Origin of the sequence: Sphingomonas sp. HF-S4, assembly GCF_032911445.1 — a bacterium.
GTDB lineage: Bacteria > Pseudomonadota > Alphaproteobacteria > Sphingomonadales > Sphingomonadaceae > Sphingomonas > Sphingomonas agrestis.
In genome coordinates this window covers 2,223,931-2,336,790 of sequence record NZ_JAWJEJ010000001.1, presented here as the reverse complement: position 1 = coordinate 2,336,790, position 112,860 = coordinate 2,223,931, and the positions used below count along the sequence as shown (strand labels likewise).

The 112,860-nt window shown below is 67.3% G+C and carries 109 protein-coding genes and 1 tRNA gene (2 of these 110 cut by a window edge); 59 read left to right on the top strand and 51 right to left on the bottom strand.

All coding sequences use genetic code 11. From position 1 onward, the window contains the following. A protein-coding gene (locus RZN05_RS10430; RefSeq protein ID WP_317226552.1) for a flagellar motor switch protein FliG crosses the window boundary here: on the bottom strand, window positions 1–101 show its 5' end (the start). Its footprint begins 934 nt before the window's first position; the window shows 101 of its 1,035 coding nt (coding positions 1–101); it begins with the start codon at window positions 99–101; its stop codon lies off the left edge, out of view. Window positions 102–219: 118 nt separating this feature from the next. Here RZN05_RS10430 and RZN05_RS10425 point away from each other — a divergent pair, with 118 nt between their 5' ends. From RZN05_RS10425 to RZN05_RS10410, 4 genes are all read left to right on the top strand, one after another. Continuing rightward, entirely contained in the window at window positions 220–2,970 is a 2,751-nt protein-coding gene (locus tag RZN05_RS10425; protein ID WP_317226551.1) for an autotransporter outer membrane beta-barrel domain-containing protein, read from the top strand. A 4-nt stretch (window positions 2,971–2,974) separates the two neighbouring features. Further along, on the top strand, window positions 2,975–3,379 hold the full coding sequence (locus tag RZN05_RS10420; RefSeq protein ID WP_317226550.1) for a flagellar basal body protein: 405 nt from the start codon (window positions 2,975–2,977) through the stop codon (window positions 3,377–3,379). 107 nt (window positions 3,380–3,486) lie between these two features. Beyond that, window positions 3,487–4,056, top strand: coding sequence for a helix-turn-helix domain-containing protein (locus RZN05_RS10415; protein ID WP_317226549.1), 570 nt, complete (start codon window positions 3,487–3,489; stop codon window positions 4,054–4,056). Beyond that, on the top strand, window positions 4,053–4,487 hold the full coding sequence (locus tag RZN05_RS10410; protein WP_317226548.1) for a hypothetical protein: 435 nt from the start codon (window positions 4,053–4,055) through the stop codon (window positions 4,485–4,487). The genes RZN05_RS10415 and RZN05_RS10410 overlap by 4 nt, the downstream gene beginning before the upstream one ends. A 78-nt stretch (window positions 4,488–4,565) precedes the next feature. On the opposite strand, the gene RZN05_RS10405 is transcribed toward RZN05_RS10410, so the two are convergent. From RZN05_RS10405 to RZN05_RS10390, 4 genes are all read right to left on the bottom strand, one after another. Further along, entirely contained in the window at window positions 4,566–4,733 is a 168-nt protein-coding gene (locus RZN05_RS10405; protein WP_317226547.1) for a hypothetical protein, read from the bottom strand. 119 nt (window positions 4,734–4,852) lie between these two features. After that, window positions 4,853–5,275 carry a flagellar protein FlgN gene (locus tag RZN05_RS10400; RefSeq protein WP_317226546.1) on the bottom strand — a complete coding sequence of 141 codons (423 nt, stop codon included), beginning with the start codon at window positions 5,273–5,275 and terminating at the stop codon, window positions 4,853–4,855. After that, window positions 5,275–5,562 (bottom strand): rod-binding protein, encoded by a 288-nt coding sequence (locus RZN05_RS10395; protein ID WP_317226545.1) that lies wholly within the window; start codon window positions 5,560–5,562, stop codon window positions 5,275–5,277. Before RZN05_RS10395 ends, RZN05_RS10400 begins: the two co-directional genes overlap by 1 nt. Next, entirely contained in the window at window positions 5,562–6,665 is a 1,104-nt protein-coding gene (locus RZN05_RS10390) for a flagellar basal body P-ring protein FlgI (RefSeq protein WP_317226544.1), read from the bottom strand. The genes RZN05_RS10395 and RZN05_RS10390 overlap by 1 nt, the downstream gene beginning before the upstream one ends. Window positions 6,666–6,748: 83 nt before the next feature. Here RZN05_RS10390 and RZN05_RS10385 point away from each other — a divergent pair, with 83 nt between their 5' ends. Then, on the top strand, window positions 6,749–7,171 hold the full coding sequence (locus RZN05_RS10385) for a flagellar assembly protein FliX (protein WP_317226543.1): 423 nt from the start codon (window positions 6,749–6,751) through the stop codon (window positions 7,169–7,171). Between the two features lie 51 nt (window positions 7,172–7,222). Here the strand turns inward: RZN05_RS10385 and katG are convergent, their stop codons facing one another. The 6 genes from katG to flgC all read right to left on the bottom strand — a co-directional run bounded on the left by katG (window position 7,223) and on the right by flgC (window position 12,387). Next, window positions 7,223–9,430 carry a catalase/peroxidase HPI gene (gene katG / locus RZN05_RS10380; protein WP_317226542.1) on the bottom strand — a complete coding sequence of 736 codons (2,208 nt, stop codon included), beginning with the start codon at window positions 9,428–9,430 and terminating at the stop codon, window positions 7,223–7,225. Between the two features lie 127 nt (window positions 9,431–9,557). Further along, window positions 9,558–10,625 (bottom strand): flagellar biosynthesis protein FlhB, encoded by a 1,068-nt coding sequence (gene flhB / locus RZN05_RS10375; protein WP_317226541.1) that lies wholly within the window; start codon window positions 10,623–10,625, stop codon window positions 9,558–9,560. After that, window positions 10,625–11,386, bottom strand: a complete 762-nt coding sequence (fliR, locus tag RZN05_RS10370; protein ID WP_317226540.1) for a flagellar biosynthetic protein FliR — start codon at window positions 11,384–11,386, stop codon at window positions 10,625–10,627. The genes flhB and fliR overlap by 1 nt, the downstream gene beginning before the upstream one ends. Then, window positions 11,383–11,646 (bottom strand): flagellar biosynthetic protein FliQ, encoded by a 264-nt coding sequence (locus RZN05_RS10365; RefSeq protein WP_317226539.1) that lies wholly within the window; start codon window positions 11,644–11,646, stop codon window positions 11,383–11,385. The genes fliR and RZN05_RS10365 overlap by 4 nt, the downstream gene beginning before the upstream one ends. Window positions 11,647–11,649: 3 nt before the next feature. Further along, a complete protein-coding gene (locus RZN05_RS10360) occupies window positions 11,650–11,967 on the bottom strand; it encodes a flagellar hook-basal body complex protein FliE (RefSeq protein WP_317226538.1) in 318 nt (105 codons plus the stop codon). A 12-nt stretch (window positions 11,968–11,979) separates the two neighbouring features. Next, on the bottom strand, window positions 11,980–12,387 hold the full coding sequence (gene flgC / locus RZN05_RS10355) for a flagellar basal body rod protein FlgC (protein WP_317226537.1): 408 nt from the start codon (window positions 12,385–12,387) through the stop codon (window positions 11,980–11,982). Between the two features lie 171 nt (window positions 12,388–12,558). Here flgC and RZN05_RS10350 point away from each other — a divergent pair, with 171 nt between their 5' ends. Genes RZN05_RS10350 through fliP form a run of 3 tightly spaced genes read left to right on the top strand, consistent with a single transcriptional unit; the run spans window position 12,559 to window position 14,076 of the window. Next, window positions 12,559–12,795 (top strand): FliM/FliN family flagellar motor switch protein, encoded by a 237-nt coding sequence (locus RZN05_RS10350; protein WP_317226536.1) that lies wholly within the window; start codon window positions 12,559–12,561, stop codon window positions 12,793–12,795. Beyond that, window positions 12,795–13,337 carry a FliO/MopB family protein gene (locus RZN05_RS10345; RefSeq protein ID WP_317226535.1) on the top strand — a complete coding sequence of 181 codons (543 nt, stop codon included), beginning with the start codon at window positions 12,795–12,797 and terminating at the stop codon, window positions 13,335–13,337. Before RZN05_RS10350 ends, RZN05_RS10345 begins: the two co-directional genes overlap by 1 nt. Further along, a complete protein-coding gene (gene fliP, locus RZN05_RS10340) occupies window positions 13,330–14,076 on the top strand; it encodes a flagellar type III secretion system pore protein FliP (protein ID WP_317226534.1) in 747 nt (248 codons plus the stop codon). Before RZN05_RS10345 ends, fliP begins: the two co-directional genes overlap by 8 nt. Before the next feature lie 414 nt (window positions 14,077–14,490). Here the strand turns inward: fliP and RZN05_RS10335 are convergent, their stop codons facing one another. The 15 genes from RZN05_RS10335 to RZN05_RS10265 form a co-directional block, all read right to left on the bottom strand. Further along, window positions 14,491–15,114 carry a PilZ domain-containing protein gene (locus tag RZN05_RS10335; protein ID WP_317226533.1) on the bottom strand — a complete coding sequence of 208 codons (624 nt, stop codon included), beginning with the start codon at window positions 15,112–15,114 and terminating at the stop codon, window positions 14,491–14,493. A gap of 88 nt (window positions 15,115–15,202) precedes the next feature. Beyond that, window positions 15,203–15,643, bottom strand: a complete 441-nt coding sequence (locus tag RZN05_RS10330; RefSeq protein ID WP_317226532.1) for a hypothetical protein — start codon at window positions 15,641–15,643, stop codon at window positions 15,203–15,205. A gap of 10 nt (window positions 15,644–15,653) precedes the next feature. Further along, a complete protein-coding gene (locus RZN05_RS10325; RefSeq protein WP_317226531.1) occupies window positions 15,654–16,508 on the bottom strand; it encodes a flagellar motor protein MotB in 855 nt (284 codons plus the stop codon). After that, the gene (locus RZN05_RS10320) at window positions 16,489–16,863 is read right to left on the bottom strand and encodes a hypothetical protein (RefSeq protein ID WP_317226530.1); all 375 of its coding nucleotides are present in this window, start codon (window positions 16,861–16,863) and stop codon (window positions 16,489–16,491) included. The genes RZN05_RS10325 and RZN05_RS10320 overlap by 20 nt, the downstream gene beginning before the upstream one ends. Beyond that, complete coding sequence (locus RZN05_RS10315; protein WP_317226529.1) at window positions 16,863–17,387, bottom strand: chemotaxis protein CheD; 525 nt, start codon at window positions 17,385–17,387, stop codon at window positions 16,863–16,865. The genes RZN05_RS10320 and RZN05_RS10315 overlap by 1 nt, the downstream gene beginning before the upstream one ends. Beyond that, complete coding sequence (locus RZN05_RS10310; protein WP_317226528.1) at window positions 17,387–17,776, bottom strand: response regulator; 390 nt, start codon at window positions 17,774–17,776, stop codon at window positions 17,387–17,389. Before RZN05_RS10310 ends, RZN05_RS10315 begins: the two co-directional genes overlap by 1 nt. Then, a complete protein-coding gene (locus RZN05_RS10305; protein ID WP_317226527.1) occupies window positions 17,776–18,813 on the bottom strand; it encodes a protein-glutamate methylesterase/protein-glutamine glutaminase in 1,038 nt (345 codons plus the stop codon). Before RZN05_RS10305 ends, RZN05_RS10310 begins: the two co-directional genes overlap by 1 nt. Next, window positions 18,810–19,691: a CheR family methyltransferase gene (locus RZN05_RS10300; RefSeq protein ID WP_317226526.1), complete on the bottom strand. Its 882-nt coding sequence runs from the start codon at window positions 19,689–19,691 to the stop codon at window positions 18,810–18,812. The genes RZN05_RS10305 and RZN05_RS10300 overlap by 4 nt, the downstream gene beginning before the upstream one ends. Further along, window positions 19,688–20,182, bottom strand: coding sequence for a chemotaxis protein CheW (locus RZN05_RS10295; RefSeq protein WP_317226525.1), 495 nt, complete (start codon window positions 20,180–20,182; stop codon window positions 19,688–19,690). The genes RZN05_RS10300 and RZN05_RS10295 overlap by 4 nt, the downstream gene beginning before the upstream one ends. Next, complete coding sequence (locus RZN05_RS10290; protein WP_317226524.1) at window positions 20,179–22,395, bottom strand: chemotaxis protein CheA; 2,217 nt, start codon at window positions 22,393–22,395, stop codon at window positions 20,179–20,181. The genes RZN05_RS10295 and RZN05_RS10290 overlap by 4 nt, the downstream gene beginning before the upstream one ends. Next, window positions 22,392–22,757, bottom strand: a complete 366-nt coding sequence (locus tag RZN05_RS10285; protein ID WP_317226523.1) for a response regulator — start codon at window positions 22,755–22,757, stop codon at window positions 22,392–22,394. Before RZN05_RS10285 ends, RZN05_RS10290 begins: the two co-directional genes overlap by 4 nt. Beyond that, a complete protein-coding gene (locus tag RZN05_RS10280) occupies window positions 22,754–23,071 on the bottom strand; it encodes an STAS domain-containing protein (protein ID WP_317226522.1) in 318 nt (105 codons plus the stop codon). The genes RZN05_RS10285 and RZN05_RS10280 overlap by 4 nt, the downstream gene beginning before the upstream one ends. Further along, window positions 23,046–23,930, bottom strand: a complete 885-nt coding sequence (motA, locus tag RZN05_RS10275) for a flagellar motor stator protein MotA (protein ID WP_317226521.1) — start codon at window positions 23,928–23,930, stop codon at window positions 23,046–23,048. Before motA ends, RZN05_RS10280 begins: the two co-directional genes overlap by 26 nt. Window positions 23,931–24,013: 83 nt before the next feature. Beyond that, on the bottom strand, window positions 24,014–24,826 hold the full coding sequence (locus RZN05_RS10270) for a class I SAM-dependent methyltransferase (RefSeq protein ID WP_317226520.1): 813 nt from the start codon (window positions 24,824–24,826) through the stop codon (window positions 24,014–24,016). Continuing rightward, entirely contained in the window at window positions 24,823–27,234 is a 2,412-nt protein-coding gene (locus RZN05_RS10265) for an HAD family hydrolase (RefSeq protein WP_317226519.1), read from the bottom strand. The genes RZN05_RS10270 and RZN05_RS10265 overlap by 4 nt, the downstream gene beginning before the upstream one ends. Window positions 27,235–27,347: 113 nt before the next feature. Between RZN05_RS10265 and flaF the strand changes: the two genes are divergently transcribed. Together flaF and RZN05_RS10255 are read left to right on the top strand one after the other, a co-directional pair. After that, window positions 27,348–27,707, top strand: a complete 360-nt coding sequence (gene flaF / locus RZN05_RS10260; protein ID WP_317226518.1) for a flagellar biosynthesis regulator FlaF — start codon at window positions 27,348–27,350, stop codon at window positions 27,705–27,707. Between the two features lie 224 nt (window positions 27,708–27,931). Further along, window positions 27,932–28,288 carry a hypothetical protein gene (locus RZN05_RS10255; protein WP_317226517.1) on the top strand — a complete coding sequence of 119 codons (357 nt, stop codon included), beginning with the start codon at window positions 27,932–27,934 and terminating at the stop codon, window positions 28,286–28,288. Here the strand turns inward: RZN05_RS10255 and RZN05_RS10250 are convergent. After that, entirely contained in the window at window positions 28,285–28,899 is a 615-nt protein-coding gene (locus RZN05_RS10250) for a response regulator transcription factor (protein ID WP_317226516.1), read from the bottom strand. The two genes, RZN05_RS10255 and RZN05_RS10250, sit on opposite strands and share 4 nt — an antisense overlap. 1 nt (window position 28,900) lies before the next feature. Next, entirely contained in the window at window positions 28,901–31,309 is a 2,409-nt protein-coding gene (locus tag RZN05_RS10245) for a PAS domain-containing sensor histidine kinase (RefSeq protein ID WP_317226515.1), read from the bottom strand. Between the two features lie 518 nt (window positions 31,310–31,827). Here RZN05_RS10245 and RZN05_RS10240 point away from each other — a divergent pair. The 3 genes from RZN05_RS10240 (at window position 31,828) to RZN05_RS10230 (ending at window position 35,005) form a co-directional block, all read left to right on the top strand. Next, the gene (locus RZN05_RS10240) at window positions 31,828–33,246 is read left to right on the top strand and encodes an amidohydrolase (protein WP_317226514.1); all 1,419 of its coding nucleotides are present in this window, start codon (window positions 31,828–31,830) and stop codon (window positions 33,244–33,246) included. Continuing rightward, the gene (locus RZN05_RS10235) at window positions 33,246–34,550 is read left to right on the top strand and encodes an amidohydrolase family protein (RefSeq protein ID WP_317227601.1); all 1,305 of its coding nucleotides are present in this window, start codon (window positions 33,246–33,248) and stop codon (window positions 34,548–34,550) included. Before RZN05_RS10240 ends, RZN05_RS10235 begins: the two co-directional genes overlap by 1 nt. An 80-nt stretch (window positions 34,551–34,630) precedes the next feature. Next, on the top strand, window positions 34,631–35,005 hold the full coding sequence (locus RZN05_RS10230; RefSeq protein WP_317226513.1) for a hypothetical protein: 375 nt from the start codon (window positions 34,631–34,633) through the stop codon (window positions 35,003–35,005). 78 nt (window positions 35,006–35,083) lie between these two features. On the opposite strand, the gene RZN05_RS10225 is transcribed toward RZN05_RS10230, so the two are convergent. Further along, window positions 35,084–37,564, bottom strand: a complete 2,481-nt coding sequence (locus RZN05_RS10225) for a PhoX family protein (RefSeq protein ID WP_317226512.1) — start codon at window positions 37,562–37,564, stop codon at window positions 35,084–35,086. Window positions 37,565–37,724: 160 nt separating this feature from the next. Here RZN05_RS10225 and RZN05_RS10220 point away from each other — a divergent pair, with 160 nt between their 5' ends. Genes RZN05_RS10220 through RZN05_RS10210 form a run of 3 tightly spaced genes read left to right on the top strand, consistent with a single transcriptional unit; the run spans window position 37,725 to window position 39,138 of the window. After that, window positions 37,725–38,273, top strand: a complete 549-nt coding sequence (locus tag RZN05_RS10220; protein ID WP_317226511.1) for a hypothetical protein — start codon at window positions 37,725–37,727, stop codon at window positions 38,271–38,273. Continuing rightward, the gene (locus RZN05_RS10215) at window positions 38,270–38,728 is read left to right on the top strand and encodes a hypothetical protein (RefSeq protein ID WP_317226510.1); all 459 of its coding nucleotides are present in this window, start codon (window positions 38,270–38,272) and stop codon (window positions 38,726–38,728) included. The genes RZN05_RS10220 and RZN05_RS10215 overlap by 4 nt, the downstream gene beginning before the upstream one ends. Then, complete coding sequence (locus tag RZN05_RS10210; protein WP_317226509.1) at window positions 38,725–39,138, top strand: hypothetical protein; 414 nt, start codon at window positions 38,725–38,727, stop codon at window positions 39,136–39,138. Before RZN05_RS10215 ends, RZN05_RS10210 begins: the two co-directional genes overlap by 4 nt. Window positions 39,139–39,145: 7 nt before the next feature. Here the strand turns inward: RZN05_RS10210 and gspD are convergent, their stop codons facing one another. Genes gspD through gspG form a run of 5 tightly spaced genes read right to left on the bottom strand, consistent with a single transcriptional unit; the run spans window position 39,146 to window position 43,424 of the window. Further along, complete coding sequence (gspD, locus tag RZN05_RS10205; RefSeq protein ID WP_317226508.1) at window positions 39,146–41,215, bottom strand: type II secretion system secretin GspD; 2,070 nt, start codon at window positions 41,213–41,215, stop codon at window positions 39,146–39,148. 10 nt (window positions 41,216–41,225) lie between these two features. Continuing rightward, on the bottom strand, window positions 41,226–42,023 hold the full coding sequence (locus RZN05_RS10200; RefSeq protein WP_317226507.1) for a type II secretion system protein N: 798 nt from the start codon (window positions 42,021–42,023) through the stop codon (window positions 41,226–41,228). Next, window positions 42,020–42,424: a type II secretion system minor pseudopilin GspI gene (gene gspI, locus RZN05_RS10195; RefSeq protein WP_317226506.1), complete on the bottom strand. Its 405-nt coding sequence runs from the start codon at window positions 42,422–42,424 to the stop codon at window positions 42,020–42,022. The genes RZN05_RS10200 and gspI overlap by 4 nt, the downstream gene beginning before the upstream one ends. A gap of 56 nt (window positions 42,425–42,480) precedes the next feature. Then, window positions 42,481–42,954, bottom strand: a complete 474-nt coding sequence (locus tag RZN05_RS10190) for a prepilin-type N-terminal cleavage/methylation domain-containing protein (RefSeq protein WP_317226505.1) — start codon at window positions 42,952–42,954, stop codon at window positions 42,481–42,483. A 5-nt stretch (window positions 42,955–42,959) separates the two neighbouring features. Beyond that, window positions 42,960–43,424, bottom strand: a complete 465-nt coding sequence (gspG, locus tag RZN05_RS10185) for a type II secretion system major pseudopilin GspG (protein ID WP_317226504.1) — start codon at window positions 43,422–43,424, stop codon at window positions 42,960–42,962. A 66-nt stretch (window positions 43,425–43,490) separates the two neighbouring features. Here gspG and gspL point away from each other — a divergent pair, with 66 nt between their 5' ends. From gspL to RZN05_RS10165, 4 genes are read left to right on the top strand one after another with little or no spacing between them, the layout of a single operon-like run. Next, a complete protein-coding gene (gene gspL / locus RZN05_RS10180) occupies window positions 43,491–44,579 on the top strand; it encodes a type II secretion system protein GspL (protein ID WP_317226503.1) in 1,089 nt (362 codons plus the stop codon). Beyond that, complete coding sequence (locus tag RZN05_RS10175; RefSeq protein WP_317226502.1) at window positions 44,576–45,067, top strand: type II secretion system protein M; 492 nt, start codon at window positions 44,576–44,578, stop codon at window positions 45,065–45,067. Before gspL ends, RZN05_RS10175 begins: the two co-directional genes overlap by 4 nt. 2 nt (window positions 45,068–45,069) lie before the next feature. Then, window positions 45,070–46,557 carry a type II secretion system ATPase GspE gene (gene gspE / locus RZN05_RS10170; protein WP_317226501.1) on the top strand — a complete coding sequence of 496 codons (1,488 nt, stop codon included), beginning with the start codon at window positions 45,070–45,072 and terminating at the stop codon, window positions 46,555–46,557. A gap of 58 nt (window positions 46,558–46,615) precedes the next feature. Next, a complete protein-coding gene (locus RZN05_RS10165) occupies window positions 46,616–47,842 on the top strand; it encodes a type II secretion system F family protein (protein WP_317226500.1) in 1,227 nt (408 codons plus the stop codon). 31 nt (window positions 47,843–47,873) lie between these two features. On the opposite strand, the gene RZN05_RS10160 is transcribed toward RZN05_RS10165, so the two are convergent. Together RZN05_RS10160 and RZN05_RS10155 are read right to left on the bottom strand one after the other, a co-directional pair. Continuing rightward, window positions 47,874–48,206 (bottom strand): hypothetical protein, encoded by a 333-nt coding sequence (locus RZN05_RS10160; RefSeq protein WP_317226499.1) that lies wholly within the window; start codon window positions 48,204–48,206, stop codon window positions 47,874–47,876. A gap of 37 nt (window positions 48,207–48,243) precedes the next feature. Beyond that, entirely contained in the window at window positions 48,244–48,960 is a 717-nt protein-coding gene (locus RZN05_RS10155; RefSeq protein ID WP_317226498.1) for a hypothetical protein, read from the bottom strand. Here RZN05_RS10155 and RZN05_RS10150 point away from each other — a divergent pair. The 3 genes from RZN05_RS10150 to RZN05_RS10140 are packed head-to-tail and all read left to right on the top strand — an operon-like array spanning window position 48,960 to window position 51,417. After that, window positions 48,960–50,003 (top strand): ABC transporter substrate-binding protein, encoded by a 1,044-nt coding sequence (locus tag RZN05_RS10150; protein WP_317226497.1) that lies wholly within the window; start codon window positions 48,960–48,962, stop codon window positions 50,001–50,003. The two genes, RZN05_RS10155 and RZN05_RS10150, sit on opposite strands and share 1 nt — an antisense overlap. Then, a complete protein-coding gene (locus RZN05_RS10145; protein WP_317226496.1) occupies window positions 50,000–50,548 on the top strand; it encodes a type II secretion system protein GspJ in 549 nt (182 codons plus the stop codon). The genes RZN05_RS10150 and RZN05_RS10145 overlap by 4 nt, the downstream gene beginning before the upstream one ends. Next, the gene (locus RZN05_RS10140; RefSeq protein ID WP_317226495.1) at window positions 50,545–51,417 is read left to right on the top strand and encodes a type II secretion system minor pseudopilin; all 873 of its coding nucleotides are present in this window, start codon (window positions 50,545–50,547) and stop codon (window positions 51,415–51,417) included. Before RZN05_RS10145 ends, RZN05_RS10140 begins: the two co-directional genes overlap by 4 nt. Before the next feature lie 150 nt (window positions 51,418–51,567). Here the strand turns inward: RZN05_RS10140 and RZN05_RS10135 are convergent, their stop codons facing one another. Together RZN05_RS10135 and RZN05_RS10130 are read right to left on the bottom strand one after the other, a co-directional pair. After that, entirely contained in the window at window positions 51,568–52,887 is a 1,320-nt protein-coding gene (locus RZN05_RS10135) for a sensor histidine kinase (protein WP_317226494.1), read from the bottom strand. Continuing rightward, on the bottom strand, window positions 52,877–54,271 hold the full coding sequence (locus RZN05_RS10130; protein ID WP_317226493.1) for a sigma-54-dependent transcriptional regulator: 1,395 nt from the start codon (window positions 54,269–54,271) through the stop codon (window positions 52,877–52,879). The genes RZN05_RS10135 and RZN05_RS10130 overlap by 11 nt, the downstream gene beginning before the upstream one ends. A gap of 296 nt (window positions 54,272–54,567) precedes the next feature. Here RZN05_RS10130 and RZN05_RS10125 point away from each other — a divergent pair, with 296 nt between their 5' ends. From RZN05_RS10125 to RZN05_RS10100, 6 genes are all read left to right on the top strand, one after another. Next, a complete protein-coding gene (locus RZN05_RS10125; RefSeq protein ID WP_317226492.1) occupies window positions 54,568–54,771 on the top strand; it encodes a hypothetical protein in 204 nt (67 codons plus the stop codon). A gap of 73 nt (window positions 54,772–54,844) precedes the next feature. After that, entirely contained in the window at window positions 54,845–56,131 is a 1,287-nt protein-coding gene (locus tag RZN05_RS10120; protein WP_317226491.1) for an efflux RND transporter periplasmic adaptor subunit, read from the top strand. 16 nt (window positions 56,132–56,147) lie between these two features. After that, the gene (locus RZN05_RS10115; protein ID WP_317226490.1) at window positions 56,148–56,828 is read left to right on the top strand and encodes an ABC transporter ATP-binding protein; all 681 of its coding nucleotides are present in this window, start codon (window positions 56,148–56,150) and stop codon (window positions 56,826–56,828) included. Between the two features lie 128 nt (window positions 56,829–56,956). Beyond that, a complete protein-coding gene (locus RZN05_RS10110) occupies window positions 56,957–59,437 on the top strand; it encodes an FtsX-like permease family protein (RefSeq protein WP_317226489.1) in 2,481 nt (826 codons plus the stop codon). A gap of 10 nt (window positions 59,438–59,447) precedes the next feature. Further along, window positions 59,448–61,955: an FtsX-like permease family protein gene (locus RZN05_RS10105; RefSeq protein WP_317226488.1), complete on the top strand. Its 2,508-nt coding sequence runs from the start codon at window positions 59,448–59,450 to the stop codon at window positions 61,953–61,955. A gap of 167 nt (window positions 61,956–62,122) precedes the next feature. Beyond that, window positions 62,123–62,199, top strand: a tRNA-Pro gene (locus RZN05_RS10100). A 60-nt stretch (window positions 62,200–62,259) separates the two neighbouring features. On the opposite strand, the gene RZN05_RS10095 is transcribed toward RZN05_RS10100, so the two are convergent. Further along, window positions 62,260–63,561 (bottom strand): FAD-dependent oxidoreductase, encoded by a 1,302-nt coding sequence (locus RZN05_RS10095; protein ID WP_317227600.1) that lies wholly within the window; start codon window positions 63,559–63,561, stop codon window positions 62,260–62,262. A 92-nt stretch (window positions 63,562–63,653) separates the two neighbouring features. Here RZN05_RS10095 and pnuC point away from each other — a divergent pair, with 92 nt between their 5' ends. Together pnuC and RZN05_RS10085 are read left to right on the top strand one after the other, a co-directional pair. Beyond that, window positions 63,654–64,208 (top strand): nicotinamide riboside transporter PnuC, encoded by a 555-nt coding sequence (gene pnuC, locus RZN05_RS10090; RefSeq protein ID WP_317226487.1) that lies wholly within the window; start codon window positions 63,654–63,656, stop codon window positions 64,206–64,208. Further along, complete coding sequence (locus RZN05_RS10085) at window positions 64,205–64,726, top strand: ATP-binding protein (protein ID WP_317226486.1); 522 nt, start codon at window positions 64,205–64,207, stop codon at window positions 64,724–64,726. The genes pnuC and RZN05_RS10085 overlap by 4 nt, the downstream gene beginning before the upstream one ends. A gap of 10 nt (window positions 64,727–64,736) precedes the next feature. Here RZN05_RS10085 and RZN05_RS10080 read toward each other — a convergent pair whose 3' ends face one another. Next, the gene (locus RZN05_RS10080) at window positions 64,737–66,269 is read right to left on the bottom strand and encodes a methyl-accepting chemotaxis protein (RefSeq protein WP_317226485.1); all 1,533 of its coding nucleotides are present in this window, start codon (window positions 66,267–66,269) and stop codon (window positions 64,737–64,739) included. After that, on the bottom strand, window positions 66,266–66,559 hold the full coding sequence (locus tag RZN05_RS10075) for a hypothetical protein (protein ID WP_317226484.1): 294 nt from the start codon (window positions 66,557–66,559) through the stop codon (window positions 66,266–66,268). The genes RZN05_RS10080 and RZN05_RS10075 overlap by 4 nt, the downstream gene beginning before the upstream one ends. A gap of 105 nt (window positions 66,560–66,664) precedes the next feature. On the opposite strand from RZN05_RS10075, the gene lepA reads away from it, so the two are divergent. Further along, window positions 66,665–68,458: a translation elongation factor 4 gene (lepA, locus tag RZN05_RS10070; RefSeq protein WP_317226483.1), complete on the top strand. Its 1,794-nt coding sequence runs from the start codon at window positions 66,665–66,667 to the stop codon at window positions 68,456–68,458. A 326-nt stretch (window positions 68,459–68,784) separates the two neighbouring features. Here lepA and RZN05_RS10065 read toward each other — a convergent pair whose 3' ends face one another. Together RZN05_RS10065 and RZN05_RS10060 are read right to left on the bottom strand one after the other, a co-directional pair. Continuing rightward, a complete protein-coding gene (locus RZN05_RS10065; RefSeq protein ID WP_317226482.1) occupies window positions 68,785–69,318 on the bottom strand; it encodes a pseudouridine synthase in 534 nt (177 codons plus the stop codon). Beyond that, window positions 69,318–69,854 carry a hypothetical protein gene (locus RZN05_RS10060; RefSeq protein WP_317226481.1) on the bottom strand — a complete coding sequence of 179 codons (537 nt, stop codon included), beginning with the start codon at window positions 69,852–69,854 and terminating at the stop codon, window positions 69,318–69,320. The genes RZN05_RS10065 and RZN05_RS10060 overlap by 1 nt, the downstream gene beginning before the upstream one ends. 118 nt (window positions 69,855–69,972) lie before the next feature. Between RZN05_RS10060 and RZN05_RS10055 the strand changes: the two genes are divergently transcribed. The 5 genes from RZN05_RS10055 to RZN05_RS10035 are packed head-to-tail and all read left to right on the top strand — an operon-like array spanning window position 69,973 to window position 75,696. Then, on the top strand, window positions 69,973–72,483 hold the full coding sequence (locus tag RZN05_RS10055; RefSeq protein WP_317226480.1) for a DegT/DnrJ/EryC1/StrS family aminotransferase: 2,511 nt from the start codon (window positions 69,973–69,975) through the stop codon (window positions 72,481–72,483). 2 nt (window positions 72,484–72,485) lie between these two features. Further along, the gene (locus RZN05_RS10050) at window positions 72,486–73,523 is read left to right on the top strand and encodes a glycosyltransferase family 2 protein (protein ID WP_317226479.1); all 1,038 of its coding nucleotides are present in this window, start codon (window positions 72,486–72,488) and stop codon (window positions 73,521–73,523) included. 38 nt (window positions 73,524–73,561) lie between these two features. Beyond that, window positions 73,562–74,317: a molybdate ABC transporter substrate-binding protein gene (gene modA, locus RZN05_RS10045; protein ID WP_317226478.1), complete on the top strand. Its 756-nt coding sequence runs from the start codon at window positions 73,562–73,564 to the stop codon at window positions 74,315–74,317. Between the two features lies 1 nt (window position 74,318). After that, the gene (modB, locus tag RZN05_RS10040) at window positions 74,319–75,008 is read left to right on the top strand and encodes a molybdate ABC transporter permease subunit (protein ID WP_317226477.1); all 690 of its coding nucleotides are present in this window, start codon (window positions 74,319–74,321) and stop codon (window positions 75,006–75,008) included. Beyond that, window positions 74,998–75,696, top strand: coding sequence for an ATP-binding cassette domain-containing protein (locus tag RZN05_RS10035; RefSeq protein WP_317226476.1), 699 nt, complete (start codon window positions 74,998–75,000; stop codon window positions 75,694–75,696). The genes modB and RZN05_RS10035 overlap by 11 nt, the downstream gene beginning before the upstream one ends. Here RZN05_RS10035 and RZN05_RS10030 read toward each other — a convergent pair. Next, entirely contained in the window at window positions 75,653–76,540 is an 888-nt protein-coding gene (locus RZN05_RS10030) for a 2-dehydropantoate 2-reductase (RefSeq protein WP_317226475.1), read from the bottom strand. The genes RZN05_RS10035 and RZN05_RS10030 overlap by 44 nt on opposite strands. 82 nt (window positions 76,541–76,622) lie before the next feature. On the opposite strand from RZN05_RS10030, the gene RZN05_RS10025 reads away from it, so the two are divergent. Beyond that, window positions 76,623–77,804, top strand: coding sequence for a carbohydrate porin (locus RZN05_RS10025; protein ID WP_317226474.1), 1,182 nt, complete (start codon window positions 76,623–76,625; stop codon window positions 77,802–77,804). Between the two features lie 8 nt (window positions 77,805–77,812). Here RZN05_RS10025 and RZN05_RS10020 read toward each other — a convergent pair whose 3' ends face one another. The 6 genes from RZN05_RS10020 to RZN05_RS09995 all read right to left on the bottom strand — a co-directional run bounded on the left by RZN05_RS10020 (window position 77,813) and on the right by RZN05_RS09995 (window position 89,034). Continuing rightward, window positions 77,813–78,559, bottom strand: coding sequence for a hypothetical protein (locus RZN05_RS10020; protein ID WP_317226473.1), 747 nt, complete (start codon window positions 78,557–78,559; stop codon window positions 77,813–77,815). Beyond that, window positions 78,556–78,903 carry a hypothetical protein gene (locus RZN05_RS10015; protein ID WP_317226472.1) on the bottom strand — a complete coding sequence of 116 codons (348 nt, stop codon included), beginning with the start codon at window positions 78,901–78,903 and terminating at the stop codon, window positions 78,556–78,558. The genes RZN05_RS10020 and RZN05_RS10015 overlap by 4 nt, the downstream gene beginning before the upstream one ends. 135 nt (window positions 78,904–79,038) lie before the next feature. Beyond that, window positions 79,039–83,334, bottom strand: coding sequence for a DNA-directed RNA polymerase subunit beta' (rpoC, locus tag RZN05_RS10010; RefSeq protein WP_317226471.1), 4,296 nt, complete (start codon window positions 83,332–83,334; stop codon window positions 79,039–79,041). A gap of 75 nt (window positions 83,335–83,409) precedes the next feature. Further along, entirely contained in the window at window positions 83,410–87,564 is a 4,155-nt protein-coding gene (gene rpoB, locus RZN05_RS10005) for a DNA-directed RNA polymerase subunit beta (protein ID WP_317226470.1), read from the bottom strand. Window positions 87,565–87,853: 289 nt separating this feature from the next. Further along, a complete protein-coding gene (locus RZN05_RS10000) occupies window positions 87,854–88,291 on the bottom strand; it encodes a DMT family transporter (RefSeq protein WP_317226469.1) in 438 nt (145 codons plus the stop codon). 47 nt (window positions 88,292–88,338) lie between these two features. Then, a complete protein-coding gene (locus RZN05_RS09995) occupies window positions 88,339–89,034 on the bottom strand; it encodes an MOSC domain-containing protein (RefSeq protein ID WP_317226468.1) in 696 nt (231 codons plus the stop codon). Between the two features lie 119 nt (window positions 89,035–89,153). Between RZN05_RS09995 and RZN05_RS09990 the strand changes: the two genes are divergently transcribed. The 21 genes from RZN05_RS09990 (at window position 89,154) to RZN05_RS09890 (ending at window position 112,628) form a co-directional block, all read left to right on the top strand. After that, window positions 89,154–90,146 carry a cysteine synthase A gene (locus tag RZN05_RS09990; protein WP_317226467.1) on the top strand — a complete coding sequence of 331 codons (993 nt, stop codon included), beginning with the start codon at window positions 89,154–89,156 and terminating at the stop codon, window positions 90,144–90,146. Between the two features lie 83 nt (window positions 90,147–90,229). Next, window positions 90,230–90,496 carry a hypothetical protein gene (locus RZN05_RS09985; RefSeq protein WP_317226466.1) on the top strand — a complete coding sequence of 89 codons (267 nt, stop codon included), beginning with the start codon at window positions 90,230–90,232 and terminating at the stop codon, window positions 90,494–90,496. Window positions 90,497–90,879: 383 nt separating this feature from the next. Next, on the top strand, window positions 90,880–91,365 hold the full coding sequence (locus tag RZN05_RS09980; RefSeq protein ID WP_317226465.1) for a division/cell wall cluster transcriptional repressor MraZ: 486 nt from the start codon (window positions 90,880–90,882) through the stop codon (window positions 91,363–91,365). Next, the gene (gene rsmH / locus RZN05_RS09975; protein WP_317226464.1) at window positions 91,362–92,306 is read left to right on the top strand and encodes a 16S rRNA (cytosine(1402)-N(4))-methyltransferase RsmH; all 945 of its coding nucleotides are present in this window, start codon (window positions 91,362–91,364) and stop codon (window positions 92,304–92,306) included. Before RZN05_RS09980 ends, rsmH begins: the two co-directional genes overlap by 4 nt. Continuing rightward, window positions 92,306–92,872: a hypothetical protein gene (locus tag RZN05_RS09970; protein WP_317226463.1), complete on the top strand. Its 567-nt coding sequence runs from the start codon at window positions 92,306–92,308 to the stop codon at window positions 92,870–92,872. Before rsmH ends, RZN05_RS09970 begins: the two co-directional genes overlap by 1 nt. Then, entirely contained in the window at window positions 92,869–94,578 is a 1,710-nt protein-coding gene (locus RZN05_RS09965) for a peptidoglycan D,D-transpeptidase FtsI family protein (protein WP_317226462.1), read from the top strand. The genes RZN05_RS09970 and RZN05_RS09965 overlap by 4 nt, the downstream gene beginning before the upstream one ends. Further along, a complete protein-coding gene (locus tag RZN05_RS09960) occupies window positions 94,575–95,990 on the top strand; it encodes a UDP-N-acetylmuramoyl-L-alanyl-D-glutamate--2,6-diaminopimelate ligase (protein ID WP_317226461.1) in 1,416 nt (471 codons plus the stop codon). The genes RZN05_RS09965 and RZN05_RS09960 overlap by 4 nt, the downstream gene beginning before the upstream one ends. After that, window positions 95,978–97,360 (top strand): UDP-N-acetylmuramoyl-tripeptide--D-alanyl-D-alanine ligase, encoded by a 1,383-nt coding sequence (locus RZN05_RS09955; protein ID WP_317226460.1) that lies wholly within the window; start codon window positions 95,978–95,980, stop codon window positions 97,358–97,360. The genes RZN05_RS09960 and RZN05_RS09955 overlap by 13 nt, the downstream gene beginning before the upstream one ends. Continuing rightward, the gene (mraY, locus tag RZN05_RS09950) at window positions 97,360–98,430 is read left to right on the top strand and encodes a phospho-N-acetylmuramoyl-pentapeptide-transferase (RefSeq protein ID WP_317226459.1); all 1,071 of its coding nucleotides are present in this window, start codon (window positions 97,360–97,362) and stop codon (window positions 98,428–98,430) included. Before RZN05_RS09955 ends, mraY begins: the two co-directional genes overlap by 1 nt. After that, window positions 98,427–99,764 carry a UDP-N-acetylmuramoyl-L-alanine--D-glutamate ligase gene (gene murD / locus RZN05_RS09945; RefSeq protein ID WP_317226458.1) on the top strand — a complete coding sequence of 446 codons (1,338 nt, stop codon included), beginning with the start codon at window positions 98,427–98,429 and terminating at the stop codon, window positions 99,762–99,764. Before mraY ends, murD begins: the two co-directional genes overlap by 4 nt. Before the next feature lie 92 nt (window positions 99,765–99,856). After that, window positions 99,857–100,993, top strand: coding sequence for an FtsW/RodA/SpoVE family cell cycle protein (locus tag RZN05_RS09940; protein WP_317227599.1), 1,137 nt, complete (start codon window positions 99,857–99,859; stop codon window positions 100,991–100,993). Further along, window positions 100,990–102,141 (top strand): undecaprenyldiphospho-muramoylpentapeptide beta-N-acetylglucosaminyltransferase, encoded by a 1,152-nt coding sequence (gene murG, locus RZN05_RS09935; RefSeq protein WP_317226457.1) that lies wholly within the window; start codon window positions 100,990–100,992, stop codon window positions 102,139–102,141. Before RZN05_RS09940 ends, murG begins: the two co-directional genes overlap by 4 nt. Beyond that, a complete protein-coding gene (gene murC, locus RZN05_RS09930) occupies window positions 102,138–103,556 on the top strand; it encodes a UDP-N-acetylmuramate--L-alanine ligase (RefSeq protein WP_317226456.1) in 1,419 nt (472 codons plus the stop codon). The genes murG and murC overlap by 4 nt, the downstream gene beginning before the upstream one ends. Beyond that, window positions 103,553–103,747 carry a hypothetical protein gene (locus RZN05_RS09925; RefSeq protein ID WP_317226455.1) on the top strand — a complete coding sequence of 65 codons (195 nt, stop codon included), beginning with the start codon at window positions 103,553–103,555 and terminating at the stop codon, window positions 103,745–103,747. The genes murC and RZN05_RS09925 overlap by 4 nt, the downstream gene beginning before the upstream one ends. A gap of 127 nt (window positions 103,748–103,874) precedes the next feature. After that, window positions 103,875–104,810 (top strand): UDP-N-acetylmuramate dehydrogenase, encoded by a 936-nt coding sequence (gene murB / locus RZN05_RS09920; RefSeq protein ID WP_317226454.1) that lies wholly within the window; start codon window positions 103,875–103,877, stop codon window positions 104,808–104,810. A gap of 5 nt (window positions 104,811–104,815) precedes the next feature. After that, window positions 104,816–105,727 (top strand): D-alanine--D-alanine ligase, encoded by a 912-nt coding sequence (locus RZN05_RS09915; protein WP_317227598.1) that lies wholly within the window; start codon window positions 104,816–104,818, stop codon window positions 105,725–105,727. Beyond that, window positions 105,724–106,620, top strand: coding sequence for a cell division protein FtsQ/DivIB (locus tag RZN05_RS09910; protein WP_317226453.1), 897 nt, complete (start codon window positions 105,724–105,726; stop codon window positions 106,618–106,620). Before RZN05_RS09915 ends, RZN05_RS09910 begins: the two co-directional genes overlap by 4 nt. Window position 106,621: 1 nt before the next feature. After that, window positions 106,622–107,884 (top strand): cell division protein FtsA, encoded by a 1,263-nt coding sequence (gene ftsA / locus RZN05_RS09905; RefSeq protein WP_317226452.1) that lies wholly within the window; start codon window positions 106,622–106,624, stop codon window positions 107,882–107,884. 110 nt (window positions 107,885–107,994) lie between these two features. Beyond that, on the top strand, window positions 107,995–109,461 hold the full coding sequence (gene ftsZ / locus RZN05_RS09900) for a cell division protein FtsZ (RefSeq protein ID WP_317226451.1): 1,467 nt from the start codon (window positions 107,995–107,997) through the stop codon (window positions 109,459–109,461). A gap of 89 nt (window positions 109,462–109,550) precedes the next feature. Continuing rightward, window positions 109,551–111,407, top strand: a complete 1,857-nt coding sequence (locus RZN05_RS09895) for an SPOR domain-containing protein (protein WP_317226450.1) — start codon at window positions 109,551–109,553, stop codon at window positions 111,405–111,407. Between the two features lie 54 nt (window positions 111,408–111,461). Further along, window positions 111,462–112,628, top strand: coding sequence for a deoxyguanosinetriphosphate triphosphohydrolase (locus tag RZN05_RS09890; protein WP_317226449.1), 1,167 nt, complete (start codon window positions 111,462–111,464; stop codon window positions 112,626–112,628). 35 nt (window positions 112,629–112,663) lie between these two features. Here the strand turns inward: RZN05_RS09890 and RZN05_RS09885 are convergent, their stop codons facing one another. Continuing rightward, on the bottom strand, window positions 112,664–112,860 hold the 3' portion of the coding sequence (locus tag RZN05_RS09885) for a hypothetical protein (RefSeq protein WP_317226448.1). 76 nt of this gene lie beyond the right edge of the window; only the last 197 of its 273 coding nucleotides appear in the window; its start codon lies off the right edge, out of view; the stop codon is at window positions 112,664–112,666.

Below are 112,860 nucleotides of genomic sequence, written 5' to 3'. Positions count from 1 at the left end.
CCATGATCGCGGCCGAGCGCGAGCATCAGCGCAGCCGCACGCTGCGGCCCGCTGTAGCGCTTCAGTTCGGGCGGCTCGGCAATCGGCGCCATCAAGCTCATTCTGGACCCCTCACAGAAAAATGCGTGCGAGCAGGCGGAAGTGCGCGCTCTCGCCTCTATTATAGGAGCATGGGGAAGAGGTGCGGTTGCGATGTCGGTTAATTTTTCCGGAAGTCTGATGGGGTTGAGCCTGCTGACGGGGGACTCGTCGGTCTTCTCGTTCGCGACCAACACCGTCGCGTTCGACAGCAAGGCGGTCCGCGTCGCAAAGGCGCAGTTTACCCTCGCCGAGACCACCCCGCCCTGGAAGGAAGCGTCGAAGAACACGTCGGTGTCGGCGCAGCTCGCATCGATCCTCGCCTCCAAGACCTTCATCGACAAGATGAACAGCAACACCGCGCTGCTCCCCGACGACATCAAGACCAGCTTCACCGCGTACAAGGCGCTCGAGCAACTGCGCGTGCTGGCCGAGGCGGCGACGGTGAAGACCGCGACCTCGGCGCAGCTCGCCCAGTATAACAAGGTGTTCGCCAAGGGGATGGCGGACCTCCAGACCTATCTGACCAGCGCGCCCTCGGACCTGGTCAATTTGTCTTTCGGCAAGCCGACCTCTACGGCGCAGTCGAGCAAGCTCGGTGCCTCCGCGGCCTATGAGGTCAAGGGCAAGCCGCTTGCCGGCAGCCGCACCGATGCGCTGCCCAATTTGACCGGCCAGGAACAGTTCAGCGTCAAGATCGCGCGCGGCACGCTCACCGAGACCTTCACGGTCGACCTGTCGCAGGGGCCGCAGCCGCCGACGCTCGATTCGTTGACCTCGCAGCTCAACAGCGCAATCACCGCCTCGGTGATCTACAAGTCCGATGGCACGCCGCAGCTCGATCCCAAGGGCGAGGAAGTGACGCGCTGGGCCGCGCGCTTCGAGCCGGTATACAGCGGCGGCAAATGGGCGATGAAGCTCAACACCCCCGATGGGCTCGAACAGGTCTCGCTCGACCAGATCGGAGCGAAGGATTCGCTCGTGGTCGCGACCGGGCAGACCGCGCTCGACGCGCCGACCGCCACCCAGGTGTTCCGCCTCAACGATCCCAGCGGCGACAGCACGCGCGTGTCGATGGCGACGATCGCCGCGCTCGACCGCCAGGCGACCGCGCAGAACACACTTGCCGGCAAGACCACGACGGTGACCACGACGACCACCGACATGGACGGCAAGATCAAGACCAACACCAGCAAGACCAGCAACGTCTACGCCGCCACCGATGCCGCTGCGATCGCCACCGACGCTGCGGGCAATTCCTATGTCGTCGGCACCACCGCGGGCGATCTTGGCGCCAACAAGTCGGACGGCGACAACAACCTGTTCCTCACCAAGATGGACGGTTCGGGCAAGGTCGTCTGGCAGCGCAGCCTGGGCGCCAGCGGTTCCTCGACCGGCGCGGCGGTGTCGATCGGCAGCGATGGCAGCATCGTCGTCGCGGGCACCGTCACCGGCAGCTTCAACGGCGTCACCTCGGCCGACGGCGACATGGTCGTCGCCAAATATGCCGCCAATGGCGACGAGAAATTCTCGACCGTGGTCCGCTCGGTCGGCACCGACGCCGCCAAGGCAGTGACGGTCGGCGCCGACGGATCGGTGTTCGTCGGCGGACGCACCGCGGGCAATAATGGCGATGCGTTCGTCGCGCGCGTCGATGCCAGCGGCAAGCTCGCCGAGCGCCGCACGATCACCGGCGCGGGCGCGGATGCGATCAACGCGCTGGCCATGGACAAGGACGGCAATCTGCTCGCCGTGGTCAACCAGGACGGCAATGCCTCGGTCCGGAAGATGAGCGCGTCGTCGCTGTCGACCGATCTGGCCAGCATCGACCTGGGCACCGCCGATGTCCGCGCGATCGCGGTGGCGGCTGACGGCACCATCGCGGTGGGCGGTGCGACCAGCGCGGCGCTGACCGGCAGCCAGGTCAACGCCAAGAGCGGCGGCCGCGACGGCTTTGTCGCGCGGATCGATGCCGGCCTGTCGGGCGCGAGCGTGACCTATATCGGCTCATCCGAAGACGACCAGGTCGATAGCATCGCCTTCATGGGCGACGAGCTCTATGCCGGCGGGCGCACGACCGGCGATCTTGCCGCCACGCGCCGCGGGCCGACCGACGGCTTCGTCACCCGGATCGACTCCGCGACCGGCGCGATCGAGAACACCACCCAGTTCGGCCAGGCGCTGCTGCGCACCGAGCCGGTCCGCATCGCCGGCGATGTCGGCGGCGCCAACGCGATCTCGGCGCTCGGCTTCGGCCGCGGCACGATCAACGCGGCGGTCTCCGACAAGATCACCACCCAGACGACGATGCGCGCGGGCGACTTCTTCTCGATCAAGGCCGATGGCGGCGCGGTCCGGAAGATCACGATCGAGGCGGGCGACACGCTCAAGACGATCGCGACGCGGATGCAGGGCATGCTCGGCGCGTCGAAGGGCACCGTGACTGCGACGGCGATCGACGGCATCCAGCAGCTGCGCATCACGATGAAGCCGGGCCACGAGCTCGAGCTGATCCCGGGCGGCACCGATACCGACGCGCTTGCCAAGCTGGGCATCGAGCCGCAGCGCATCGCCACCCAGGCGACGCTGTCGAGCAGCGCGCCCAAGGTGCGCCCGGGCGGCAATTTCGGCATGGACCTGAGCGACGCGCTCAGCCTGTCGACGATCGACAACGCCAAGGTCGCGATGAAAAAGATCGAAGATGCGATCTCGATGACCCAGACCGCCTATCGCTCGCTATATTGGGATGAGGGCAAGGCGAAGATCGTCGATGGCGTCAAGAACACCGCCACCGGCACGCAATCGACCGCGCGCGAGAGCGCGCAGCTCGCAAATTATCAGGCGGCGCTCAACCGATTGAATTCGGGTGCGTCCTCGACCTTGGGATTCTGACCTCATGAACACGCCTCCGATCCTTTCGGGTATTCGCGAGCGGATGCAGAACCTGTCCGAGCGCCAGCGCGTCGTCGCCCAGAACCTCGCGAACAGCGAGACGCCGGGCTACAAGGCGCGCGAGGTCGCCGCGCCCGATTTCGCGTCGCTGGTCGGCGGCAGCGGCAGGATCGCCACGCCGAAGGTCGAGCTGACGGACCGGATGAAGGGCCTGGGCGCGATCCAGCCGCTCGGCGCCGGGGTGATCCTCGACAAGGACATCACCGAGACCAAGCCCGACGGCAACAACGTGACGCTCGAAGAGCAACTGCTCAAGATGGGCGAGATCCAGGCCGACTTCACCGCGATGACCAGCCTATACCGCAAGCAGATGATGATGCTGAAGACCGCGGTCGGCGGGCGGGGCTGATAAGGCGGGCAAATCCGTCGATTACGCCATGATCTTCAGCTCGCCTTGAGATAGAGTGGTATTCGCGCCGTTGTGTGCCATATTATTGGCATGTCGAGAGCGCAGCCATGAGCGAGACGACAAATCTCAGGGACACGTACCGCGTGCTTTCTATGAGACAGCGGGCCATGCTTCGCATGACCGGCGCAAGCTTCACGAGCAAGGAGATTGGGACGCAGCTCGGGCTGGCGCCGGCGAACGTGGATGCCCATCTTCGAACGGCAGTCCGTATCCTAGGCGCTGCGAACCGGCAGGAGGCGGCGCGTCAGCTCTTGCTCTACGAGGCGTCCAAGGTGCGCCTCGATGCTCAGTTGGATGATCCGGTCTTGAGCGGCGAAGCGTTTGACGAGCATGGTTTCGTGCCCGAAGGGCTTCCCCTGATCTCTTCGACGAAGCCTGTTTCAGGCAAGGTGCCCGTGGAGCGGTTCGTCGGTGGCGCTTCGCCGACGCATGGCTCGATCCCGCTGCCGATGGCGACGGCGGGACTGGGGCTGGTGATCGCGCTGCTGAGCGCGGGACACCTGTCGTCCTGGCATGGTCTGTTGGGCGGATTGCTACTTGGTTTTGTCCTGATCCTGGGCAAGGCCATGATCACTGCCACCAATCCAGGGATGGCTTCTGGCCAGACGCAAGAATGAGCGACGACCCCGACGGTGGACCGAAGGGGTTCTCAGCGTTCTGGAACACGTTGCAGAAGGAACTGCAGAGCCCTTGGGATTGGGCGGCGGCATGCGCGGGTGGGGCGGTAGGCTTCGTTGCGAGTGCGGCGGTCTTCCACGCGGATCTGGGTGCATCTGCTGGCGCCGGCGCACTAACGGCCGTTTCGGCGCGCAAGGCCGGCGCTGCCTCGTTGCGAAGCCGCACGCTCCGAAAACGCACAGAGTCTTTCCTGTCGATCCTGGACCGGGAGGTGCAGTCCGGGTTGGGGCCCGAGGGGGCACCTGTCGTTCAGCTGCTCCAAAACGTGCAGCGTGACCTCGAGCTCTTCCAGGATAAGGTCATTACCGCAGACGAGTATGACGCGCTCTTTCAGCAGCACATTGCGGGATATCGAACGATGCGAAGCTGAGCATCGACTGCTCGCCCGCGCGCCCAGTGGGTCACGGCGCCCACTTGCAAGCCCGTCTTGTCGTAAGCGCAACTGCCCCTATTGGGCGGGCATCGCAGCGTCGAGATGCCAGCCGTGACTATCCTTGACCATCGGCTTGCCGCAGCCGGTGCAATGGCTGCGCACTACCGGCCCGTCATACCAGGCGCGGCGCCGGTCTCTTTGATGGGATCCGAGCAGGCAACGCGGCAATTGCAACAGGTTCATGGGCCGACCCTCCAATCCCGCGAGGGGATCTACGAAGGGTATAAGCCGGATTCAGCGATGCATCCAGCCATGTGTCTGGATCGTTTCGGCGCGGCCGGCGGGGCAGCGCCCGAGCGCGATCAGAGCTTCGCGTTGATCGAGATCGGGGCAGGGGCGTCCATGCCGCCCAGGCCGCCGCACGCGCCATAGGTGGTGCTGCGCGTGCCGGTGAGGCGCTGGGCCTCGGCGGCGATCGCACCCATCATGTCGACCGAAAGCTCGATCTGGCGCGAAAGGATCTGCTGGTTGACGGCCGAGGCGTCGCGCAAGTCGCGGCTGGCGTCGGAGAGCAGCACGCGCTCCTCCTCGTCGAGCGCTTCGACCCAATTGGGCGTCTCGCGCTTGAGGCGGGCGAAGTCGGCTTCGATCCGGCCGGTGAGGCGCAGCTTGGCCGCGGCGATCTCGCCGAGTTCGGGGATGTACGCTTTGCGCGCAAGCTTCTCGCTTTCCTCTTCCATCAGCGAAGTGAGCGAAACCATCGCGTCGATGAGCTGTGCGGTCATTACTGTCCCTGCTGGAGCTTGAGGATCGAATCGAGCACGATCGGCGCGAGGCCGACGCCGCCGCGATTGGCCATTTCGGTGCCGAGCTTCTCGGCGAGGACGCCCTTGAACATCTCTTCGCCGGCGCCGCCGTTGATCTCGCCCTTCTCGACGCTTTCGAGCATCATCTTGGTCATCTGGCCGAGGAACATCGCTTCGAAGTCCTTGGCGGTCTGGGCGTTCTTGACGTCGACTTTCCGCGGCTGGCTGGCCGCCGACGTGGCCGACACTGCATTGAGTTCGTTCATTACTGGACCTCGATCTCGGCCTGGAGCGCGCCGGCGCTCTTCACGGCCTGAAGGATGGTGATCAGATCGCGCGGGCTCACCCCGAGGGTGTTGAGGCCGCTGACCAGCGACTGGAGCGAGGCGCCGCTGACCATCGCGAGATGGGCGCCGTTGCCATCGTCGACTTGGACGTCGGTGCGCGGCACCACGGTGGTCTGGCCGTTCGAGAGCGGGGCGGGCTGCGAGACCTGCGGACGCTCGGTGACGGTGATGGTCAGCCCGCCCTGGGCGATGGCAACCGGGGTGATCTTGACGTCGGCGTTCATCACGACGGTGCCCGAGGCTTCGTTGATTACGACGCGCGCCGGCTGATCGACCTTGATCGATAGGTCGCCGATGCGGGTGACGAGGTCGATCACGTTGCCGACGAAATTGGCGGCGGGCTGGACTTGCACCGTGCCGGGATCCAGCACGGTCGCGCTGCCCGGATATTTGTCGTTGATCGCGCCGGCGATGCGGTCGGCAGTGGCGAAATCGGGGTTCTTGAGCGCGAGCTTCAGGCTCGTCGCCGAGGTGAGCGAATAGGGGACTTCGCGCTCGACGATCGCGCCACCGGCGATGCGCGCGGAGGTGGTCACGCCGCGGCTGACGCTGGCGGCAGCGCCCTGGCCCTTGAAGCCGGACACGGCGACATTGCCCTGTGCGACCGCGTAGATCTCGCCATCGAGCGCGCGCAGCGACGAGGCGATCAGCGTGCCGCCCTGAAGGCTGGACGCGTCGCCGAGTGCTGCGACCTGCACGTCGATCCGCGAACCCGAGCGCGAGAAGGGCGGCATCGTCGCAGTGATCGAGACCGCCGCGACATTCTGCGTGCGCATGTTGGTCCCGCGAATATTGACCCCCATCCGCTCGAGCATCGCCTGCATCGATTCTTCGGTGAAGGGCGCGTTGCGCATGCGATCACCGGTGCCGGCGAGGCCGACGACGAGGCCGTAGCCGACGAGCTGGTTCTCGCGGACGTTCTCGACATCGACGATGTCCTTGATCCGCGTCTGCGCGGAAGCGTGCGTACTGGCCCCAAGTGCCAGAAGCGAAAGCAGGAACCAGGCGACGATGCGCTGCATAAACCCTCTACGAAAGTGGAAAACCCTCGGTAACTTTCTTATAGAGGAGTTAAGCCCAACACGGGCCGCGAGGACCTGATTTCGTGCGCATCGACAATTTGACGCCGCTGATGGCACGCAGCCTGCTGGCTGCGCTGCCCAAGGCCGCGCCGAGTTTCCCGGTGGCCGAGGAACAGGCCGCGGCACGGGTCATGCAGACGCCGGTGCAGGGCTCGACTGCCAACCAGCCGGTGCCCAGTGTCGCAATGCTGGTGACGCTCGCTGCCGCCGATCCCATGATCGAGCGGCGGCGGAAGATGGCAGTGCAGGCCGAGAAGGGACTCGATGCGCTCGAACGGCTCAAGAAGGAACTGGCGGCGGGCACGCCGAGCGTCGAGCGGCTGCACGAAATCGTCGAGTGGTCCGAGAATTTCGAGGCTTCGGACGATCCGGTGCTCCAGTCGATCCTCGACGAGATCGAGCTGCGCGTCCGCGTCGAGCTCGCGAAGGTGGACGTGCAGGCGTAACGCCAAGCGGCCTTGAGCTCCCCTCCGTGCAAGCAGGGAGGGGAGTCAGTCTCAGCGCAGATCGAAGCGGTCGGCGTCCATCACCTTGGTCCACGCCCTGACGAAATCGTCGACGAACTTCTTGCCGGCGTCGTCGGAGGCATAGACTTCGGAAATCGCGCGGAGCTGCGAGTTCGAGCCGAACACCAGGTCGGTGCGCGAGGCGGTCCATTTCGCGGCGCCCGTGGCGCGGTCGGTGCCGACATATTCCTCGTCGGCGGTGTCGTCGATTTCCTTCCAGACTGTCGACATGTCGAGAATGTTGACGAAGAAGTCGGTGGTGAGCCGGCCCAGGCGATCGGTGAACTGGCCGTGCTTGCCCGCCTTGGGGTGGTTGATGCCGAGCACGCGCAGGCCGCCGACCAGCACGGTCATCTCTGGCCCCGACAGGCCGAGCAGCTGGGCGCGATCCACCAGCAACTCCTCGGTCGGAACGCTGTGGCGGGTCTTCAGATAGTTGCGGAAGCCCTCTGCGCGCGGCTGGAGGACGTCGAAGCTCTCGGCATCGGTCTGCGCGTCGGTGGCGTCGCCACGGCCCGAGGTGAAGGGGACGGTGACGGCATGACCGGCATCCTTCGCTGCCTTCTCGATCCCGACATTGCCGCCCAGCACGATCAGGTCGGCGATGCTGACGGTGCCGCCGAAATCGGCCTGGATGCCCGCATAGACCGCGAGCACCTTGGCGAGCTCGGCGGGCTCGTTGACTTCCCAGTCCTTCTGCGGCGCCAGGCGGATGCGCGCGCCGTTGGCGCCGCCGCGGCGGTCCGACCCGCGATAGGTCGAGGCCGAGGCCCAGGCGGTCTTGACGAGCTGCTGCACGCTGAGCCCCGAGCCGGCGATCTTGTCCCTGAGCGTCGCGACGTCGCCGTCGGAGAGCGGCGTGCCGGCTGGGATCGGATCCTGCCAGATCAGATCCTCCTGCGGCACCTCGGGCCCGAGGTAACGGCTCTTCGGACCCATGTCGCGATGGGTGAGCTTGAACCAGGCGCGGGCGAAGGCGTCGGCGAAATAGGCGGGATCGCTGCGGAATTTCTCGAGGATCTTCCGATAGTCGCCATCGTCCTTGAACGCTTTGTCGGCGGTGGTCATCATCGTCGGGACCTTCTTGCCCGGCGTGTGCGCAGCCGGGGCGAGCGTCTCCTCGGGATTGCCGACCGGCTGCCACTGCTGCACCCCGGCCGGGCTCTTCACCAGCTCGTACTCATGGTCGAGCAGCATGTCGAAATAGGTCATGTCCCACTTGGTCGGCGTGGGCGTCCAGGCGCCCTCGATGCCCGAGGTGATGGTGTGATCGCCCATCCCGGTCTCGTGCGTCGACGCCCAGCCCAGGCCCATCGAGGCCATGCCCGCGCCTTCCGGCTCGCGGCCGACCTTGCTGGCATCGCCTGCGCCATGCGCCTTGCCGAAGGTGTGGCCGCCGGCGGTGAGCGCCGCGGTCTCCTCGTCGTTCATCGCCATGTTGGCAAAGGTGCGGCGCAGGTCGCGTGCCGAGCCCTTGGTATCGGGATTGCCGCCGGGGCCCTCGGGATTGACGTAGATCAGCCCCATCTGAATCGCGGCGAGCGGCTCCTCGAGCGCCATGCCGGCCTCGTCGTCGATGCGGGTCTTGTTTTCGGGATGGCCGACCCACTGCTCCTCGGTGCCCCAATAGATGTCCTTCTCGGGCTCGAAGATGTCCTCGCGCCCGCCCGAGAAGCCGAAGGTCGGGCCGCCCATCGATTCGATCGCGACATTTCCGACCAGGATAAACAGGTCGGCCCAGCTGATATTGGCGCCGTATTTCTTCTTGATCGGCCAGAGCAGTCGGCGCGCCTTGTCGAGATTGCCGTTGTCGGGCCAGCTGTTGAGTGGCGCAAAGCGCTGCGAGCCCGAGGACGAGCCGCCGCGGCCGTCGCCGGTACGATAGGTGCCGGCCGAGTGCCAGGCCATGCGAATGAAGAACGGGCCGTAATGCCCGTAATCGGCCGGCCACCAGGGCTGGCTGTCGGTCATCAATGCCTTGAGGTCTTCCTTGAGCGCCCAGTAATCGAGCTCGCCGAACGCGGCGCGATAGTCGAAATCGGGTCCATATGGGTTGGGCGAGGTGCCGTTCTGGGTGAGGATCTCGAGGCTCAATTGCTCGGGCCACCAGTCGCGATTGGTCCGCCCTAGCAACGTGCGGAGCGCGGCGGGCTCCTTGCTGGGGTCGCTGAGCGGGCTGCCGGTCGTGGGTGCGTCCATGACGATGTCCTTCCTGCGATGGGATTTGCAGGCAGGGTAGGTCCAGACGACGAGCGGCAAAAACGATTAAAACCACTCGCTGCAAACGCGAAAATCGATGACGCAGTGCAGCGAGGACGTGCGGTGGCTACCGCTTCTTGGCGATCTTCATCACATAGCTGATGACTTCCGCCACCGCGGCATAATGCTCGATCGGGATCGGGTGGTCGATCTCTGCCGAGGCATAGAGCGCGCGGGCGAGAGGGCGGTTCTCGACCAGCGGGATCCCATGCTGGCCGGCGATCTCGCGGATCTTAAGCGCAAGGTTATCGACGCCCATGGCGACCACCACCGGCGCGTTCATCGCGCCGTGATCGTATTGGAGCGCGATGGCATAGTGCGTCGGGTTGGTGATGACCACGCTCGCCTTGGGAACGTTGGCCATCATCCGGCTGCGCGAGCGCTGCATCTGGAGCTGGCGGATCTTGCCCTTGATCTTGGGGTCGCCCTCGGACTGCTTGTACTCGTCCTTGATCTCCTGTTTGGTCATCCGCATCCGCTTGAGGAACGAGAAGCGCTGCCAGGCGAAGTCGAACATCGCCAGCGCGCCGACCAGAAGCGCGATCGGGAAGAGCATCGCATAGACGATGTCGTTCGCCGCGGCGCCCATCGAGACCATGTCGGCGCCGACCAGCCGCTCGATCCCCGAGGCATGCGGCCAGGCGATCCACGCGCCGATCCCGACGACGAGGCAGAGCTTGGCGAGCGTCTTGGCGAATTCGACCAAAGATTGCTTGGAGAAGGTGCGCTTGAACCCGCTGACCGGGTTGAGCTTCGACCATTTGGGCTTGATCCGGCTGGCCGAGAGCATCGGCCGCCCCTGGAGGAAGCCGCCGAGCAGCGCGAAGGCGAACAGCGCGCCGAGGATGGGCAGCAGCGAGGTGGCGATCGCCCCGAAGATGCCGGTGGCGAAGTCCTGCGCGCCGCCGGGTTCCATGCGGAAATCGTCGGCGCTGCCCCACAGCCGGACGAACAGATTGCCCATCAGCTGGAGCGTGTAGGTGCCGAGGCCCCCCATCACGACGAGCGCGGCGACGAACATCGCCGCGTGCTTCATCTCGGGCGCCATCGGCACTTCGCCGCGTTCGCGGGCGTCCTCGAGCTTCTTGTCGGTTGGGGATTCTGTCTTGTCTTCCTGGTCCGTATCGCCCGACATCACCAGCCTCCCTGCATCGCATCGCCCATCGTGGTGGCGAAGACAGTGAGCATCGTGCCGGCGGTGGCGGCGAAGATGCTGAGGCCGAGCAGGATGTTGAGCGGCTGGGCGATGAAGAAGATCTGGATCGCCGGCGCGATGCGCGCGGCGAGGCCGAGGGCGACGTTGAAGACGATGCCATATACGATCAGCGGCGCGGCGAGGCTGATGCCCAGCGTCATCGAGCGCTCGACCGCGGCGATCGCGAGTTGGGCGAAGTCCTGCATCGGGGGCAGGCCGCCGATCGGGAAGCTGTGATAGCTGTTGATGATCGCGCCGAGCCAGAGGTGGTGGACCTGCATGCCCATGCACACCAGGGCTGCGGCGATGCCGACGAACTTGGAGATCATCGGCGCCTGGCCCGACTGGGCGGGATCGAAGATCACGGCCGAGGACAGGCCGACCTGCATGCTGACGATCGAGCCGGCGATCGAGATCGCGTAGAACAGGATCTTGACGATCATTCCCATCGCGAGCCCGGTCAGCAGCTCGGTGAACACCGTGACGGGGAGCACCGCGCCGCCCTGGAGCGCGGCCCGCGCGGGCTCGCCGAGCGCACCGTAGAGCGCCGCCGACATCGCGAAGGCGATCATCAGCCGGATGCGGCCCGGGATCGAATCCTCGCCGAACACGGGGAGCAGCATGAGCACTGCACCGACGCGGGCGAAGACGATGAAGAAGGCGGAGACCTGGAATTCCAGGTCGGCGGGAAGGTCGATCATCCGGTGATGATCAGGTCGCTGACCTTGGCCATGAAGCCGGACAGCGCCGCGCCCATGGTGGGCAGCATGAGGAGGAACACCACGCCCATCGCGAGCAGCTTGGGCACGAAGGTGAGCGTGGTCTCCTGGATCTGGGTCAGCGCCTGGAGCAGGCCGATGACGGTGCCGACGATCAGCGACGTCATCAGCAGCGGCCCCACGACCGTGAGGATGAGCAGCAGCGCCGCTTCAACCAGCTGGATGACTTCGCTCGGGCTCATCGGTCAGATCTGCATCCGCATGATGTCGGTATAGGCGCTGACGACGCGGTCGCGGACGGCGACCATCGTGTCGAGCGCGGTCTCGGCGGCGCCGATCGCCGTGACGACGTCGATCAGGTCGCCCTTGCCGGCAACCTGCATCGCCGAGGCATGCTCGGCGGCGCGCATCTGCTGCGCGGTGCCGGTGACCAGGCCTTCGACCATCGAGCCGAAGCCGCCTTCGGTTTCTCCGGTCTTGCCGACCGAGGGCCTGCCGAGGGCGCTGCCGATCCCTGCGACCTTGCCATAGGCAGAGGTCGCATCAAGTGCTCCGATTGACATGAAGATGTTCCCTTACTTGAGAAGGTCGATGGTGCGCATCGTCAGGCTCTTGGCGGCCTCGATGGCATTGAGATTGGCTTCGTAGCTGCGCTGTGCGGCCTTCATGTCGGCGCTCTCGACGAGGCTGTTGACATTGGGCTTGAGCACATAGCCTTCGCCGTCCGCGGCCGGATGGCCGGGCTGGTAGACGCGGGTGAAGTCCGACTTGTCGGTCTGGATCGACTGGACCTTGACTTCGGTGGCGCCGGTCGAGCGATCGACCTGCGCCTTGAAGCTCGCGACGCGACGCCGATAGGGATCGCCGCCCGGGGTCTGCGCGACCGAGTCCTGGTTGGCCAGGTTCTCCGCGATCACGCGCATCCGCAGCGACTGGGCGCGAAGCCCCGAAGCAGAGACGCCGAGCGATGCCTTCAAATCCATGTGTGTACGAAGCTCCCGAGCGGCCGATCGGCCATTTCCTCCATAATAGGCAATATTTGCCGGGGGTGGGTCGAACACCGGGAAAAAACGTACCTAGGCAATTTTTGCCGGGTCTTGGGCCGGGGCCGCGCAAAGCCTTCCTATAAGTCACTCAGAAAGGTGACACGCCCAATGTCCGTACTCGACGAAATCATGATCGACATGTCGATCGTCCTCGGCTCGGCCGAGGTTCCGATCCGGCAGATGCTCAAGATGAGCCGCGGCGCGATGATCCCGCTCGATTGCGGGCAGGACGATCCCAGCCTGGTCTACGTCAATGGCGAGCTGGTCGCGAAGGGCCGCATCCTCGTCGACGGCGACCAGATGTCGCTCGAAGTCTCCGAACTGGTGAAGAAGCAGCGTCACTGATGGACATTCTCTCGATGATGCGCACCCTCGGTGCGCTCGGCATGGTGCTCGGCATGCTCGCGGGCGCGCTGTGGATGGTGCGCCGCTACGACATCAAGCTGCCGGGCCGCGTTTCGGGCTCGGGGCGCAAGCGCGTCGAGCTGGTCGAGCGGCTGTCGGTCGACGCCAAGCGCTCGATCGCGCTGATCCGCCGCGATGGCTGCGAACACCTGATCCTGATGGGCCCCGAGGGGCACATCACGCTCGAGACCGGCATCGCCGCGCCCGAGCCCAAGGCGGCGCCAGCGGCCGAAGAGGCCGCGCCGGCCAAGATCCAGGACGACCTTGCCGCGTTCACCAACAGCTTCGGCAAGCTCGTCGATCTCTCGCGCGCCAAGATCGCCGCGGTGCGCGGGGCAAATGACGACACCGTCGAGGCGGAAGCCCCGGGCGCGACCGTCATCGAGCTCGCCGAGGCCGCACCGCGCATCAAGCGCACCCGCCGCCCGCGCGACACCAAGCGCTGGAACCGTGCCGCGGTGCGCGAGGCGCTCAATGCGTAAACTCCTGATCGCGGCCGGCGCCGCGGTCGTGCTGCTGCCGGTGGCGGCGCACGCGCAGGCCGCCGGCGGCACGACCATCAATCTCGGCGGCGCCGCGGGCGCCGACGGCCAGCTCTCGGGCAAGGCCATCCAGATGGTGCTGATGCTGACCGTGCTCAGCCTGGCGCCCGGCCTGCTGATGACGGTCACCAGCTTCACCCGCATCGTGGTGGCGCTGTCGCTGCTGCGCACCGGCATCGGCGCGCCCGGCGTGCCGCCCAACCCGGTGATCATCAGCCTGGCGCTGTTCCTGTCGTTCTTCGTGATGGCGCCGACTTTCGAGAAGGCGTGGAACGAAGGCGTCGATCCCTATACCAAGGGCAAGATCACCGAGCAGGTCGCGTTCGAGAAGACCGCCGCGCCGTTCAAGGTATTCATGCTGAGCCAGGTGCGCGAGAGCGACTTGAAGCTGTTCGCCGACCTGGCCAACAAGCCGATCGCGAGCCGCGCCGAGACGCCGCTGACCACGCTGGCGCCGGCGTTCATGATCTCCGAGCTACGCCGCGCGTTCGAGATCGGCTTCCTGCTGCTGCTGCCGTTCCTGGTGATCGACCTGGCGGTGTCGGCGGTGCTGATGGCGATGGGCATGATGATGCTGCCGCCACCGACGATATCGCTGCCGATGAAGATCATCTTCTTCGTGCTGGTCGACGGCTGGGCGCTGGTCGCCGGGTCGCTGGTCAAGAGTTTCGCGACCTAGCCGGGGGGCAGGGTTGTAGGGGAGGGGCTCCGGTGGAAACCGGGGCCCTTTTTCTTTGCGGGTGTTGGAGTTGACGGGCTTAACTTCGCACTTTGCGCACTTATCGTTTTCGAAAGTTTCGCGACGGCGATGTTTTGTTGCGTCGGTCGGATTTGCGGATGGACGGCGTCAAAGAGCGGGCGGCGCTGCGGCTGCCGACGGGCAGGCAAGCACGCGAAATCCTACATTGCAAGGGCGGGAAAGGGCTCCGAGATGGCCGCCATCGGACTCCCCTTCCTGCAAGGGAGGGGCTGGGGGTGGGTGCGAGCGAAGCGAGCCCAACGAGATGCGTGGTAGAGAAAGAAAAGGCCGGGCATCGAGCCCGACCTTTTCTGACCCACCCCTAACCCCTCCCTTGCAGGGAGGGGAATTACTTCAGCTATCCGGGGTGCAGTGTTCGAGCCAGGGGCCGAGGTCGTTGTACGAGATCGGCTCGAGGAAGATCAGGCCGGCCGTGTCGTCCTTTGCCCAGCGCGTCGTGCAGCGGCGCGAGGGGAGGCCGGGGATCGAGAGGATGATCTCGGTGTCCTCGCGCGGGGGCTTGGGCATGCGGATGCGCGCGCCGCTCTGCGAGATGTTCTCGAGCGTCACGTCGATATGGCGGCCGAAGCAGCTGATCCGCGCGGCGCATTCGATGTCGAAGCGCGGCGCGCGCGGAGCAGGGCCGCAAAAGCCCTCCGGGCCGGCCTTGGCCTGCGCCAGGATGTGATCGACGTCGATCAGCGTCGTGAACTCGACGCCGGCGCGGCCTTCGCTGCTCCACACGACGCTGCCCTGGAGCCGGTCGCCGCTGCGCAGCTCGACCGTGACCCAATTGCCGAAGCCAAGGGTGTGATGCGTCTCGAGCATCATCCCGGTCATCGAGATGTTGCGGATGCGGCAGAGATGCTGGACCGTCCCGCGCGCCACGAGCTTGCCGACCAGCAGGGTGGTGACGGTACGCGGGGCGCGATCGGCGTCCGGGGCGGACGCAGGGTTGTGGATCGGCATCAGGTACATGACTGTCCCTCGTCCATGCGATCCCCTCGCCCTGCAGTATAAGCATGACGAGGGGATGGTTGTTGTCTCCGGAAAAGTACGGGCCCGGTCATGCCGGGTTGGCCTGGGTCACGGCGACCTTGCGGATCACGCCGGCGCCGAACGCCTCGGGGCCCGCGGCCATCACCACCTTGCGGAAAGTCTCGAGGTCGGGGATCAGCCCGTCGGGCCCGGCCGCCATCGGCGTGCGATAGGTGCGCATGTTGATCGCGTGGAGCAGCAGCGGCATCCGCGCGGTGACGAAGGCGGCCTTGTCCTCGGGCACTTCGAGCTGGATCGCGAACTGGACATAGCCCGACAGGCGGCCATCGGCGAACACCAACGGCGCAAGGACCTTGCCCGCATCGACGAACGCCGGCTCGACATCGTCCGCGGCGTGCGCCGCCTTGGGCTTTTGCGGGCCCATCAGCAGCACGGTCGCATAGGCAGCGCCGCCGCCCAGGCCGAGCCCGGCGAGCAGAATGCCGAGCAGGAACAGGATCTTCTTCATCGCGGCTGCCTTAGAACTTGAACGTCGAGTCGCTCGGCAGCGACGACGCTTCGGCCTTGAGCACCACGGTGATGCGGCGGTTCTCGGGGCGATCGGGCTGGTCGGGATAGACCGGCTTGGTGGCGCCCATCGCGACGATCTCGGCGAAGCGATCGGGGGTCATGCCCGATGCGATCAGCGCCTGGCGCGCGGCGAGCGCGCGCTCGCCCGAGAGACGCCAATTTGCGTCGCTCTGGACGCCGCCGGCGCCGTCGGTGTGCCCTTCGATCGCGATCTGCGACCCCGAAGTGCCGAGCTTGGCCGCAACCTTGGCGAGCAGCCCGCGTGCATAGGGATTGAGCTCACTCGTGTTGGCACGGAACATCGACTGCTGGTCGGTATCCATCAGCGTGATGCGCAGCCCGTCGCGGCTCGGATCGATCTGCACGCTCTTCTTGCCGGCATCCTGCGAAGGCGAATCGAGCGCGATCTGGAGCTCGGAGGCGAGCACGCGCATCGACGCATCGGGCACGCTGGCGGTGCCGCCCTGCGCCGCGCCGGCCGCGGCCGCCTGGGTGGTCGGCGCGCCGTTGGTGTCGGTGCGGTCGGTCGCGTTCTTGCGCGAGCGGCCGCCGGCGCCCTCGCTGGTGCCCTGGAGCGGAGTCGAGGGTGCGGCTTCGCCGCCCATGCTGGGGGTGAAATATTCGGCGAGGCCCTTCAGCCGCTGCTTGTCCGGATTGGAGATCAGCCAGAGCAGCATGAAGAACGCCATCATCGCGGTCACGAAGTCGGCGTACGCGACCTTCCAGGCGCCGCCGTGGTGACCGCCGGCAACCTTCTTGACCTTCTTGATGATGATCGGGCGTTCATTGGGAATCGAAGCCATACCATTTCCCCCCGATCTCGTTGTTGCCGGTCAGTGCCTCGCGCAGGCGGTTCTGGACTTCGGCGAGGCGGACATGGTTGACCGCGCTCAGCGAATCCTCGCCGCCCGCGATCCGCTCGAGCAGGTTCGCGCATTCGTCGGTGTGCTGGATCAGATAGTCGAACGACTGCAGCTGCTCGATATGGGCGTAGGCGAACTGTTCGTCGGCGACGAGCACTTCGGCCAGCTTCTCGAGCATGTCGCGCATCTCGCGCAGCTCGCTCGCGATCACGCTGTGGAGCGTGCCCGCAAAGGGATCGAAGCCGGGAAGCGGCTCGACCGATTGCGGCTGGGCGGGAACGGGCAGGCACGACATCAGAACAGCTCCAGGTCTCCGCCGACGGGCGGCAGGGCAATGGGGACGGGCGGACGATCGGGAACCCGATCGGCAACCTTGGTGCAGCGGCTCTTGCCCTCGTGCGGCAGGAACTCGACTTTCCGCGCCGAGGTGCCGCCGAGATCGGCATGCGCCACTTCGATGCCTTCGTCCGCCATGAAGCGGTGAGCGAAGGCGGCGTTCGACGACCCGATCGAGCCGAGGCCCGAGACGATGTTGGCGCCGCCATACAAGTGGGCGCGCAGCCGGGTGCGCATCGCGCCCTTGGCCATCAGGCCGTTGATCAGCAGCTCCATTGCGTGGACGCCGTAGCGCTGCATGTCGCCGGCCGAGACGCGGTGGTCCGCGCTCGGTTCGCCGAGGAGGAAGTGGTTCATCCCCCCAACCTTGGCGACCGGATCATAGAGGCATGCGGCGACGCAGCTGCCGAGCAGCGTCGAGACCATCACGTCGGGCTCGGTTACGATCGCATTCTCGCCCTGGACGATCGACACCCGGCGCATCAGGTCAACTCGCCGAAGACGCGCTCGATCTTTTCCTTGAGCGCCGCCGGCGCGAAGGGCTTCACGACATAATTGTTGACGCCCAGCGCCGCGGCCTTCTGGACGATCTCCTTGTCGGCCGAGCCCGTGAGCATGATGAACACGGTCTTGCCGATCACCGGATCGGTGCGCACGGCTTCCAGGAACTGGAGGCCGTCCATCTCGGGCATGTTGAAATCCGAGATCACCAGGTGGACGCGATCCGACTTGATCGACGCCAGCGCCTCCTGGGCGCCGGGCTTGTCGCGCACATCCTTGAAGCCCAGATCCTGCAGCGCGCGACGGATCATCGCACGCATACTGGTCTGGTCGTCCACGACCATAACCTTGATTGCTGCAGCAGCAGGCATCAGACGCTCCCAACCTTCTCGCGGCAGGCCTTGAGGATCGCCTCAGGCATACCAGACAAACCAACTTCCTTTTCGACCGCGCCGACTTCCATCGCCGCGCGGGGCATGCCCCACACCACGCAGGTGTCCTTGCTCTGGCCGAGCGTACGGGCGCCTGCACGGCGCATCGCCAGCAGGCCTTCCGCACCGTCCTGACCCATTCCCGTCAGGATCGCGCCGACCGCTGCTGGGCCAAGCGCGGCCACCGAGCGGAACAGCACGTCGACCGACGGGCGATGACCGGTGACGAGATCGCCCTTGCGGAGCTTGATGTGCCCGGCGACGCCGCCGGCCAGCTCCATGTGCGTCTCGCCCCCAGGTGCAATATAGACGGTTCCGGGACGAACCTGCGCGCCTTCGGTCGCTTCCATCACGCGAACGCGACATTCCGAGTCCAGCCGCTGCGAAAAGCTCGCGGTGAAGCTGGCCGGCATGTGCTGGACGATCAGCATGGGCGGGCAATCGGCGGGCAGCGCCGGGAGCAGCGAGAATAATGCCTCGACGCCGCCGGTCGACGAACCGATCGCGATCAGCTTGCCCGCACCGCCGCCGCCGGCGATGCTCGGCTGCGGCGGAAGGCGCGTCGGCCCGGCGCGCGCCACCGAGCGGGCGGCGGTCTTGACCTTCTCGCACAGCAGGGTCGCGTCGCGCTCGATATCCTCGGGCGTGCCGCTCGGCTTGGTGACATAGTCGACCGCGCCGAGGCGCAGCGCCTCGATCGTCACTTGCGCGCCGCGCGCCGTCAGCGTCGAGCACATCACCACCGGCATCGGCCGGAGGCGCATGATGCGCTCGAGGAACGACAGCCCGTCCATCCCCGGCATCTCGACGTCGAGCGTCAGCACGTCGGGGTTGAGCGTCTTGATCATGTCGCGCGCCGCGAACGGCTCGGGCGCCATGCCGACGACTTCGATCTCGGGATCCGCCGAAAGCATGCGCTTGAGCGTCGCCCGCATCGATGCGCTGTCGTCGACGATCAGGGTACGTACGGGTCTCATGCCCCGGTCTCCGGCTTGGCGTAGATGGTATGACCGCACGACGTCATCTTGCCGGCCGCCGGGCCGATCAGACGCTCGCTATGGCCGATGTACAGGTGACCGCCGGGCGCGAGCTGGTTGACGAAGCCCGCCTCGAGCTCTTCCTTCGCGGGATCGCCGAAATAGATCATCACGTTGCGGCAGAAGATCACGTCATACTGCGCCTTGAGCGGCCATTTCTCGAACAGGTTGAGCACCTTTGCGGTGACCAGCTGGCGCGCCTCGTCGGCCATCACGAACCCGCCCTGCGCCGGACGCATCCAGGCGCTGCGATAGGGTTCGGGAACCCCGGCCGCGACGTTGTCGGCATAGAAGCCGCGCCGGACCGATTCGACGACGTGCGGCGCGATGTCGGTCGCCAGCAGGCGAACGTCGGCGCTGCGCAGCCACTGGGCGGACGTGCGGTCCGGCCCGAGCAGGCACATCGCGATCGTATAGACCTCCTCGCCCGACGAGCAGCCCGCCGACCAGATCCGCACCGGGCCCTGCTTGCGCTTGAGCAGCGGCAGGACGGTCTGGCGGAAATGATCGAAGTGATGCGGCTCGCGGAAGAAATGCGTGTGGTTGGTGGTCAGTGCCACCACCATCGCATGGCGTTCCTGCGCGTCGGACTGAACCAGTGCGACATATTCCGAGAAGCGGCTGAGGCCATGTTCGCGCAGCCGCCGCGCAAGGCGGGACTGGACGAGCGTGGTCTTTGCTTCGCTCAGCTCGATCCGGGCGTCGCTGTGCATGATCGCGGCGATCGCGGCGAAATCGCGGGGCATCAGCTCCGCATTCGCCGCCGCGCTCATCGCGTTTCCGCCGGCGAGCGCCGCTGCGCTGCCGGCGGGGCTCACGCTGCGAGGTCCAGATGCTTGGTCAGGCTCAGCGCTTCGAGATCGAGCAGCAGCACCATCGTGCCGTTCTCGTCGCGGGTGCCGTCCTTGGCACGGGTGGTGATGCGCACCAGCCCGTCGATCACGCTCGACTCGATCGATTCGACCTCGGGGGCCGGCTGGATCTCGCTGCGGGTGATCCCGACGATGTCGTTGACTTCGTCGACCAGGAACCCGGCCTGCTTGCCGGCGATGCTGACCACCAGGATGCACGAGCGAGCATGGATCGCGCTCGGCTCCCAGCCCAGCCGCTCGGCGAGGCCGACGACGGGGATGACGTTGCCGCGCAGGTTGCTCACGCCCTTGATGAAGGTCGGAACGTTGGGCAGCGGGGTGGGCTCGTCCCATTCGCGGATCTCGATGAGCGCACCCATGTCGATCCCGAAGGTCTGCTTGCCGAGCGTGAAGGTGACGATCTTGCAGTCGCTCGCGGTCTCAGTCTTGGTGGTCATGCGGCCATTCCTTTGGCGTTGTAACGGTTGGTCGAGGCGGCGAGCGCTTCGATGTCGAGGATCAGCGCGATCGAGCCGTCACCAAGGATGGTGGCGCCGCCGAGCCCGCGGATGGGGTGGAGGTTCTGGTCGAGGCTCTTGATCACGACTTCGCGGCGGTCATCGATGGTATCGACGACGAGGCCGACCTTGCCGTGCTCGCTCTCGACGATCACGACGAGGCTGTCCTCGACCGGGCGATCGTCGTTGAGCCCGAAGATCTCGGTCGCACGCTTCACCGGCACATATTCGCCGCGCATGTCGATCACTTCGGTATCGGGCGAGGTGCGCTTGACCTGGCCCGGCTCGGGCTGGACGGTCTCGAGCACATGCGCGAGCGGCAGGACGAAGCGCTGGCTGGCGAGCCGGACGATCATGCCGTCGAGGATCGCGAGCGTCAGCGGCAGGATCATCGTGAAGGTCGTGCCTTCGCCGGGGATCGAGTGGATCTCGACGCGGCCGCCCAGGGCCTCCACGTTCGAGCGCACCACGTCCATGCCGACGCCGCGACCCGAGATGTTCGAGATCGTCTCGGCGGTCGAGAAGCCCGGGGCGCAGATCAGCTGGTCGATCTCTTCGTTCGACAGCTGCGCATCGGCGGGGATGATCCCCTTTTCGATCGCCTTGGCCTTGACGCGCTCGCGGTTGATGCCGCGGCCGTTGTCCTGGACCCGCACGAAGATGCGCGCGCCCTTCTGCTCGGCCGAGAGCTTGATCGTGCCCGCAGCCGGCTTGCCCGCGGCGATGCGCTCCTCGGCGCTTTCGAGCCCGTGATCCGCGGCGTTGCGGATCATGTGAGTCAGCGGATCGCCGATCTTCTCGATCACGCCCTTGTCGACTTCGGTCGTCTCGCCGACGGTCTCGAGCTCGATCGTCTTGCCGGTCTCGGCCGAGAGGTCGCGCAGCATGCGCGGCACGCGGCTGAAGGCCTGCTTGATCGGCTGCGCGCGCAGCGACATGACGTTGTCCTGGATCTGGCGCGTGAGGCGCGCCAGTTCGGGAAGCTCGACGCGCTGGCGGTCGGCGGGCGACAGCCGGTCGGCAAGGATCGAGTTGCGGATCACCAGCTCGCCGACGAGGTTGAGCAGCAGATCGAGCTTCGACAAGTCGACGCGGATCGTCTGCGCGGCCTCGTTGACCGGCTTGGGTGCTGCCGCAGCCTCGGTCGGCGCCGGGGCGGGCGTGATCGGCGTGGCAGCCAGGTCGGCGACGACCTGCTGGACCTGCGCAGTGAGATCGTCGATCGTCGCCGTCACCGGCACGAATGGGATCAGCTCGTCACTCGCCGCTTCCGGCTCGGGCGCTGGCGCCGGCGCCGCGGCGGCGGTCGGGGCAGGGGCCTCGCCTTCGCTGCGGGTGACTTCGACGACCGAATCCGGCGCGACGAAATCGAAGCAGTCGGTGATGTCGCTCTGCGGCACTTCGCCCGGCATGCTCAGCGTCCAGGTGAAGTACGCGTCCTCGGGATCGAGGTCTCGCAGCGGCGGCACGTCCGAGATATCGACCGACTCGATCGTCGCGCCGAGCGTCTCGAGCTCGCGGATGATCAGCAGCGGCTCGCCGGCATTGGCGAGCGCGGCGCGCGACGGCTTGAACCGGATCGTCCAGCTGCCCGAAGGCGCGGCGGCCGGTTCGGCAGGCGCGTCGAAATCGTCGAGCGCAAAGGCGACCGGCGTGAAGCCGAACTCGTCCTCGGCCGGGGCGGCAGGCGCCGGAGCGGCTGCAACCGGAACAGGAGCCGGAGCCGGGGCGGGCGCGGCAGGCGCAGCGCCACCGTCGTCGAACACGCCCTTGTCGGCGAGCACCTTTTCGAGCGCGGCGAGCGCCACGGCGTCGTTGGGACGCGGCGCCAGGCCCTTGGCGGTCTCGACATGGTCCGAAAGGATGTCGAACGAGCTCAGCATGACCTTCACGACGCCCGGGGTGGGGGCGATCTTGCCGGCACGCACTTCGTCGAGCACGTTCTCGAACTTGTGCGCGAACGCGGTCAGGTCGGCATGGCCGAACGCACCGGCGCCGCCCTTGATCGAATGGACCGCGCGGAACACGCCCGCGATCGTCTCGGCGGAGACGTCGCCGCCCTGCATGGCCGACAGGCCCTGCTCGGCGGTGGTGAGGCCTTCAGTGCATTCTTCGAAGAAGATTGCCTGGATTTCGTCGAGTTCGTCGCTCATGGGCACACACGGCGGATCGCCGCCCCCAGCTTGGTGGCCTCGAAAGGCTTGGTGATCCAGCCGGTGGCACCGGCCGAACGGGCACGCTGCTTCTTCTCGTCCGAGAATTCGGTCGAGAGGACGAGGATCGGCGTACCCTTGAACTGCGGCAGCTCGCGCACCGCCTCGATCAGCTCGAAGCCGTCCATCTTGGGCATGTTGATGTCGGTGATGAGCAGGTCGGGCTTGACCTCGTGCATACGCTCGAGACCGTGCTCGCCGTCATTGGCGCTCTCGATGGTATAGCCCTGCGCGGTCAGCGACGTCTTGAGCAGCATGCGCATGCTCGCCGAGTCATCGACGGTTAGGATCAACTTGCTCACAGGGTATCTCCGGTTTCGAGGCCGATCGCGTCTGCCAGGTGGCAGCTGGTCACGCGCTCGACAAAGGCTTGGCTAGGGTTGGCGATGCGGAAGCTCTGGCCGTTCGCGGCAGCCTCGGCGCGCGCGGCGACGAGGATCTGGAGCACGGCCTGGCCGACGCTCTCGACCTGCGACCCGTCGATCTCGATCGAATCGTCGAGGTCGGCGGCGAGGACGATGCGGACGCGCAGGTCTTCCGCGGTGACGGTGGTGCCGTGCGCGGGGAGGCGCAGCGAGCGATCCTCCGCCTCAGGCAGTTGCAGGGTTGAGTCCATTTTTCGCCTCGTCGAGTGCAGTTTCTAGTTGCTGGAAAGTCGGTGCGTGGGCCGACGGCGTCATGCGGCGCGCGATCTCGATTGCGACCTGAACCGGCTGGTTCTGGGCGTAAGCGACGATCGCGGTCTTCACGATGAAGAAGGGCTTGCTGTCCTCCTCGATCGTCTCGAGCAGCTTGGAGGCGAGCGGACCCACCACGCAGTAGCTCAGAAGAACGCCCATGAAGGTCCCGACGAGCGCGCCGCCGATCATCGCGCCGAGGATCTCGGTCGGCTGATCGATCGAGCCCATCGTCTTGATGACGCCGAGCACGGCGGCGACGATGCCGATGGCGGGAAGACCGTCGGCCATGATCTGCAGCGCGTGCTGCGGATGCGCCTCTTCGTGGTGATGCTTCTCGATGTCCGCGTCCATCGCCGCGTCGAGCTGGTGCGGATCCTCGAAATTGACCGTCATCATGCGCAGGTAATCGCAGGTGAATTCGATCAGGTGGTGATCCTTGAGCAGCCGCGGATAGGGCGAGAAGAGCGAGCTCTCCTCGGGATTGTCGAGATGCGGCTCGAGCGCGGTGGCGCCGCCCTTCTTGAAGGTCGACAGCACGCCGAACATCAGGGTGAGCAGGTCCTTATAGTCCTGCGACTTCCACTTGCCGCCCTTGAAAGAACGCATCAGCCCCTTGCCGGCCTTCTTTACGGTCGACATGGAATTGGACACGATGAACGCGCCGATCGACGCGCCGAGGATCGCCATCAGCTCGTGCGGCAGCGCGTGCAGGATTATGTCCATCTTGCCGCCAGCCATGACGAAGCTGCCGAAGACGCATCCCAGGATGACGATGAAACCAACGCCGTTCAGCATGGCGGACCACTATTCTTTCTCTGGTGTTTCCAGAATTATAGGATGGAATGACGGGTCGAGGGTTCGGCTCGGCCCGTTTTTGCTCAGGCGGCCTGGCGATCCTGCCAGTCGATGACTGCAAGGTAGTTGCGCAGGCGGTTGAGCTCGAGCGACGCCATCAATGCATTGTCGTGATAGGGGTGGACAATCTGCGCGACATCGGCGGCCCAGGGCGCCGAGGAATCGAACACGATGCCGAGCCCGAAAACTGCGGGAACGTGCGCGAAGGCCAGCGCCCGGTCCGGCGTGCGTGCAGCATCGAGAAAGTCCTCTACCGCGGTCAGCACGCCATTGCGGGGGCCACCCTCGTGAGTAGCGAAGGCGAAATTCCCCATGCCGCGGAAGCCGCGATGCGGACGCAGCTCGGACTGGCCAAGAAAGGCGCCGCCTTCGAAGCTGTGCGGATGCCGCCATTCGGCCGGAATCCGCTCGGGGGCGTAATACATGTCGCGGCGGGCGGTCGGCCAGCTCACGTCGTGCAGAAACGCCAGCAGCGGACGGCCGTCGCGCTGCGCCAGTTCGTCGGCGATGCGCAGCTCGTTCGAGACGGTGTAGTAATTGTGATCGCCGTCGATCACCCACGCATCGACGTTGGCGAGCGTCGGCATCGCCTCGAGGCTCGGCAAGGCGATATGCGTAGCCGATTTGCAACCGTCGGCCCAGGCGATGAACTCGGGCTGCGGCGTGGGATCGATGCTGGTCAGATGCCCCTGCTTGAGCTGGGCATAGGCCGCAAGCTGCTGCGACATGCCGCCGAATTCGGCGCCGACCTCGACGAGGTTCGATGCGTCGGCGGCGTGCATGCAGCCGAGGATGATGTCGGAGAACTCGGACATCGAGTGGATCAGCAGGCTCATGCGGAAGCTCCGGTAGCGAGAAGGGCGTTGGCGGCGGCGGGCTTGGCCTCGCGCCGGGCGATCGGACGGAAGACGACGGCGAGCATCATCTGGCGGTCGCCCTGGCGCGGTGGCGGGGGGACCATCATGAAGCTGAATTCGTCGGCGCATTTGAACAGGTGCGGCGCGGCCTGCTCCATGCCCTCGAGCGAGGGCGTGGCTTCGATCTCCTTGTCGCCCTGCAGGCCCTTGTCGCTGAGGAAGCGATCGACGGGCATGAAGGTGGCGCTCTCGACCTGGACGTAATCGAACAACTGGCCGAACTGGACCCCGACCGAGAAGCGGCAGTCGCCCACCGGGATCGGCGCGATGTAATAGCCGTCATGCGTCGGCGTCGCGGTGACGTTGCCGGTCGAGACCTCACGGCCGTCGGCGACGATCAGCGGCAGCGAGATCGTCTGGTCGATGAAATCGGCGTATTTGAGCGACAGCCCGAAGCGCTTGTGCGCGAGCAGGCTGAGCTTGAGCGCGAGGCCCTCGCCCTGCAACTCGGCCGGCAAGTACATGCGGTCGGCGCCCTTCATGTAGAACAGGCCGCGCTGGCGCAGCCCCTTCCGGGCGATCTCGCTGTCGAACAGCGCGACGGTATTGTCGACGCCGAGGTTCACGTCGTGCTCGAACTGGCCGAGCACGGCGAGTTCCTCCGCGACCGGCATGTACATCAGCCGGCCCATCCCCGCCGCGGCGCCGCGGCGCCACATCGCGGCCTCGTTGGCCGAGACGTTGCGCAGCGTGACGTCGGCGGCCACGCGGGCGAAGCGGATCGCGCCGGCCTGGATCCGCTCGCGGACCTCGGACTGGCGCGACTTGATGCTGTTGCCCTTGCGGATCGACGCGCCGTCGGCAGCGTAATCGACCACCGAACCCTGCGCGGCGGTGCAAAGCTGCTCGAGCACGGCGACATTGGTGCAGAGTGCTTCCAGCGTATAGCCGTCATACGCGTCGTGGCCGATGAAGCCCTTCTTGTCGTAGCCGGCGCGGAACTGCTCGCGCAGCAGCAGGTAGCGGCCGGCGACCTGCACGCCGAAGCTGCGGACGAGCATCGCCTCGATCTCGTTCTGGACCGATCCGTTATAGCCAAGATCGACGAGCATCAGCGTGTCGCCCGGCTGCGGATCGACCGTGCGGCGGACATGCGCGACCAGCCGCTCGGCGAACGCAGTCGACGCCTTGACGATACGGCGCATCCGCGACGGCGTGGTCATAGCAGTGGCGAAGGCGCGGGCGCGCGTGTCGGTATCGGCGCGCGGCAGCTTGGCGAGGACCGTGGCGATTTCGTCCTTGGGCAGCAGCATCTGCTTGGCGACGACGGCGGGATCGGTCTCGAGTTCGATCTCCAGATAGCGACGGATCGCTTCCTCATCGACGAAGGTCGAGGCGGTCGCGGTGAAGCGGCTGATCTCGAGCGCATGGCCGGCCTGGCCGCTGCGCGCCTGATACATGCGCTGCGGCAGATAGCCGTCGCGCATCAGGAAGACGTGATGGACCTTGCCATTATGCTTCGCCGCGAGCGCCTCGGCCTCGTCGGCGAGCCAGCGGTCGAAGCCGTGGAGCACAGGGCCGAGCGTGGTGAAGCCGAATGCCTCGGCCTTGTCGGCAATCACCGGCTCTTCCATCGACAGCGCAGCGCGATGCGGCTGGTGGGTGAGGGCGATCTCGGTGGCGGCGGGATGCAGCATCGTGCCCACCGCCGCTTCGAGCCGCAGGCGCTGCTCGGTGCTCTCGGTGAACTGCTTGAGGTGGAGCGTCTGGACGCCGAAGGGCGCGACGCCGCCGCAATCGGCGCGCTTGTTGTCGCCGATATGGAGGATTTCGTGCGGCTGGACCGCGAGTTCCTTGAGGACGAACTTGTACAGGCCCTCGCTCTTCGCCTTGCCATAGGTGGCCGAGCAGAACACACGGTCGATCAGTCCGGCGACATCCGCGCCCGCGGCGGCGGCGATCAGGCCGCGCAGCTGGTCGGGGTTGAGATAGGTGTCCGAGACGATGATGACCTGGAGGCCGCGCGCCTTGGCGGCGCGCATCAGCTCGACGGTCGGGCGGAAGGCGAAGCAGTGCGCGGCTTCGGCGTCGATCTCGTTCTGGATCGCGCCCGCGCGCGCGTCGGGCCCGTTGGGGAGCAGCTCGCGGTAGATTTCCTCGATGGTGACTTCGCCGCGCTTCTCGCGCAGGTCGGCAGCGAGGCGCGCACGCTCCTCGGCCCATTGGCGCTGGGTGACCGTGGTGCCGGGCAGCGCGCCGAACAGGTCCTTGGGCGCGTGCGTATCGCGCCACAACAGCGTGTCGAAACAGTCGAGCGAGAGCAGCTTGATGCCGTCGCGCCCGTTCAGGGCGCCAGCAAGCGCGTGCGGAAGGATCGTGTCGGTCAATGCAGTTTCCCTGGAAATGCGCCCGCATCGAGTGACGCACAATTTCTTATAGGAAGAGCGGAGACCAGGTCGGCAAAATCTTCCTAGAATAGGGTGTCTGCAAAGGAGCCCGCATGACTCTCAGTGCCTACCAGAATGCCCGCAGCCGGGCAGAAACGCCGCGCGCCGCCGAATTCCGGTTGATGAGCCAGATCACCGGCGAGATGATGGACGCCGAAGCCGCCGGTCTTAAGGGAGCGATGCTGATGCCGCCGCTCCACCGCAACCGCGAGATGTGGTCGGCCTTCGCCACCGATTGCGGCGCGGCGGGCAACGGCCTGCCGAACGAACTGCGCGCGCAGATCATATCGCTCGGCCTGTGGGTCGAGCGCTTCACCAGCGACGTCGTCGCCGGGCGCGAGCCGATCGCCGAGCTGATCTCGATCAATCGCACGATCATGGAAGGGCTTCGCGGCCAGCGCCTGGCGGCCTGACGCGTGCCGATCGCGAGAAGGGGCGCCGCGGCATTGGTCACGGCGCCCTTTTCCATGCCTGGCGCTTATGGTTATCGCAACGTTATCCACGGGTTTTTGCGGTGCGGCGAGGCGACAAATCCTGCGGATCGGCTAGGTACAAGCCCTATCTGATTCTGTTGTGCGTACCGGTGTAGCGTTGGCTCCCCGCAATATGTTTGCCGGGGCTGATCGGAGGCCCCATCGTGCCTGGGAATGATCCAATTCTCGTCCTGATCCTGCGCGAGATGGCGTTGCGCAGCACGCTGGTCGCGCGACTGGCGATGAACGGCATCGACACCTGCACCGCGCAGTTTTTCGACGAGAAGCTGCCGCCCTCGGCGCGTGGCGCATCGCTGGTGCTCGTCACCGATCAGGGCGCGATCGACGGGCATCGCGGCGGCACCGCGGCGCTGCTCTGCGATCCGCAATGGCGGATGATCGTCGTGCTCGCGCCCGGGGACGGGGCGGCGACGCCTGATCCACGCCTCGTCCACCTTACCGACGCCGATGCCGCCGCGGCGCTGGTGCGGCTGCTCGCCGAGCGGCGCGTACTGGTCTAGTTCTTCGGGAACAGCCCCGCGGCGAAGGCGATCCTGAGCGCCTCCGAAAGGCTGCGCACCTCTAGCTTCTCCATCAGATTGGCGCGGTAGATTTCCACCGTGCGCGGGCTGATGTCGAGCTCATAGGCGATGATCTTGTTCGACCGTCCCTCGATCAGTCCCTTGAGCACGTCGGTCTCGCGCGGGCTGAGCTTGGCGATCTTCGCCTCGGCCGCGCCGATCCGGGCCGCCGCCTCGTTGTCTTCCTCGAGCCGCGAGAACGCGTTGTCGATCAGCTGGAGCAAGGTCTCGGCCTCGTAGGGCTTTTCGACGAAATCGAGCGCGCCGGCCTTCATCGCCTGGACCGCGAGCCCGACATTGCCCTGGCCGGTGAGGACGATCGGCACGAACTTCGGGCTACCGTCCAAGGACACGAGCACGTCGAGCCCGGTGGCGCCCGGCATATGGAAATCGAGCAGGAGGACGCCGGGGTCGAGCTCGCCCACGTCCTGGAGGAAGGCGTCCCCCGAGCGGAACCCGCGGACGATCAGATCCTGGCGTACCGAGAGAAGGCTATGGAGCGACGCGCGGACGGCGTCGTCATCATCGACAATATAAATCGTCCTGCTCATTCTATTCTACACCCTCCTCTGCGGCAGGCAGGGTGAAGCGGAAGCTTGCTCCTCCCTCGGGCCGATTCTGAGCACTCAATGTCCCGCCATGGGCCTCGATGATACGCTTGCTGATCGAAAGACCAATACCCATTCCGCCTCCGTTACCTTTTGTGGAGGTAAAGCGCGTGAACATCTGATCCAACACATGAGGAGGAATTCCGGGTCCAGAGTCGCTGACTCGCATCTCGACCATCTGATCTTCCACTGCATGAGACGATATCGTGATGTGACGATCCTGCGTTCCCGAGGTCCGCAATGCTTCCATCGAATTGCGCAGGAGGTTGACCAAGACTTGCTGGACCTGGATGCGGTCGGCGAAGATAAAGGGCGCGTTGGGATCGAGTTCGTAGCTTACCCGGATGTGGAACTGGCCGGTGCCGACCAGGACGAGATCGACGGCATCGCGCACCGTGCGATCGACGGATTCGGTGCGCATCTCGACTTCGCCGCGGGCCATGAAGGCGCGCATCCGGCGGATGATCTCGCCGGCGCGCTGGGTCTGCTCGGAACCCATGCGCAGCAGATCGACGACGCGTTCGGTGCCTTCGCCGCGCTCGATCAGCATCTTCGCCGCGGCGAGGAAGTTGGATGTCGCGCTGAGCGGCTGGTTGAGCTCGTGCGCGAGATCGGCGGCCAACTCGCTCATCGCGCTCTGGCGCGAGACGTGTGCGATCTCGGCGCTCAGCTCGCTCAGTCGCTCCTCGGTGGCGAGCTTGTCGGAAAGGTTGCGGACGAACACGGTGAGCAGGATCTGGCCATCGCCGCGCGAGACGCCGGTGCGGATCTCGATCGGGAATTTGCGGCCGTCGGCGGCTTCGGCGATGCTGGTCAGCACTTCGCCGATGATGCCGTTGCCAGTCTTGATGAAATGGTTGAGCGCCGCGAGGTGTGCGGCGCGGCGCTCGGCGGGGACCAGCATCGTCGCCGAGCGCCCGAGCACGTCGGCGGCGCGATAGCCCCACAGCGTTTCCGCGGCGGCGCTGAACTGCAGGATCGTGCTGTTCTGATCGAGCACCACCATCGCGTCGGGCACCGTTTCCAGCACCGAGCGGAGCTGCGCCTCGCGCCGGCGCAGCGCAGCCTCGCGCTCCTCGCGCTCGGTGACGTCCAGGATCACGCCCACGGTGCGCAGCAGATTGCCCTCGGCATCGTAGAAGGCGCGCGACGAACCCTCGACGGCGCGGACCCCGCCCTGGGGCTGGAGGAAGCGGTAACGGAAGCTGAACTTGTCGGCACGGTCGCGCACCGTGCGGGCGAGCGTGTCGAGGATGCGCTGGACGTCCTCGGGCTCGACCTGCGCGCGCCAGCCTTCGAAATCGGAGATCATGCTGGGGGCGAGGCCGAGGCGCTGCTCGGTGCCGGGCGACCATTCGAGATGGCCGGTGCGCACGTCCCATTCGAACACGCCGAGCTCGTGCGCCGAGGTGGCGAGCGCAAGGCGTTCCTCGCTCACCTTGAGTGCCTCGGTCGCGGCGACGCGTTGGGTGATGTCGGTGACCTTGAGCACGCGGACGGGCTCGCGGCCGGGGCTCTTCACTTCCTCGGTCTGCTCGAGCACCGCGAGCTCGCGATTGTCGCGCGTATATTCGGTCAGTTCGAGCCCATTCTCCCCGCGAGTGCCGCGCGCGCCCTGCGCGAGCCGGCAATGCGAGCGGAGCAGCATGTATTTGTTGTGACCGAGCGCCTCCTCGGCGGTCCATCCGTAAAGCTGCTCGCACCCGCCCGACCAGTGGGTGACGCAGCCGTCGCAATCGGTTAGCACGACGGTGGTCTGGTCGAGCGCCTCGCTGAGCTCGGCCATCGCCGCCTGGCCACGCGCGACGCGCAGCACCGCCCAATAGGCGATCAGCGCCGCGATCAGGATATTGGCGAGCGTCGCGAGCCCGGCAATCGCCATGGTCGGCAGCGGCACGCGACCGGTGACCAGATGCGCGATGAGGGTCGGCAAGATCGGCAGCAGCAGCGCCGCGGGTAGCAGGACGCGGATCGTCCGCCAGTCACCACTTCGAGTGGTCAGCACGCGGACCGCCTCCAGCCGGCTGTAGAGCACGAGATGTGCGAGCGCGAGCGCCGCAGCGGTGATCGCAGCCGGCAGCGACAGCGAGAATAGTCGGGTCGCGAAGGTGCCGAGCTGCGAGAATGCCGTCAGCACCGCCGCAACGCCGACCAATGCCAGCACCGTGGCGGCGAAGACACTGCTGGCTTCGGCCGCGAACCATTTGCGCACATGCGTTCCGTAGCCTGCGATCACGAGAAGCAGGAAGATCACGCTCGAATTGAGCCCCGGCCGACCGGGGTGGGGCGCCTCGTGGAGCGCGACCTGCTTGCCGAACAGCAGCAGATCGATGCCAAGATCGACCCGTAACATACTCTGTAAAAGAGAAATTACCGCGATCGCGACCGGCGCCAGCCACAGGATCCCTGCGGTCTTCGCCTTTCCCAACATTGAGGCAAGGAACCCCAGCGATAGAAATGCGAAGCCGACTGCCGTGAGCGGCCAGATGGGAAAACGGTCGTATCCGAAACCACGCAGCTTCGGCACGTCGAAGATCCAGCCCGCAAAAGAGAACAGGCTGCAAAACAGTGCCAGCGCGACAAGAGCTGTCGCGACATACTGTACCGCGGTTGGCTGGCTTTCGGCCGGCGCACCGGAAAATCTACTCACTCGCAAAATACCTGCCCCTGTACAGGGTAAAGCGAAGCGTACCTGCCTTAACACCGATTAAATCATCGTGGAAAGCTCTGTTGGTCCAAGATGCAACCCAATTCTAAATGCCAAATTTTTCCACGCGATTTCAATAATAAAGCGGGTGCTTGCTAAATGTTCCGTTTGCCACGATCAAAGGGCCCGCGCCGGATGCGCAACAAACAGGGAAGGAATCGCGCTTGTTTCGACCGGTTTTGATCTTCGGCGCGGTGCTCGCCCTGGTGGGCTGCACGGAGAGCGCCAGCAGGGCGCAGAGCAGCTCGTCCGAGCCGGCGACCGCCGCGCCGGGGCGGGGCAAGGGCTATGCGCACGATCCCTTCCCCTCGACCTATCGCGCCTATCCGGGCGCGGCGACGCTGGTGACCAACGTCACGATCTTCGACGGCGAGGGCGGTCGGATCGATAACGGCGCGGTGCTGTTCCGCGACGGCAAGATCGTCGAGGTCGGGCAGAATTTGAGCGCCGGTTCGGGCGTGACGGTGATCGACGGGCGCGGCAAATACGTCACGCCCGGCGTGATCGACGTCCACAGCCATCTAGGCGACTATCCCTCGCCTGGCGTCGAGGCGCTGTCCGACGGCAATGAGATGACTGGACCGGTCACCGCCGAGGTCTGGGCCGAGCACAGCGTCTGGCCGCAGGATCCCGGCTTCTCGCGTGCGCTGACCAATGGCGGCGTCACCACGCTGCAGATCCTTCCCGGATCGGCGAACCTGTTCGGTGGTCGTTCGGTGACGGTAAAGAATGTCTACGCCCGCACGATGCAGGCGATGAAGTTCCCCGGCGCGCCCTATGGCCTCAAGATGGCGTGCGGCGAGAACCCCAAGCGCGTCTATGGCAGCAAGGGCCGCGCGCCCGCGACGCGGATGGGCAATGTCGCGGTCGACCGCCAGACCTGGGCCAAGGCAGTCGAGTACAAGCGCCGCTGGGACAAGTTTGAGGACAAGGGCGGCGAGGCACCCAGCCGCGACATCGCGATGGACACGCTGCGCGGTGTGCTCGAGGGCGAAATCCTGGTCCACAACCATTGCTACCGCGCCGACGAGATGGCCGTCGTCATGGATATGGCCAAGGAGTTCGGCTACAAGGTAACGGCGTTCCACCACGCGGTCGAGGCCTACAAGATCGCCGATCTGCTCAAGGCCAATCAGACCTGCGCCGCGGTCTGGGCCGACTGGTACGGCTTCAAGATGGAAGCCTATGACGCAGTCAACGAGAACCTTGCCATCCTCGAAAAGGAAGGCGCGTGCGCGATGATCCATTCGGACGACCAAAACGGCATCCAGCGCCTCAACCAGGAAGTCGCCAAGGCGCGTTCGGCCGGGATCAAGGCCGGCTTCGACATTTCCGAGGCCTCGGCGTGGCGCTGGCTGGCGATCAATCCGGCTCGGGCGCTCGGCATCGCGGATAAGACCGGCAGCCTGAAGCCCGGCAAGATGGCCGATGTCGTGTTGTGGAACGGCAATCCGTTCAGCGTCTACACGCGGCCGCAAATGGTCTGGGTCGACGGGGCTTTGCTCTACGATGCGAACAATCCGAAGCTGCGGCCGGTATCCGATTTCGAACTGGGCCAGCCCGGCGAGGGGGACGTGAAGTGATCAGGAAGCTGCTTCTCTGCGCGAGCGCGACGCTCGCGCTCGCCGTCCCCGCCGCTGCGCAGACCGTGGCGATCACCAATGCCAAGGTCGTGATCGGCGACGGCGCCGGCCCGATCGACGGCGGCACCGTGGTGATCCGCGACGGCCGCGTCGTCGCGGCGGGTGCGGGCGTGGCCGCGCCTGCGGGCGCGCGCGTCGTCGATGCCGGCGGGCGCTGGGTCACGCCGGGGATTTTCGCGGGGTTCACGCGGCTCGGCATCGTCGAAGTCGATGCCGTCTCGGGGACCAACGATACGGCCGCACGCACCTCGCCGTTCAACGCGGCGATCGACGTCACCCCGGCGGTCAATCCCAAGAGCACGCCGATCGCGATCAACCGGCTCGAGGGCGTCACCCGGGCGGTGGTCGCGCCCGACAATAGCGGCTCGATCTTTGCCGGGCAGGGGGCCGTCATCGACCTCGGCGCCGACATGAACGCGGTCAGCAAACCCCGCGCCTTCCAGTTCATGGAATATGGCGAAGCCGGCGCGCGCGCCGCTGGGGGCAGCCGCACCGCCGCCTATGCGCTGCTCAAGAACGCGCTGTTCGAAGTGCGCGACTATGTCCGCAGCCCGGCGAGCTTCGCCGATCGCGGCAAGGACGCGCTGCTCACCCGCGCCGATGCCGAGGCGCTGGTGCCCGTCGTGCAGGGGCGGATGCCGCTGCTCGTCCATGCCGAGCGCGCATCGGACATCCTCGCGATGCTGGCGCTCAAGAAGGAAGTGCCGACGCTGCGGATGGTGCTGGTCGGCGCGACCGAGGGCTGGACCGTCGCGCGCGAAATCGCAGCAGCAGGCGTGCCGGTGCTCGCCTCGGCGCTCGCCGACCTGCCCGAGAGCTTCGAGCAACTCGCCGCGACACAGTCCAATATAGGCCGGATGAAGGCGGCCGGGGTGCTCGTCGGGATCGGCACGATCAACCAGGACGAGGCCCGCCAGGCGCGATGGGAGAAACAGTTCGCCGGCAATCTCGTCGCCTTGGGCGAGGTGCCCGGCGCGACCGGGCTTTCCTGGGGCGAGGCGTTCGCCGCGATCACCTCGCGCCCGGCCGAGGCGCTGGGGATGGGCGACGAGTTCGGCTCGCTCAAGCCCGGGCGGCACGGCGACGTCGTGATCTGGGACGGCGATCCGCTCGAGATCGGTACCTCGGCAGTGGGGATCTATATCGACGGCGTCGAGCAGCCGCTGACCAGCCGCCAGACCCGGCTGCGCGACCGCTATTGGGAGCCCAAGGAAGGGCCGCTGCCCAAGGCGTACCAGCACTGACGCGGAACCAGCGCGGCGGGTCCGGCATTGCCCTTTAGGAGACCGCCGGCGTGCCGCGCCGGCAATCGGGAGAGAAGCCGATGAAGAAGTTCGTGGTCCTGCCGGCGCTCGCGGCGCTGGCGCTGGCCGGGTGCGGCCCCGCTGCCGAGCGGAACGAAGCCGCGGATACCGCCGCTGCCGGCAATGCCGAGGCCGAGGCGAATGCGATCGTCAACGACGCGGCGCCGGGCAATGCGCTCGCCACCGTGCTCGCCATGTCCGATCGCCAGCGCAACGTGGTGTTCATCCGCGCACTGATGGATGCCGGGATCGACTGCCAGTCTGTGAATTCGTCCGAGCGGCTGCCCGATCAGGACGGCAAGCCCCTGTGGCGCGCAAACTGCCCGAACGGGGCGCATATGATCACCATTACGCCGGATGGCACGGCGAATATCGTCAGCCGGACGGATCGGTAGGCTTTCTCCCTTTCAGGGAGGAGAGTTAAAGAAAAGGGGAGGCGCCTTTCGACGCCTCCCCATTCTGTCGTTTCGGTCTTAGAGCCCGACGACGCCACCATCGACCTTGGTGATCACCACCGTCGCCGAGCGCGGACGCACCGTGGCGCCGGCGGTGCCGGTGGCCTGGCTGTCGGGCCAGTGGCTCGACGGTGCCGCCGCGGTGCCGCCTTCGCCCGGATGCTGGATGCCGACGAAGATCGTGCGGCCGTCCGGCGTGGTGTCGATCCCGGTGATCTCGCACTGGACCGGCCCGATCAGGAAGCGCTTGAGCGTCGCTGCGGTCGGCGTCGCGCCGATCCGAGTGACGACGGTCCAGGTGACGCCGCCGGCAGTGGTGTTGGTCACCGTGCGGGTGCCGCCGTCGCCGACGCTGCCCGGCATCGCGACCAGCATCTGGTTGTTGGTCTGGTCGGTGAACGCGCTGTCGTCGGTCTGGAGCCAGACGATCGGCTTGACCTGGCCCGAGGCGTTGGTCGGGCGACCGAAGAACAGGCCGTCCGGGCTCGAGAAATCGTTGTCCGCGGTGAGGCCCGACAGGTTGATGTTGGTCGCGTCGAGGTCCGAGCCGGCACCGAACAGGAACACGTCCCAGGTGAAGCCCAGCGCTTCGGTGTTGTCGCCGGTCTCGCGGATGCGGATGACATGGCCGTTGCGATTGCCGCGCGAGGTGCTCGGCGCGTCGACATAGACGCGTGGGTTGGCGGCGTTGGTCTGGCGCTGGCTGGCCGAGGGCGTATCCGCGCCGGTGACGCGGCTGCCATTGTTGGTCAGCGTCAGATAGACTTCGCCGGTGACCGAATTGACCGCGGTCCATTCGGGGCGATCCATCGGGGTGGCGCCCAACGCGTCGGCGGCGAGGCGGGTGTTGACCAGCACGTCGGCCTGGCTGGCGAACGGATAGGCGGCGTTCGAGGCGTCGAGCGGCGCGGTGCCGTAGACCAGCGGCTTCCAGCTGCCGGTGCCGTCGGCATTGAACACCGCGACATAGAGCGTGCCGGCGTCGAGATACTTGTCGCCGATCGCCAGGCGGTCGGTGGCAGTGGCGTCGGCGGCAGCCCAGGCGGTGCTCGACACGAACTTGTACATATACTCGTTCACCGCGTCGTCGCCCATGTAGAATGCGGGCTTGCGGCCGGCGACGAACGGACCCGGCCACGCGCCTTCATGGCCCATGCGGCCCATTGCGGTGCGCTTGCGGGGCGTCGAGGCGGCGTTGTACGGATCGATCTCGACCACCCAGCCGAACTGGTTGGGCTCGTTGCGCCAGTCGGTGGTGGCACTGCCGCCCACCGTCGCGCGCGCGTCCCAGCGGCGGAACAGCGTATTACTGGCATCGGCCGGGGTCACGGTCGACCAGCCGTAATTGCCGGTGCTGCTGGTGACGCCATAGCGGGCGAGGGCAGTGAGCTCCTTGGTAGTGCGCGCCGCATTGTCGCCGCTGCGGCGGAAATAGCCTGCCCAATTCTCTTCGCAGGTCAGCAGCGTGCCCCAGGGCGTGTAGCCGTTGGCGCAGTTGTTGATCGTGCCGCGGCCCGCGGTGCCGGCAGTCGAGTGCGGCGTCTTGACGAAATCGGTGCCCCGCACCGGTCCGTTGAGTGCCATCGGCGTGCTCGGGGTGATGCGGCGGTTGTAGGCCGAATCCTGCTTGAATGCCCAGGCGCGGTTGGCGCCTTCGGAATATTCAGTGACGCTGAGCCCGTGGCACTCGATCTCCTTGAGCGCCTCGCTCTCGGGACGGACGCCGCCCGGGCTCGTCGCACCCGCGACATGGAGATACATGTCGTTGATGTTCTCATGGTTCTGCGCGATCAGCCCGCGGGTCGACGAAGCGTCGTCGCGGGCATTGCCGGCGGCGTTGAGGCCGAACCAGCGCAGCGCGTCGTGATGGTCGCCGATGCGGCCCGCGAAATTGGTGTCGGTGCCGTCATTCTTGTAGGCTGGCACGCCCGGCAGGATCGGATCGCCGGTGCGGTTGATCACCTGCACGTTGTAGCCGGCGGGGACGGTGACGACGTCGTTGCGGTTCTTCGGCACCGCGGCGAAGCCGAGCGCGGCGGGGCTGACCGTCACCGTGGTGGTGGCAGTCGCCGCAGTGGTGCCATTAGCCGCAGCGAACTGGAAGGTCAGCACGGTCGCGCTGGCGACGCTGGGGGCGAGGAAGGTGGCGGTGTTGCCGGTCGCGCCTTCGAGCGTGACGGCGGGGCCGCCGGTCTGCGTCCAAGAGACCGCCTGGCTGCCGGTGGCGGTGCCGGTCAGCGTCACCACGCGGCCGGCATTGGCGGCACCTGCGGCGCCGGCGCTCACGGTCGGCGCCGGATCGGTCTCGATCGCAGACGAATCGCATGCGGCGAGCAGCGAGCCGCCGAGCGTTGCGGCGACCAGCGCCGAGCCGCCGCGGAGCGCCTGGCGGCGCGAGAGGCGCTGCGACGCGAGTTCGTTGAGTGTTACTGCGCTGCTGCGGTTGGTATCGACGTCGCCATCGGAATAGCCGAAGGCGTCGGGCGTCAGATCGTTCATGGAAATCCCCCAGGATATCCGAGCCATCGCGGCCCGGCCGATCCAGCCTTTGCGAGGGCTGCTTTACGGCGTGATGCTATTGAGGTTGCGCGGCGATGACTCTTCTCGGACGCGATTGTGACGCTTTGCCCTTCGCCGCGGCACCGGCTAATCGGCGGGCGTGATGCAACTCGGCACGCCCGATCCCGAACCCGTCCCGCCGCCGAGCCTCGCGCAGCGGCTGGCCGCGTTCGCCAAGCGCGCGCCGATGGCCGCCGGGACGCCGCGTGCCGAGAAATGGCCCGAGGGCAGCATTGCCGCGCTGGTTGCGCTGCTGATCGCCGCGGGACCGCTGCTGACGATCGCCGGGGCGAAGCTGCTGGCGGCGCAGGAGCGTGGTGCTGCCAAGCAGCTCGCGGCGGAAGCCGCGCCACGGATCGAGGCAGCGCGCGCGGCGGAGACGGCGCGCAGGCAGATCGACACGGTGCTGCGCCGGATGACGCTCGGTGTGACGCTAGAGGCGCTGGCCCGTGCCTTGCCTGCGGACGCGACGCTGGTTCGCGCCGCGCGCTCGATCGAGGGCGTTCTGGAAATCGACGTCGCCGCCGCCGATCCGGATCGGCTTCGCGCCGCGCTGCGCCGCGCACCGGCCTTCGCCCGGTTGCGCAACACCGGCCAGCGCGAGGCCGATGGCCGGATGATCGTCACCTTTGCCGGGACGACGTCGTGAGGATCCCGCGGCTGGCGATCGGCGTAGGGGCCGGGTTGCTTGCGCTGGCACTGCTGGCGCCCGTTACGGGGACGGCGCTCGGCGAGCGTGCCAGTGCGCGGGCCGAGCGCCAGCGCCTCGCCGCGGCGGCAGCCCAGCCCGAACGGCGCGTGCCCATCGTCGCGGACGGGCTGGCGACCGCTGCGTCCGATACGGCCGCGGCGCGTGCGGCGATGATGGCGCGCCTCCAGCGGCTTGCCAAGGCGGGCGGGGTGCTGGTCGAGGAAACGCATGCGATCGAGGTACCTGCGGGTCTGGCGGCGCTGCGCATCCGCGTCTCGGGCGCCGAAAAGGCCGTGCTGGCGCTCGCCGACTCTTTCGAGCGCGAACGCCCGCTGATGCGTTTCCAGCGCTGGTCGATCGAGCCGGTGGCGGGCGGCGTTAGACTCAGCGGCGAAGCGGTGGCGGTGCAATGAGGGCGAACCGGATCGCGATCGGGCTGGCCGGGTGCTTCGCCGTGCTGATGCCGCTGGTGCTGTTGTTGCCAAAGGGCGGCGCGGGAAAGACTGAGCGCGCGGCGATGCCTACGGTACCGCTCGCCGCGCCCCCCGCGGCCCCGGCGCTCGCCGCCGTCTACGAACGCCCGCTGTTCGGCGCGGCGGGCGAGGAGAACACGCCCGCATTGCCCGCCGACGCGCCGGCACTGGTCGGGGTCGTCGGGCGGCTCGGCGCCGACGCCGTCGCGCTGGTCCGCACCGGCGACGGCACGCGCGCGCTCCAGATCGGCGAGAGCGTCGACGGCTGGCAGCTCACCAGCCTGGCGATCGATGCGGCGTTCTTCACGCGCGGGGCGCAGCGGGTTCGGGTGCCGCTGCCGGGGGAGTGAGCATCGGTTAGTAAATTCCGTCGATCTCCACCGTCAACCGTGGTGTCGGCGGGGCGAGAAGCAGGCTCGATCGGCGCGTATTGGCGATCTCGTCGGCGCGGAGCCGGGCGTATTTGTCCTTGGCGGCGGCCGCCGCATCTGCGGGATCACGCAGGATCGTCGGCTTTAGGAAGATGAACAGCGTGCGCTTCTGGCGTGTCTCGCGGCGGCTCTTGAACAGCTCGCCGACCAGCGGGATGTCGCCGAGGATCGGGACTTGCTGGCGGGTGTCCTGACGATCGTCGGTGATCAGGCCGCCGAGCACGATCGTCTGGCCGTTGTCGGCGAGCACGGTGGTGTTGATCGCGCGGCGATTGGTGACGAGGTCGGAGGCGGCGGCGGTCTGCGCCGCGGCGATCGACGAAGCTTCCTGGTTGACCTGGAGCCGGATCGTGTCGCCGGCATTGATCCGCGGTAGCACGCGCAACGTGATGCCGACGTCCTTGCGCTCGATCGTGGTGTAGGGCGCGACCGAAGTCGAATCGGTCAGCACCGATCCGGTGACGAACGGGACATTCTGGCCCGACACGAACTCGCCGGCGACATTGTCGAGCACGGTGATCTGCGGGGTCGAGAGCAAATTGGCGCGGGTCGAAGTGCCAAGCGCCTGGACGAGGATCGAGAAATTGTCGCCGATCGCGAGATTGCCGGTGAAGCCGTTGCCGATCAGCGAACCCGCGGGCACGCCCAGCGCCTTGAGGATCGTGCCGAGCGACGTGCCCGCGGTATCGAATGAAGTGCCTGCACCCTCGACTTGGTTGAGCGCCGCTCCGCTGGTGCCGAGCTGGACGCCCAGCGCTTCTGCATCTTCGCCGGTAATCTCGGCAATTGCCGCTTCGATCATCACCTGCGGCCGGCGGACGTCGAGATCGGTGATCAGGCCCTCGATCGATGCAATCGCGGTGGGCGTGCCGCGCACCACCACGGCGTTGAGCTCGGGGGCGGGCTGGACGGTGAGGTCCGGCGTCGAGAAGCCCTGCGGCGTCTGCGCCGGCTGGTTCTGCATCACCGGCTGCGTCGCCGCGTTGGCCGCCTGCATCGCGTTGCCGAGCCCGGAGCCGTTCGACGCGACGCTGTTGGGCAGCGAGGTGACGCCCTGGGTCGAGCCGCTCAGCCGCGCGAAGGGGTTGGTCGCCGAGCCCGACAGGCTGCGCGCGATCGGATTGTCGGCGCTCTCGCCCTGGCCAAGCACGCCGCGCAGGACTTCGGTCACCGTCTCGGCATCGGCATAGTTGAGCCGGAACATCCGGGTGATCGGCGTGGCGCCGCCGGGCTGGTCGAGCGACGCGGCGATTTTCCGTGCCTCGGCGACCGCGGCGGGGGTGCCACGGACGATCACGGTGTTGCTGCGCCCGTCGGCGGCGACGCGTGCGCCGGTTCCCCCTTGCTGGTCGCCGAGCACGGCGGTCAGCGACTGGGCGACGTCGGCGGCATTGCCGTTCCTGAGCGTGATCGTCGCGAACGTCGCGCCGCTGCCGCCGTCCAACTGGCGGGCGATGGCTTCGACGCGGCGGACATTGTCGGCATAGTCGGTGATGACGATCGCGTTGGGGCTGGTCAGCGGCTCGACGCTGCCGAAGGTCGCGACCAACGGCCGCACGACGCGCGCGACATCGGCCGACGGGACATTGGCGAGGCGGACCATCCGCGTGACGAGTTCCTGCCCGCCCGCGGCGCGGCTGGGCACGCCGCCGTCGCGCACCGCGTTTGCCGCGGGGACGACTCGCCACGCCCGGCCCGAACGCACTGCCGAGAAGCCGTTCGCGCGCAGCACCGACTGGAACAGCTCCCACACCCCCGAAGGCGACAGCGGGGTCGCCGAGGTGACGGTGACCACGCCCTTGACCGAGGGATCGAGGATCAAGGTGCGCCCGGTGATCCGCGAAATCTGGTCGGCGACGTCGGCGATCTCGACGCCGCGCATGTTGATCACGATGTCGCCCGGCGCGGCCTGTTCGGCGGTCTGCGCGAAGGCGACGCCGTCGAGCGCAGTGCCGGCAAGCGCGAGAGCGGCGAGAGTGGAGCGAATCTGGTGCACGGGGCTCTCTTTATCGGAGCGGCACGGTAAGCGTCAGTCGCTTTCCGTCGCGGAGGATCTGGATCTGGGCGGAGCCGCTGGCCTGGGCGGAGGCAAAGGCGGCGTTGGCGGCGTTGGGATCGCCGAGCGAGGTCCCGTTGACCGACTGGATGACGTCGCCCGCGACCATGCCGGGCGGGCCGTTGTCGCCGATGCGGAAGCCGCCGCTGACCGGCGTCGCGTCGAAGCGCTGAAGCAGCGCCGCTGCCCCCGCGGCGGGCGGTGCGGCAGGGGCGGGGGGAGCACCCGGCGCCGGCGCCGTGCCCGGCTGGGGCGTCGTGGCCTCCTGGGCGGCTGCCTGGCGCTGCTCGGGAGACAAGGTCGGATCGGGGAAAGCGAGATACTCGCTGCGGCCGTTGGCGGACAGGATCACCCGGTCGCGCAGGATCGCCTGGATCGAGGCGCCGTTGACGGCCTCCCCGACGCGGAACGGCGTCGCCGCCGCACCGCTCACCGAGATGAACGCCGTCGAGAGCTCGGCAGGGATCGCTGCGATCACGCCCTTCAATTCGAGCGGCAGGCTGGTCGCCTGCGATGCGTCGGCGGCGGCAGGCTTGCCGAACGGCGCAAGCGCAATCGCCGGGGCGATGTCGGGCGTCACGGCGGGGCCGCTGCGCCCCGAGGGGACGGTGATCGCGCCGGTCCCGGCATGGCCGGCGAGCCGCCAGGTCAGCCCGGCGAGCGCGACCGCTACCGAGATCACGACGAGCCCGGTCAGCACATCGAGCGCCGTGCGCGCCTGGCGCGGGGTGAGGGAAAGCGGCGTCATCCCCTGCGTCCGTCCACGAAGCCGTCGAGCGATGCAAGAGGCGTGGCTTCCTGCGCGGGATATACCTCGATGCGGACGCGCTGGATCTCGGGGTCGTCGGTGCCGCGGCGGGTGACCGCGACGCGCCATTGCTCGCCGAGCATCTCGACCTGGCCCGCGTCGGATGCGGGGGTGCGCACTTCGAGTTCGGCGAGCTTGTTCTCGGCGACCCACATCGCCGCGGTACGCCGCTCGACGCCGCGGGTGGAGTCGATGTGCGATTCGACCGTCCGCATCAGCCCGACCGTGGCGATGGCGAGGATCGCGAGCGCGACCAGCGCTTCGATGAGGGAGAAGCCGTCCTCTCCGCCCGCAACTGCTAGTGTGCTCCGGCGAAGGCCGGAGCGCTGGGAGGCGCGCATATCGCTCTCCATCCAGCGCTCCGGCCTTCGCCGGAGCACAGTAATGGCAAGAAGGCTCATACCTTCGGCGCCGGCGCGGCGCGCGCGGTGAGGCCGTCATAGGTGACGATCCAGCGCTGCGAACCGCTCTCGACGATCGCCGACATCGGCCGCCCCGCGCCGTCGACGCCCAGGATCACCGGCGGCCGCACGCTCAGCGTCACCACCATCCCGCCGGGGAGGCGGTGGAAACCGAACGCCTCATTGGTCTGCGCGACCATCCGGCCGCCCGCGCCGATCGTCGCGAATCCATAGCCGTTCTTCTGAACGGTGAACGCCATCATCCGGTCGCCGAGCATCGCATCGTCGGCGGCGGCCTGGAGGCGGGTGGCGAGGCGACGCGCCTCGGTCTCAACGCTGGGGGCGCGGGTGACGCTGCCGATGCCGAGCGCCACCGCGCCCGCCATCACCCCGATAATGACGAGCACGATCATCATTTCGAGCAGGGTGAAGCCTGCTTCGCCCGGTGATTCGCGCCGTGCCCCCCGCATGCGCGTCAGCCCTTGCCGTCGATATCGGCGTCGACTCCTTCGCCGCCCTGCTTGCCGTCGCGGCCGAGCGAGCGAATCGTGAAGCTCATCCCATCCGACTGATATTCATAGGGCTTCTGCCACGCGTCGAGCGGCGGCGCGGAGAGGTAGCCGCCCTGCGCCCAGCTCGACGGCACCGGCGGCGTGGTCGGGCGCTCGACCAGCGCCTTAAGGCCCTGCTCGGTTGTCGGATAGCTGCCGCTGTCGAGCCGGTACATCTTGAGCGCGGCGGTGATGCTGCCGATGTTCGACTTGGTCGTCGTCGCCTTGGCCTCGTCGGGGCGGCCCATTACGTTGACGGTGATGAGGCCCGCGATCACGGCGATGATCACCAGCACGATCATCATTTCGAGGAGGGTGAAGCCTTCCTCGGAGGTTGTGCGGCGCTTGCGGTTCTGCCTAAGCAGTGCGATGTCACTAAACTGTTTCAAAACTATGCGCATCCCCGCCCCATGCGTCCTTCCCATGAAGCAAATGTGACAGCCTCCGGTCGTCCCTTGGGCGCGCCCGATGCGCCGGAACCGCTCGCCGCGGGTGTCTGGACGCTGGCGGGCGGCAGGCTGATCATAGCCGAGCCGGGAGGCCCTGCAACCGTGCTCGTGCCGACCGAGCAGGTTCGCCTGCTTGCCGTCGACTTGCCGTTGCCCAGCCGGGCCAAGCGGATCGAGGCACTGCCCTTCGCGATCGAGGACCAGATCGCCGAGCCGATCGATAGCGTCCATTTGGCATTGGGCGCCGAAATCGCGCCGAAGCGCTATCTGGTCGGCGTGGTGCGGCATGAGGTGATGGTCGGCTGGATCGAAGCGGCGGAGCAGGCCGGGTTCGGTCACGCCGCGATGGTCCCCGACGCGCTCGCGCTGCCCAGGCCGGGCGAAGGCGAATGGGCGGTTGATCTCGCCGCCGACCGCGCGGTGGTGCGTGCCGGCGACGGCACCGGCTTCGCGGTCTCGCCGGCGATCCTCCAGGCGGCATGGCAGGCGGCGGACCGCCCAGCCGCGCTCGCTTATGGCGCGCCGCTGCCCGCCGAGATGGCGGCGGACGGCTCGACGCTCGCCCCGGCGGCGCTGTCCGAGCGACTGCTCGCCCCCGCGCTCGATCTGCGCCAAGGCGCCTATGCCAAGCGCCGCGGCACGCTACCTAATGTCTGGCGGCGGCTCGGCTGGATCGTCGCGATCGGCGCGGCGGCGCATGTCGTGATCGCCGCGGCCGACACGCTGATGCTGCGCACGATCGCCGACCGCCGCGAGGCCGACGCGCGCGCCGTGGTCGCGATCGCAGCGCCCGGTGCCAATCTGGGCGGCGACCTCGCCACCAGTGTCGCCGATCTGCTGCCCACCGGGAGTAGCACGCCGCCCGATGCTTTCCTGCCGCTGCTCAGCCGGATCTCGGGCGCGCTCGCGCCGCTGGCCGGGTCGATCAGCGTCCGCGCGATCGACTATCAGGCCAAAGCACTGGCGCTCGACTTGGACGGCAGCGATCCGGGCCTGGTCAGCCGTGTCGACGCTGCGTTGCGGGCATCGCGCGCGCCAGGCCAGGTGACGCGCTCGCCCGACGGCAGCATTCGCATTACGGCGCGTAACCCATGAGAGTGATCCTCACCCGCTTGCCGGCGCTCGACGCCGCGCTGCTTCGCTTCGATACTTGGTGGGGCGGGCTCAGCCGGCGCGAGCGTGTGCTCGTGACGGTGCTGGGCGGGCTGCTGGCCGTCGCAGTGCTCGTCTACGGCGTGGTCAAGCCGCTCCAGGCCGCGCGTGCCGACGCGCTTGCTGACATCCGCACCTACGAGACGCTGAGCGCGCGCATCCGCGCCGCGGGCACGCTGACGACGGCGCAGGCGCCGCGGCGTCAGGGCGCGCCGGCGCAGGTCGTCACCAGCTCGGCGACGGCATTCGGGCTGGTTGCGACTCCCGCGGCGATCCCCGGCGGCACACGCGCGACGATCGCCGATGCGAGCTATGATTCGCTGATGGCATGGCTCGCCGACCTGAGCGCGACGAGTGACCTGCGCGTACGCCGCCTCTCGATCCAGCGCCGGCCCAGCCCGGGGCGCGTCTCTGCCAGCGTGGATTTCTAGATATGGAAGAGACGCTGATCGTCGTCGACGACGCCCCCGCCACCTTGCCGTACAGCTTCGCGCGCAGGAACGGCGTGCTGCTGCGTCCGGGTGCCGCAGGAGTCGAATGCGTCCACCGCGCTGGCGTCAGCCTCGACGCACTGCTCGAAGTCCAGCGGATCGCGCCCGATGCCAGCCATGTCGCCCTGAGCGACGAAGCGTTCGATGCGGCGCTGGGCGCAGCCTATGGTGGCGGGGCAGGGGCGGCCGCCGATATCGATCTGGGCGACATGGACCTCGCCGCGCTCGCCGACAGCGCCGCCTCGATCGACGACTTGCTCGACACCCGCGACGACGCGCCGGTAATCCGCCTGATCAACGCGCTGCTGCTCGAAGCGGTCAAGGAAGGCGCGTCCGACGTTCACATCGAGACGCAGGAAAAGCGGCTAGTCGTCCGATTCCGCGTCGACGGCGTGTTGCGCGACATGATCGAGCCGCCGCGCGCGCTGGCGCCGCTGCTGGTCAGCCGCATCAAGGTGATGGCGAAGCTCGACATCGCCGAGCGCCGCGTGCCGCAGGACGGCCGCGTCACGCTGCGCATCGGCGGCCACGATGTTGACGCGCGCGTCTCGACGATCCCGACCCAGCATGGCGAGCGGGTGGTGATGCGCCTGCTCGAAAAGGGCTCGCTGCGGCTCGACATGGAAGTGCTCGGCATGAGCCAGCGCGACCGGACCGTGTTCAACCGGCTGCTCGAGCGCCCGCACGGCATGCTGCTCGTCACCGGGCCGACGGGTTCGGGCAAGACCACCACGCTCTATTCGGCGCTCAACCGGCTCAACGATCGCAAGCGCAACATCATGACGGTGGAAGATCCCATCGAATATGAGCTTGCCGGCATCGGACAGACGCAGGTCAATCCGCGCACCGACATGACCTTTGCGCGCGGGCTGCGCGCGATCCTGCGCCAGGATCCCGATGTCATCATGGTCGGCGAGATTCGCGACCAGGAGACCGCGCAGGTCGCGGTGCGATCGGCGATGACCGGTCATTTCGTACTCTCGACGCTGCACACCAACAGCGCGATCGGTTCGGTGACGCGGCTGATCGACATGGGGGTGGAGCGCTATCTGCTCGCGCCGATGCTGGTCGGACTGGCGGCGCAGCGGCTGGTGCGGAAGCTGTGCCCGAGCTGCCGGCGCCAGGATCGCGCTACGCAAGCGGACTCGATCCTCCTCGGCAGGGCGATCCAGGCGGGCGAACCGCTTTGGCGCGCGCAGGGCTGCGACGAGTGCCACCAGGAAGGCTATCGCGGGCGTGCCGGGCTGTACGAAGTCGTTGCGCTCGACGACCGGTTGCAGAAGATGATCCATGACGGGGTTTCGGAAGCGGAACTCGAGGCGCAGGCCCGGAAAGACAATCCGAGCCTGCTGGACGATGGCGTGGCCAAGGTCCGGGCCGGGGTGACCACGGTGGATGAAGTCGCCCGCGTTGTGAGGGACGAGGCGTGATCCTTGCCCAATTCTGTTCGCCGGCGAAGGCCGGGGCCCAGAAGATGGAAGCGGTCTAGTGCCCGCGTATTCCTACCGCGCGGCCGATCGCACCGGTGCCAAGCGCAAGGGCGTCATAGAAGCGTCGTCCCCCGCCGCCGCCCGTGCGCTGCTGCGCGAGCAGGCGTTGCTGCCCCTATCGGTCGAGGCCGCGGGCGAGCGCGGGCGCTCGTTCGGCAGCATCGAACTGCCGCGCCTGCGCCGCCCCGGCATCTCGCCCAAGGCGCTCGCCACGGTCACGCGGCAGATCGCCACGCTCGCGGGCTCGGACATTGCGATCGAGGAAGCGTTGCGCCTCGTCGCCGCGCAATCCGAAGCGCAGCAGGTCAGCTCGGTGCTGCTCGACGTGCGCGGCGCGATCCTCGACGGGCGCAGCTTCGCCGCCGCGCTTGCGCAGCATCCCAAGGCCTTTCCCGAATTCTACCGCGCCTCGGTCGCCGCGGGCGAGGCATCGGGGCGGCTTCCCGACGTCCTCAACCACCTCGCCGAATTCGTCGAGAACCGCCAGGCCAATGGCCAGAAGCTCCAATTGGCACTGCTCTATCCGGCGCTGCTGGCGCTCGTGTCGGTCGGCATGATGGTGCTGCTGATGGTCTATGTCGTCCCAGACATCGTCCGCGTCTTCGTTTCGCGCGGTGCCGATCTGCCCTTGCTCACTCGGATGTTGATCGCGCTGAGCTGGTTCCTGCAGAGCTTCGGGCTGTACCTGATCCTTGCGCTGGCGGTGGGCGCGCTGTTCGCGCTGCGCTGGATGCGGGTGCCTGCCAATCGGCTGCGGCTGCACCGGATGTTCACCGAGCGCCGCCCGTTCCGCCGCTTCAGCCGCCAGCTCAATGCCGCGCGCTTCGCCGGCAGCCTCGCAACGCTGGTAGGCAGCGCGGTGCCGCTGGTCGAGGCGCTTCACGCAGCCGCGGCAGTGACGCCCAATCGCTGGGTCCAGGAAAAGGCGCTCCGCGTCGCCCAGCGCGTCCGCGAAGGCATCAGCCTGCGCGCCGCGATGCAGGAGGCGGGAGTATTCCCGACGATGCTGGTGGCGATCGTCGCCAGCGGCGAAAGCAGCGGCCGCTTGGCGCCTGCGCTGGGCCGCGCGGCGCACGAGCTCGAACGCGAGCTGGATGCGCTGGTCTCGACTTTGGTGTCGCTGGTCGAGCCGCTGGTGCTGCTGGTGATGGGCGGGCTGGTGCTGCTGATGGTGCTCGCGATCCTGCTGCCAATCATCAATCTGAACAATCTGGTGACGCTTTGATGGTCCGTTTCGCTGGGTGTGGGCTATCGTCTCAGTAGCCGAAGTCCCACCCGTCCTCAGTCTTATACAAATCCGCTTCCTCGGGGATGCCCGGACCCCTCGATGAATAACGCGGCCACTTGAGATAGCTGCAATGGGCCTTCCGCCCGAATTCGATCCAGGTGCAGACCGCGCTGCCGAACCGGGGTGGCGGATTCCATAGCGGCTCAACGCCCTCTTGCTGGGCTTGCGCCTGGGCGCGTCCTGCCACCGAGACCCAAGCGGCGAGCATTTCGTCTTCGGATAGACGAAACTTGCCGCGGCCATCATTATGCACACATCCCGTAACCGCTGCGCAGATCGCTATACTCAAGGCGATCCGCATTATCACCTCTGCCGTGCCGGCTCGGTTTGGAGTCGCATTACATCTGCCCCTGGAGCCGTGCGCCCGCGGGCAATCCCAGGAAGGGCATCATCGTCGCACCTTCCGGCGTCACCGATATGTCGACCGTGCCACCCTCGGCCAGCTCGAGCGTCACCAGCGTGCGGCGGCGCTGCGCCATCGGGGCGACGCGGATCAGCGTGCGCGTGCCGATATGCTCGGCGGTTAGGATCAGCGCGGGGAGCGAAGACGCTGCGCCGGCGCCCTTGGGACGGCAGCTACCCGGATCGGTGGTCGCGCTGCCCTTGGCCATGCGTTCGCCGCCGCCGAACGCGACGCGCTCCATCTCGACCTGCATGACCAGGTCGCACGTGAAGGGGAGGTTGGGCTGGAGTGCCTGGAGCAGGCTGCCGTCGGCCGCGCCGCTGACCTTGTCGAGCACCGTGCGTCCGCTCAGATGGGTCAGCACGCGACCACCCAGATCGGTGTCCGGTCCGCTCGCCTTCCAGTCGGCGGCATAGGCCAGGCTGGTCAGCGAGCGCAGCGGCGCCATCTGCCATTCGAACTTGGCGCCCCCCGCGACCCCGACTTCGCCGTTCCACACCGTCCCCGCCACGCCGGTGCGCCACGGGCGGTTCTTGAGCACTGCGCTCGCCGGCAGCGTCACCAGCAGCGCGAGCAGATACGCCCCTATGCCGAGCGCCGTGAAGACGATAATAGGCCTGCGTGCCCCACGCCCCAACTCCGGAGTCGGCAATGGACCGGCGCTCGCTGCTCCGCTTGCTGCAATCAGGCCTGGTCGCGTCAGCGGCATCGGTCGTGCTTCCCTCGCATGCGTTCGCCTCAGCCGAGAAGAAGGACAAGCGCCCGATCGCCCTGCTGGTGCCGCTCAGCGGACCCCGAGCGCGGCTGGGCTCTAGCATGCGACAGGCCGCGTTGCTCGCCGAAAACAGCGATTATGTGCTGAGCTTCGACACCGGCGGCACCGCGGCGGGCGCGGCGGCCGCAGTAGGGCAGGCGCTTCGTCGGAAGCCCGCGCTGATCCTGGGGCCGCTGCTTGCCGAGGAAGTCCCCGCAGTGACGGGCAGCGTCGCCGGGCGCGTGCCGATCATCGCGTTCAGCAACGACGCGGTGCTGCGCGCGCCGGGCACCTATATCTTCGGGATCACCGCGCGCCAGTTGACCAGCGCGGTGCTGCGTTATGCCCGTTCGCGTGGCGTGAAGAATGTCGCAGTGATCGACGATGGCACGCCGTGGAGCGCCGCCGCCGCGCTTGCCGCCAGCCAGCTCGAAGGCGAGCTCGGCCTGCGCGTTCGCGTACTCGAAGTGAAGGCGGGCCAGCCGCTTCCGGCCGCCGGCGACGCGCCCGACGGCGTGCTGCTCCCCGGCAGCGGCCCCGCCGTGCTCGCCGCGGCGCGCGGGATAAAGGACACCGGCATCCAGCTGCTCGCCACGCTCCAGGGGATCGACAATCGCCCCGAGGCATTGGAAGCGCTCGACGGCGCGTGGATCGCCAGCCCCGATCCGGCGGCATTCGGCACCTTCGCCAGCGAGTTCGCGGCGCGCAACGGCGGCGATGCCGGCGCGATTACTGCGCTCGCTTATGACGCGGCGGGGATCGCCAATGCGCTGCGCAACGCCAATACACTGAGCGCCCAGGGGCTGCTCGACGGCAAGGGCTTCCGCGGCGTCACCGGCCCGGTGCGCTTCCGCACCGATGGCTCGGTCGCGCGCGACTTTGCGATCCTGGTGGCCCGGCCGCACGGCTATGAACCGGTGGCGGTGAGCTCGGGATCGTGACGCACGAACCCGAAGCCGGGGAATCCGGCTTCACGTTGCTCGAATTGATGATCTCGCTGGGGCTGTTCGCGCTGATCGCGGTCGCTGGGCTCGCGCTGGTCGACGGGATCATCAACGTCCAGGGGCGCACCGAGAAGCGCCTCGACCGGCTCGCCGACCTCCAGCGGACGATGTTCATCGTGTCGAGCGATGTCGAGCAGATCGCCGGCGGGCCGATCTCGGGGAGCGGGGCCAATCTGTCCTTCACCCGCGCGGCGCCGGGGATGGGCGGCGCGGCGGTTCGGCTGCGCTACGGCGTCGTCGGCGGCGCACTGGTGCGCACTGTCGGGCCGGCGCCGCAACTGGTCCTGGCGGGGGTAGCCAATGCACGCTGGCGCTTCTGGGACGGGGCGTGGGTCGATCGCTGGCCGGTGAAGGAGGAGGACAAGGAGCGCTGGCCGCGCGCGGTCGCGCTCGAGATGCAGGTCGCGGGGCCGGGGGGCAATCCGGGCTCGCTGCGCCGCGTGATCGCGCTGCCGGTGCGGCCGGAGGAGCCCGAGCAATGAAGCGCGACGAAGAGGGGATGATCCTTGTCAACGTGCTGATGTTCGTCGCGATCGCGGCGGGGCTGGTCGTGCTGATGATCAATCGCGAGGAACTGGCGCTCGATCGCGGCCTGCGCACCCGCGAGGCGGCACGTGCGCAGGCGATCGTGCGTGGCGGCGAGCTTTCGGCGCTGGTCGCGTTGCGCCGCGATGCCGAGACCGCACCCGATGTCGACCATGTCGGCGAGCCTTGGGCCAAGCTCTCCGAAGCCGGCGCACCGATCGAGGGCGGCAGCTTCGATCTCGCGATCGCCGACGCCGAGGGGCGCTTCAACATCAACGCGGTGCGCAGTGGCGAAGTCGCCTCGACGATCCTGTTCCAGTCGATCGGCAACGAAGTGGGCCTCAAGCCCGAGCAGATGATCGCCGCCGTCGAATATGTCCGGCTCCACGGCCCGGTGACCGATCTCCGCCCGCTGCGGCTGGCCGGCGTCGAGCCCAAGGTCGCCGATCGGCTCGAGCAGCTTGTCACCGCGCTACCCGGCAAGACCACGCTCAACCTCAATGCGGCGGGTCAGGAGATGCTCGCGCTGCTGTTTCGCGATCCCGTGGTGGCGCAGCGGCTGGTCGCGATCCGCGAACGCCAGGGCTTCCTCTCCGCCAAGGACCTGACGGACCAGAATGTTTCGCTGCCCTGGGGCACTTCGTTCCGCTCGACCACCTTCTGGGTCCGCACTCGCGCGACGATCGGTGCGACCAGCCAACAGGCCGCGACGCTGATCCAGCGGCGTCGGCTGCCCGACGGCAAGATCGACGTGGTCCCGGTCGAGCGCTGGCGCAACGCCGCGGTGCCCCCGGGCGCGCCGGAGCTGCCGGTAAAGAAGGGTTAATTCCCCTCCCTGCAAGGGAGGGGTTAGGGGTGGGTTTAGCGTCGGGCAGGGCTCGATGCCCTGCGCGGCGCTTTGTGCTGGGCGATGGAGTCTTTTGGGCGCGCAGACGCGCGCACCCACCCCCAGCCCCTCCCTTTCAGGGAGTGGAGTTTAAAGCACGATCCGAAACAGCGCCCCGCCGCCCGGCGCATCGCGCACGTCGATCGCACCGCCATGCGCGATGACGATCTGGCGGGCGAGGTTTAGCCCCACGCCGGTTCCCGCCGCGCGGGTGGTGAAGAAGGGCAGGAACACGTCTTGGCGCAGGCTTTCGGGCACCCCGGGGCCATTGTCTTCGACTTCGATCACCGTCGTGGCGCCGCCCGACAGCCGTAGCACCAGCCGTGGCGCCTCGGCATCCTGCATTGCCTGCGCGGCGTTCTGCATCAGGTTGATGACCACCTGCGCGAGCAGATCGGGATCGGCTTCCAGTGCAAGCGCCTCGGGCGCAACTTCGACCGACAACGGCACGTCCGGCGCCTTGGCGGAAAAGATTCGGGCGAGCTCGTCGGCCCAGGGGCGCGCGGCGAAGCGCTGGCGCTTGATCTCCGGGGTCTGCGCCACGGCGCGATACGCCTCGATGAAATGGCTCAGCCCGCGGGCTCGCCGCGCCAGCGTCTCGACCGCGGTGCGCGCATCGCCGACGCGCGGATCGGAAGAAAGGTCGCGATCGCCGAGCAGGTCCGCCGCGGTCGCCGCGAGCGACGTCACCGGGGTCAGCGAATTGAGGATCTCGTGCGTCAGCACCCGGACGAGGTCGGTCTGCGCCGCCATCTCGACGGCGTCGAGCGCTCCCTGGATCGGCTGGACGCTGACTGCATGCGTGCGCTGGCCTAGCCGTTCGAGCGTTGCTCCGCGCACCAGCATTCGCTGCGACCGTCCATTGATATTGAGGATCAATATCTCTTCGTTTTGCGAACCGTTCGCAAGGCGTCGTGCGAACGTAGCGCTGTAGATCGCATACTCCTCGGGCAGCCCCCCATGTTCGCCGGCAAAGAGCCGGCGCGCCGCCTTGTTGGCGCGGGTGACATGGCCTGTGGCATCTACGGTCAGTACCGCTACCGGCATATCGTCGACCAGCGCGTCGAGATAGCGCAGCTCGCCGGCGATACGCCGCTGCTCGCCGCGCAACCGGTCGAGCGCTTCGTTGAGCGACGCGCCGAGCGCCTGGAAGCCCGCGCCGCCTTGCGCATCGAACTGGAGCGCGGTGTCGCCGAACTTGAGCGCCTCGACGAAGCGCGCGACGGTCCGGTTGGTGCGGGTGATGTGGTGCCACAGACCGGCGAAGATCGCGGCAGCGGTCGCCAGCGCGACGATGCGCGCGGCGCCGAGCCCGGGAGTCGCGAATGCGGCGATGCACGCCACCAGCGCGGCCATCAGCGCGGCGATCCAGGCGAGCAGCCCGATCGTGAAGCGCTGGTCAAAGCCCATGCTTCTCCATGCGGCGATAGAGCGCGGCGCGCGACAGTCCGAGTGCATTGGCGGCGAGCGAGATATTGTAGCCGTGCTTCCGCAGCGCTTCCTCGACCAGCCGGCGCTCGACGCGATCGAGGTTGAGGTCATCGACGGGGCGCGGCGGGACCACCGCGGCGGGTGCGATCCGCGCGGGGCTCGCGACCAGGGCGAAGTCCTCGGGCTCGAGCGGCACGTCGCGCGCCAGGATTACGGCCCGCTCCAGCGCGTGGCGCAGCGCTCGGACATTGCCCGGCCAGTCGTGGGAGAGCAGGGTCGCGCGCGCCGCGGCGCCGATCTGGGGCACAGCACGGCCATAGCGGCGGGCATAATGGCCTAGATAATGCTCGATCAGTTCGGGCACGTCCTCCAGCCGCTCGCGTAAAGGCGGCAAGTCGATCTCGACGGTGTTGAGCCGGAACAGCAGATCCTGACGGAAATGCCGCTCGTCGTGGAGTTTTTCCAGCGGCAGGTTGGTCGCGGCGATCACGCGGATATCGACGGGCACCGGCCGATTGGCGCCGACCGGGGTGACCTGGCGCTGTTCGAGCACGGTGAGCAATTTGGGCTGGAGCCGCAGCGGCAGATTGCCGATCTCGTCGAGGAACAGCGTACCCCCATCGGCGGCCTGGATGCGGCCGACGCGGTCGGCGCGTGCATCGGTGAAGGCGCCCTTCACATGGCCGAACAACTCGGAATCGATCAGATCCTCGGATACCGCGCCCAGATCGACGGTGAGCATCACCTCGTTCGCGCGCAGCGACTGTCGGTGCAATTCGCGCGCGGCGAGTTCCTTGCCGGTGCCGTTCTCGCCAAGCACCAGCACATTGGCATCGGTCGGCGCGGCGCGGGCGATCAGCGAATGGACGCGCGCCATCGCCGGCGACTTGCCGAGCAGCGCCGATCCCGCGACCACCGGCGAGGCTGGGACGGGGGCTGCGCCGCCTGCGACTGCCGCCTTGCGCGATCGGCGCAGTGCCGCCGCGGTGCGGACGGTGGCGAGCAATTTGTCGTTCGACCACGGCTTGGAGACGAAATCGGTCGCGCCGCGCTTCATCGCCGCCACCGCGACCTGCACCCCGGCATGCGCGGTGATCATTACCACCACCATCTCGGGATCCACGCCGAGCAACTTCTCGAGCCAGGCGAGCCCCTCGGCAGCATCGGTCGCCCCGCGCGCGAAATTGGCGTCGAGCAGCACCACGTCGGGTGTGCGCGTCTCGATCAGCGGAAATGCCTCGTCGGGGCTGCGCGCAGTGGCGACTTCGGCGAACAGCCGGCGCAGCAATAGCCGCGACGCCATCAGGATGTCGTCGTCGTCGTCGATCACGACGCAATAATCGAATTCGGGCCCGCTCCCCATCCGTTCACTCCCGTACAGCGGCTGTGCGCTTCCGGACAATCAATTTGCGTGCCAATCAGCTTCTCCTCCCCTCCCTGCAAGGGAGGGGATCGAGGGGTGGGTTCAGCCGCAGGCGTGGCTCGATGCCCGCCTGCGGCTTAAGTCTTGGAAAAAGCTGGCCTTCGGCTCGCACCCACCCCCAGTCCCTCCCTTTCCGGGAGGGGTGCTTGCAGCGCACTTGGCACAACTCCTGCTGAAGAAAGCACCGGTAACTCGAAGCGGGGATCACGCAGGTGTTTGGCAACGGACGCGGAAAATTGGCGAGAAACGCGATCCTGCTCTGCGTGCTCGCCTGCGCCGCACTGGCATTTTCGGGCAAGCCGCGTGCTGCGCTCGACATCGCCGTTCGCGGCCATAGCGGCCACGCACTGCTCCAGCTCGGCGCCGCATCGATCCATGTCGCGTTCGATTTCGGACAGAAATGTCCGAATTCGAACGCTTGTACGGGGGCGCTGCTGTGACCAGTCTCGGCGCGGCGCTGGGATCCGCGACTGGCATGGGGGTTGCTAAGCCATGAGCATGGGTGTCGTTCGCATGCAGAAATCGGATCGTCCGGTCAGCGGAAGCGGGATGGACCAGATCGTCGAGACGCGCAGGCTCTCGATCAAGGTCAAGGCCGCGCTTGCGGGGGGCGCGGTGCTGATCACGGCGCTGCTGTTCTGGTGGTTCGCGCCCTCGGGATCCAGCCAGACCGTCGGCGCCGACCATGTCACGGTATCGAGCGTCACCCGCGGCACGTTCGACGATTTCATTCCGTTGCGCGCGCGCGTTACGCCGCTGCTCACCGTCTATATCGACGCGGTCGAGGGCGGGCGGGTGGAGAAGATGCTCGTCGAGGACGGGGCGACCGTCGCACAAGGGCAGCCGATCGCGCTGCTTTCCAATGCCGAGCTTCAGCTCTCGACGCTCGCGCGCCAGACCGAAGTCGAGCAGCAGATCAACAATATGCGCAGTCAGGAGCTGGCGCTGGCGCAGACCCGGCTCACCAACGAGCGCGCGGTGCTCGAGGCCGGGCTGGCGCTCGACAAGGCACGCCGCCAATATGAGCGCGAGAAGCCGCTTGCCGCGCGCGGCTTCGTCACGGCCAAGCAGTTCGACGATACCGCCGCAGACTACGAATATCGCCAGCGCAATTACGCGGCGCTCAAGCGCAGCCAGGCGACCGACGCGCGGCTCCAGTCCAGCCAACTCACCCAGCAGCAGGCGGCGGCGCAATCGATGCAGTCTGGGCTCGGCATCGCCCGGGCCAATCTCGACGCGCTCCAGCTCCGCGCGCCGGTGGCGGGGCAATTGTCGGGGTTCTCGGTGCAGGTCGGCCAGTCGCTCCAGCGCGGCGAGCGGGTGGGGCAGATCGACAGTCCCGGGCGCAACAAGCTGATCGCCGGAGTCGACGAATTCTATCTTGGCCGCGTCCAGCTCCAGCAGCGCGCCAGCCTAGATTTCGGCGGCAAGCGCTATGCGGCACGCGTCACGAAAATCTATCCGCAGGTCCAAAACGGCCAATTCCAGGTCGATTTGCAGTTTATCGGGGCGGAACCGGCCAATATCCAGCGCGGCCAGACGATGCAGGCGCGCCTGACGCTCGGCGATCCTGCGCCTGCACTGCTTGTCCCCAACGGCGCCTTCTACAACGAGACCGGCGGCAGCTGGATCTTCGTGGTGACCCCGAATGGCGGCAGCGCGGTCAAGCGCCAGGTCCGCCTGGGTCGCCGAAATGCCGAATTTATCGAGGTTCTTGAAGGGCTTGAGCCCGGAGAGAAGGTGCTGACCTCGCCCTATACGGGGTACGCCGACAAGACGCGCCTGGACCTGACCCAATAGCCTGAGAGGGAATCCGATGCTGAACATGCGCGAACTATCCAAGGTCTACCGCACCGACTCGGTCCAGACGACCGCGCTCGACGCGATCGACCTCGAAATCGCCGAGGGCGAGTTCGTCGCGATCATGGGCCCTTCGGGCTGCGGCAAGTCGACGCTGCTCAACATGATCGGGATGCTCGATAGCCCGTCGAGCGGCTCGTACGTGTTCAACGGCAAGGAAGTCGCCGGGCTCTCCGAGAGCAAGCTCGCCGACGTGCGGAAGGAGAGCATCGGCTTCATCTTCCAGAGCTTCAACCTAGTCGACGAACTAAGCGTCCGCGACAATGTCGAGCTGGCGCTGCTCTATCACAATATATCGGCCTCGGAGCGCAAGCGCCGTGTCGATGAGGTGATGGACAAGGTCGGCATCGCCCACCGTGCCAGGCATCGCCCCAGCCAGCTCTCGGGTGGACAGCAGCAGCGTGTCGCAGTCGCCCGCGCGCTGGTCGCTAACCCCAAGCTGATCCTTGCCGACGAGCCGACTGGCAATCTCGACACGCATCACGGCGAGGAAGTGATGCGGATGCTCCAGACCCTGAACGGCGAGGGTTCGACGATTGTGATGGTGACGCACTCGGCCGCGCATGCCGATTATGCCGGGCGGATCGTGAGCATGCTCGATGGGCGAATTCTGCAGGAGCGGCGTCGGGCGGCGTGACGCACTCCCTCTCTCCTTCGGGAGGGAGGGCAGGGGAGGGGGGAGGTCATCCCAAGCGAATCCCTCGCGGATACGCCCCTCTCCCCGACCCTCTTCCGGAAGCGGAGAGGGAAAGAAGGGGATCGGACATGTGGCATCACTATCTGAAGATCGCGTTGCGGCTGTTGGCTCGCAATCGCGTCTATGCCGCGATCAACATCGGCGGGCTTGCGCTCGGCCTCGCCGGCTGCCTGCTGATCCTCAACTATGTGCGCTATGAGCGCAGCTATGACGCCTGGCTGCCGGAGAGCGAGCGGATCTACCAGGTCCAGTCGACGATCCATCCACCCGGCCAGCCGCTCGTCTACACCCAGACCAGCCCGTATCCGCTGCGCGCGATGCTGGGCGACGCATTCCCGCAGGTCGAGACGATCACATCGGTTTCGCCGGGGAAGACCGTCACCGAACAGGCCGGCCAGCCGATATTCATCGATTCCACCACCGTCGACCCGGCCTTCTTCCAGGTCTTTGCCTTGCCGTTCGTGCAAGGATCGGCCGCAACCGCGTTGCGCGACACCAATTCGATTGTACTCACGCAGAGCGAGGCGATGCGTCAGTTCGGAACCGCCGACGCGCTGGGCAAGCTGCTGAGCCTGGGTGCGGGCTCCGGCAAGCGTGACTATCGGGTAAGCGGTGTGCTGCGTGATCTGCCGCGCAACACCAGCCTCAAGCTCAGCCTCCTCTTCCGTGAGGATCCTGCCCAGATACTCTATCGGGGCTGGGGAAATCTGAACCAGCAGCATTACGTCAAGCTTCGCCAAAACGCTGCGGGGGGCGCCGCCGGCGCCGCGTCGATCAACGCCGGGCTTCCCGCCTGGGAGAAGCGCGCGATCCCGGACGAGATGATCGACGGCAAGAATGCGACGATGTCCGATCTCTTCGATTTCCGGCTTACGTCGCTCGGCGACGTCCATCTCGGGACGATCCAGGAAGGTGCGCTGGTCCCCGGCGGCGATCCGCGTGCGCTTGCCACTTTCGCGATCGTCGCGCTGCTGACGCTGGGCATGGCAGTGATGAACTTCGTCAACCTAGCGACTGCGCGCGCTACTCAGCGTGCCCGCGAAGTAGCGCTGCGGAAAGTGCTCGGGGCGTCGCGCGTGCAATTGATCGTGCAGTTCCTCGGCGAGAGCGTAGTCATGGCGCTGATCGCGATGCTGCTGGCGCTGACGATCGTCGAACTGGCGACCCCGTGGCTCTCGGGCTGGATCGGCGCGGATCTGCGAATCGCCTATCTGGGGGCGGACGGGATGTTCTGGCCCGCGCTGGCCCTGTTCGCGGCGACTGGATCGCTGGGCGGGCTCTATCCCGCATTCTATCTCAGTCGCTTCCAGCCTGCCGAGGTGCTGCGCGCCAATAAGTCCTCGATCGAGACGCCGGGTAATGGGCGGTTCCGCACCGCGCTGGTGCTGTTCCAGTTCGCCATCGCGATCGGGCTGATCGTCTCGACTTGGGTGATCTATGCGCAGACCCGGTATGTCGAGACAGTCGATGCCGGCTATCGGCGAGACGGTCTGGTGCAGATCGCCAATGCGTGGCGCTTTACGCAAGGCAGCGAATATGAGGCGGCGCGCACCGAACTGCTCAAGATACCGGGGGTAACCGGCGTTGGTCGCTCCGGTCTGGCGTTGGGGTCGCCACTCAAGTCGATCCGGCTGATGCAGGGGCCGGGCGTCCCTTCCTATGGCAACTATGTCTCGATGGGGCTGTATGCGATCGATGCGGACTTGCTTTCGACATTGGGCATAACGCCGCTTGCCGGTCGTCTGCTCGGCGAGCGCTTCGCCGCCGATCGTGCGCGAGGTCCGGAGGGGAATATCGTCCCGGGGCGCAGCGTAAACGTGGTGCTCAATCGGGCTGCGGCTACTGCCTTCGGCTATCGCGCGCCACAGGCGGCAGTAGGCCAGAATGTGCGGATCGCCATCGCAGGCGACTTTCTGGTCCCCGCGACGATCGTCGGGGTGGTCGACAACAGCCGCTTCCGCACCGCGCGGGACGCGATCGAACCCACCGTCTACGCCTATGATCCTCCGCAGACCAGTATCGTGCTGGTTCGCTACGCCAACGCCCGTCCCGGCGAAGTGATGGCGGCGCTCAACAAGGTCTGGCGCAGGTTCGAGCCCGAGATTCCGTTCGAGGCGCGCTTCGCCGACGATATCGTCCGCGAGCTCTATGACGCCGACCGCGCGCGCGGCGCGCTGTTCGCGGGCTTCTCGGCGCTCGCGGTGCTGATCGCGTGCCTCGGGCTCTACAGCCTCGCCTCGTTCGCGACCGAGCGGCGGACCAAGGAGATCGGAATCCGCAAAGTGCTGGGCGCCAAGGTGCGTGACATCGTCCGGTTGCTCGTCTGGCAGTTCAGCAAGCCGGTGGTGCTGGCGAACCTGATCGCCTGGCCAATTGCCTGGTGGGCGATGCGCGAATGGCTCAACACCTTCGACATCCGCATCGCGCTGACGCCGGGGCCTTTCGTGCTCGCCGGGCTGCTTGCGCTCGCCATCGCGATCGTCACCGTCGCCGGCCAGTCGCTGCGCGTCGCCCGTACCAATCCCATCCACGCGCTCCGCTACGAGTAGGACCCTGCATATGTGGCGCAATTACCTGACCGTCGGCCTGCGGGCCCTGGCCAAGAACAAGGTCTATGCCTTCATCAACATCTTCGGGCTCGCGATCGGCCTGGCCGCGTGCCTGTTGATCCTGCTCTATGTCCGGTACGAGCGCAGCTATGACGATTGGCTGCCCGCCAACGACCGGGTCTTCCAGTTCCAGAGCTACTATAAGAGCAAGTTCTCGGCGGATCGCTTCGACAACCAGGGGGTCCCTTATGCCACCAAGGCGGCGATCCTGAAGCATTTCCCGCAGATCGAGTCCGCCACCTATTTCGGCGGTGGAACCTCGATCACGGTCATCAAGGACGGCCGTGCGGTATCGCCAGACGATGCGCGGCTGGTCGACAGCCCGTTCTTCGATACCGTCCCGCTGCCGATGGCGCGTGGCAACCACCAGGCGCTGGTGCGACCGGGCAGCGCGGTGCTGAGCGAGAGCGAGGCGGTGCGGCTGTTCGGCACCACCGACATCGTGGGTAAGCCGCTGACGATCGAAACGATGGGGGTCAAGGCCGACTATCGCATCACCGGGATCTTCAAGGACATTCCCAAGAACTCGCACATGGCGTTCAACCTGCTGCTACGCGCCGACTTCCCCAGCCTCTACGAACAGGGAGGAAACCCGCGCTTCCTCACGGAATGGGGTTGGACCGGCGGCTGGGTCTATGTGAAGCTGCGGCCCGGCGTCGACGTCGCCGACCTCAACCGGCAGATGTTGGCCTGGGAGAAGGCCAACATTCCCTACGAAGTCGACAATGGCCGCCGCTCGAACATTGGCGACGATCGCGACTATGCCCTGGTCAATGTCCGCGACGTCCATCTCGGCCACGCCCAGGGATCGGCGATGACCGCGGGGAACGAAGCGAGTTCGATAACCACCTTCGCAGTGATCGCGGTGCTGATCCTGGTAATGGCGTGCATGAACTTCACCAATCTGGCGACCGCGCGCGCGAGCCAGCGCGCCCGCGAGGTGGCGCTTCGGAAGGTGCTGGGCGCCACGCGCGGGCAACTGATCGGCCAGTTCCTCGCTGAATCGATCCTGCTCGCAGCGCTGTCGATGGTCGTCGCGCTCGCCGTGGCGGAGCTCGTGCTGCCCTGGTTCGCCACTTTCCTCGATGCCGATCTGCGAATCCGGTATTTCGGGGCCGACGGCGTGCTGCTGCCGGTGATTCTGCTGGTCGCGCTGGTCGGCGCGGCAGGCGGTGCGTATCCGGCCTTCTATCTGTCGCGCTTCCAACCCTCGCAGGTGCTCAAGGCCAACAAGTCCGCGTCGGAGGCCGAAGGATCGGGCCGCCTGCGCAGCGGGCTGGTCGTGGTCCAGTTCGCAGTGTCGATCGGGCTGATGGCGTGCACCGCGGTCGTCTTCGCCCAGTCGATGTACGCTCGCTCGCTCGATCCCGGCTATAATCGGGAGGGGCTGATCCAGCTCTATGGGGTCGGTTCGAAGCCGTTGCGCGGCCGCGAGGACGCGCTGATCCGCGAGGTCCAGGCATTGCCCGGAGTCCAGAGTGTCGGTCGCACCGGCATCGGCGTCAACACCGGCAATACGTCCAATACCACCGTCATCGTGCCGGGTCATGAGGAGCCGATCAGCATCGGCATCTATGGCATCGATGCGGGCTATTTCCCGACGATGGGTATCCGCACCGTCGCGGGGCGCGTGTACGACCGCAATCGGCCCGCCGACGACATGACCACCCCCGTGCCGGAGGATCCGGCGGCCGAGCGCGCGCTTGCCGTACGTGGCGGCAATGTCGTCATCAACGAAGCCGGCGTGAAGCGCCTGGGCTTCGCCAGCCCGCAGGAGGCAATCGGCAAGACCTTCCAGTTCGGAATCAAGGACGAATATGGAGGGGCAATGACGCTGACGATCATCGGCGTCGTCGCGGATTCGCGCTTCCGCACCGTGCGCACCCCAATCGAGCCGATCATGTTCCTCCACGACACGAACAGCGTCTTTTGGATGGAGGTCCGCTACAAGGGAAATCCCGCTACGACGATGACGGCACTCGAAGGTGTGTGGCGCAAGTTCGGATCCGAGCTGCCGTTCGATGCCGAGGAGGCCGACGCGATCATGGCGCGGACGTACAAGCGGATCGACGCCCGCGCGCAGATCTTCGGCGTGTTCGCGCTGCTCGCGGTGGTGATCGGCTGCCTGGGACTGTTCGGGCTCGCCGCATTCACGGCCGAGCGCCGCACCCGCGAGATCGGCATCCGCAAGGTGCTGGGCGCGCGGACCTGGGATATCGTGCGGCTGCTGGTCTGGCAGTTCACGCGGCCTGTGGTCATTGCCAACCTGATCGCCTGGCCAGTCGCCTGGTGGGCGATGCGCGACTGGCTCAACCAATATGATGCGCGCATCGCCCTTGGGCCGACGCCGTTCCTGCTCGCCGGTGGGCTGGCGCTGGTGATAGCGATCGCCACGATCTCCGCGCATGCCTTCCGCGTTGCGCGCACCAATCCGGTCCATGCCCTGCGCTACGAGTAGGCGCGTCAGTTCAGGATGGGGACCGGGCGGGCGAGGGGGCAACCTCTCGCCCGCTTCGCTTCATCAGCAACCCAAGTCCTTTTCCCCGAGAATAAAGCGGCATCTTCGCGATTTTTTGGCTTGATAGCGGTGCGTCCACGCAGTAGGCGCCTCCCCCTGCAATGTGTCGGGGCGTGGCGCAGTCTGGTAGCGCACTGGTCTCGGGGTCCAGGGGTCGTAGGTTCGAATCCTATCGCCCCGACCATTGCAGCATCGTCCCAGCGCCGAAGTCCATCCGGCAAGGTCGACGACTTTCCCCGACGGTTCAGCGCTTGGTGGCGTCGAGCATCGCCTCGACCCGAGTGAATTTCTCGCGCGGCGATCCATCGCGCGCGGCGGCGATCTCGGCGGTGTCGATCTTCTGCCAGTCGCGGAAAGTGACGACGTCCACGCCCCGCTCGGCGAGCAGCGCATCGAGCGCGGGACGCCCCGCCTTGCCCGAGCCTTCGCCCAGGTCCGCGGCGATCTTCTCGGCGATTGCGAACCCGTCCGGCCGGTTGGTGCCGATCGTCCCCGTCGGCCCGCGCCGCGCCCAGCCGACGGCATAGAGCCCTGGCAACACCCGGCCGTCCTCATTGGCGAAGCGGCCCGAATTCTCGTCATAGGGCACGCCCTCGATCGGCGGGGTGCGATAGCCGATGCAGCTCACCACCAGGCTGGCAGGGATCGCGTAGCGCTCGCCCGTGCCGCTGGCGTGGCCGGTAGCGTCGAGCCGGGTGCGCTCGACCACGACGCGCTCGACCTTGCCATCGCCTTCGATCGCCACGGGCATCGCGAAGAAATCGAAGATGATGCGGATCGGATTGCCACCGTCCTCCATCGCCGCAAATTTGCGCAAATGGTTGACCGACTTGCGCTGGCCGGGATCGAGCGCAGTGTCGTCTTCGGGCGGCGGCAGGTCGCTTGGATCGACCACGGGCCGTCCGCGCGCGAGATCGGCCAGCTCGCCGAGCTCCTTGGGAGTCATCGCGATCTGGTGCGGGCCGCGTCGGCCGAGCAGGGTGATGGTGTCGAGATGCGCCGCTTCGAGTGCCGCCAGCGCATGGCTGACGATGTCGGAGCCGGCGAATTCGTCTCCGGTCTTGGCGAGGACACGCGCCACGTCGAGCGCGACGTTGCCGTGGCCGATCACCACGGCTCCGGGGCCATCGAGCGGCGGCGCGAGCCCGGCATAGTCGGGATGGCCGTTATACCAGCCGACGAATGCTGCCGATCCGACCACGCCGGGCAGCGTCGCGCCGGGCAGGTCGAGCGGGCGGTCGTGCGGTGCGCCGGTGGCGAGGACGACGGCGTCGTAGAGGTCGCGCAACTCGTCGATCGAAACGTCCTTGCCGATCGTGACATGGCCGACGAAGCGGACATTGTCGGTCAGCGCGGTCGCTTCGTAGCGGCGCGAGACGCCCTTGATCGACTGGTGATCGGGGGCGACGCCGGTGCGGATCAGCCCGAAGGGAACCGGTAACCGGTCGATGATATCGACCCGCACCTCGTCTCCGAAGATCTTCTGGCATGCCTCGGCAGTGTAATAGCCGGCCGGCCCGGAGCCGATCACCGCGATGTGACGCATATTGTCCTCTCGCATTTTGGGACAGGTTAGCGCGACAATTCCGCAGGGCAACCCACTCGACCGTTGCGCAATGTTGCTGCTACGCGTCGCCGGTGAGCCCGATCGAAGCCGCCGCCACCCTGTTCGGGCTGATCAACGTGACGCTGGTGGTCCGGCGGAGCATGTGGAACTACCCGTTCGCGCTGGCGATGGTCTCACTCTATGCGTGGATATTCTTTCGCGAGAAGCTCTACAGCGACGCGCTGCTCCAGCTCTTTTTCCTCGTCGTGAACCTCTATGGCTGGTGGAACTGGCATCGCTCGCGCGCCGAGATGGGCGAGGTTCGCGTCGAACAGCTGAGCGGCAACGCCCGCATCGCCTGGCTGGCGGGCTGCGCGATCGTCGCGGCCGGCTGGGGCGCACTGATGCACCGCTATACCGACGCGCATTATCCCTGGTGGGACGGCAGCATCGCCGTGATGAGCGTCGCCGCGCAGATCCTCCAGTCGCGTCGCCGCTGGGAGAGCTGGGTGCTGTGGATCGCGGTCGATCTGGCGGCGGTGCCGCTGTTCGCCCTAAAGGGGCTCTGGCTCACCGCCGCGCTCTATCTCGTCTTCCTTGCCCTGTCGGTCTGGGGCCTGATCCACTGGAACAAAGTCAAAGCATGAATCCGCGTACCATCTGCCTGCATGGCCCCGAAAGCGTGGGCAAGACGACGATCGCCAAGCGCCTCGCCGACCATTTCGGCGGTGAGGTGCTCGACGAATATGGCCGCGACTTTGCCGAGAACCACGGCATCATGTTCACAATGCGCGACCTGGTCGAGATCGCGCAGACCCACGACGCCGGCACGCAGATGATGCTAGATCAGGGCGCCGATCCGCTGATCCTCGACACCGATCCGCTGATGACCGCGGTGTGGGCCGACATGCTGTTCGGCAAGCGCGATCCGTGGTTCGACGCGTGGCAAGGGACCGCCGATTTCTACCTGCTGTTCGACATCGACTTGCCCTGGATTGCCGACGGCACGCGCATCTTCGGCACCCCGCAGCTACGTCAGCGCTTCTTCGACTTGTCCAAGGCCGAGCTCGAGCGCCGGGGCGTGCGCTGGTCGCTGATCTCGGGGCAGGGCGAGGCGCGGTTCTCGGCGGCGGTGGCCGCGATCGAGGCGGCCCGCGAGGCCTGATGCGGGAATTCTAGGCCGCGCGCAGGTCGGCGAGCAGCCGCTCCATATTCTCGCCGAGTGCCCTGGCGCGGTCGTCGAGCAGGCGGCCGAGCTGCGAGGCGTGCGCGGCGAGGTCGCGGTTCTGGTCGACTGCGTCGCCGATGATGCGGCTGCGCGCGTCGGTGTCGGACACGTCCTCCATCACGGCGTCTATCGCTTGCGAGATCGCATGGATGGCGCGGCGCTGCTCGTCGACTGCGGCCGAGACCGCGCGGGCCGAGCCGCTGGCTGCGCCCATCCGCGATGTGGTGCCCGAGACGATGTCGCCGAAGCTGCGGGCCGCGACGCCGATCAGGTCGAGCTTTTCGGCGATCTGGCTGGTCGCGGCGCTGGTCCGCTTGGCCATCTGCTTCATCTCCTGTGCCACCACGCCGAAGCCGCGCCCGGCCTCGCCGCTGCGCGCCGCTTCGATCGTCGCATTGAGCGCAAGCAGGTTGCTCTGCGCCGCGATCTCCGAGACGAGATCCAGGATGCTGCGCGCCCCGTCGATCTGGCGGGTGAGCTCGATCATCTGCGGTTCGAGCGCCTCGACGGTCTCGCTGGTCTCGTTGACCAGCGCGTTGGCGCGCTCGGCATTGTCGCCGGCGGCGTGGGCCGCCTGGCTGAGCTGCGACGCCCCGGCCGAGACGAGCGACGCGTGGGACAGTGATTTGTCGCTAGCGATGCGGAGATGGGCATATTCGTCCGACAGCCGGCGGGCGATGCCGTCGAGCGCATTTTCCTGCCCCGCGAGCGTCGCGGCGGCGGCGCGCAGTTCGGCCGCCAGGGCTCGGACGCGGTCCTCGATATCCGCCGAGATCGCGGCGCGGCGTCCGTCGAGCGAGTCGGCGAGCGCGCGTTCGGCCGCCTGGCGCTCGACCAGCCGCTGCTGGCTGAGTGCCTGCGCCGCGCGCAGTTCCTGCAACGCGTTCTGGGCTTCCTCCTGCAGCGCGTCGGCTTCGCGGCGGGCGGTGTCGGCGGCCTCGCGGGCGCGCTGGCTGCGCACGATCAGGCGACGGATGCGATCGGTGGTGAAGATCAGGATCGCCGCCTCGCCGACGACCAAGCCGCCGTGGAGCGCCACGCGGCCGAGCGAACCCGAGCCGGGGAACACCCATTCGGGCAGCAGCCACGAGAAAGCGAGGTGATGCAGCGCGGTAAGCGCGGCAAAGGCGACGATCGGCCGCCAGTCGCACAGCAGCAGCAGCATCGACATGCTGACGAAGAAATACATGTGCAGGTCCATCTGCCACGGACGGCCTGCCGCGAGCGCGACGAACAATGCCGGGAAGACGGAAGCGGCGATTCCCAGCGCGCAGCGCGCAGCGGCATCGTGGCTGCCGCGACGGAAGTTGATGGTCGGGAGGACGAGCACCGCGAATCCGGCGATCAGCGTCGCGACCAGATTTTCGCTGCCGAGCAATAATGCGACCGGCGCCAGCGTCAGCCAGTTGAGCCATAGCAGCGCGAGCAGCGTGCGCGCGCCGCCGGCACGGAACCGGGCGAAGATCGCTTCTTGAGTCATCGCCGGCCCCCGCACGCGGCGGGCGGGGCTGCGACGACCAGCGTGGCGTTGCGTAGCGCCGGGCCGAGAAGATCGCCGCGGAGGCCATCGACTGCGAGCGAACCGAGGGGGCCGCGCCCGACGATGCGTGCGCCTGCCTGCGTCGCCCAGACCGCCACCGAATCGGCGTCCTGCCCGGCCAGCGGCACCAGCAACATCCTGCCCTGTGCGGGCGGCGCCAGCGCAACGGCGGCCAGCGCCGCGACGGCGCAGGATAGGTGGAGGGAAAACGCGGGAATCGCACGAGACATTGCAGTCGTCTTGTCGGCTGCAGCGTGAAGATCGCGTTAAGTGCTTCCTCAGGGTATTCGCACCCCCTTCGCATCGCGCGCCGCCCCTGCTAACGCCGCGCGATCATGGCCACCGAACTATCCAAGATCCGCAACTTCTCGATCATCGCGCACATCGACCACGGCAAGTCGACCTTGGCCGACCGATTGATCCAGCGCACCGGCGGACTCACCGAGCGCGAGATGTCGAGCCAGGTGCTCGACAATATGGACATCGAGAAGGAGCGCGGGATCACGATCAAGGCGCAGACCGTGCGCCTCGACTGGAAGGGCCATGTCCTCAACCTGATGGACACGCCCGGGCATGTCGACTTCGCCTATGAGGTGAGCCGCAGCCTCGCCGCGTGCGAAGGCGCGCTGCTCGTGGTCGATGCGGCGCAGGGCGTCGAGGCGCAGACGCTGGCCAACGTGTACCAGTCGATCGAGCACGATCACGAGATCATCCCGGTGATCAACAAAATCGATCTTCCCTCGGCCGAGCCCGAGAAGGTGCGCAACGAGATCGAGGAGGTCATCGGGCTCGATGCGTCGAACGCCGTGCTCGCCTCGGCCAAGTCGGGGATCGGCATCGACGAGATCCTCGATGCGATCGTCGAGCGTATCCCGGCGCCCAAGGGCGACCCCGACGCACCGCTCAAGGCGATGCTCGTCGACAGCTGGTACGATCCATATCTCGGCGTGGTGATCCTCGTCCGGGTGATCGATGGGATGATCCGCAAGGGCCAGCAGATCAAGTTCATGGCCGCAGGAACCACGCACCTGATCGATCGCGTCGGCGCGTTCCGGCCCAAGATCGAGCAGCTTCCCGACCTCGGCCCCGGCGAGATCGGCTTCATCACCGCGCAGATCAAGGAAGTCGCGCAGGCGCGCGTCGGCGACACGCTGACCGATGCCAAGCGCCCGACCGCGCAGGCGCTCGAGGGCTTCAAGGAAGTCCAGCCGGTGGTGTTCTGCGGCCTCTTCCCGGTCGATGCCGCCGACTTCGAGAAACTGCGCGAGAGCATCTCCAAGCTGCGGCTCAACGACGCCAGCTTCAGCTTCGAAATGGAGACCAGCGCGGCACTCGGCTTCGGCTTCCGCTGCGGGTTCCTCGGGCTGCTCCACCTGGAGATCATCCAGGAGCGGCTGATGCGCGAATATGATCTCGACCTGATCACCACTGCGCCTTCGGTGGTCTACAAGATCAAGCTCACGCACGGCAATGGCGAGATCGAGCTGCACAACCCGGCCGACATGCCCGATCCCACCAAGATCGAGGAGATCGAGGAGCCGTGGATCCAGGCAGTGATCTATGTGCCCGACGAATATCTCGGCTCGATCCTCAAGCTGTGCCAGGACCGGCGCGGTATCCAGAAGAACCTGACCTATGTCGGTGGCCGCGCGCAGGTGACCTATGAGCTGCCGCTCAACGAAGTGGTGTTCGACTTTTACGACCGGCTCAAGTCGCTTTCGAAGGGCTATGCCAGCTTCGACTACGAACAGATCGGCCACCGCGCGGGCGATCTGGTGAAGATGGGCATCCTGGTCAACGAGGAGCCGGTGGATGCGCTGAGCATGATCGTCCACCGCGCCACCGCCGAAGTCCGCGGACGCGGCATGGTCGAACGGCTCAAGGAACTGATCCCACGCCACTTGTTCAAGATCCCGATCCAGGCGGCGATCGGCGGCAAGGTGATCGCGCGAGAGACGATCAGCGCGATGCGCAAGGACGTCACCGCGAAATGCTATGGTGGCGACGCCACCCGCAAGCGCAAGCTGCTCGAGAAGCAGAAAAAGGGCAAGGCGAAGATGCGCGAGTATGGCTCGGTGCAGATTCCGCAGGAAGCCTTCATCGCGGCGCTGCGGATGGGCGAGGAATAACCCGAGTCGTGTAGGATTTGCGCGGCTTAAATTCGCACTTTGCGCATTTATCGTTTTCGTTCGTTGCGCGCGGGCGTACGATTGTTGCGTTGAGCGCGGGCGAATTTCTACGGTTCAAAGAGCCGGGACAAGGCTGGCATGGGAAATCCTACATTGCCACCCTTTCATCCTCTTGAAAGGCGTAGCTTGGAGAGGGGTAGAGCGGCGCAAAGCGCCGCGCGATTGCTGCGCAATCGCTCACCCCTCACCCAGCTCCGACTAAGCCTTTGCTGCGCAAAGACTAAGTCTGCGCAACCCTCTCCCCTCAAGGGGAGAGGGAAGAAGTGCTACTCCGCCCGCCATTCCCCCGGCGGCACGTCGTCGAGCGACCAGTCGCCGATGCGCCAGCGGACGAGGCGGAGGGTGGGGTGGCCGATTGCGGCGGTCATCCGGCGGACCTGGCGGTTGCGGCCTTCGCGGATCGTCAGGCGCAGCCAGCAATCGGGGACGGTTTTCCGATAGCGCACCGGCGGATCGCGCGGCCACAGCGCGGGCGGATCGATCCGCTCGGCTTCGGCGGGGCGGGTCAGGCCGTCCTTGAGCCGGACGCCCTGGCGCAGCGACGCGAGCGCATCCTCGGCGACCTCGCCCTCGACCTGGACAAGATAGGTCTTGGCCATCTTGAACTTGGGATCGGCGATCCGCGCCTGGAGCCGGCCGTCGTCGGTGAGCAGCAACAGCCCTTCGCTGTCGAGATCGAGCCGGCCGGCCGGATAGACGCCGGGCATATCGATATAGTCCGCCAGCGTCGCGCGCCCCGAGCCTTCATCGGTGAACTGGCAGAGCACGCCATAGGGCTTGTTGAAGCGGAGCAGCGCCATCAGGCGATCGCGGTGCGGATCTCGGCCATGCGCGCGTCGAGGGGGGCAATCCGGGCCTGGTCCTCAGCCGAGAACAGCGGGAGCACGTCCATTCCCGGCTCCCAATAGGTTCGCGTGATCGCGCCGCGCTGTGCGACCAGCGCGATATATTCGCGGACCAGATCCTCGTGCCCGTCGGGCGCCATGATGTTGGGGCGGAAGGTGGAGGGATCGTAGGGCGCGCTGGGATCGGGCAGGAACAGCACGCGGACGGGATCGCCGGCCTGCGGCGTCACGTCGAGCAGATCGCCGCCGGGGCTGCGCCACACCGCGTGATGCTCGGCCTCGAACCAGCGGCCCGGCCAGCGCCAGACCGCCCAGCCATAGACCGCCTCGCCGCCGTTCGCCGTGGCATATTTGACCGAATTGTCGAAGCAATAGGCCGGCTTGGAGGCCGCCGCGGGCCGCACCGGCACGTAAAGCGGGGTTTCGGGCGAGATGGTCGCGCAAAAGGCGCGCGTGGCCGAATCGATCTGTTCAGGTGGGCCGAGGATCATGGTGCCCGCGCTAGCCGGTGCGCGGGCGCGCGTCCATGTGAAGGGTGGTCTCGATAGCTTTACGAAATGGAAGGTTCGGCTTGGTTAAGGTGCCGCCGACACGAGTTGGAGAGAGTCTATGGACCGGCTGCCGCTGATCGCGCCGCGACCGCCGAAGCTGAGCCTGATGGGCACGCAACTGGCCGAGATCGAGGCGCGCGGCGTCTATTCGAACGGCGGACCGGTGGTGCGCGGGTTCGAGGCGGCGGCGACCGCGCAGCTTTTCGAGGGCAAGGGCGACTGCCTCGCCGTCGGCAACGCGACGCTCGGGCTGATGATGGCGATCCGCCACGCCGCGGGTCCACGCGCAGGCAAGGGCAATTTCGCGTTGATCCCGGGCTTCACCTTCGCCGCGACCGCGCATGCCGCCGAATGGGCGGGGCTGACGCCGCTGCTGTGCGACGTGGATCCCGAGGATTGGGCGGCGAGCGCTGAGGCCGAGGCGCAGGCGTTCGACAAATATGGCGACCGTATCGCCGCCGTCGTCCCCTATGCGACATTCGGCGCCGGGATCGATCTGGCGCGCTACCGGGGCTATGCCGAGCGTGGCCTGGGCGTGGTGATCGACGCCGCCGCGTCGCTCGGCGCGCTCGATGCCGAGGGGCGCCAGTTCGGCGCCGGGGCGCCGTTTGCAATGGTCTATTCGATGCACGCGACCAAGGTGTTCGCGACCGCCGAAGGTGGCCTGGTCCATTCGGGCGACGCCGAACTGATCGCGGCGCTGCGGCGGATGAGCAATTTCGGCTTCGCCGGCGGTCGATCGGCCGAGGGGCCGGGGTTCAACGCCAAGCTGCCCGAAGTGCTCGGGCTGGTGGCGCGGGCGCGGCTCGACGAGATCGAGGGAGTCGCGGCGCACCGGATGGCGCTCGATGCGGTCTATCGCAAGGCGCTGGGCAGCTTCGCGGCCGATAACGGCTTCGAGTTCCAGGAACTGCGCGGATCGCGGCCGGCACTGCAGTTCCAGTCGCTGCTGCTGCCGCGCGCCTTTGCCGGGCATCGCCGTGCGATCATCGAGACGCTCGCCGAGCAGGGGATCGGCGCGGCGAATTATTTCAGCCCGCATCTGGGCGAGCAGCCCTGGTTCCGCGCGCATGGCGTGAGCGAGCCGATGCCGGTGTGCGATGATATCGGAGCACGCGTTCTGTCGCTGCCGGTGACCGACGGGATGACCGCGAGCGATGTCGAGCGGGTGTGCGCGGCGCTGATCGATGCCTGCGCCGCCTCGGGGCGCAAGGGACTGCCGAGCGCCGAGCGGCGCGGGCGGCACGTCCATTCGGCGCTGATCGTCGGCGGCGGCCCGGCGGGGACCGCGCTGCTCACCGCGGCGAGCAAGAGCGACGCGCTGGTCACGCTCGCGCGGGGTGGCCTCGCCGTCGTCGAGCGCGACGCGGTGCTCGGGCGCGGCGAGCTAGGCACCTATGCGATCACGTCGGACAGCACGGCCGAGACCTTCCTCACCGCGGTGAAGGGCAATGCGGACCACGGTATCGCCGCGCTTGAAACCCACTCCTCGGGGCAGGAAATCGCGATGCACGCCGGCAAGCTCGGCGTGCCGCTGGCGCGGACCACGCCCTTCCTCGAAGCGACCGGCGCCGAGCTGGCGGGGATCGTCGCGGGGCAAGGCGGGACGGTGGCGACGCGCAGCGACGTAGTCGAGGCGCACCGTACGGCCGAGGGCGACTGGGCGGTGCGGGTGCGCAACCGGGTGACCGGTGAGGTCCGCGTGATGCGCGCGGCCAAGCTGGTGATCGCCACCGGCGGCTATCAGGCGCGCGCACATGTCGAGGCCGAGCGGGTCGCGGGCGTGACGCTGGGCGCGCTGGCGGGTGAGCGATTGATGACCGGCGACGCCTTCCTTCGCATCGGCGGGCTCGACGCGCTGCGGGAGCGGATTGCGGGCAGCCGTGCACCGCGGATCGCGATCGTCGGCGGATCGACCAGCGCGATGGCGGCGGCGGCGCTGATCCTCAAGGCGGCGCCGGCGCTGCCGCTGGGGGCGGGGGCGCTGGCGCTCTATCATCGCCGGCCGTTGCGGCCTTTCTACCCTTCCGTCGAGGCGGCGCGCGCCGACGGGTTCGACGATTTCGGCGCGCAGGACATCTGCCCGGTGAGCGGGTTCGTCTATCGGCTCGCGGGCTTCCGGCTCGAGGCGCGCGAGCTGGTGCTGCGGATGCTCGGCGTGGGCGGACGGGCGCCTGATCCGCGCATGGCGCTTCGGCGGATCGGCGAGGTTGCCGAGGCCGAGGTCCGCGCCGAGATCGAGGCGGCGGACGTCGTGATCGGCGCGCTCGGATACCGCCCCCGCGCGCTTCCGCTGTTCGACATGGATGGCAGCCGGATCGCGCTCGCGGCCGACGCGCCGGGGCGGCCGCGGCTGGTCGACCAGCAATGCCGGGTGATCGATGTCGAGGGGCGGCCGGTCCCGGGCGTGTTCGGCATCGGGCTCGCCTCGGGGCATGTGCCCGATGGCAAATTGGGCGGCGAGGCGAGCTTCAGCGGCAAGGCCAATGGCCTGTGGCTGTGGCAGAACGATATCGGCCATATGATCGTCGACCAGTTGCTCGACCGGCAAGCGCAGGCAGTCGCATGAGCATGCCCACCATATCGGTGATCATGGCGGTTTATAACGGCGCGGCGCTGCTGCCCGAGACGCTGGCGAGCCTGCGCGCGCAGACGCTGACGCACTGGGAGCTGATCGCAGTCGACGATTGCTCGAAGGACGGCAGTGTCGCGGTGCTCGAAGCGCTGGGCGATCCGCGCATCCGGGTGATCCGCGCCGAGACCAATGGCGGGCCGGTGGTGGCGCGCAACATCGCTTTCGCCGCGGCGCGCGGGCGCTATGTCGCCGGGCTCGACCAGGACGATATCAGCCTGCCGACGCGGTTTGCGCGGCAGGTCGCGTATCTCGACGCGCATCCCGAAGTGGCGCTGGTGAGCAGCGCCACCGATTTCCTGGTCGATGGCAGGCGGCTGCCCGGCAACTGGCCGCGCCCGCTGCCCCCCATACTGATCGACTGGCTGATGCTGGTGCAGAACCCGATCGCCTGGTCCTCGGTGATGTTCCGCGCCGATGCCGCACGGCGGCTCGAACCGTTCGAGCGGCCCGAGATGCGCTATGTCGAGGATTTCGACCTGTACCAGCGGCTGCGGCCGCACGGGCGGATCGCGCAGATCGACGAGGTGCTGATGCTCTATCGCTGCCATGCCGGCGGCGCCTCGAAGGTGTTCAACGGCACGATGCGCGCGCATGCCGAGGCGCTGCTGCGCGAGCGGCACCGCGCGCTGCTGGGCGATGCCGCGCCGGACATCGCCGGGCTGCTGGTCCGCCATGCGATGGCGCGCGAGCCGGTGGACGACATCGAGACGCTCAACCGGCTGTTCGCTGGGATCGGCGCGTTGTTCGAGGGATTCCGCGCGGCGAACCCGGGCGAGGATCTTGCCGCGATCGAGCGCGAGATCTCGCAGCTGTGGTGGCGCGTCTGCCGGGCGAGCGTGCGTTCGGGAACGCTGCTGCTCCACCGCGCGCTGCGCGGCCAGCGGCTGCCGCTCGACCGCGCGTCCGACCTGATCGCCAGCCAGGTGATCGGCGGCGTGCGCGCCGTGAAGCGTGGGCTGACGCGGCAGGGCTGAGCTTGCCCTCAATGCCGGGCCTGCGTCATAGCGGAGCGATGATCGATCGGCGGCATTTGCTCATCGCGCTTGGAACCATGCTGGCAGCGCCGCGTGCGCTGGCGGCGCAGCGCGCGCCTTTGGTGCTGGCCGCGGCGAGCCTGCAGGAATCGATGAGTGCGGCGGCGGACGCCTGGGCTCGGCTCGGGCATGCCCGGCCGGTGATCTCGTTTGCCGCCTCCTCGGCGCTGGCGCGGCAGGTCGCGGCGGGGGCGGCGGCGGACCTGTTCGTCTCGGCCGACGAGCCGTGGATGGACGATGTCGAGCGCCGCGGACTGATCGTGCCGGGCACGCGCGCCAACCTGCTCGGCAATCGGCTGGTGGTGATCCAGCCGGCGGACGCGCCGCGCATCCCGGCGAGCGTGCCGTTGCGCCGCGTCCTCGCCGGCGGCCGGATCGCGATGGCCGATCCCGACGCGGTGCCCGCCGGCAAATACGGCAAGGCGGCGCTGGAGAAGCTCGGCATCTGGAACGCCGTGTCGCCACGGGTGGTGCGCGGCGACAGCGTCCGCGCGGCGCTTGCGCTGGTCGAGCGCGGGGCGGCCGACTGGGGCGTGGTCTACATGACCGATGCGCAGGCCTCGGCCAAGGTGCGCGCCTTCCGGCAATTCCCGGCCGCGAGCCATCCGCCGATCCGCTATCCGATCGCGCGATTGAAGGGATCGACCAGCCCCGATGCCGAGGGCTTCCGGCGCTTCCTGCTGTCGCGCGCCGGCAAGGCGATCTTCGCGCGATTCGGGTTCACGGCGCTGTGAGATGCTGACGCCGGCCGAATGGGGGATCGTCGCGCTGTCGCTCAAGGTCGGCGGCGTGGCGGTGCTGGCAACCCTGCCGCTGGCGTTCGCGCTGGCCTGGCTGCTCGCCAGGGTGCGCTTTCCTGGGAAAGTGCTGGTCGACGGGCTGGTCCATCTGCCGCTGGTGGTGCCGCCGGTGGTGACCGGCTGGCTGCTGCTGCTGGCCTTCGCGCCGGCGGGGCCGATCGGGGGGTGGCTCGAAGCGTGGCTCGGCGCGAGCGTGCTGTTCCGCTGGACCGGCGCGGCGATCGCCTCGGGGGTGATGGCGCTGCCGCTGATGGTGCGCGCGATCCGGCTGTCGATCGAGGGTGTCGACCTGCGGCTCGAGGCGGCGGCACGGACGCTCGGGGCGGGGCGCTGGCGGACCTTCGCGACGATCACGCTGCCGCTGAGCCTGCCGGGGGTGATCGCCGGGGTGGTGCTCGGCTTCGCGCGCGCGCTCGGCGAGTTCGGCGCGACGATCACCTTCGTGTCGAACGTGCCCGGCGAGACCCAGACGTTACCGCTGGCGATCTACGCCGCGCTGCAGACGCCCGGAGGCGAGGCGCTGGTCCTCCGGCTGGCCGGGGTATCGGTGCTGCTGTCGCTGGTCGCGCTGGTGGCGTCGGAGTTGATCGCGCGGCGGATGGGAAGGGGCATGCATGTCCTTTGATATCGACGTCGGACGGCAGGTCGGTGATATCGTTGTCCAATGCCATATCGAGGCCGGCGACGGGCTGACCGTGCTGTTCGGTCCGTCCGGCGTCGGCAAGACCAGCGTGCTCAACATGGTTGCCGGGCTTCTCGAACCGGGCTGGGGATACGTCCGCGTCAACGATGAGTTGCTCTACGAAGCGAGCGACGATCCGTGGATTCCGGACTTCAATGTCCCCACCGAGCGGCGGCGCGCGGGCTATGTGTTCCAGGAACCGCGGCTGTTCCCGCACAAGCGGGTGCGGGCGAACCTGCTCTATGGCTGGCGGGCGGGGGAAGGCGCAGTCGATGTCGACGAGACGATCGGGCTGCTCGGGCTGGCGGGGCTGCTCGATCGCTGGCCGCGAACGCTTTCGGGCGGCGAGGCGCGGCGGGTGGCGATCGGGCGGGCGCTGCTCTCCAACCCGCGCTTCCTGCTGCTCGACGAGCCGCTGTCGTCGCTCGACCGCGCGCGGCGCGAAGAGATCATGGGGCTGATCGAGCGGCTGCGCGACGAACTGCGCCTGCCGATCCTGATGGTCACGCACGATCGTGCAGAGGCCGAGCGGCTAGGGAACCGGATCGTGGAGATTGGAGGTTCGTGCTCCTGCTTTCGCAGGAGCACTATTTCGCGCTTGCCGCCAGCAGCGCCGCCATCGCCCGGTTGAGCGGCGTTTCGATGCCGTGCTTCGCGCCCAGCCGCACGATCACGCCGTTGCGTGCGTCGAGCTCCATCGGCCGCCCTGCGACGAAATCGGCGTGGAGCGAATTGACCGAGTCCGGATGCGCCTTCCGCGTCCATTCGACGACCTGGTCGACGAGCCGGTCGGGCAGCGTCGCCCCTTCGGCGCGGCCCACCGCGACGCATTCGCGCACCAGCCCGCGCATCACCTCGGCCACGCCCTCGTCATTGGCCACCTCGGCGGCGCGGCGGGTGATCGCGCTGACGATGCCAGAACAGTTGATCGCGAGCTTGCGCCAGGCCGCAGTGGCGAAATCGGGCGTGGTCTTCGCGTCGATCACCGTCCGGGCGAAGAGCGCGACGAAGGCCTCGCACGCTTCGCCCTCCGGCACCAGGATCGTGCCGTCGCGGCGCTGGACGATCCGGCCCGGTGCGGTGCGCTCGGCGGGCAGGTCGATGATTACCGGCACCGTCCGTTCGGGCGGCACCATCGGGAAGCGCTCGCGCTGCTCGACGCCGTTCTGGATCACCGCCAGCCGCATGTCCGGGCCCATCAGTCCGGGCAGCCAGGCGGCCGCGGCGGCGCAGTCATAGGTCTTGGTGGTCGCCAGCACCCAGTCGACCGGCGTCGCCTGCGCGGGATCGGTGAGGATCGCCGGGGTCGCGCGGATCGTGCGCTCGGGCGTCTCGACTTCGAGATCGACGAGCGGCGTGCGGGCACAGACCGTCACCGCGTGCGTCTGCGCCAGCCAGGCGGCCAGCGTCCCGCCGATCGCGCCCGCGCCGATGACGGCAATCCTGCCGCCCGTATCCTGAGGTTCGGTTGCCATAGGGCCGGGATACGGACGCTGACCCGATCTGGCAATTTGCCGCGATCGGCGCGGCCGCCCCGTGGGTGCCTCTATAATTGGCTTGGGGATCAGCATCGAAAAGGCGCGCACATTTCGATCCCTCCCGGCATTATTCTCGGCCGCGCTGCTGGCGTTCGCTCCCCAGGCGCGTGCGCAGGACGGCGTGGAGTTCGGTGCCGACTATCTGATGGATGTGATGGCCGTCGCCGCCGACGACCGACCGGCCAAGCTCTATTGGCTGAACAATCTGGACGTCACCGCCGATCTCGATCTCGACATGCTCGCCGGCTGGCGCGGTGCGACGATGCATGTCGACGTGCTCGCCAATATGGGCCGCACGCCCAACGACCGCGCCGGCACGCTCCAGGGCGTCGACAATGTCGAGGTCGCCAGCCACCGGCTGCGATTGTTCGAGGCGTGGATCGAGCAGAAGCTGGGCGAGTGCACAACGCTGCGCACCGGTCTCTACGATCTCAACAGCGAATTCTACGCCACCGACGCTTCGGGCCTGCTGATCGGATCGGCGTTCGGGATCGGCTCCGAAGTCGCCGCCACCGGCCCCAACGGGCCGTCGGTTTTTCCGTCGACCGCGCTGACCGCGCGGCTCGATCATGAATTCGACGGCGGCGGTTTCGTCCGCGCGGCGGTGCTCAACGCCGCTGCGGGGACGCTGGGCGAGCCGCGTGGGCTCGATGTCCACTTCGACAATGGCGCGCTGCTGATCGCCGAAAGCGGGTTCGAGGGCCATGGCGGCAAGATCGCGGTCGGAGCGTGGGGCTATACCCAGCGGCAGGACGATGTCCGCCTGGTCGACGCCACGGGCGAGCCGATCCAGCGCCATGCGCACGGTGCCTATCTGGTCGCCGAGCGGCCGTTCAACTATCCCGAGGGGCGCCGCGCCGCCGCCGGTTTCCTCCGCATCGGCGTGTCCGACGGCAGGACCACGCCGTTCCGCGGCGGCTGGCAGGCGGGGGTGCTCGTCTCGAACCTATGGGCGGGTCGCGACGACAGCCAGTTCTCGATCGGGCTCAACCAGGGGGTGCTCGCGGAGAATTTCCGTCACGTCCTGCGTGCCGATGGTCTGCGCAGCGCTGCTGCAGAGAGCGCGATCGAAGTGACTTATTCGGACAGGATCGGCCCAGTGACGCTCCAGCCGGATTTCCAGATCGCGCTCGACGCGGGTGGCGACGCCGACGCCGAGACGGTGTTCATCGCCGGGTTGCGGGTCTCGCTGTCGCTGTAGCGCGCAGATCAGTTGCAGGCGAAGATGCTGAAATAGCTGGCGGTGGGCTTGCCCTGGCTCTGCTTGCGGCCGACCGCGAGTTGCTTGCTCGTCAGGAACGTCGCGGCAGCGTTCGCCGCCGCATCTTCGCCATCGCCGCCGTCCGATACGGCATAGAAGCCGGCAGGCCAATTGGCGCGGCCTTGCTCGCGGACGGTCCGCAGCCGCACGCGGCCCACGCGCACGCCCGGAGCGATCGCGCGGCCCCGCGCAGCCTCGATGCCGAGCAGTATACCGGCTTGGCGCGCCGCGGCATAATTGCCGGCTTCGCCCGGGCCCGCGCACCAGAACAGATCGACGTCCCAGCCGCTGTCGGGGCCCCTCGCGATCAACTGCGGGCCCAAAGTCACCTCGGCAGGGGGGACCGTGACGCCTGCGGTCTCGCCCGGATCGAGCGCGGTGGTCTGCACCTCGCTCAGTGCAACCTTCGCCGCCGTCGCCTGGCCGATCGCCTGCTGGACCAGCCGCGACGACTGGCCACCCGCTTTGAGTTGCGCGAGGGTCGCATTCAACTGGGCGATGCTCTTCTGCGCGACCTGGGTCTGGCGCTCGATCTCTGCGGCCTGGCGGCGGTTCTCGGCCAACAGCCATAGCATGATCGCCAGCGCGACGAGCGTGGCCAGGACGCCGAGCGCCGCGAAGGGCAGGGTACGCCGCCGCGTGCTGCTCAATTCGGCCAGCAGCGCTTCGGTCTGAGTCGTGAACGAGGTGCTCATGCCGTCGCGGCTTGGGTCGGTGTGGGGGCCGGTGTCGGGGCAGGGGGCGGCGCGGACGGGAGGGCGACGCCCAGGATCAGCCGCTCGATGATGTTGAAAGACTTGTTTAGATAATAGCTGATGCCCGCCGACGCTGCGGTCGAGATGCCGCTCGCCCCGAAGATGATCCCCATCGTCTTGGTGTCGACGACCTGCGAGTCGAACAGCTTGTAGGCGGCGAAGAGAAACAGGCCGAACGAGCAGACCCCGCAGATCACGCACAATATTCGCTCGAGCATGAACAGTTTCATGATCTGGCGGATGGCGTGGATCGCGTCGTCCAGTTCCTCGTGCTTGCTGGCCATCGCATGCACTCCTCTTGCATGAAGAGTGTCACGAGGAGGCGCCTGGTTCAAGTCGGAGGCAAAGAAAAAGCCGCCGCCCGGTCTACCGGACGGCGGCTCTTCTTGTTCAGCGCCTTAGAGGCCGAACTTAAGCGATCACTCGCTCTTGTTCAGATACTCGCCGGCATCCGCGTCGGTGCCGTGGCCCGAGGGGACCACGCTGGCCAGCGCGTCGTCGCCGGTGCCGCCGGCGTCGCGTGCCGAGCGGGCGAGTTCGGCTTCATGCTCTTCGGCCGCCGAGTTCGGCGCGATGAGCGAGGCTTCGTTCATCTTGCGCTGGGCGACGCGGAGCGCCGCATCACGCGACGAGGCCGCGACACGCAGGCGGTTCATGCCTGCGCCGGTGCCTGCCGGGATGAGACGGCCGACGATCACGTTCTCCTTGAGGCCGAGCAGGGTGTCCTGCTTGCCCTGGACCGCCGCCTCGGTGAGGACGCGGGTGGTCTCCTGGAACGACGCCGCCGAGATGAAGCTGCGGGTCTGCAGCGACGCCTTGGTGATGCCGAGCAGGATCGGCTTGCCCTGTGCCGGGGTCTGGCCCTTTTCGAGCTTGGCGTTCTGCTCGTCCATCTCGTCACGGTCGAGCTGTTCGCCCACCAGCAGGGTGGTGTCGCCGGACTCGATGATCTCGACCTTCTGCAGCATCTGGCGAACGATCACCTCGATGTGCTTGTCGTTGATCTTCACGCCCTGGAGACGATAGACCTCCTGGATTTCCGAGACGAGATATTCCGCGAGCGGCTCGATGCCGAGCACTTCGAGGATGTCGTGCGGATCGGGCGAGCCGCCGATCAGGTTGTCGCCACGCTTGACGTAGTCGCCTTCCTGAACGTCGATCACCTTCGACTTGGGCACCAGATACTCCACGACCTCGCCGCCGTCCTCGGGCATGATCCCGATCTTGCGCTTGGCCTTGTAGTCCTTGCCGAACACGACGCGGCCCGAGACCTTCGCGATGATCGCGTTTTCCTTGGGCTTGCGGGCTTCGAAAAGCTCGGCGACGCGCGGCAGACCGCCGGTGATGTCGCGGGTCTTGGCAGACTCGCGGCTGACACGGGCGAGAACGTCACCCGCCGACACCTGCGCGCCATCCTCGACCGAGAGCACGGCGCCCGGTGCGAGCATGTAGCGGCCGGCCTCCTCGGCGCTTTCGCCGGTGAGGGTCAGGCGCGGACGCAGATCCTCCTTCTTGGCGGAGACGCCGCGGTTCTCGGTGATGACGCGCTGGGCGATGCCCGTCGCTTCATCGACCTGCTCGGTCATCGTCTTGCCTTCGATGACTTCGACATACTTCACGGTGCCGGGGTTCTCGGTGATCACCGGCATGGTGAAGGGATCCCACTCCGCCATGCGGTCGCCCGCGCTGACGATGTGGCCGTCGTCGAACAGCACATAGGCGCCGTACGGGATGCGGTGCACTGCGAGCTCGCGGCCGTCCATGTCGACGATCGCGATTTCGCCCGAGCGGCTGAGCACCACGCGCCGGCCGCGCTGATCGACGATCAGGCGAAGGTCGCGATGCTCGATCGTGCCGTCCACCGGCGCTTCGAGGTTCGACTGCTCGTTGAGCTGCGCCGCACCGCCGATGTGGAAGGTACGCATCGTCAGCTGCGTGCCCGGCTCGCCGATCGACTGCGCCGCGATGACGCCGACCGCCTCGCCGATGTTCACCGGCGTACCGCGGGCGAGGTCACGCCCGTAGCATTTGCCGCAAACGCCGATGCGCGCTTCGCAGACCAGCGGCGAGCGGATCTTCATCCCCTGGATGCCGATGGCCTCGATCTGCGTGATCATCGCCTCGTCGAGCAAGGTGCCCGACGGGATGATGACTTCGCTGGTCTTGGCGTCGACCACGTCCTCGGCCGTGGTGCGGCCCAGGATACGCTCGCCGAGCGACGCGATGGTCGAGCCGCCCTGAACGATCGCGCGCATTTCCAGCGCACGCTCGGTCCCGCAATCCTCTTCCATGATGACGCAGTCCTGCGACACGTCGACGAGGCGGCGAGTGAGGTAGCCCGAGTTTGCGGTCTTCAGCGCGGTGTCCGCGAGGCCCTTGCGAGCGCCGTGGGTCGAGTTGAAGTATTCAAGAACGGTCAGACCTTCCTTGAAGTTCGAGATGATCGGAGTCTCGATGATCTCGCCCGACGGCTTGGCCATCAGGCCGCGCATGCCGGCGAGCTGCTTGATCTGCGCCTGCGAACCGCGGGCACCCGAATGGGCCATCATGTAGATCGAGTTGATCGGCTTCTCGCGGCCCTTGTTCGGACCGTCCTCATAGCGCTTCACAGCCTTGATCTCGTCCATCATGGCGCCCGCCACCTGATCGCCGCAACGGCTCCAGGCGTCGATCACCTTGTTGTACTTCTCCTGCTGCGTGATCAGACCGTCTTGATACTGCTGCTCGTAATCCTTCACGAGCGCGCGAGTCTCGTCGACCATCGCCACCTTGGCGTCCGGGATGATCATGTCGTCCTTGCCGAACGAAATGCCTGCCTTGAACGCGTGCCGGAAACCGAGCGCCATGATCGCGTCGGCGAACAGCACGGTCTCCTTCTGGCCGGTGTGGCGATAGACCTCGTCGATCACGTCGCCCACGTCCTTCTTGGTGAGGAGGCGGTTGACGGTCTCGAACGGCACCTTGTGCGACTGCGGGAGCGTCTCGCCGAGCAGCATGCGGCCCGGCGTAGTCTCGTAGCGCTTGAGGTACTGGTTACCCTCGGCATCGGTCTGCGGGACGCGGCTGGTGATCTTGGTGTGCAAGGTCACCGCACCGGCGTTGAGCGCCTGGTGGACTTCGCTCATGTCGCCCAGCAGCATGCCTTCGCCCGGCTCGCCGGTCTTCTCCATCGAGAGATAGTAGAGACCCAGAACCATGTCCTGCGACGGCACGATGATCGGCTTGCCGTTCGCGGGGCTGAGGATGTTGTTGGTCGACATCATCAGCACGCGCGCTTCCAGCTGGGCCTCGAGGCTCAGCGGAACGTGGACGGCCATCTGGTCACCGTCGAAGTCGGCGTTGAACGCCGAGCAGACCAGCGGGTGGAGCTGGATCGCCTTGCCTTCGATCAGCACCGGCTCGAACGCCTGGATGCCCAGACGGTGGAGCGTCGGCGCGCGGTTCAGCAGAACCGGGTGCTCGCGGATCACTTCGTCCAGGATATCCCAGACTTCCTTGCGCTCCTTCTCGACCCACTTCTTGGCCTGCTTCAGGGTCATCGAGAGACCCTTGGCGTCGAGGCGCGCGTAGATGAACGGCTTGAACAGCTCGAGCGCCATCTTCTTGGGCAGGCCGCACTGGTGCAGCTTGAGCTCCGGACCGGTCACGATGACCGAGCGGCCCGAATAGTCGACGCGCTTGCCGAGAAGGTTCTGGCGGAAGCGGCCCTGCTTGCCCTTGAGCATGTCGGACAGCGACTTCAGCGGACGCTTGTTCGCACCGGTGATGGTGCGGCCGCGGCGGCCGTTGTCGAACAGCGCGTCGACGGCTTCCTGCAGCATGCGCTTTTCGTTGCGGACGATGATGTCCGGCGCACGCAGCTCCATCAGGCGCTTGAGGCGATTGTTGCGGTTGATCACGCGGCGATACAGATCGTTCAGGTCCGAGGTCGCGAAGCGGCCGCCGTCCAGCGGCACCAGCGGGCGCAGCTCGGGCGGGATGACCGGCACGACGTCCAGGATCATCCATTCGGGCTTGTTGCCCGAATCGATGAAGCTCTCGACGACCTTGAGGCGCTTGATGATCTTCTTGGGCTTGAGCTCGGACTTGGTGACCGCGAGTTCTTCGAGCAGCTCCTTGCGCTCGCCTTCGAGGTCGAGATCCATGAGCATGATCTTGACCGCCTCCGCGCCGATGCCGGCCGAGAACGCGTCCTCGCCATATTCATCCTGCGCGTCGAGCAGTTCGTCCTCGGTGAGGAGCTGGAACTTCTCGAGCGGAGTCAGGCCCGGCTCGGTGACGATGTAGCTCTCGAAGTAGAGCACCCGCTCGAGCTGCTTGAGCTGCATGTCGAGCAGCAGGCCGATGCGCGACGGCAGCGACTTGAGGAACCAGATGTGCGCTACCGGGGCGGCCAGCTCGATATGGCCCATGCGCTCGCGGCGGACCTTCGAGACGGTCACTTCCACGCCGCACTTTTCGCAGACGATGCCCTTGTACTTCATGCGCTTGTACTTGCCGCACAGGCACTCGTAATCCTTGATCGGACCGAAGATGCGCGCGCAGAACAGGCCGTCACGCTCGGGCTTGAACGTGCGATAGTTGATGGTTTCCGGCTTCTTGATCTCGCCGAAGGACCAGCTGCGGATCCGATCCGGCGACGCAATGCCGATCTGGATCTGGTCGAAGGTTTCCGGCTTGGCCACCGGATTGGCGAAGTTGGTCAGTTCGTTCATTTCTGTTTCCTCATGGGAGGACAAATCTCTGGGCGGGCAGGGAGGGGCGCCACCCGCAGGTGGCGCCCGAACCCCTTATTCCGCTGCGATCTGGACGCCGTCGGTATCGAAGCCCGGCTCGTCGTTCTTGAGTTCGACGTTGAGGCCCAGCGAGCGCATTTCCTTGACGAGCACGTTGAAGCTCTCGGGGATGCCGGCCTCAAAGGTGTCGTCGCCCTTGACGATCGCCTCGTAGACCTTGGTGCGGCCGACCACGTCGTCCGACTTCACCGTCAGCATCTCCTGCAGGGTATAGGCTGCGCCGTACGCCTGCAGTGCCCAGACCTCCATTTCGCCGAAGCGCTGGCCACCGAACTGCGCCTTGCCGCCCAGCGGCTGCTGGGTGACGAGCGAGTACGGCCCGATCGAACGTGCGTGGATCTTGTCGTCGACCAGATGGTGGAGCTTCAGCATGTAGATGATGCCCACCGTCACGCGGCGATCGAACATGTCACCGGTGCGGCCGTCGAACAGCTCCGACTGCCCCGAGCTGTGCAGCCCGGCCAGTTCGAGCATGTCCGAAACGTCGCTCTCGCGCGCACCGTCGAACACGGGGGTGCCCATCGGCACGCCGGTCTTCAGATTGCCCGCCAGCTCGATGATCTGGTCGCTGGTGCGTGCCTTGATCTCGTCGGCATAGTGATCGCCATAGACTTCGAGCAGCCGCGACTTGACCGCCTCGGGCATGTCACCGCCCTTGGCATCCGGATTGGCTTCGCGCCAATCCTCGAGCGCGGTATGGATCTGCTGACCCAAATTGCGCGCGGCCCAGCCGAGATGCGTCTCGAAGATCTGACCGACGTTCATGCGCGAAGGCACGCCAAGCGGGTTGAGCACGAGATCGACCGGCGTACCGTCGGCGAGGAACGGCATGTCCTCGGCCGGCAGGATGCGCGAGATGACGCCCTTGTTGCCGTGACGGCCGGCCATCTTGTCGCCCGGCTGCAGCTTGCGCTTCACCGCGACGAAGACCTTGACCATCTTGAGCACGCCCGGCGGCAGCTCGTCACCGCGCTCGAGCTTCTCACGGCGGTCCTCGAACTTCTCCTTGATGCGCTTCACGGCCTCGTCATACTGGGCCTTCACCGCTTCGAGGTTCGACTGCATCGCGTCGTCCTGAACGGCGAACTTCCACCATTCGTGACGATCGACGCTGTCGAGCAGGTCGGTGTCGATCTCGGAGCCCTTCTTGAGGCCCTTCGGCGTCGCGGTCGCGACCTGGCCGAGCAGCATTTCCTTCAGGCGCGACCAGGTCGCACGGTTGAGGATGTTGCGCTCGTCGTCCGAGTCCTTCTTCAGACGCTCGATCTCCTCGCGCTCGATCGCCATCGCGCGCTCGTCCTTGTCGATGCCGTGGCGATTGAAGACGCGAACGTCGACGATCGTGCCGGCAACGCCCGGGGGCAGGCGCAGCGAGGTGTCGCGCACGTCCGAGGCCTTTTCGCCGAAGATCGCGCGGAGGAGCTTCTCTTCCGGCGTCATCGGCGATTCACCCTTGGGGGTGATCTTGCCGACGAGGATGTCGCCCGGCTCGACCTCGGCACCAATGTACACGATGCCCGCCTCGTCGAGGTTGCGCAGCGCTTCCTCGCCGACGTTCGGGATATCGCGAGTGATGTCCTCCGGCCCGAGCTTGGTGTCACGGGCCATCACTTCGAACTCGTCGATGTGGATCGACGTGAACACGTCGTCCTTCACGATCCGCTCGGAGATCAGGATCGAGTCCTCGTAGTTGTAGCCGTTCCAGGGCATGAACGCGACGAGCGCGTTACGGCCGAGCGCCAGCTCGCCGAACTCGGTCGACGGGCCGTCGGCGATGATGTCGCCGGCATTGACCACGTCGCCCACCTTCACCAGCGGGCGCTGGTTGATGCAGGTCGACTGGTTCGAGCGCTGGAACTTCATCAGCGTATAGATGTCGACGCCCGATGCGGTGGCTTCAACGTCGCCCGATGCGCGGATGACGATACGGGTCGCGTCGACCTGGTCGACGATGCCCGAACGGCGTGCGCCGATCGCGGCGCCCGAGTCACGGGCGACGGTCTCTTCCATGCCGGTGCCGACGAAGGGCGCTTCGGCCTTCACCAGCGGCACGGCCTGGCGCTGCATGTTCGAGCCCATCAGCGCGCGGTTGGCGTCGTCGTTTTCCAGGAACGGAATGAGCGACGCGGCGACCGAGACGAGCTGCTTGGGGCTGACGTCCATCAGGGTGATCTGCTCGGGCAGCGCCATCAGGAATTCGCCCGCCTGACGCGACGAGACCAGCTCCTCGGTGAAGCGGTTCTCGCTGTCGAGCTCGGCCGAAGCCTGCGCGATCGTGTGCTTGGCCTCTTCCATCGCCGACAGATAGACGACGTCGTTGGTCACCTTGCCGTCGATGATGCGACGATAAGGGGTCTCGATGAAGCCGTACTTGTTGACGCGGCTGAACGACGCGAGCGAGTTGATCAGACCGATGTTCGGGCCTTCCGGCGTTTCGATCGGACAGATGCGGCCATAGTGGGTCGGGTGAACGTCGCGGACTTCGAAGCCTGCGCGCTCACGCGTCAGACCGCCCGGCCCGAGCGCCGAGACGCGACGCTTGTGCGTCACTTCGGAGAGCGGGTTGGTCTGATCCATGAACTGCGAGAGCTGCGACGAGCCGAAGAACTCGCGGACCGCGGCAACCGCAGGCTTGGCGTTGATCAGGTCGTTCGGCATCACGGTCGAGACGTCGACCGACGACATGCGCTCCTTCACGGCGCGCTCCATGCGGAGCAGGCCGACGCGGTACTGGTTCTCGAGCAGCTCGCCCACCGAACGCACGCGACGGTTGCCGAGATTGTCGATGTCGTCGACTTCGCCCTTGCCGTCCTTGAGATCGACCAGCGTCTTAACCACGGCGAGGATGTCCTCGGTGCGCAGCGTCGTGACGGTGTCCTCGGCGTCGAGGTCGAGGCGCATGTTGAGCTTGACGCGGCCCACTGCCGAGAGGTCGTAGCGCTCCGGATCGAAGAACAGGCCGGCGAACAGCGATTCCGCGGTCTCGAGCGTCGGCGGCTCGCCGGGACGCATGACGCGGTAGATGTCCGACAGTGCCTGCTCGCGCTCCTCGGCCTTGTCGACCTTGAGCGTGTTGCGGATCCACGGACCCGTCGAGATGTGATCGATGTCGAGCAGTTCGAGCTTCTCGATGCCTGCCTTGTCGAGCAGTTCGAGATTCTCGGCCGACACTTCGTCGCCAGCCTCGATGTAGATCTGGCCGGTCGACTCGTTGATCAGGTCGTACGCCGAATAGCGGCCGAAGATTTCCTCGGTCGGGATGAGCAGCGTCTCGAGACCGTCCTTGGCCGCCTTGTTGGCTGCGCGCGGGCTGATCTTGTGGCCGGCGCCGAACACGACTTCGCCCGACTTGGCGTCGACGATGTCGAACATCGGCTTGGCACCGCGCCAGTTGACCGGATCGAAGGGGATCTGCCAGCCGTTCGGGCCGCGGACATAGGTCACGCGGTTGTAGAAATAGTTGAGGATGTCCTCGCTGTTCAGGCCCAGGGCATAGAGCAGCGACGTCACCGGCAGCTTGCGCTTGCGGTCGATGCGGACGTTGACGATGTCCTTGGCGTCGAACTCGAAGTCGAGCCACGAGCCGCGATACGGGATCACCCGCGCCGCGAAGAGATACTTGCCCGAGGCGTGGGTCTTGCCGCGGTCATGGTCGAACAGCACGCCCGGCGAACGGTGCATCTGGCTGACGATGACGCGCTCGGTGCCGTTGATGAAGAAGGTGCCGTTGCCCGTCATCAGGGGCATGTCGCCCATGTAGACGTCCTGCTCCTTGATATCGAGGACCGAGCGGGCTTCCGTATCGGGATCCACCTCGAACACGATCAGGCGAAGGGTAACGCGCATCGGTGCCGCATAAGTGATACCGCGCTGACGGCATTCCTCGACGTCGAACTTGGGGTCCTCGAGCTCGTAATTGACGAAGTCGAGCTCGGCGGTGCCGGCGAAGTCGCGGATCGGGAAGACGCTGCGGAGCGTCTTTTCGAGACCAGAGACATAGCCGATCGAAGGATCGCTGCGGAGAAACTGCTCGTAGGATTCGCGCTGAACCTCGATCAGGTTCGGCATCTGCACCACTTCGTGGATGTCGCCGAACACCTTGCGGATGCGGCGCTTCATCGTGCCGCCTTCGATCGCTTTGGTTGCCATGTGTGTTTGTGCCTCGTCAGCCGTAAGTTTGCCCCTGCCGGGGCGGGGGCGTAATTTCGCTGCCCCTGATCCGGGGCCGGGACGTGCCAAAGGACGCGAAAAGGCCGCGCGACTCCCTGTGCGGGTTTCGGCAGCTTTCGGCGTCCTGTAGAACCGCAGACCAATTCGATCGATGCACTGCGCGACGGCGCATCATTTCCCGGTGCTGTGGTGTGGTTGGCGATATAGGGCGCAGGGGGTCGCGTGTCAAATCGCGCAGGCGTGCAACTGCGTAGTTTTCCGTTCCGGATCAGCGCCGGACCAGCAGCACCCCGGCGACCATCAGCGCCAGCCCGATCAGCTTGGTGAGCGTGATCGCGTTGCGTTCGAGGCCGAGCATGCCGAAATGATCGAGTACCACCGCCGCGGTCAATTGCGCGGCGATGGTCAGGGTAAGGGTTACCGCGAGTCCCAGGCGCGGCGTCGCGAACGATACTGCGGCGACGAAAAAGGCGCCGTAGAGCCCGCCCACCCACGCCCAGGGCGGCGCCTGACGCGCGGCGGCGATCGGCGTGCGATCGATCAGCGCCCAGATCGCCAGCACCGCCGCGGTGCCGCCCAGGAACGAGATCGACGCGGCGAGCCACAGCGAGCTCGAGGCGCGGGCGAGCGTCGCATTGGTCGGCGCCTGCACCGCGACGCACAGTCCGGCGATCAGCGCGACGACGATCGGGAGCACGGCCTGCATCGGTTATTCCTCGAACGAGTGCGTGAGCAGGTGCCCTTGGCGGGTGCTCATACCCCGTCGAGCCGTTTGCGCCAGTCCTCGACGGTCCCCGTGACGAGCCGCCGCGCCGCGGTCTCGCGCCAGCGCGCGGGCAGCAGCGGCAGCGCGGCGATCGCCGCCAGGCTGTCGCGGTCCTTAACGTCGACATAGAGAATGCGGCGAAGGCGATCGATCGTCCATTCGGGCGCCGCGCGGTCGAGCAGGTGCAGCGTGTCGTCCGGGCCGACTTCGCCTTCCTCGATCACGCGATAATACCAGCCGGTCCGGCCGCTATCCTGCATTCGCCGCGCCATGTCGCGCAGCTCGAACCGCAAATTGAGCCGGAAGCAGGGTTGGCGGCCTTGCGAGACTTCGACCAGCGCAGTGCCCAGCCGAAAGCGGTCGCCGACTGCGATATCCACCTCGGTGAGGCCCGATGCGGCGATGTTCTCGCCGAACGCGCCCGGCCGGTCTAGCAGCGGGTGCGCGCCGATCTCGTCGCGCCATCGGGAATAGTGGTCGCTTGGATAGTGGTGGACCGCCTTGTCCGGGCCGCCATGATGCCGCGTGTCGCCCTGCTCGTCGCCGGCCAGGCCCGTGAAGGACAGCCGCAGCGTCCGATCCTGCGGGCATTTGTCGATCCCGCTCGCCACGTGCCGCGGACCGAGCGGTCGCACCGGGCCGGTCAGCAAGGCGTCGATCGCATGGTGTGCTGGGGGCTTCATCCTGTCTGTTCCGGCTGCCGGAAAGCTTCTCGGCGGAGTGGCGGCGGGCAATGCGCGATTGGGCACCGCCTATCAAGCCTTGCTTGCGGCGCGGGGGTTCGCGCCCCTATCTAGCCGTCATGCATGCGACATCCGACACGCTGGCCCTGATCGGCAACACTCCGCTGGTGCGGCTCAAGGGGCCGAGCGAGGCGACCGGCTGCGACATTTTCGGCAAGTGCGAGTTCGCCAATCCCGGCGCGTCGGTGAAGGACCGCGCCGCGCTGTTCATCGTTCAGGATGCCGAGGAGCGCGGGGCGATCCAGCCCGGCGGGACGATCGTCGAGGGCACCGCGGGCAATACCGGCATCGGCCTCGCGCTGGTCGCCAATGCCAAGGGCTACAAGACGATCATCGTCATGCCCGAGACCCAGAGCCGCGAGAAGATGGACACGCTGCGCGCCTTGGGTGCCGAGTTGGTGCTGGTGCCCGCGGCGCCCTATTCGAACCCGGGGCATTTCGTCCACACTTCGCGCCGCATCGCCGAGGAGACGCCCAACGCGATCTGGGCCAACCAGTTCGACAATATCGCCAATCGCCGCGCGCATATCGTTGGCACCGCCGAGGAAATCTGGGCGCAGATGGACGGCCGGATCCACGGGTTCACTTGCGCCGCGGGCACCGGCGGGACGATCGCCGGGGTCGGCATGGGGCTCAAGGCCAAGGACGAGGCGGTGTGCATCGCGCTGAGCGACCCGCACGGCGCCGCGCTCTACGACTATTATGCCTGTGGTGAATTGAAGTCCGAAGGCTCGTCGGTCGCCGAGGGGATCGGGCAGGGACGGATCACCGGCAATCTCGAAGGCGCGCCGATCGACACGCAGTTCCGCATCTCCGACGAGGAGGGGCTCGAATGGGTCCGCCGGCTGCTCGCCGAGGAGGGGCTGTGCCTGGGGCTCTCCTCGGGGATCAACGTGGCCGGCGCGGTGCGGCTGGCGCGGCAATTGGGGCCGGGCAAGCGCATCGCGACGATCCTGTGCGACACCGGCTTCCGCTATCTCTCGACGCTCTACAATCCCGAATGGCTGCGGGCCAAGGGGCTGCCCGTTGCCCCGGCGGCGGACGCCGCCTGAAACTTCGCCTCGACAAGTGCGGGTCCAGGCGTTACATTTTTGCCACAGCTATGAAGTCGGGATCGCGAGACTCAGAGCAGGCGATGCAGCGTGTCCGGGTCGGTATGACCGGGCTGGCGATGGTGCTGGTCCTTATCGGACTGGCCAGCGCGATCTTTTCCTCGGCCAATCGCGACGAGCCGGTCTCGGCGATCGGCGCGCCCAATGCCTCGGTGGTCGCCAACATGACCAGCGCGCCGGGCAACACTATCGAGAAGAAGGACGAACCGCTCGCCGAACTGGGCGTGGCGCCGAGCACTTCCTCGACCGACACGCCGCCGCACGAGCCGCAGCACAGCCGGCAGCAGTAATTCCCGTCCGCTGACGGGACAAGACGGGTGGGGCGGGGAGCGCCAGCGCCAGATCGACTCGCGCGCGCCGTGCGCCCGTCAAAAATGACCCCTCCTGCTCCTCTGTGCCTTGCCGACTGCGTGGCTGCCATGGGCTCCAGCCAACCTGATTGGAACTTATATAGAACATACCATGATTCAATGCAAAACCTCGCAATTCTGAGGGGCAAAGTGGGGCAAAATCCCGGCTGATCCCCGCTTTACCCGTTGTCACCCGCCTATAATTGTGTTCAAAAGGCTGTACAGGGGCGCGACCCTTTCACCGTGAGCAAAAGCGCCGGAGGGCAGCTGGCAAGCCGCGATTCCGGAAGCGGGAAAGTCGTGCCCAAAAGGGGTTTTGGGTTTTGGCGGACAGGGAGCTCTTCGAGGGATTTGCGCTCCAGGCGGTCGACCTGAAGGGTCGCGTCGCCATTCCCGCAGACCTGCGCGCCGCCGCCGAGCGCAATTCGGACATCCGCCAGATCGTCGTCGGCCTCCACCCGGAGGATGCGTGCCTCTCCGCGCACGACCTCAGCTGGTCGAAGGAGAAGTACGACCGCATCGATCGCAAGGAGCAGGCGGCCGAGGGGCGCGGCTCCGAAGTCGATACCCGTGCCAAGCGGCGCGCCTTCGGCCAGGTCGAGAAGGCGCCGTTCGATGACTCCGGGCGCTTCGTAATCCCGCCCTTCTTCCGGATGAAGGCCAAGATCGGGAAATGGGCTTTTTTCAACGGCAGCGGCGAGACGTTCGACGTCTGGGCGCCCGAAGTGCTGCTCGCCGACGAGAATGCCGATCCGGGCCTTCGCGAGATCTGCGAATATCTCTGCCAGTCCAAGGGCGTGAAGCTGTGAGCGCGCCCCACATCCCCGTGCTGCTCGGCGAAGTCGTCGACGGACTCGCCATCGTGCCTGGCGAGCGCCATGTCGACGCGACCTTCGGCGCGGGCGGCTATACCAACGCCATCCTCGAGCGGGGTGCCGAGGTGGCCGCCTTCGATCGCGATCCAAACGCGATCGAGGGCGGCCAAGCTCTCGTGGCGGAAGCGGGCGGGCGGCTGGTGCTGATCGAGGCGCCGTTCAGCCAGATGGAAGGCGAGCTTGCGCGCCGTGGCCTCGTTCCCGTCGATGGCGTGACGCTCGATATCGGCGTCTCGTCGATGCAGCTCGACCAGGCTGATCGCGGCTTCAGCTTCCAGAATGACGGGCCGCTCGACATGCGGATGAGCCAGTCGGGGATGACCGCGGAGGAGTGGCTCAACACTGCCGACGAAGAAGAGATCGCCGACGTCCTCTTTAACTATGGCGAAGAACCACGTTCGCGCCGCGTGGCGCGCGCGATCGTCTCCGCACGACCCCTTAAGCGGACTTCCGAACTCGCCAACGTGGTAAGGAAATCCTTAAACCATAAAGACTACGACAAGAAGGACCCGGCCACCCGGACCTTTCAGGCGATCCGCATCCACTTGAACCGCGAGCTCGACGAACTCGCGGAAGGGCTGGCTGCGGCCGAGCGCGTGCTCAAGCCCGGAGGCCGGCTGGCGGTGGTGACCTTCCATTCGCTCGAGGACCGCATGGTCAAGCGGTTCCTGCGCGAGCGTAGCGGCAGCGAGCCCGCGGGCTCGCGGCATCGTCCGATGGCGGGGCCCAAGGCCGCGCCGAGTTTCGAGACCCCCGCCAAGGCCGTGCGGCCCGGCGAGGCGGAAGTAGCGCGTAACCCGCGCGCCCGGTCCGCGACGCTGCGCGTGGCGCGTCGGACGGCTGCGGCGGCATGGGGCAGTGAGGGAGTGAACTGATGGCAGTGCAGGGCTTCAAGGGACTGGGATGGTTCCTGTGCGGCGTTGTCGTGGCGCCGGCATGTTACCTCGTCAATTCGCATGGGGCGGCCGAACAGGCCAAGCTCAACGCGACCAAGTCGGCGATCCTCCAGGCGCAGCGCGATATCCGCCAGCTCGAGACCGAGTTCAACACGCGCGCCAACATGGCGCAGCTCGAGCGCTGGAACGGCGACGTGCTGGCGCTCGCCGCGCCGGTGCCCGCGCAGTTCCTGGCCGGCGAGACCGCGCTGGCCAGCCTCGGCCAGCCCGCGGACATTCAGGTCGCCGCGCTGATCGTTCCGGCTGGCGCAGCCCCGGTCGAGACCGCCGCCGCAGTGGTGGCGCCCGTCGCCGTTCCAGTGCAGGCTGCAACCAGCGCCGCCGCGCCCGCCAAGAGCGCGGCCCAGCAGGACGGAGAGCTCAAGAAGCTTATGAAGAGGGCAGAGCGCCAGGCGATCGCATCGGTCGACAAGGGCGTGCTGAGCGCCTCGACGATCGACGACCTGCAGAAGCTGGCGAAGCGCGAGAAGCTGGCGCTGCGGTGATCGTCGTCGTCGCCCCGCCGGCCCGGCAGGGCCGCACGGGCGGTGCCCGTCAGGCGCTCGTCGCCATCGCCCAGGTGCGGCTGATGATCCTGTCGCTGCTGTTCGGCGCGGGCATGCTGGTGGTGATCGGCAAGCTCGCCCTTCTGGCGCTCTGGGCCGAGCCCGCCACTGCGCGCGACATCGCCTCCGCGCTCGTCCCGCCGCGCGGCGACATCGTCGACCGCAACGGCGCGCCGCTCGCGCGCAGTATCGATGCCTGGTCGATCGCGATTCACCCCAACCAGATCATCGGCGACAAGAACGCGCTCGCGCAGAAGCTCGCCGAGCTGATCCCCGAGAAGAGCGCCGGCGAATATTTTGCCGTGCTCAATTCGGGCAGCCGCTTCGCCTATCTCAAGCGCCGCGCGATGCCCGAGCTGGTCACCGCCGTAAACGCGCTCGGCGAGCCCGCGATGGAATTCCAGCGCGAGCCCGACCGGCTCTATCCGCAGTCGAGCATGGCCGCGCACGTCCTCGGCTTCGTCGATTCCCGCGGTATCGGCGTGTCGGGCATGGAGAAGGTGCTCGAGGCGCAGCTCAGTGATCCTGCGCGCCGCGGCAAGCCGATGGCGCTGTCGATCGACACGCGCGTCCAGGCCGCGCTCGAAAGCGAGCTCGGCGGCGCGATGACCGCCTTTCAGGCCCGCGGTGCCGCCGGCGTGATCCTCGACGTGCGCACCGGCGAGGTGATGGCGATGGTGTCGCTGCCCAGCTTCAACCCCAACGCGATCCAGGGCGTTCCGCCGCGCAACAACGTGACGCAGAGCGTCTACGAGCTCGGTTCGACCTTCAAGCCGATCGCCGTCGCCGGCGCGATCGAGAGCGGCACCGTCACGTCGATGACGCGCCGCTTCGATGCCACGAAGCCGCTGGAGATCGGCCGCTTCAAGATTCGCGACGATGTCGGCCACGTGCCGCAGCGCTGGCTCAACATCCCCGAGACGCTGATTCACTCCTCGAACGTCGCCACCGCGCGCATCGCCGACGAGATCGGCGCCGAGCGGATGCAGAACCTGTTCCGCAAGCTCGGCTTCGACCAGCGCCCGGCGATCGACCTTGGCGACGGCGCGCGTACGCTCTGGCCGGCGAGCTGGGGCCGCGTCACCGTGATGACCACCGGCTTCGGCCACGGCATCGCGGTAACGCCGATGCACCTCGCCAGCGCCTATGCCTCGCTGGTCAATGGCGGGATCTGGCGCCCGGCGACCTTGATGAAGCTGGAGCCGGGCAAGGCCACCGAAGGGCGCCGGGTATTCAGCGAGGCTACCAGCGCGCGAATGCGCCAATTGCTCCGCCTGATCGTGCTGAGCGGCACCGGGCGCAAGGCCGAGTCGATCGGCTACCGCGTCGGCGGCAAGACGGGCACGGCGGAGGCCGCGGTGAGCGGCGGCTATGATCGCCATCGCAACGTTTCGACCTTCGCGGCGGCTTTCCCGATGGACGCACCGCGCTATGTGGTGATCGCCATGCTCGACTCGCCCAAGGGCAATGCCCAAAGCTTCGGCCTCACCACCGCCGCCTGGACCGCGGCACCGGTGATCAGCCGCGTCATCAGCCGCACCGGACCGATCCTGGGCGTCACGCCCCAGGTCGGCCGCGATCTCGACGAGAGCGAGCTGACTCCGCTGATCTGGAAACCTGCCGATCCGGCAAAGGGCGGCGAATGAGGCTGGGCGCACTGACCGGCGGGGAAGAGGCTGCCGCGGTTACGGGTTTCGCGATCGACCATCGCAAGGTTGCTCCCGGAACGATCTTCGGGGCGTTCGAAGGCGCGCGGGTCAATGGCGAGGACTTCATTCCCGCCGCGGTGAAGGCGGGCGCCGTCGCGATCGTCGCGCGGCCCGAGGCCGTGGTGGAGGGCGCGCTCCACATCGCCGACGTCAACCCGCGCGAGCGCTTTGCGCGCCTCGCTGCAAAGTTCTTCGCGCCATTCCCCGGCACGGCGGTGGCGGTCACCGGCACTAACGGCAAGACTTCGACGGTCGAGATGACGCGCCAGCTCTGGCGGATGGCGGGGCAGCATGCCGCGTCGATCGGCACGCTCGGGGTCACCACGTCCGACGACACCGTCTCGACCGGACTGACCACGCCCGACGTCGTCACCTTCCTCGCCAACGTCGCGGGGCTGGCGCGCGAAGGCGTGACGCATGTCGCGTTCGAGGCCTCGTCGCACGGGCTTTCGCAATATCGAACCGAAGGCCTGCCGGTCCGCGCCGCCGCCTTCACCAATCTCAGCCGCGACCATCTCGATTATCATGGCGACATGGCGACCTATTTCCATGCCAAGCTCCGCCTGTTCGCCGATGTCCTCGATATGGACGGCGCCGCGGTGGTCTGGGCCGACGATCCGCATGCGATGCGGGTCGAGGAACTCGCCCGGATGCGCGGCAACCGGCTGATCACCGTCGGCGAACATGGCGAGACGCTCAAGCTCGTCGAGCGCGATCCGACCTTGCTGGGGCAGGGACTGGTGATCGAGGCCGAGGGTGCCACGCACAAGGTGATGCTTCCGCTGATCGGCGCCTACCAGGCGGCGAACGCGCTGACCGCGGCGGGCCTCGTCATCGCCACGGGCGGCGACGTGGCCAGTACGATCGCCAATCTCGCGCGGCTCCAGCCGGTGCGCGGCCGGCTCGAGCGCGCGGTGATCACGCGCGCGGGCGCGCCGGTCTATGTCGACTATGCCCACACCCCCGACGCGATCGAGGCGGCGATCGCCGCGCTCAAGCCGCACACCACCGGCAGGCTCATCCTCGTCCTGGGTGCCGGTGGCGACCGCGACCCCGGCAAGCGCGAGCCGATGGGGCAGGCCGCCGCGGCGGGCGCCGATGTGGTGATCGTCACCGACGACAATCCGCGCAACGAAGACCCGGCCGCGATCCGCGCCGAAGTATTGAAGGGCGCCCCCGACGCGACCGAGATCGGCGGCCGCCGCGAGGCCATTGCCGCGGCGGTGCAGATGGCGGGGGCGGAGGACATCGTCCTGATCGCCGGCAAGGGGCACGAGCAGGGACAGATTGTCGGGGACAGGGTGCTGCCGTTCGACGATGTCAGTGTGGCGCGGGAATGCGCGGCGTGACCCTCTGGACTTCAGGCGAGATCGCCTCTGCCACCGGCGGACTCGCTTCAACTGAATTCACGGTATCGGGCGTCACCTTCGACTCGCGCGAAGTCGGCCCCGGCGATCTGTTCCTCGCGCTCGGCGGCGAGACCACCGACGGCCATCGCTTCCTCGACCAGGCCTTCGCGCAGGGTGCGGCCGGCGCGGTGGTTTCCCGAGACACCGCGCACCCTAATGTCCGCGTCGATGACACCACTGCCGCGCTCGATGCGCTGGGCAGGGCATCGCGCGCGCGCATGGCGGGCAAGGTGGTCGGCGTCACCGGATCGGTCGGCAAGACCGGCACCAAGGAAGCGCTGTTCGCCGCTCTCGACCGCAGCGATCCCGGCTGCGCGCACCGCTCGGTCAAGAGCTACAACAACCATACCGGCGTGCCACTCAGCCTCGCCCGCATGCCGCGCGACACCCGCTTCGGCGTGTTCGAGATGGGGATGAACCACGCCGGCGAACTTGCCCAGCTGACCCGGCTCGTCCGCCCCCACGTCGCGCTCGTCACCACAATCGCCCCGGCGCATATGGGCTTCTTCGCCAGCGAGGAGGCGATCGCCGACGCCAAGGGCGAGATCTTTCAGGGTCTCGAGCCCGGCGGCACGGCGATCATCCCATTCGATAGCCCGCACCGCGAACGGCTTATTGCCGCCGCCAGGCCGCATGCCGGCCGCATCGTCACTTTCGGCCTCCACGACGGCGCCGATTTTCGTGCGGTCGAGCGCATGCGCGTCCGCACCGGCGGCACCTTCGTCACGGCGCGCTTCGATGCCCGCGAGCTGAGCTTCACGCTCTCGCAGCCGGGCGAGCATTGGGTATCCAACGCGATGGCGATCCTCGCTGCGGTCGATGCCGTCGGCGGCGATCTCGAAATGGCGGGCCTCGCGCTCGCCGAGATGGGCGGGCTTGCCGGCCGCGGACAGCGCTTCCTGGCGCAACTGCCAGGCGGCGAGGCGCTGGTGATCGACGAGAGCTACAACGCCAATCCCGCCTCGATGCGCGCGACGCTGGCGGTGCTCGCGCACGAGCCGGGGCGCAAGCTCGCCGTGCTTGGCGAGATGCGCGAGCTCGGCGACCATTCGAACGCCTTCCACGCCGAACTCGCCGAACCGATCGTCGCGGCCGGCGTCGAGCATGCGATCCTCGTCGGCGATGCGATGCGCACGCTCGCAAAGGCGCTTGAGGGCAGGGTCGAATTCGTCCATGTGCCCGACGCCGCAACCGCGCGCGAACGGCTGAACGCCGTGCTGGCGCCGGGCGATGCGGTCCTCGTAAAAGGCTCTAACGGCGTGCGTCTCTCGACGGTCGTGGCGGCATTGGCGGAAAGGGCGATGGCCTAATGCTCTACTGGATCGCGGAACAGCTGGGCTTCCCCGGCATCCTCAATCTCATCCGCTACCTGTCGTTCCGCACCGGCGCCGCGGTGGCGACCGCGCTGCTGCTCGGGCTGATCATCGGGCCCAGGTTCATCGGCTGGCTGCGCGTTCGTCAGGGCAAGGGACAGCCGATCCGCAGCGACGGCCCGCAGACGCACCTCGCCAAGCGCGGCACGCCGACGATGGGCGGGCTGATGATCCTCACCAGCCTGATGATCTCGCTGTTCCTGTGGATGAACCTCGCCAACCCCCTCGTCTGGGCATGTATGTTCGTCACCTTCGGCTTCGGCGCGATCGGCTTCCTCGACGATTACGACAAGGTGCGGAAGGCGAGCACCGCGGGCGTATCGGGCAAGGTGCGCCTGCTCGCCGAATTCGCCATCGCCGGGATTGCGAGCTGGGTGATCATCGCGCAGACCGGCACCCAGCTCTACGTGCCCTTCTTTAGCTGGATCCACCCCGATCTCGGCTGGCTCTACATCCCCTTCGCCGCCTTCACGATCGTCGCGTTCGGCAATGCGGTGAACCTGACCGACGGGCTCGACGGGCTCGCGACGATGCCGGTGGTGATCGCCTCGATGGCGTTCATGCTGATCGCGTATCTGGCGGGCAACAAGGTGTTCGCGACCTATCTCGGTATTCCGCACGTGCCGGGTGCGGGCGACCTGGCCATATTGTGCGGCGCGATGATCGGCGCGGGGCTGGCATTCCTGTGGTTCAACGCGCCCCCGGCGGCAGTGTTCATGGGCGATACCGGCAGCCTCGCTTTGGGCGGCGCGCTCGGTGCGATCGCGGTGTCGTCGCAGCACGAGCTGGTGCTCGGCATCATCGGCGGACTGTTCGTCGTCGAGGCGCTCAGCGTTATCATCCAGGTTTTCTTCTTCAAGCGCACCGGCAAGCGCGTCTTCAAGATGGCGCCGATCCACCACCATTTCGAACAGCTCGGCTGGTCCGAGCCGACCGTCGTCATCCGCTTTTGGATCATCGCGTTCGTGCTGGCGCTGGCGGGGCTCGCAACGCTGAAGCTGCGGTGATCACGAGTACGGCCTGGCGCGGCAAACGCTATGCGGTGCTCGGGCTTGCGCGGTCGGGTGCGGCGACGGTGCGCGCGCTGGTAGCGAGCGGGGCGAGCGTGCTCGGCTGGGACGATAACGAGGCTGCGCAACGTTCCGTGTGGGAGCAGCTCAAGGCCGATCGTCTAGAGCTCGACACCGAACCTGGCTTTACAACCAAGGACTGGGTGTCGTTTCCCGTCGATTTGAGTGGCTTCGACGCGGTCGTCGTTTCGCCCGGTGTTCCGCTGAACCGGCATCCCGTTGTGGAAAAGGCCGCGAAATATGGCGTGCCCGTCATCGGCGATATCGAGCTGTTCGCCCAGGCGCGCGCCGAACTCCCGCCGCACAAGGTGGTCGGCATCACCGGCACCAACGGCAAGTCGACCACCACTGCGCTGATCGACCATATCGTGCGCACCGCCGGGCTGCCGAGCCTCGCCGGCGGCAATATCGGCCTGCCGATCCTCGGCCGCGATCCGCTCCCCGAGGGCGGCGTCTATGTCCTTGAGCTGTCGAGCTACCAGATCGACCTGACCTACCGCCTCGACTGTGACGTTGCGGTGCTGCTCAACCTCACCCCGGATCATCTGGACCGCTATGAGGGTTTCGCAGGCTATGCCGCCTCCAAGGCGCGGCTGTTCGAAATGCAGTCGGCCGGCCATGCCGCGGTGATCGGCATCGGCGACGAACCCTCCGCCGCCATCGCCCGCCAGATCGCCACAACCGGCCGTTCCGAGGACATCACCAGGATCGCCCCCGGCGTCTGCATGGATCAGTCGCGCTGGCCTGCGCTCCAGGGCCAGCACAACGCCCAGAACGCGCTCGCTGCGATCGCCGCGTGCGAAGCGCTCGGCATCGACAGGCCTGCGATCGACAAGGGCCTCGAAACCTTCCCCGGCCTTCCGCACCGGATGGAGCGCGTCGCCAGCCGCAACGGCGTGCTGTTCGTCAACGACAGCAAGGCGACCAACGCCGATTCCACCACTCCGGCGCTGTCGGCCTATCCGCGCGTCCACTGGATCCTCGGCGGGCTCGCCAAGACCGACAGCCTGGAGGCATGCCGCCCCGGCTTCGGGCATGTCGTCCACGCCTATACGATCGGCGATGCGGGCGAGTTGTTCGCCTGCCTGCTCGAGGGCGAGATGCCGGTCGAGCGCTCGGGCACGCTCGACGCCGCGGTCCGGTCCGCCGCCGCCAACGCCCAGCCCGGCGAGACCGTGCTGCTGTCTCCCGCCTGCGCCTCGTTCGACCAGTTCAAGGACTATGAGGCGCGCGGCCAGGCCTTTCGCGACGCCGTGGAGGCGCTCGGGTGAACGACGTCGTCCCCGAACCCGAGAAGACCAATGGCGATGTCCGCCGCCGGGTGAGCAAGCAGCTCGGCCGCGCCAACACGACGCGCGCCGGCATGTGGTTCTGGGAAGTCGATCGCATGCTGCTGCTGCTCGCGATGCTGCTGATCGCGATCGGCCTCGTCGCGGTGGCCGCCGCTTCGCCGGCGACCGCCAAGCGCTATTCGGACGCCACCCATATCGTCCAGCCGATGTATTATTTCTGGCGCCAGCTGATGTGGGTATGCCTGTCGGTGCCGGTGCTGATCTTCGTGTCGATGCTGCCGGTCACCCTGGCGCGGCGGCTCGCCTTGGCCGGTGCGGCGTTCTTCCTGCTGCTGCTCGTGCTGGTGCCGATCCTCGGCTCGGAGACTAACGGCGCGCGGCGCTGGCTCGATCTCGGCGTCTCCGATCTACAGCCCTCCGAGTTCCTGAAACCCTTTTTCATCGTTGCGACCGCGTGGATGCTGTCGTTCCGCGCCAAGGATCCCGAACTGCCCGTGCTATTCATCACCGGCGGGATGACTGCGGTGATCGCCGTGCTGCTGATGCTCCAGCCCGATTTCGGCCAGACGATGGTTTTCGGGATCGTTTGGCTGATCCTGCTGACCATTTCGGGGATCTCGGCGGTCGCGATCGCGAGCCTGTTCGGCCTCGCCATCGGCGGCGTGGTCGCGGCGTATCTGTTCTACAGCACCGCGCGCACCCGCATCGACAATTTCCTCTTCCCCACCAAGGAAGCCGCGCTCGCCGACCGCTACCAGGTCGACATGGCGCACCAGACGCTGAGCGCTGGCGGCCTTACCGGCACCGGCCCGGGCAGCGGCCAGGTCAAGTTCAAGCTGCCCGAGGCGCATACCGACTATATCTTCTCGGTGATCGGCGAGGAGTTCGGGCTGATCTCGTGCGCAGTGATCGTCATACTCTATGCGGCGATCGTCATCCGCGTGTTCATGAAGATGCTCGACGAGGAGGACGCCTTCCGCCTGCTCGCCGCCTCGGGCCTCGCCGCGCAGTTCGGTGTCCAGGCGCTGATCAACATGGCGGTCAACACCGGCATCGCGCCTTCGAAGGGCATGACCTTGCCCTTCATCAGCTATGGCGGGTCGTCGATGATCGCGCTGTCGATCGGATACGGGTTGCTGCTCGCCTTCACGCGCCGAAACCCGTATCTGAAGCGCTCGCCATATACGGGTCGGTGGAGCAAGGGATGACGAAGTCGCGGAGCTATGTTCTGGCAGCAGGCGGGACCGGGGGGCACATGGTCCCCGCGGCGGCGCTGGCGGCGGAGCTGGCCAGAAGGGGGCACAAGGTCGCGCTGGTCAGCGACGATCGCGGGGTGCGTTTCCCAGGACTGTTCGAGGGAATCGACACGCATGTGCTGCCCGCCGGTCGGCTGGGTGGTGGGCCGCTCGGCTATATCCGTGCGGCCGGGCGTATCATGGCGGGACGATCGATGGCGCTGCGCCTGTTCAAGGAACTGCGTCCCGCGGCGGTGATCGGCTTCGGCGGCTATCCCGCATTGCCGACCCTGCTCGCCGCGTTCCGCGCCGGCGTGCCGACGGTGATCCACGAGCAGAACGCCGTGCTTGGCCGGGTCAACCGCTTCGTCGCCGGGCGGGTGAGCGCGATCGCCACTTCCTATGACGCCGTCGAGCGAATGAAGCCGCGCTGGGACGCCAAGACGCACCTCATCGGCAATCCGGTCCGCGAGGCGGTGCTCGATCTTCGCGAACGGCCCTATCCCGTGCTCGACGAGGATGGCATCTTCCGCGTCCTCGTCACGGGCGGCAGCCAGGGCGCGACGGTGCTGAGCAAGGTCGTCCCCGATGGGCTCGCCTTGCTCCCGGTGCATTTCCGCCGCCGGCTGCAGGTCACCCACCAGGCACGCATCGAGGATATCGACGCCGTCCGCGCCAAGTATCAGGCGCACGGCATCCCCGCCGACGTCTCGACCTACATCACCGATATGCCCGAGGCGTTGGCTTGGGCGCATATCGTCATCGCCCGCGCCGGCGCCTCGACGATCGCCGAGCTGACCGCGGCAGGCCGCCCGGCGATCCTCGTGCCGCTGCCCAGCGCGACCGATGATCACCAGACCGCCAATGCGCGCGAAGTCACCAATGTCGGCGGCGCGCGCACCATTTCGCAGCGCAACTTCACTGCGACCGAGCTCGCCAAGCAGATCCAGAAGCTCGGGCTCGACGCCCAGGGCCTCGAAAACGCTGCGACCCGCGCCAAGAGTGTCGGTCGTCCGCACGCGGCGAGCGACCTCGCCGATCTCGTCGAATCGATTCACGCTCCCACGGCGCCGATCAAGGTGCGCCGTGCGGCCATCCAGGGAAGGCTCGCCCACGCATGAAGGGTGTCGCAACCGACATCGGCACGATCCATTTCGTCGGGATCGGCGGCATCGGCATGTCCGGCATCGCCGAAGTGATGCACAATCTCGGCTACAAGGTGCAGGGCTCGGACGTCGCCGAGGGCTATGTCGTCCAGGGGCTGCGCGACCGCGGCATCGCGATCGAGATCGGCCACAAGGCAGAGAATATCGGCGATGCGGCCGTGGTCGTGGTCTCGACCGCGATCGTGCGCACCAATCCCGAGGTCGAGGCTGCGTACCAGCACCGCGTCCCCGTGGTGCGCCGCGCCGAGATGCTTGCCGAGCTGATGCGCCTGAAGTCCACCGTCGCCGTCGCGGGCACCCACGGCAAGACCACGACCACCTCTATGATCGCCGCGCTGCTCGACGCGGGTGGGGTCGATCCCACCGTGATCAACGGCGGGATCATCAACCAGTACGGCTCGAACGCCCGATTGGGTGACAGCGACTGGATGGTGGTCGAGGCCGATGAGAGCGACGGCAGCTTCCTTCGCCTCGACGGCACGATCGCGGTGGTGACCAATATCGATCCCGAGCATCTCGATCACTATGGCAGCTTCGACCGCGCCAAGGACGCCTATGTCGAGTTCGTCGAGAACGTGCCCTTCTATGGCGCGGCCTTGCTCTGCCTCGATCATCCCGAAGTCCAGGCGATCATCCCGCGGGTCCGCGATCGCCGGATTATCACCTACGGCTTCGCCGCCTCGGCCGACGTCCGGGGCGTCAACGTAACCCCGCATTCGGGCGGCAACCGTTTCGAGGCGATCATCCGCAACCGCGACGGCACCGTGCGTTCGATCGAGAATATCGAGCTGCCGATGCCCGGCCGTCACAACGTCCAGAACGCGCTCGCCGCGATCGGCGTCGCGCTCGAGCTCGGCATCCCCGACGTGACGATCCAGAAGGGCTTTGCGCGCTTCGGCGGGGTCAAGCGCCGCTTCACCAAGGTCGGCGAGACCCAGGGGGTGACGGTGATCGACGATTACGGACACCACCCGGTCGAGATCCGCGCGGTGCTCGCCGCCGCGCGCGAGAGCGCCGAGGGCAGGGTGATCGCGGTGGTACAGCCACACCGATATTCACGCCTCGAAAACCTGATGGACGACTTCGCCCAGGCGTTCAACGACGCCGACATGGTGCTGGTCACCCCGGTCTATGCTGCGGGCGAGGAGCCGCGCGAGGGCGTGCATGCCGAGGCTTTGGTCGACGGCATCCGCCGCCGCGGGCACCGCTCGGCCGACGCCATCGCCGACGCCGATGCGCTGGCACAGCGGCTCGCCGAAGTCACCGTGCCGGGAGACATGGTCGTGTGCCTCGGCGCGGGCGACATCACCAAATGGGCAGCTGGGCTCGCCCCTGCGATTGAGGCGGCGCGGCAGGGCGTGCCGGCATGAGCGACTGGTTCTCCACCGCCGTCGAGATGCAGCGGGAGATCCTCCGCGCGCAAAAGGCGCAGATGGACGCGGCGCAGAAGATGCTGGGCGCCGGCAAGCAGATGACCGCGTTGCAGGAAGCCGGGCAGAAAGCAGCCGAGGCCAACCTCGAAGCGTGGAAGCAATGGGCCAAGCTGTGGGGCTGGAAGTGAGCGAATGCTTCTGCTCTAAGCCCCTCCCCTTCAGGGGAGGGGTTGGGGGTGGGGCCTCGTTGTCTCACCGAGACCAATCGCCCGTGGGGAGGTCCCACCCCAACCCCTCCCCTGAAGGGGAGGGGCTATGAACGTCTGCTACGCCTTGCCCCCCGTCCGCGGAAAGCTCACCCACGCCGCCCCGCTTGCCCCACTCGTGTGGTTCAAGAGCGGCGGCGCGGCGGAATGGCTGTTCGAGCCCGCCGATGCCGACGACCTCGCCACTTTCCTCTACGCGCTCGATCCCGCGGTGCCGGTGATGGGCCTCGGCCTCGGCTCGAACATGATCGTCCGCGACGGCGGCGTGCCCGGCGTCGTCGTCCGCCTCGGCAAGGCATTCGCCGGCGTCGAGCAGCTCGACGCCACCACGCTGCGCTGTGGCGGCGGCGCCTCAGGCATTCTCGTCTCCTCCAAGGCGCGTGACGCAGGCATCGCCGGCGTCGAGTTCCTGCGCTCGATCCCCGGCACCGTCGGCGGGTTCGTGCGGATGAACGGCGGCGCCTATGGCCGCGAGACAAAGGACATCCTCATCGAGTGCGAAGTCGTGCTGCGCAGCGGCGAGCGCCGGACGCTGCAGCTCGCGGATCTCGGCTATACCTATCGCCATAGCGAATTGCCCGCAGGCGCGATCGTCGTCAGCGCGACCTTCCGCGGCCGGCCCGGCGACCCCGCCGCGATCCAGGTCGAGATGGACCGCATTGCCGCCGCGCGCGAGGAATCGCAGCCGCTGCGCTCGAAGACCGGCGGATCGACCTTCAAGAACCCCGAGGGGCACAAGGCCTGGGCGCTGATCGACGCCGCCGGCTGCCGCGGCTTGCGGCGAGGCGATGCGCAGGTCAGCGAAAAACACTGCAATTTCCTGCTCAATCTGGGCAATGCGTCCTCGGCCGATATCGAGGCGCTGGGCGAGGACGTCCGCGCCAAGGTCAAGGCCCAGTCCGGCGTCGGGCTGGAGTGGGAAATTCAGCGCGTCGGCAGGTTTGCCGAAGGCGCGGTCGAAGAGCGTATCGGGGTCGAGAAGTGAACAAGTTGCACATCGCCGTGTTGATGGGCGGGTGGTCCGCCGAGCGCGAGGTCTCGCTGATGTCGGGCGCGGGAGTCGCCGATGCGCTCGAGGGACTCGGCCACAAGGTCAGCCGCGTCGACATGGGCCGCGATCTCGCGGCCAGGCTGACCGAACTCGCACCCGACATCGTCTTCAACGCGCTCCACGGCACGCCTGGCGAGGACGGCACTGTCCAGGGCACGCTCGACCTGCTCGGCCTCAAATACACCCACTCCGGCCTGGTCACCTCGGTGATCGCGATCGACAAGCAGCTCACCAAGCAGACGCTGGTTCCGCATGGCATCCCGATGCCCGGCGGGCGCATGGTCCGCACCGAGGAACTGCATGCGCGCGACCCGCTGCCGCGCCCTTATGTCCTCAAGCCGGTCAATGAAGGTTCTTCGGTCGGCGTCGCGATCGTCACCGACGAAGGTAATATGGGTAACCCGATCAGCGCCGACGCCGCGGGTCCCTGGCAGGAATTCGACGAACTCCTCGCCGAACCCTTCATCCGCGGCCGCGAGCTGACCACCGCCGTGCTCGGCGACCAGGCGCTCGGGGTCACCGAGCTGATCGTCCGCAATGGCTTCTACGATTACGACGCCAAATACACCGACGGCCTTACCGAGCACGTCTTCCCCGCGGACATCCCCCAGGACGTCGCCGATGCGTGCAAGCGCATTGCGCTCGACGCGCACCGGCTGCTCGGTTGCAAGGGCTGCTCGCGCGCCGATTTCCGCTGGGACGACAGCCAGGGCGTCGAGGGCCTCTTCCTGCTCGAGGTCAACACCCAGCCCGGCATGACCGCACTCAGCCTTGTCCCCGAACAGGCGCGGCATCTCGGCATTTCCTATCCCGAGCTGGTCCAGCGCATCGTCGACGAGGCGCTCGCTTGAGCCGCAAGCCCGTCCAACGCACCGCCACCAGGCGGGGTGCGGCGCCCAGGAAGAAGGCGAACGCGCGTCGCCCGAAGCGGCCGAGCCTGCTCGACCAGGCGGTCGCCGCGTTGCCGTTCAGCGAGAAGACGCTCACCCGCATCGCCACTTGGACGATCGTCGGCTCGGTCGGCGCGGTGGCGCTTGCGGTGGCAACCTGGTTCGGCGTGCCGTCGATGGCGGGTGTCGCGGCGGCCAATGTCGTCGGCGAGGCGGGATTGAAGGTCGACGAGATCCAGATCGACGGGATCAAGCGCATGGACAAGATGACTGTCTACACCCAGGCGCTCGATCAGGATTCGCGCGCGATGCCGCTGGTCGATCTCGCTCTGGTCCGCGAGCGGCTGCTCAAATATCCCTGGGTCAAGGACGCCCGCGTCTCGCGTCGCCTGCCCAACACCCTGCGCATCGCGATCGTCGAGCGCGAGCCCGCGGCGATCTGGCAGAGCCACGGCCAGCTGATGCTCGTCGATCCGACGGGCGTGCCGCTCGAGCCGGTATCGACCGATGCGATGCCCGATCTGCCGCTGCTGATCGGCGAGGGCGCCAATGGACAGGAGCCGGCCCGGCGGAAGCTGCTCGACGCGGCGCCGTCGCTCAAGCCGCTGGTCAAGGCGGCAAGCTGGATCGGCAATCGCCGCTGGGACCTGGTGTTCGCCAGCGGCGAGAAGCTCCAGCTTCCCGAGGGCGAGGAAGAGGCGGCTAAGTCCTTACGCAAATTCGCAGAGTTGGATGCGGCGCAGGGTCTGCTACGTAAGGGTACGATCCGCTTCGACATGCGCGTGCCCGGGAATATGGTGATGCAGCGGCCGCAAGGGCAAGCGGCCGCGACGAGCGTTGTGACAGGGGAATAAGATGGCCAAGACGGTACCCGAAGGACTGATCACCGCGCTCGACGTCGGTTCGTCCAAGGTCTCGGCGCTGATCGCGCAGCGCAGCGACGACGGCCAGCTCGTCGTGCTCGGCACCGGCCAGCGCGAGAGCCGCGGCGTCAAGCGCGGCTATGTCGCCGACATGCACGCCACCGAACTCGCGATCCGCGAGGCGGTTGAGCAGGCGGAGCGCATCGCAGGTACCAATATCGAGGACGTCTGGGTCAGCTTCTCGGCGGGCGGCCTCCTCTCCGACGTCGTCAAGCTCGAGGCCGATCTCGGCGGACATCGCGTCGAGCAGGCCGATATCGACGAACTGCTCAAGGCTGGCCGCGACGCGATCGATCCGCAGGGCAAGATGGTCCTCCACGCCCAGCCGACCTGCTACACGATCGACGGGCTTGCGGGCGTGAAGCGTCCGCTGGGGCTGCATGCCGACCGGCTCGGCATCGACATCCATGTCGTCTCGACCGAGGGCTCGCCGGTGCGCAATCTCGATCTGTGCGTCCGCTCGGCGCATCTCGAGGTCAAGTCGATCATCGCCGCACCCGTCGCCACCGGGCTCGCCTGCCTCACCGACGAGGAACGCGAACTGGGCGTCGCCTTGGTCGAAATCGGCGCAGGGGTGACCAACGTCTCGGTGTTCGCCGGCGGCGTGCTCGCCGGGCTCGCATCGATCCCGATGGGCTCGGCCGACATCACCGACGACATCGCCTCGGCTTTCGGCACCGCACGGACCTGGGCCGAGCGCACCAAGTGCTTCCACGGTTCGGCCAATCTGTCGCCGCGCGACAATCACGAGATGATCGACGTCCAGCTCGCTATCCCCGACGACGGCGCTGAAGGCCCGCGCATCACCAAGGCGCAGCTCAATGCGACGATCCGCCAGCGGCTGGAGCGGCTGATGAGCGAGATCCAGAAGGAGCTCAAGAAGCTCGGTTTCCAGGATCCGATCGGCCGCCAGATCGTCCTCACCGGCGGCGGTGCCGAATTGAAGGGAATCGCCGATTATGCCCAGCAGTCGCTCGGCAATGCCGTCCGCGTCGGACGTCCCAAAGGGCTGATCGCGCTGCCCGAAGCGCATGCCGGCCCGGCCTTCGCCACCCTCGCTGGCCTCGCGCGCTTCGCCGCGGCCGATCCGATCGATCTGCGCGCGCTCGAGCCGTCGAGCCACCAGATGGTCACCAAGACGAGCCCCGGCGCGCTGCTCCAGCGTCTGATGACGGCGTTTCGGTCGAATTATTAAAGAAATACGACCGAACGGGCCTGTTTCCACTAGAGTCGGTGGGGCCCTTGGTGCATCACGGAGTTCAACGGTGCCGCCCCAGCGCGACGGCGGCGCCAGGGAGATATGGAATGAGCATCGAATTTCTTCCGGCTGAGGTTGACGAGCTGACGCCCAAGATCACCGTGATCGGTGTGGGCGGCGCGGGCGGCAACGCGATCGCGAATATGATCCGCGCCGACGTGCTCGGGGTCGAGTTCCTCGTCGCCAACACCGACGCACAGGCACTCAAACAGTCCTCGGCGGGGCATCGCATCCAGCTGGGCGCGAAGATTACCCAAGGGCTCGGCGCAGGCTCGCGTCCCGAAATCGGTCGCGCCGCCGCCGAAGAGACGATCGATCAGGTTCAGAAGGCGCTCGAAGGCGCGCATATGTGCTTCATCGCGGCCGGCATGGGCGGCGGCACGGGCACCGGCGCCGCGCCGGTGATCGCCAAGGCCGCGCGCGACATGGGCATCCTCACCGTCGGCGTGGTGACCAAGCCGTTCGCCTTCGAAGGCAAGCGCCGCGCGCAGTCGGCGGAATCGGGCATCGAAGAGCTTCAGAAGTATGTCGACACGCTGATCGTCATCCCCAACCAGAACCTGTTCCTGATCGCCAACGCCAACACGACCTTCAAGCAGGCGTTCGAGATGGCCGACGAAGTGCTCCAGCAGGGCGTCCGCGGCATCACCGACCTCATGGTCATGCCGGGCCTCATCAACCTCGACTTCGCCGACGTCCGCTCGGTGATGCAGGAGATGGGCAAGGCGATGATGGGCACCGGTGAGGCCGAGGGTGACGATCGCGCACTGATCGCCGCGCAGAAGGCAATCGCCAATCCACTGCTCGACGGCGTCTCGATGAACGGCGCCAAGGGCGTCATCGTCTCGATCACCGGCGGCGAGGACATGCGCCTGCTCGAAGTCGACGAAGCCGCGAACCACATCCGCGAGTTGGTCGATCCCGACGCCAACATCATCTGGGGATCGGCGTTCAACCCCGATCTCGAAGGCAAGATCCGCGTCTCGGTCGTCGCGACGGGCATCGATGCCGACGCCCAGGCGCGCGCCGCCCCGGCGCCCGAGCAGACGCGCGTCTTCTCCTTCGCGACGCCGCGCCGCAGCGCCGCAGCGGCGGCATCGGAGCCCGCGGCGGTCGAAGCTGCGCCCGAGCCCGGCTTCTCCGAGCCTGTTCTCGAGCCCGAAGCACCCGAGCCCGTCGCTGCGGCGCCGATCCCGGAAGCATATGAGCCGGAGCCCGAGCCGGTCGCCGCGCAGGACGAATCCGACGAGCTGCTGCTTGGCGAGCCGATGGCCGAAGCCGCGCCCGAGCCCGAACCGGCGCCCGCTCCGGCACCCGAACTCACCAGCCGCCGTCGCTGGCTGACCGGCGGCGCCGACGAGGAGCCCGCGCCCGAACCCAAGCCCGCCGGTCGCCGTGCCGGAGGCACGCTGTTCGAGCGGATGGCCTCGCGCGGTGCCTCGAAGGCGACCGAGGAGGAGGACAAGGATCCGCTCGACATCCCGCGGTTCCTGCGCAGCCAGAACAACCAGTAAAGGCGTTCGTCGCCGGCGGTGCCCGTTTCGACGAGCCGCCGGCGACGCGTCATCGGCCGTTACCCGATGACGTGTCTGGCGGTCCCTCAATGAAGCAGCTCGGCTCCCTCGACGGCATCGCACTGGCATTGGCGCTGGCTGCAACCGGCGCGCCGGCGCTCGCCCAGCACGGGCTGATGCCCACGCCCAATCCGCTCGCCGACCAGCTCGCGCAGGAGCTGCGCGTGGTCGCCGCCGATCCGCGCAACGTGCGTGCGCTGCTCGCGGCGGGGAATCTGAGCGCGAAGCTCGGCGATACCGCCGCCGCGCTGGCCTTCTTCGCGCGTGCCGAGACGGTCGATGCCTCCAACCCCGGCATCCTCGCAGGGCGCGGCGCGGCGCTGGTGCGGATGGAGCGCCCGGGCGAGGCGCTGCGGCTGTTCCAGGCGGCCGAGGCGCGGGGGCTTAATGCGCGCGAATATGCCGCCGATCGCGGCTTCGCCTATGACCTGCTCGGCCAGCCCGTGCTCGCCCAGGCCGACTACAAGCGCGCGCTCCAGGACGATCGCGACGACGACGAGACCGTGCGTCGCTACGCGCTGTCGCTCGGCATCACCGGTAATGTCGAGGAATCGATGCGCCAGCTCGATCCGCTGCTGCGTAAGAGCGACCGCGCGGCGTGGCGCGCGCGCGCTTTCGTCCTCGCGATGAACGGCGACATGCCCGGTGCCGAGCGTATCGCGGCGAGCATGATGCCGGGCAATATGGGCAGCTCGCTCGCGCCCTTCTTCCGCCGCCTCGCCAATCTCGCGCCTGCCGATCGCGCCTTCGCCGTGCATTTCGGCCAGATCTCGCCGACCGCGGCGCGCGTTGCCGACGCCCGGCTCGCGCCGGTACTGCCGCGCTATGTGCCCACGCGCCCGGTTCAGGTCGCCCAGACGCAGCCGACGCGCACGTCCGCTGCCGAGGCGCCAAAGAGCAGGGATCGCCGCTCGCGCCGACAGCGCGAGCGCGACGAACGTGACGCCGCGCCGCTCGCCCGTCGTGCCGCGCCGGTGGAAACCGCCGCGGCCCCGCCGCCGCCGTTGCCCGCCCCGCCACAGCAGGTGGTAATGCGCGAGGCAACGCCGATCGTCCAGCCGCTGCCCAAGCCGAAGTCCGAAGAGATCGACACGCCCCCGGTCCGCGAGGCGCCGGTCCAGACCGCGAGCCGCGAAGTCGCGCCACAGCCGAGCGCGATCACGCCGCCCGGTCAGGGCACGCCCGCCGCCGCTTCGGTCGGCGACACGGCGCGCACGCCGGTTACCGCGGCAGCGCAACCCCCGGCTACGCTTCCCGCTGCTGCGCGTCCCGAGCCCCAGCCCAATGCGATCGCCGCCGCGCCCGAGCCGGCGCCGCCCGGCCCTGCGCGCGTGGGGCAGGAGGATTCGGTCCTCGCCGCGATCGTTGCCGGGATCACCATCCCTGCGGAGGAATTGCAGGTCGTCACGGCGGTGCCGGTCGATCCGGTGCCCGAGCCCACGCGCGCCGTCGCGGCGTCGCCCGAGGTCGCGCGGCCCGCGCCCGAACCTGCCAAGCCAGTCGCGAAGCCCAAGCCCGAACCGGCCAAGCCCGAGCCCAAGGCTGCGAAGAAGCCGGAGCCGGCCAAGCCCGATCCCAAGGCCAAGAAGCCTGAGCCCAAGAAGCCGCCCGCCGAGCCCGCGCGCGTCTGGGTCCAGGTCGCCGGCGGCGCCAACGAGGCCAGCCTGCCCAAGGCATGGAAGGCGGTCGTCGCCAAGGCGCCTGCGGCTTTCAAGGGCAAGTCCGGCTGGTGGACTCCGCTGCGCGCCACCAACCGCGTCCTTGCCGGCCCGTTCAAGACCGCGGCGGAGGCGCAGGCCTTCGTCAACACGCTGCGCAAGGAAGAGGTGTCGGGCTTCGTCTTCACCAGCGAGGCCGGGCAGAAGGTGACCAAGCTGGCGAACTGATCCGACCAGTCGAAGCCTTCGACAAGCGAGGCCTGAGCCGCTAGGGCCCTTCGGGTGAAAGCGATTTCCTCCTGGGCGAGTACGCCGGAAACCAGCCGCGGTCGCCTCCACCCCGAACCAGGCGGTGCCGTCCGCGGGCCGCGCGACGCCTTCCAGCGAGACCGCGACCGGATCATCCATTCGATCAGCTTCCGCCGGCTGCGGCACAAGACCCAGGTGTTCATGGCGCCCGATGGCGACCATTTCCGCGTTCGGCTCACCCACAGCCTCGAGGTCGCGCAGATCGGCCGGACGATCGCGCGCGCGCTCGGTCTCAACGAGGACCTGACCGAGGCGCTGTGCCTGGCGCACGATATCGGTCATCCGCCCTTCGGCCATGCCGGCGAGGATGCGCTGGAGGCGGCGCTGGCCGGGCAGGGCGGGTTCGACCATAACGGCCATACGCTGCGCACGCTGACCGAGCTCGACCGGCCATATCCGCTATGGAACGGGCTCAATCTCACCTGGGAGACGCTCGAGGGGCTCGCCAAGCACAATGGCCCGGTCACGCGACCCGAATGGGCGCTCGCCGCCGCCGATGCCGCGTTTCCGCTGGAGCTGGCCGGATGGTCGTCGCTCGAGGCGCAGGTCGCGGCGCTCGCCGACGACATCGCCTATGACAATCACGACATCGACGATGGCCTGCGCGCCGGATTGCTGTGCCTCGATCAGTTGATGGAATTGCCGATGGTGGCGGAGGGCTGGGCGCGGGTCGAGGCCAAGTTCCCCGGCGTGCCCGCGCGACGGCTGGTCAGCGAATTGATCCGTTCGCAGATCGGCGAGATGGTCAATGATCTGATCGAGACTACGCGGACGCGGCTGGCCGAAGACGGGATCGAGACGGTCGCGGACGTGCGCGCCGCGGGGCGCTGCCTGGTCACCTTTTCGGACCCGATGCGCGACGCCGAGCGGGGGCTCAAGCGCTTCATGTACGCCAATCTCTATCACCATCCGAGCCAGCTCGAGGCGGCAGAGGCGGCGCATGGCGTGGTTGCGGGGCTGTTCGCAGCCTATGCCGCCGATCCTGGCCTGATGCCGGAGGAATGGCGCGAAGCGCTGCCGGCGGAGGCGCCCTGGCGGAGCCGCCATATCGCTGACTTCATCGCCGGGATGACCGACCGGTACGCGATTGCGCGCTACGAGGAAGTCGTCGGCCCGATCAGCCTGCCCGAAGGCTTTTGAGGGCCCCTGCCGGCTGGCTGGGACCCTCGTAAGGCTTAGCGCTGTGCGACGAGCACTGCCTCATCGCGCTTCGGTGCGCGGAACGAGACGCGGGCGCCGCCGGCATAGCCGTTCACCCAGTCGCCCTTGACGACGAGGCGGAACTTGCCGCCCTTCGAGGCCTTGCCCTCGAGGACGAGGCCGTCGCTGCCCGGGGTCGCGGTATAGGCATAGGTCACGCCTTCGTGCGTGA

Bases quoted from the DNA above. Each gene is read 5' to 3' on its own strand.
- ftsA (WP_317226452.1), top strand. From the start codon at position 106,622: ATGGCCAAGACGGTACCCGAAGGACTGATCACCGCGCTCGACGTCGGT.
- RZN05_RS10270 (WP_317226520.1), bottom strand. From the start codon at position 24,826: ATGAGCCTGCTGATCCACTCGATGTCCGAGTTCTCCGACATCATCCTC.
- modB (WP_317226477.1), top strand. From the start codon at position 74,319: ATGCTGACGCCGGCCGAATGGGGGATCGTCGCGCTGTCGCTCAAGGTC.
- RZN05_RS10305 (WP_317226527.1), bottom strand. From the start codon at position 18,813: ATGAGACCCGTACGTACCCTGATCGTCGACGACAGCGCATCGATGCGG.
- RZN05_RS10290 (WP_317226524.1), bottom strand. From the start codon at position 22,395: ATGAGCGACGAACTCGACGAAATCCAGGCAATCTTCTTCGAAGAATGC.
- RZN05_RS10210 (WP_317226509.1), top strand. From the start codon at position 38,725: ATGAGGGCGAACCGGATCGCGATCGGGCTGGCCGGGTGCTTCGCCGTG.
- RZN05_RS10105 (WP_317226488.1), top strand. From the start codon at position 59,448: ATGTGGCGCAATTACCTGACCGTCGGCCTGCGGGCCCTGGCCAAGAAC.
- RZN05_RS10190 (WP_317226505.1), bottom strand. From the start codon at position 42,954: ATGCGGGGGGCACGGCGCGAATCACCGGGCGAAGCAGGCTTCACCCTG.
- murB (WP_317226454.1), top strand. From the start codon at position 103,875: ATGAACGTCTGCTACGCCTTGCCCCCCGTCCGCGGAAAGCTCACCCAC.
- RZN05_RS10280 (WP_317226522.1), bottom strand. From the start codon at position 23,071: ATGGACTCAACCCTGCAACTGCCTGAGGCGGAGGATCGCTCGCTGCGC.
- fliP (WP_317226534.1), top strand. From the start codon at position 13,330: ATGCGTAAACTCCTGATCGCGGCCGGCGCCGCGGTCGTGCTGCTGCCG.
- motA (WP_317226521.1), bottom strand. From the start codon at position 23,930: ATGCTGAACGGCGTTGGTTTCATCGTCATCCTGGGATGCGTCTTCGGC.
- RZN05_RS10230 (WP_317226513.1), top strand. From the start codon at position 34,631: ATGAAGAAGTTCGTGGTCCTGCCGGCGCTCGCGGCGCTGGCGCTGGCC.
- RZN05_RS10015 (WP_317226472.1), bottom strand. From the start codon at position 78,903: ATGGCCAGCAAGCACGAGGAACTGGACGACGCGATCCACGCCATCCGC.
- RZN05_RS10135 (WP_317226494.1), bottom strand. From the start codon at position 52,887: ATGGGCTTTGACCAGCGCTTCACGATCGGGCTGCTCGCCTGGATCGCC.
- RZN05_RS10050 (WP_317226479.1), top strand. From the start codon at position 72,486: ATGCCCACCATATCGGTGATCATGGCGGTTTATAACGGCGCGGCGCTG.
- murC (WP_317226456.1), top strand. From the start codon at position 102,138: ATGAAGGGTGTCGCAACCGACATCGGCACGATCCATTTCGTCGGGATC.
- RZN05_RS10130 (WP_317226493.1), bottom strand. From the start codon at position 54,271: ATGGGGAGCGGGCCCGAATTCGATTATTGCGTCGTGATCGACGACGAC.
- RZN05_RS10150 (WP_317226497.1), top strand. From the start codon at position 48,960: ATGGACCGGCGCTCGCTGCTCCGCTTGCTGCAATCAGGCCTGGTCGCG.
- RZN05_RS10055 (WP_317226480.1), top strand. From the start codon at position 69,973: ATGGACCGGCTGCCGCTGATCGCGCCGCGACCGCCGAAGCTGAGCCTG.
- RZN05_RS10080 (WP_317226485.1), bottom strand. From the start codon at position 66,269: ATGACTCAAGAAGCGATCTTCGCCCGGTTCCGTGCCGGCGGCGCGCGC.
- RZN05_RS10410 (WP_317226548.1), top strand. From the start codon at position 4,053: ATGAGCGACGACCCCGACGGTGGACCGAAGGGGTTCTCAGCGTTCTGG.
- RZN05_RS10115 (WP_317226490.1), top strand. From the start codon at position 56,148: ATGCTGAACATGCGCGAACTATCCAAGGTCTACCGCACCGACTCGGTC.
- RZN05_RS10035 (WP_317226476.1), top strand. From the start codon at position 74,998: ATGTCCTTTGATATCGACGTCGGACGGCAGGTCGGTGATATCGTTGTC.
- mraY (WP_317226459.1), top strand. From the start codon at position 97,360: ATGCTCTACTGGATCGCGGAACAGCTGGGCTTCCCCGGCATCCTCAAT.
- fliR (WP_317226540.1), bottom strand. From the start codon at position 11,386: ATGATCGACCTTCCCGCCGACCTGGAATTCCAGGTCTCCGCCTTCTTC.
- RZN05_RS09990 (WP_317226467.1), top strand. From the start codon at position 89,154: ATGCATGCGACATCCGACACGCTGGCCCTGATCGGCAACACTCCGCTG.
- RZN05_RS10000 (WP_317226469.1), bottom strand. From the start codon at position 88,291: ATGCAGGCCGTGCTCCCGATCGTCGTCGCGCTGATCGCCGGACTGTGC.
- RZN05_RS10200 (WP_317226507.1), bottom strand. From the start codon at position 42,023: ATGACGCCGCTTTCCCTCACCCCGCGCCAGGCGCGCACGGCGCTCGAT.
- RZN05_RS09925 (WP_317226455.1), top strand. From the start codon at position 103,553: ATGAGCGACTGGTTCTCCACCGCCGTCGAGATGCAGCGGGAGATCCTC.
- RZN05_RS10060 (WP_317226481.1), bottom strand. From the start codon at position 69,854: ATGATCCTCGGCCCACCTGAACAGATCGATTCGGCCACGCGCGCCTTT.
- RZN05_RS10395 (WP_317226545.1), bottom strand. From the start codon at position 5,562: ATGAACGAACTCAATGCAGTGTCGGCCACGTCGGCGGCCAGCCAGCCG.
- flhB (WP_317226541.1), bottom strand. From the start codon at position 10,625: ATGTCGGGCGATACGGACCAGGAAGACAAGACAGAATCCCCAACCGAC.
- RZN05_RS10400 (WP_317226546.1), bottom strand. From the start codon at position 5,275: ATGACCGCACAGCTCATCGACGCGATGGTTTCGCTCACTTCGCTGATG.
- RZN05_RS10225 (WP_317226512.1), bottom strand. From the start codon at position 37,564: ATGAACGATCTGACGCCCGACGCCTTCGGCTATTCCGATGGCGACGTC.
- RZN05_RS10295 (WP_317226525.1), bottom strand. From the start codon at position 20,182: ATGACCACCAAGACTGAGACCGCGAGCGACTGCAAGATCGTCACCTTC.
- rpoC (WP_317226471.1), bottom strand. From the start codon at position 83,334: ATGAACGAACTGACCAACTTCGCCAATCCGGTGGCCAAGCCGGAAACC.
- RZN05_RS10335 (WP_317226533.1), bottom strand. From the start codon at position 15,114: ATGTACCTGATGCCGATCCACAACCCTGCGTCCGCCCCGGACGCCGAT.
- modA (WP_317226478.1), top strand. From the start codon at position 73,562: ATGATCGATCGGCGGCATTTGCTCATCGCGCTTGGAACCATGCTGGCA.
- RZN05_RS10360 (WP_317226538.1), bottom strand. From the start codon at position 11,967: ATGTCAATCGGAGCACTTGATGCGACCTCTGCCTATGGCAAGGTCGCA.
- katG (WP_317226542.1), bottom strand. From the start codon at position 9,430: ATGGACGCACCCACGACCGGCAGCCCGCTCAGCGACCCCAGCAAGGAG.
- RZN05_RS10365 (WP_317226539.1), bottom strand. From the start codon at position 11,646: ATGAGCCCGAGCGAAGTCATCCAGCTGGTTGAAGCGGCGCTGCTGCTC.
- RZN05_RS10425 (WP_317226551.1), top strand. From the start codon at position 220: ATGGGGTTGAGCCTGCTGACGGGGGACTCGTCGGTCTTCTCGTTCGCG.
- flaF (WP_317226518.1), top strand. From the start codon at position 27,348: ATGACTCTCAGTGCCTACCAGAATGCCCGCAGCCGGGCAGAAACGCCG.
- RZN05_RS09895 (WP_317226450.1), top strand. From the start codon at position 109,551: ATGAAGCAGCTCGGCTCCCTCGACGGCATCGCACTGGCATTGGCGCTG.
- RZN05_RS10030 (WP_317226475.1), bottom strand. From the start codon at position 76,540: ATGGCAACCGAACCTCAGGATACGGGCGGCAGGATTGCCGTCATCGGC.
- RZN05_RS10085 (WP_317226486.1), top strand. From the start codon at position 64,205: ATGAATCCGCGTACCATCTGCCTGCATGGCCCCGAAAGCGTGGGCAAG.
- RZN05_RS10110 (WP_317226489.1), top strand. From the start codon at position 56,957: ATGTGGCATCACTATCTGAAGATCGCGTTGCGGCTGTTGGCTCGCAAT.
- RZN05_RS10405 (WP_317226547.1), bottom strand. From the start codon at position 4,733: ATGAACCTGTTGCAATTGCCGCGTTGCCTGCTCGGATCCCATCAAAGA.
- RZN05_RS10095 (WP_317227600.1), bottom strand. From the start codon at position 63,561: ATGCGTCACATCGCGGTGATCGGCTCCGGGCCGGCCGGCTATTACACT.
- RZN05_RS10160 (WP_317226499.1), bottom strand. From the start codon at position 48,206: ATGCGGATCGCCTTGAGTATAGCGATCTGCGCAGCGGTTACGGGATGT.
- RZN05_RS10320 (WP_317226530.1), bottom strand. From the start codon at position 16,863: ATGTCGTGCCTGCCCGTTCCCGCCCAGCCGCAATCGGTCGAGCCGCTT.
- RZN05_RS10420 (WP_317226550.1), top strand. From the start codon at position 2,975: ATGAACACGCCTCCGATCCTTTCGGGTATTCGCGAGCGGATGCAGAAC.
- RZN05_RS09960 (WP_317226461.1), top strand. From the start codon at position 94,575: ATGAGGCTGGGCGCACTGACCGGCGGGGAAGAGGCTGCCGCGGTTACG.
- RZN05_RS09995 (WP_317226468.1), bottom strand. From the start codon at position 89,034: ATGAAGCCCCCAGCACACCATGCGATCGACGCCTTGCTGACCGGCCCG.
- flgC (WP_317226537.1), bottom strand. From the start codon at position 12,387: ATGGATTTGAAGGCATCGCTCGGCGTCTCTGCTTCGGGGCTTCGCGCC.
- RZN05_RS10075 (WP_317226484.1), bottom strand. From the start codon at position 66,559: ATGTCTCGTGCGATTCCCGCGTTTTCCCTCCACCTATCCTGCGCCGTC.
- RZN05_RS09970 (WP_317226463.1), top strand. From the start codon at position 92,306: ATGGCAGTGCAGGGCTTCAAGGGACTGGGATGGTTCCTGTGCGGCGTT.
- RZN05_RS10020 (WP_317226473.1), bottom strand. From the start codon at position 78,559: ATGAGCACCTCGTTCACGACTCAGACCGAAGCGCTGCTGGCCGAATTG.
- RZN05_RS10120 (WP_317226491.1), top strand. From the start codon at position 54,845: ATGCAGAAATCGGATCGTCCGGTCAGCGGAAGCGGGATGGACCAGATC.
- RZN05_RS10350 (WP_317226536.1), top strand. From the start codon at position 12,559: ATGTCCGTACTCGACGAAATCATGATCGACATGTCGATCGTCCTCGGC.
- RZN05_RS10325 (WP_317226531.1), bottom strand. From the start codon at position 16,508: ATGGCTTCGATTCCCAATGAACGCCCGATCATCATCAAGAAGGTCAAG.
- RZN05_RS09940 (WP_317227599.1), top strand. From the start codon at position 99,857: ATGTGGTTCTGGGAAGTCGATCGCATGCTGCTGCTGCTCGCGATGCTG.
- RZN05_RS10140 (WP_317226495.1), top strand. From the start codon at position 50,545: ATGAAGCGCGACGAAGAGGGGATGATCCTTGTCAACGTGCTGATGTTC.
- ftsZ (WP_317226451.1), top strand. From the start codon at position 107,995: ATGAGCATCGAATTTCTTCCGGCTGAGGTTGACGAGCTGACGCCCAAG.
- RZN05_RS10390 (WP_317226544.1), bottom strand. From the start codon at position 6,665: ATGCAGCGCATCGTCGCCTGGTTCCTGCTTTCGCTTCTGGCACTTGGG.
- RZN05_RS10315 (WP_317226529.1), bottom strand. From the start codon at position 17,387: ATGCGCCGGGTGTCGATCGTCCAGGGCGAGAATGCGATCGTAACCGAG.
- gspE (WP_317226501.1), top strand. From the start codon at position 45,070: ATGGAAGAGACGCTGATCGTCGTCGACGACGCCCCCGCCACCTTGCCG.
- RZN05_RS09955 (WP_317226460.1), top strand. From the start codon at position 95,978: ATGCGCGGCGTGACCCTCTGGACTTCAGGCGAGATCGCCTCTGCCACC.
- RZN05_RS10245 (WP_317226515.1), bottom strand. From the start codon at position 31,309: ATGTTACGGGTCGATCTTGGCATCGATCTGCTGCTGTTCGGCAAGCAG.
- RZN05_RS10415 (WP_317226549.1), top strand. From the start codon at position 3,487: ATGAGCGAGACGACAAATCTCAGGGACACGTACCGCGTGCTTTCTATG.
- RZN05_RS10345 (WP_317226535.1), top strand. From the start codon at position 12,795: ATGGACATTCTCTCGATGATGCGCACCCTCGGTGCGCTCGGCATGGTG.
- RZN05_RS10310 (WP_317226528.1), bottom strand. From the start codon at position 17,776: ATGCCTGCTGCTGCAGCAATCAAGGTTATGGTCGTGGACGACCAGACC.
- RZN05_RS10175 (WP_317226502.1), top strand. From the start codon at position 44,576: ATGAGAGTGATCCTCACCCGCTTGCCGGCGCTCGACGCCGCGCTGCTT.
- lepA (WP_317226483.1), top strand. From the start codon at position 66,665: ATGGCCACCGAACTATCCAAGATCCGCAACTTCTCGATCATCGCGCAC.
- RZN05_RS09985 (WP_317226466.1), top strand. From the start codon at position 90,230: ATGCAGCGTGTCCGGGTCGGTATGACCGGGCTGGCGATGGTGCTGGTC.
- murG (WP_317226457.1), top strand. From the start codon at position 100,990: ATGACGAAGTCGCGGAGCTATGTTCTGGCAGCAGGCGGGACCGGGGGG.
- rpoB (WP_317226470.1), bottom strand. From the start codon at position 87,564: ATGGCAACCAAAGCGATCGAAGGCGGCACGATGAAGCGCCGCATCCGC.
- RZN05_RS10065 (WP_317226482.1), bottom strand. From the start codon at position 69,318: ATGGCGCTGCTCCGCTTCAACAAGCCCTATGGCGTGCTCTGCCAGTTC.
- RZN05_RS10250 (WP_317226516.1), bottom strand. From the start codon at position 28,899: ATGAGCAGGACGATTTATATTGTCGATGATGACGACGCCGTCCGCGCG.
- RZN05_RS10330 (WP_317226532.1), bottom strand. From the start codon at position 15,643: ATGAAGAAGATCCTGTTCCTGCTCGGCATTCTGCTCGCCGGGCTCGGC.
- gspI (WP_317226506.1), bottom strand. From the start codon at position 42,424: ATGCGCGCCTCCCAGCGCTCCGGCCTTCGCCGGAGCACACTAGCAGTT.